This window comes from Pantoea sp. C8B4, from assembly GCF_051336905.1.
Classification (GTDB): domain Bacteria; phylum Pseudomonadota; class Gammaproteobacteria; order Enterobacterales; family Enterobacteriaceae; genus Pantoea; species Pantoea rwandensis_B.
In genome coordinates this window covers 1-87243 of the sequence record NZ_JBGMNK010000017.1, presented here as the reverse complement: position 1 = coordinate 87243, position 87243 = coordinate 1, and the positions used below count along the sequence as shown (strand labels likewise).

At 53.5% G+C, this 87243-nt stretch carries 84 protein-coding genes and 1 other RNA gene; 47 read left to right on the top strand and 38 right to left on the bottom strand.

What is annotated here, in order from left to right:
* Positions 1 to 174 precede the first annotated feature (174 nt).
* On the bottom strand, positions 175 to 1428 hold the full coding sequence (gene glyA / locus ACCW76_RS18070; RefSeq protein WP_045814929.1) for a serine hydroxymethyltransferase: 1254 nt from the start codon (positions 1426 to 1428) through the stop codon (positions 175 to 177).
* A 338-nt stretch (positions 1429 to 1766) separates the two neighbouring features.
* Between glyA and hmpA the strand changes: the two genes are divergently transcribed.
* Positions 1767 to 2951 (top strand): NO-inducible flavohemoprotein, encoded by a 1185-nt coding sequence (hmpA, locus tag ACCW76_RS18065; protein WP_436339551.1) that lies wholly within the window; start codon positions 1767 to 1769, stop codon positions 2949 to 2951.
* 50 nt (positions 2952 to 3001) lie between these two features.
* On the opposite strand, the gene glnB is transcribed toward hmpA, so the two are convergent.
* The 5 genes from glnB to purL form a co-directional block, all read right to left on the bottom strand.
* A complete protein-coding gene (gene glnB / locus ACCW76_RS18060; protein WP_034825643.1) occupies positions 3002 to 3340 on the bottom strand; it encodes a nitrogen regulatory protein P-II in 339 nt (112 codons plus the stop codon).
* A 205-nt stretch (positions 3341 to 3545) separates the two neighbouring features.
* On the bottom strand, positions 3546 to 4877 hold the full coding sequence (glrR, locus tag ACCW76_RS18055) for a two-component system response regulator GlrR (RefSeq protein WP_038645380.1): 1332 nt from the start codon (positions 4875 to 4877) through the stop codon (positions 3546 to 3548).
* 2 nt (positions 4878 to 4879) lie between these two features.
* On the bottom strand, positions 4880 to 5551 hold the full coding sequence (qseG, locus tag ACCW76_RS18050; RefSeq protein WP_045814931.1) for a two-component system QseEF-associated lipoprotein QseG: 672 nt from the start codon (positions 5549 to 5551) through the stop codon (positions 4880 to 4882).
* 3 nt (positions 5552 to 5554) lie between these two features.
* A complete protein-coding gene (locus ACCW76_RS18045) occupies positions 5555 to 6982 on the bottom strand; it encodes a sensor histidine kinase (RefSeq protein WP_436339550.1) in 1428 nt (475 codons plus the stop codon).
* A 615-nt stretch (positions 6983 to 7597) separates the two neighbouring features.
* The gene (gene purL / locus ACCW76_RS18040) at positions 7598 to 11488 is read right to left on the bottom strand and encodes a phosphoribosylformylglycinamidine synthase (RefSeq protein WP_436339549.1); all 3891 of its coding nucleotides are present in this window, start codon (positions 11486 to 11488) and stop codon (positions 7598 to 7600) included.
* Between the two features lie 271 nt (positions 11489 to 11759).
* Between purL and mltF the strand changes: the two genes are divergently transcribed.
* Positions 11760 to 13217, top strand: a complete 1458-nt coding sequence (gene mltF / locus ACCW76_RS18035) for a membrane-bound lytic murein transglycosylase MltF (RefSeq protein ID WP_038645371.1) — start codon at positions 11760 to 11762, stop codon at positions 13215 to 13217.
* Here mltF and tadA read toward each other — a convergent pair.
* Together tadA and yfhb are read right to left on the bottom strand one after the other, a co-directional pair.
* Positions 13214 to 13708 carry a tRNA adenosine(34) deaminase TadA gene (tadA, locus tag ACCW76_RS18030; RefSeq protein WP_072017009.1) on the bottom strand — a complete coding sequence of 165 codons (495 nt, stop codon included), beginning with the start codon at positions 13706 to 13708 and terminating at the stop codon, positions 13214 to 13216. The two genes, mltF and tadA, sit on opposite strands and share 4 nt — an antisense overlap.
* Before the next feature lie 56 nt (positions 13709 to 13764).
* Entirely contained in the window at positions 13765 to 14403 is a 639-nt protein-coding gene (gene yfhb / locus ACCW76_RS18025; protein WP_436339559.1) for a phosphatidylglycerophosphatase C, read from the bottom strand.
* Between the two features lie 204 nt (positions 14404 to 14607).
* Here yfhb and ACCW76_RS18020 point away from each other — a divergent pair, with 204 nt between their 5' ends.
* Together ACCW76_RS18020 and ACCW76_RS18015 are read left to right on the top strand one after the other, a co-directional pair.
* On the top strand, positions 14608 to 15447 hold the full coding sequence (locus ACCW76_RS18020) for a MurR/RpiR family transcriptional regulator (protein ID WP_034825629.1): 840 nt from the start codon (positions 14608 to 14610) through the stop codon (positions 15445 to 15447).
* Between the two features lie 214 nt (positions 15448 to 15661).
* On the top strand, positions 15662 to 15910 hold the full coding sequence (locus ACCW76_RS18015) for a YfhL family 4Fe-4S dicluster ferredoxin (protein ID WP_034825627.1): 249 nt from the start codon (positions 15662 to 15664) through the stop codon (positions 15908 to 15910).
* Here ACCW76_RS18015 and acpS read toward each other — a convergent pair.
* The 11 genes from acpS to rpoE form a co-directional block, all read right to left on the bottom strand.
* Complete coding sequence (gene acpS / locus ACCW76_RS18010) at positions 15907 to 16287, bottom strand: holo-ACP synthase (protein ID WP_034825626.1); 381 nt, start codon at positions 16285 to 16287, stop codon at positions 15907 to 15909. The genes ACCW76_RS18015 and acpS overlap by 4 nt on opposite strands.
* A complete protein-coding gene (gene pdxJ, locus ACCW76_RS18005; RefSeq protein WP_436339546.1) occupies positions 16287 to 17018 on the bottom strand; it encodes a pyridoxine 5'-phosphate synthase in 732 nt (243 codons plus the stop codon). The genes acpS and pdxJ overlap by 1 nt, the downstream gene beginning before the upstream one ends.
* Positions 17019 to 17088: 70 nt before the next feature.
* Entirely contained in the window at positions 17089 to 17817 is a 729-nt protein-coding gene (gene recO / locus ACCW76_RS18000) for a DNA repair protein RecO (protein ID WP_436339544.1), read from the bottom strand.
* 3 nt (positions 17818 to 17820) lie between these two features.
* Entirely contained in the window at positions 17821 to 18723 is a 903-nt protein-coding gene (era, locus tag ACCW76_RS17995; protein ID WP_034825620.1) for a GTPase Era, read from the bottom strand.
* A gap of 54 nt (positions 18724 to 18777) precedes the next feature.
* A complete protein-coding gene (gene rnc / locus ACCW76_RS17990) occupies positions 18778 to 19458 on the bottom strand; it encodes a ribonuclease III (protein WP_038645358.1) in 681 nt (226 codons plus the stop codon).
* A 132-nt stretch (positions 19459 to 19590) separates the two neighbouring features.
* Positions 19591 to 20562: a signal peptidase I gene (gene lepB, locus ACCW76_RS17985; RefSeq protein ID WP_034825616.1), complete on the bottom strand. Its 972-nt coding sequence runs from the start codon at positions 20560 to 20562 to the stop codon at positions 19591 to 19593.
* A gap of 9 nt (positions 20563 to 20571) precedes the next feature.
* Positions 20572 to 22371, bottom strand: coding sequence for a translation elongation factor 4 (gene lepA, locus ACCW76_RS17980; RefSeq protein ID WP_038645354.1), 1800 nt, complete (start codon positions 22369 to 22371; stop codon positions 20572 to 20574).
* A 218-nt stretch (positions 22372 to 22589) separates the two neighbouring features.
* The gene (rseC, locus tag ACCW76_RS17975) at positions 22590 to 23054 is read right to left on the bottom strand and encodes a SoxR-reducing system protein RseC (protein ID WP_436339541.1); all 465 of its coding nucleotides are present in this window, start codon (positions 23052 to 23054) and stop codon (positions 22590 to 22592) included.
* Positions 23051 to 24007, bottom strand: coding sequence for a sigma-E factor regulatory protein RseB (rseB, locus tag ACCW76_RS17970; RefSeq protein WP_034825608.1), 957 nt, complete (start codon positions 24005 to 24007; stop codon positions 23051 to 23053). Before rseB ends, rseC begins: the two co-directional genes overlap by 4 nt.
* Positions 24007 to 24666, bottom strand: coding sequence for an anti-sigma-E factor RseA (gene rseA / locus ACCW76_RS17965; protein ID WP_034825605.1), 660 nt, complete (start codon positions 24664 to 24666; stop codon positions 24007 to 24009). Before rseA ends, rseB begins: the two co-directional genes overlap by 1 nt.
* A 27-nt stretch (positions 24667 to 24693) precedes the next feature.
* Positions 24694 to 25272, bottom strand: a complete 579-nt coding sequence (gene rpoE, locus ACCW76_RS17960; protein WP_038645348.1) for an RNA polymerase sigma factor RpoE — start codon at positions 25270 to 25272, stop codon at positions 24694 to 24696.
* 442 nt (positions 25273 to 25714) lie between these two features.
* Between rpoE and nadB the strand changes: the two genes are divergently transcribed.
* Entirely contained in the window at positions 25715 to 27334 is a 1620-nt protein-coding gene (gene nadB, locus ACCW76_RS17955) for an L-aspartate oxidase (protein ID WP_436339558.1), read from the top strand.
* On the opposite strand, the gene trmN is transcribed toward nadB, so the two are convergent.
* Positions 27319 to 28068 carry a tRNA(1)(Val) (adenine(37)-N(6))-methyltransferase TrmN gene (trmN, locus tag ACCW76_RS17950; RefSeq protein WP_038645345.1) on the bottom strand — a complete coding sequence of 250 codons (750 nt, stop codon included), beginning with the start codon at positions 28066 to 28068 and terminating at the stop codon, positions 27319 to 27321. The genes nadB and trmN overlap by 16 nt on opposite strands.
* 137 nt (positions 28069 to 28205) lie before the next feature.
* Here trmN and srmB point away from each other — a divergent pair, with 137 nt between their 5' ends.
* Entirely contained in the window at positions 28206 to 29534 is a 1329-nt protein-coding gene (srmB, locus tag ACCW76_RS17945; protein ID WP_034825597.1) for an ATP-dependent RNA helicase SrmB, read from the top strand.
* 197 nt (positions 29535 to 29731) lie between these two features.
* Here srmB and grcA read toward each other — a convergent pair whose 3' ends face one another.
* Positions 29732 to 30115: an autonomous glycyl radical cofactor GrcA gene (grcA, locus tag ACCW76_RS17940; protein WP_436339540.1), complete on the bottom strand. Its 384-nt coding sequence runs from the start codon at positions 30113 to 30115 to the stop codon at positions 29732 to 29734.
* Between the two features lie 264 nt (positions 30116 to 30379).
* Between grcA and ung the strand changes: the two genes are divergently transcribed.
* Entirely contained in the window at positions 30380 to 31057 is a 678-nt protein-coding gene (gene ung / locus ACCW76_RS17935; protein WP_038645341.1) for a uracil-DNA glycosylase, read from the top strand.
* A 49-nt stretch (positions 31058 to 31106) separates the two neighbouring features.
* Here the strand turns inward: ung and grpE are convergent, their stop codons facing one another.
* Complete coding sequence (gene grpE, locus ACCW76_RS17930; protein ID WP_038645340.1) at positions 31107 to 31685, bottom strand: nucleotide exchange factor GrpE; 579 nt, start codon at positions 31683 to 31685, stop codon at positions 31107 to 31109.
* A 122-nt stretch (positions 31686 to 31807) separates the two neighbouring features.
* Here grpE and nadK point away from each other — a divergent pair, with 122 nt between their 5' ends.
* The 3 genes from nadK (at position 31808) to bamE (ending at position 34965) form a co-directional block, all read left to right on the top strand.
* Positions 31808 to 32686: an NAD(+) kinase gene (nadK, locus tag ACCW76_RS17925; protein ID WP_034825588.1), complete on the top strand. Its 879-nt coding sequence runs from the start codon at positions 31808 to 31810 to the stop codon at positions 32684 to 32686.
* Between the two features lie 85 nt (positions 32687 to 32771).
* A complete protein-coding gene (gene recN, locus ACCW76_RS17920; protein ID WP_436339539.1) occupies positions 32772 to 34433 on the top strand; it encodes a DNA repair protein RecN in 1662 nt (553 codons plus the stop codon).
* A gap of 184 nt (positions 34434 to 34617) precedes the next feature.
* A complete protein-coding gene (gene bamE, locus ACCW76_RS17915; RefSeq protein ID WP_436339537.1) occupies positions 34618 to 34965 on the top strand; it encodes an outer membrane protein assembly factor BamE in 348 nt (115 codons plus the stop codon).
* A 54-nt stretch (positions 34966 to 35019) separates the two neighbouring features.
* Here bamE and ACCW76_RS17910 read toward each other — a convergent pair whose 3' ends face one another.
* A complete protein-coding gene (locus tag ACCW76_RS17910; protein WP_038645335.1) occupies positions 35020 to 35310 on the bottom strand; it encodes an RnfH family protein in 291 nt (96 codons plus the stop codon).
* Entirely contained in the window at positions 35303 to 35737 is a 435-nt protein-coding gene (locus ACCW76_RS17905) for a type II toxin-antitoxin system RatA family toxin (RefSeq protein ID WP_034825580.1), read from the bottom strand. The genes ACCW76_RS17910 and ACCW76_RS17905 overlap by 8 nt, the downstream gene beginning before the upstream one ends.
* Positions 35738 to 35895: 158 nt before the next feature.
* Here ACCW76_RS17905 and smpB point away from each other — a divergent pair, with 158 nt between their 5' ends.
* The 4 genes from smpB (at position 35896) to ACCW76_RS17885 (ending at position 39322) form a co-directional block, all read left to right on the top strand.
* Entirely contained in the window at positions 35896 to 36378 is a 483-nt protein-coding gene (smpB, locus tag ACCW76_RS17900; RefSeq protein WP_034825578.1) for an SsrA-binding protein SmpB, read from the top strand.
* A 44-nt stretch (positions 36379 to 36422) separates the two neighbouring features.
* Positions 36423 to 36784: a transfer-messenger RNA gene (gene ssrA, locus ACCW76_RS17895) on the top strand.
* A gap of 201 nt (positions 36785 to 36985) precedes the next feature.
* On the top strand, positions 36986 to 37840 hold the full coding sequence (locus ACCW76_RS17890; RefSeq protein WP_436339535.1) for a PA4780 family RIO1-like protein kinase: 855 nt from the start codon (positions 36986 to 36988) through the stop codon (positions 37838 to 37840).
* A gap of 471 nt (positions 37841 to 38311) precedes the next feature.
* Positions 38312 to 39322 carry a hypothetical protein gene (locus tag ACCW76_RS17885; RefSeq protein ID WP_436339533.1) on the top strand — a complete coding sequence of 337 codons (1011 nt, stop codon included), beginning with the start codon at positions 38312 to 38314 and terminating at the stop codon, positions 39320 to 39322.
* Positions 39323 to 39691: 369 nt separating this feature from the next.
* Here the strand turns inward: ACCW76_RS17885 and ACCW76_RS17880 are convergent, their stop codons facing one another.
* From ACCW76_RS17880 to phnW, 3 genes are all read right to left on the bottom strand, one after another.
* Complete coding sequence (locus ACCW76_RS17880) at positions 39692 to 39928, bottom strand: hypothetical protein (protein ID WP_436339532.1); 237 nt, start codon at positions 39926 to 39928, stop codon at positions 39692 to 39694.
* A 131-nt stretch (positions 39929 to 40059) separates the two neighbouring features.
* A complete protein-coding gene (gene phnX / locus ACCW76_RS17875) occupies positions 40060 to 40869 on the bottom strand; it encodes a phosphonoacetaldehyde hydrolase (RefSeq protein WP_436339530.1) in 810 nt (269 codons plus the stop codon).
* A 9-nt stretch (positions 40870 to 40878) separates the two neighbouring features.
* Positions 40879 to 41982 carry a 2-aminoethylphosphonate--pyruvate transaminase gene (gene phnW / locus ACCW76_RS17870; protein WP_436339529.1) on the bottom strand — a complete coding sequence of 368 codons (1104 nt, stop codon included), beginning with the start codon at positions 41980 to 41982 and terminating at the stop codon, positions 40879 to 40881.
* A 138-nt stretch (positions 41983 to 42120) separates the two neighbouring features.
* Between phnW and phnR the strand changes: the two genes are divergently transcribed.
* The 7 genes from phnR to ACCW76_RS17835 all read left to right on the top strand — a co-directional run bounded on the left by phnR (position 42121) and on the right by ACCW76_RS17835 (position 48048).
* Positions 42121 to 42840 (top strand): phosphonate utilization transcriptional regulator PhnR, encoded by a 720-nt coding sequence (phnR, locus tag ACCW76_RS17865; protein WP_436339527.1) that lies wholly within the window; start codon positions 42121 to 42123, stop codon positions 42838 to 42840.
* Between the two features lie 144 nt (positions 42841 to 42984).
* On the top strand, positions 42985 to 43998 hold the full coding sequence (locus ACCW76_RS17860; RefSeq protein WP_436339525.1) for a 2-aminoethylphosphonate ABC transporter substrate-binding protein: 1014 nt from the start codon (positions 42985 to 42987) through the stop codon (positions 43996 to 43998).
* 6 nt (positions 43999 to 44004) lie between these two features.
* Positions 44005 to 45123, top strand: coding sequence for a 2-aminoethylphosphonate ABC transport system ATP-binding subunit PhnT (phnT, locus tag ACCW76_RS17855; protein WP_436339556.1), 1119 nt, complete (start codon positions 44005 to 44007; stop codon positions 45121 to 45123).
* Entirely contained in the window at positions 45116 to 45994 is an 879-nt protein-coding gene (phnU, locus tag ACCW76_RS17850) for a 2-aminoethylphosphonate ABC transporter permease subunit (protein ID WP_436339524.1), read from the top strand. The genes phnT and phnU overlap by 8 nt, the downstream gene beginning before the upstream one ends.
* Positions 45988 to 46785, top strand: coding sequence for a 2-aminoethylphosphonate ABC transport system, membrane component PhnV (gene phnV, locus ACCW76_RS17845; RefSeq protein ID WP_436339522.1), 798 nt, complete (start codon positions 45988 to 45990; stop codon positions 46783 to 46785). The genes phnU and phnV overlap by 7 nt, the downstream gene beginning before the upstream one ends.
* Before the next feature lie 134 nt (positions 46786 to 46919).
* A complete protein-coding gene (locus ACCW76_RS17840; RefSeq protein ID WP_038645311.1) occupies positions 46920 to 47276 on the top strand; it encodes a hypothetical protein in 357 nt (118 codons plus the stop codon).
* A 115-nt stretch (positions 47277 to 47391) separates the two neighbouring features.
* Positions 47392 to 48048, top strand: coding sequence for an epoxyqueuosine reductase QueH (locus tag ACCW76_RS17835; RefSeq protein WP_038645309.1), 657 nt, complete (start codon positions 47392 to 47394; stop codon positions 48046 to 48048).
* 39 nt (positions 48049 to 48087) lie between these two features.
* On the opposite strand, the gene ACCW76_RS17830 is transcribed toward ACCW76_RS17835, so the two are convergent.
* On the bottom strand, positions 48088 to 48765 hold the full coding sequence (locus ACCW76_RS17830; RefSeq protein WP_436339520.1) for an SDR family oxidoreductase: 678 nt from the start codon (positions 48763 to 48765) through the stop codon (positions 48088 to 48090).
* 233 nt (positions 48766 to 48998) lie between these two features.
* Between ACCW76_RS17830 and ACCW76_RS17825 the strand changes: the two genes are divergently transcribed.
* Together ACCW76_RS17825 and ACCW76_RS17820 are read left to right on the top strand one after the other, a co-directional pair.
* Positions 48999 to 49169: a hypothetical protein gene (locus ACCW76_RS17825; protein ID WP_436339519.1), complete on the top strand. Its 171-nt coding sequence runs from the start codon at positions 48999 to 49001 to the stop codon at positions 49167 to 49169.
* A gap of 19 nt (positions 49170 to 49188) precedes the next feature.
* Positions 49189 to 49647, top strand: coding sequence for a hypothetical protein (locus ACCW76_RS17820; RefSeq protein WP_436339517.1), 459 nt, complete (start codon positions 49189 to 49191; stop codon positions 49645 to 49647).
* Positions 49648 to 49775: 128 nt separating this feature from the next.
* Here the strand turns inward: ACCW76_RS17820 and mgtA are convergent, their stop codons facing one another.
* Entirely contained in the window at positions 49776 to 52499 is a 2724-nt protein-coding gene (gene mgtA / locus ACCW76_RS17815; protein ID WP_436339516.1) for a magnesium-translocating P-type ATPase, read from the bottom strand.
* Between the two features lie 801 nt (positions 52500 to 53300).
* Here mgtA and ACCW76_RS17810 point away from each other — a divergent pair.
* From ACCW76_RS17810 to ACCW76_RS17790, 5 genes are read left to right on the top strand one after another with little or no spacing between them, the layout of a single operon-like run.
* Positions 53301 to 54869, top strand: coding sequence for an ABC transporter substrate-binding protein (locus ACCW76_RS17810; protein ID WP_436339514.1), 1569 nt, complete (start codon positions 53301 to 53303; stop codon positions 54867 to 54869).
* The gene (locus tag ACCW76_RS17805) at positions 54869 to 55921 is read left to right on the top strand and encodes an ABC transporter permease (RefSeq protein WP_034825508.1); all 1053 of its coding nucleotides are present in this window, start codon (positions 54869 to 54871) and stop codon (positions 55919 to 55921) included. Before ACCW76_RS17810 ends, ACCW76_RS17805 begins: the two co-directional genes overlap by 1 nt.
* Entirely contained in the window at positions 55918 to 56775 is an 858-nt protein-coding gene (locus ACCW76_RS17800) for an ABC transporter permease (protein WP_034825506.1), read from the top strand. Before ACCW76_RS17805 ends, ACCW76_RS17800 begins: the two co-directional genes overlap by 4 nt.
* On the top strand, positions 56765 to 57598 hold the full coding sequence (locus ACCW76_RS17795; RefSeq protein ID WP_436339513.1) for an ABC transporter ATP-binding protein: 834 nt from the start codon (positions 56765 to 56767) through the stop codon (positions 57596 to 57598). The genes ACCW76_RS17800 and ACCW76_RS17795 overlap by 11 nt, the downstream gene beginning before the upstream one ends.
* On the top strand, positions 57591 to 58256 hold the full coding sequence (locus ACCW76_RS17790; RefSeq protein WP_045815849.1) for an ABC transporter ATP-binding protein: 666 nt from the start codon (positions 57591 to 57593) through the stop codon (positions 58254 to 58256). The genes ACCW76_RS17795 and ACCW76_RS17790 overlap by 8 nt, the downstream gene beginning before the upstream one ends.
* Before the next feature lie 57 nt (positions 58257 to 58313).
* Here ACCW76_RS17790 and ACCW76_RS17785 read toward each other — a convergent pair whose 3' ends face one another.
* From ACCW76_RS17785 to ACCW76_RS17775, 3 genes are read right to left on the bottom strand one after another with little or no spacing between them, the layout of a single operon-like run.
* The gene (locus ACCW76_RS17785) at positions 58314 to 59099 is read right to left on the bottom strand and encodes an ABC transporter ATP-binding protein (protein ID WP_045815848.1); all 786 of its coding nucleotides are present in this window, start codon (positions 59097 to 59099) and stop codon (positions 58314 to 58316) included.
* A complete protein-coding gene (locus ACCW76_RS17780; protein WP_052059489.1) occupies positions 59099 to 59944 on the bottom strand; it encodes an ABC transporter permease in 846 nt (281 codons plus the stop codon). The genes ACCW76_RS17785 and ACCW76_RS17780 overlap by 1 nt, the downstream gene beginning before the upstream one ends.
* Positions 59945 to 59965: 21 nt before the next feature.
* Complete coding sequence (locus ACCW76_RS17775) at positions 59966 to 60925, bottom strand: ABC transporter substrate-binding protein (protein WP_045834017.1); 960 nt, start codon at positions 60923 to 60925, stop codon at positions 59966 to 59968.
* Positions 60926 to 61154: 229 nt separating this feature from the next.
* Between ACCW76_RS17775 and speG the strand changes: the two genes are divergently transcribed.
* Entirely contained in the window at positions 61155 to 61700 is a 546-nt protein-coding gene (gene speG, locus ACCW76_RS17770; protein ID WP_034825496.1) for a spermidine N1-acetyltransferase, read from the top strand.
* Positions 61701 to 61795: 95 nt separating this feature from the next.
* Here speG and ACCW76_RS17765 read toward each other — a convergent pair whose 3' ends face one another.
* The 4 genes from ACCW76_RS17765 to ACCW76_RS17750 form a co-directional block, all read right to left on the bottom strand.
* Positions 61796 to 62218 carry a hypothetical protein gene (locus ACCW76_RS17765; protein WP_038645291.1) on the bottom strand — a complete coding sequence of 141 codons (423 nt, stop codon included), beginning with the start codon at positions 62216 to 62218 and terminating at the stop codon, positions 61796 to 61798.
* 96 nt (positions 62219 to 62314) lie between these two features.
* On the bottom strand, positions 62315 to 63250 hold the full coding sequence (mmuM, locus tag ACCW76_RS17760) for a homocysteine S-methyltransferase (RefSeq protein WP_436339554.1): 936 nt from the start codon (positions 63248 to 63250) through the stop codon (positions 62315 to 62317).
* Positions 63240 to 64649, bottom strand: coding sequence for an S-methylmethionine permease (gene mmuP, locus ACCW76_RS17755; RefSeq protein WP_436339510.1), 1410 nt, complete (start codon positions 64647 to 64649; stop codon positions 63240 to 63242). The genes mmuM and mmuP overlap by 11 nt, the downstream gene beginning before the upstream one ends.
* Before the next feature lie 134 nt (positions 64650 to 64783).
* Positions 64784 to 65122 (bottom strand): DUF2002 family protein, encoded by a 339-nt coding sequence (locus ACCW76_RS17750; protein ID WP_038645285.1) that lies wholly within the window; start codon positions 65120 to 65122, stop codon positions 64784 to 64786.
* Between the two features lie 149 nt (positions 65123 to 65271).
* On the opposite strand from ACCW76_RS17750, the gene ACCW76_RS17745 reads away from it, so the two are divergent.
* From ACCW76_RS17745 to emrB, 11 genes are all read left to right on the top strand, one after another.
* Positions 65272 to 65589, top strand: coding sequence for a DUF883 family protein (locus ACCW76_RS17745; protein WP_034825483.1), 318 nt, complete (start codon positions 65272 to 65274; stop codon positions 65587 to 65589).
* 332 nt (positions 65590 to 65921) lie between these two features.
* The gene (locus ACCW76_RS17740) at positions 65922 to 66164 is read left to right on the top strand and encodes a redoxin NrdH (RefSeq protein WP_038645282.1); all 243 of its coding nucleotides are present in this window, start codon (positions 65922 to 65924) and stop codon (positions 66162 to 66164) included.
* Positions 66165 to 66168: 4 nt separating this feature from the next.
* Positions 66169 to 66573, top strand: a complete 405-nt coding sequence (nrdI, locus tag ACCW76_RS17735) for a class Ib ribonucleoside-diphosphate reductase assembly flavoprotein NrdI (protein WP_045834020.1) — start codon at positions 66169 to 66171, stop codon at positions 66571 to 66573.
* Entirely contained in the window at positions 66552 to 68690 is a 2139-nt protein-coding gene (nrdE, locus tag ACCW76_RS17730; protein ID WP_436339509.1) for a class 1b ribonucleoside-diphosphate reductase subunit alpha, read from the top strand. Before nrdI ends, nrdE begins: the two co-directional genes overlap by 22 nt.
* An 8-nt stretch (positions 68691 to 68698) precedes the next feature.
* Complete coding sequence (gene nrdF, locus ACCW76_RS17725; RefSeq protein ID WP_436339507.1) at positions 68699 to 69658, top strand: class 1b ribonucleoside-diphosphate reductase subunit beta; 960 nt, start codon at positions 68699 to 68701, stop codon at positions 69656 to 69658.
* Between the two features lie 412 nt (positions 69659 to 70070).
* On the top strand, positions 70071 to 71267 hold the full coding sequence (gene proV / locus ACCW76_RS17720) for a glycine betaine/L-proline ABC transporter ATP-binding protein ProV (protein WP_436339506.1): 1197 nt from the start codon (positions 70071 to 70073) through the stop codon (positions 71265 to 71267).
* Complete coding sequence (gene proW / locus ACCW76_RS17715) at positions 71264 to 72484, top strand: glycine betaine/L-proline ABC transporter permease ProW (protein ID WP_436339505.1); 1221 nt, start codon at positions 71264 to 71266, stop codon at positions 72482 to 72484. Before proV ends, proW begins: the two co-directional genes overlap by 4 nt.
* 63 nt (positions 72485 to 72547) lie before the next feature.
* The gene (gene proX, locus ACCW76_RS17710; RefSeq protein WP_436339503.1) at positions 72548 to 73543 is read left to right on the top strand and encodes a glycine betaine/L-proline ABC transporter substrate-binding protein ProX; all 996 of its coding nucleotides are present in this window, start codon (positions 72548 to 72550) and stop codon (positions 73541 to 73543) included.
* A 655-nt stretch (positions 73544 to 74198) separates the two neighbouring features.
* Positions 74199 to 74729 carry a transcriptional repressor MprA gene (gene mprA, locus ACCW76_RS17705; protein ID WP_034825472.1) on the top strand — a complete coding sequence of 177 codons (531 nt, stop codon included), beginning with the start codon at positions 74199 to 74201 and terminating at the stop codon, positions 74727 to 74729.
* 149 nt (positions 74730 to 74878) lie between these two features.
* Positions 74879 to 76051 (top strand): multidrug efflux MFS transporter periplasmic adaptor subunit EmrA, encoded by a 1173-nt coding sequence (gene emrA / locus ACCW76_RS17700; RefSeq protein ID WP_038649923.1) that lies wholly within the window; start codon positions 74879 to 74881, stop codon positions 76049 to 76051.
* A 14-nt stretch (positions 76052 to 76065) separates the two neighbouring features.
* Positions 76066 to 77604, top strand: coding sequence for a multidrug efflux MFS transporter permease subunit EmrB (gene emrB / locus ACCW76_RS17695; RefSeq protein ID WP_156149368.1), 1539 nt, complete (start codon positions 76066 to 76068; stop codon positions 77602 to 77604).
* 39 nt (positions 77605 to 77643) lie between these two features.
* On the opposite strand, the gene ACCW76_RS17690 is transcribed toward emrB, so the two are convergent.
* On the bottom strand, positions 77644 to 78762 hold the full coding sequence (locus tag ACCW76_RS17690) for a tRNA/rRNA methyltransferase (protein ID WP_436339501.1): 1119 nt from the start codon (positions 78760 to 78762) through the stop codon (positions 77644 to 77646).
* Between the two features lie 156 nt (positions 78763 to 78918).
* Between ACCW76_RS17690 and trxC the strand changes: the two genes are divergently transcribed.
* The 6 genes from trxC (at position 78919) to ACCW76_RS17660 (ending at position 85461) form a co-directional block, all read left to right on the top strand.
* The gene (trxC, locus tag ACCW76_RS17685) at positions 78919 to 79338 is read left to right on the top strand and encodes a thioredoxin TrxC (RefSeq protein ID WP_038645267.1); all 420 of its coding nucleotides are present in this window, start codon (positions 78919 to 78921) and stop codon (positions 79336 to 79338) included.
* A 77-nt stretch (positions 79339 to 79415) separates the two neighbouring features.
* The gene (locus tag ACCW76_RS17680; RefSeq protein WP_436339500.1) at positions 79416 to 80108 is read left to right on the top strand and encodes a tRNA-uridine aminocarboxypropyltransferase; all 693 of its coding nucleotides are present in this window, start codon (positions 79416 to 79418) and stop codon (positions 80106 to 80108) included.
* An 85-nt stretch (positions 80109 to 80193) separates the two neighbouring features.
* Positions 80194 to 80964 carry a YaeF family permuted papain-like enzyme gene (locus ACCW76_RS17675; RefSeq protein WP_182058975.1) on the top strand — a complete coding sequence of 257 codons (771 nt, stop codon included), beginning with the start codon at positions 80194 to 80196 and terminating at the stop codon, positions 80962 to 80964.
* A gap of 43 nt (positions 80965 to 81007) precedes the next feature.
* Positions 81008 to 83659, top strand: a complete 2652-nt coding sequence (locus tag ACCW76_RS17670; protein WP_436339553.1) for a bifunctional acetate--CoA ligase family protein/GNAT family N-acetyltransferase — start codon at positions 81008 to 81010, stop codon at positions 83657 to 83659.
* Between the two features lie 122 nt (positions 83660 to 83781).
* Positions 83782 to 85137, top strand: coding sequence for a CDP-diacylglycerol--serine O-phosphatidyltransferase (pssA, locus tag ACCW76_RS17665; protein WP_038645259.1), 1356 nt, complete (start codon positions 83782 to 83784; stop codon positions 85135 to 85137).
* A 3-nt stretch (positions 85138 to 85140) separates the two neighbouring features.
* Positions 85141 to 85461: a YfiM family lipoprotein gene (locus tag ACCW76_RS17660; RefSeq protein ID WP_038645257.1), complete on the top strand. Its 321-nt coding sequence runs from the start codon at positions 85141 to 85143 to the stop codon at positions 85459 to 85461.
* Here ACCW76_RS17660 and ACCW76_RS17655 read toward each other — a convergent pair whose 3' ends face one another.
* On the bottom strand, positions 85462 to 86766 hold the full coding sequence (locus tag ACCW76_RS17655) for an MFS family transporter (RefSeq protein WP_045815836.1): 1305 nt from the start codon (positions 86764 to 86766) through the stop codon (positions 85462 to 85464). It abuts the gene before it with no gap.
* A gap of 99 nt (positions 86767 to 86865) precedes the next feature.
* Between ACCW76_RS17655 and ACCW76_RS17650 the strand changes: the two genes are divergently transcribed.
* Positions 86866 to 87120, top strand: coding sequence for a hypothetical protein (locus ACCW76_RS17650; protein ID WP_436339499.1), 255 nt, complete (start codon positions 86866 to 86868; stop codon positions 87118 to 87120).
* Positions 87121 to 87243: the final 123 nt, after the last annotated feature.

The window sequence follows — 87243 nt, the reverse complement described above, 5'->3', positions numbered from 1 at the left end:
GTGCGATGTGTGCGATGTGTGCGATGTGTGCGATGTGTGCGATGTGTGCGATGTGTGCGATGTGTGCGATGTGTGCGGTGTGTGCGGTGTGTCAACTCTATTCAGCACGGGTCGCGTGCATAAAAAAAGGATGGCCAGCGCCATCCTTTTTAATCACATCAACATGGTGCCAAATCAGGCATACACAGGCAGACGCGCACAGATATCCAGTACCTTCTGCTTGGTGCGCTCAATGGTCGCTTCGTCGTTGATGTTGTCCAGCACGTCAGCGATCCAGCCAGCCAGCTCGCGCACATCTGCTTCTTTGAAGCCACGACGTGTAACCGCTGGCGTACCGATACGCACACCGGAGGTCACAAATGGACTCTTCGGATCGTTAGGTACGCTGTTTTTGTTCACAGTGATGTTAGCACGGCCCAGCGCGGCATCAGCTTCTTTACCGGTCAGGTTTTTGCTCACCAGATCGATCAGGAACAGGTGGTTATAAGTACCGCCTGAAACGATGTTGTAGCCACGCTCCAACAGAACTTCAACCATTGCTTTGGCATTTTTAGCCACTTGCTGCTGGTAAGATTTGAACTCTGGCTCCATTGCTTCTTTGAACGCTACCGCTTTACCCGCGATCACGTGCATCAGCGGGCCGCCCTGACCACCCGGGAATACCGCAGAGTTCAGTTTTTTGTACAGGTCTTCATCACCGTTTTTCGCCAGAATCAGGCCACCACGTGGACCCGCCAGGGTCTTGTGGGTGGTTGAGGTGACGATGTGTGCATGTGGAACTGGGTTCGGGTACACATCAGCGGCGATCAGACCGGCAACGTGAGCCATGTCAACGAACAGGTAAGCACCCACGCTATCTGCGATTTCGCGCATTTTTGCCCAGTCGCACACGCCAGAGTATGCAGAGAAGCCACCGACGATCATTTTTGGCTTATGCGTTTTAGCCAGCTCAGCCAGTTCGTCGTAGTTGATTTTGCCGGTTTCGTCGATGCCGTAAGGGATGACGTTATACAGCTTGCCTGACAGGTTCACTGGTGAACCGTGCGTCAGGTGACCACCGTGCGCCAGGTTCATACCGAGGATGGTGTCGCCCGGCTGCAACAGCGCAGTGTAAACCGCGAAGTTAGCCTGTGAGCCTGAGTGCGGCTGCACGTTGGCAAAGTCTGCACCAAACAGCGCTTTCGCGCGATCGATCGCCAGCTGCTCAACGATATCAACGTATTCACATCCGCCGTAGTAGCGTTTGCCCGGATACCCTTCGGCATATTTGTTGGTGAGCTGTGAACCTTGCGCCTGCATAACGCGTGGGCTGGTGTAGTTTTCAGAAGCAATCAGTTCGATGTGCTCTTCCTGACGCACCTTCTCTTGCTCCATAGCCTGCCACAACTCGGCATCATAATCGGCAATGTTCATATCACGCTTTAACATCCGGCATCTCCTGACTAGCTAACTTTTTTAACGGCAGTTTAGGCCCCGGCAAGGGGCGAAGGCCAACAGTGTAAACGGTTTTGTCAGGTGACGGTAGCGCCAATCCCCTCTTTTTACGCAAACGATTGGCACGGCGCTGGAACGGGTTTTTTACGCATTTTTGCAAGCTTGTAAATCACGATATTTGCTCATGCTGAAGGGGAATATTTTTCAGGTTTGTGGGTCAGCTTCCAGCTTCGGCACTTAACCCGCAAACAAAACGGGGGATTTACAGGCAAGATGAACGATCATAAGATGCATTTAAAATACATGTTTAAAATCACTGTGAGGCCTTCACCATGCTAGATGCACAAACTATCGCTACCGTTAAGTCTTCCCTGCCCGCTATTGCTCAGCTTGGCCCGCAACTCACTGGCCACTTCTATCAGCGTTTGTTAACGCAACACCCGGAACTGAAGAACGTTTTCAACATGAATAATCAGCGCAGCGGCAATCAGCGTGAGGCGCTGTTTAATGCCATTGTCGCCTACGGCAGTAACCTGGAGAATCTGGCAGTGCTGCTGCCGGCGGTAGAGAAGATTGCGCAGAAGCACACCAGCCTGAATATTCAGCCCGCGCAATATGCGGTAGTCGGTGAAACGTTGCTGGCCACCATCGAAGAGTTGCTCAATCCCGGCGATGACGTCTTGCAGGCATGGGGCAAAGCTTACGGCGTGCTGGCGGATGTGTTTATCCAGCGTGAAGAAGCGATTTATTGCGCCTCAGAAGAGAAAGTCGGCGGCTGGCGTGGCGCGCGTGACTTCCGTATTCGCACCATCAACACTGAAAGCTCCGTGATTAAAAGTTTTGAGCTGGTACCTAACGATGGTCAGCCCGTCGCTGATTTTCTGCCCGGACAATATCTGGCCGTTAGTCTGCGACCTGAAGGAAGCGAAAATATCCAGCATCGCCAGTATTCACTCACCCATCTACCTAACGGTAATTCCTATCGTATCGCCGTGAAGCGCGAGGAACACGGCAGCGTTTCCGGTTGGCTGCACACCCATGCGAAGGTCGGTGATATTGTGCAATGTGCGGCTCCAGCAGGTGATTTCTATCTGCAAACGACAGGAACCGCGCCGGTCACACTGATTTCTGCCGGTGTCGGCCAAACCCCAATGCTGGCGATGTTAGCCAGCCTGGCCGAGCAACAGTATGCAGGCGCGGTTAACTGGTTGCATGCGGCCGAATGCGGTACACAGCATGCTTTTGCGGATGAAGTGCAAGCCACAGGTGCTCGCCTGCCACATTTCGCCAGCCATATCTGGTATCGCGAGCCGGAAAGCGTGGACAGTAGCCGTTTTGATGCGCAGGGATTAATGGATCTCGCAGGCATCTCCAGCCAATTGAATCAGGCCGACCGCCAGTTCTGGCTCTGCGGCCCCCTGCCATTTATGCAGTTTGTCGCGCGGCAGCTGGTCGATGCCGGTATCAGTGCCGATCGTATCCATTATGAAGTTTTTGGCCCGCACAAAGTGCTGTAAACAAAAAAAGCCTGCATCATGCAGGCTTTTTAACAGGCTAACGAAGGGGCTTAGATCGCCTCTTCGTCCTCTTCACCGGTACGGATACGCACCACGCGCGCCACGTCGAACACAAAGATTTTGCCGTCGCCGATTTTGCCGGTCTGCGCGGTATTCATAATGGCTTCAACGCAGGTGTCGACGATGTCATCACCGACCACCATTTCGATTTTCACTTTTGGCAGAAAATCGACCATGTACTCCGCGCCACGATAAAGCTCAGTGTGGCCTTTCTGGCGACCAAAACCCTTCACTTCACTGACCGTCATCCCGGTGATGCCCACTTCAGCCAACGCTTCGCGCACATCATCGAGTTTGAATGGTTTAATAATTGCATCGATCTTTTTCATGACAGATCCTTTTTTCACTCCCTCCATGATGGACGGATAACAAGTAGTATATACCCGTCCTGCTTCAAGTTGCAGAGGGGTTGGCGGCTCTCTTTTCCCCAAATCGCTTGAAGAAGTAAGCTCATCGGGATGCTTTCGTTTGCCGTCTGACTGCAACTCAAATTATTTGGGGTAGTCAATGGATGAATCAATATGCCGCAGCAAGCTACTCTTTAAATTCACTGGCGTCCAGCTCATGGCGTGACAGCAGCTTATAGAATTCTGTACGGTTACGTCCAGCCAGACGCGCAGCGTTGGTGACATTTCCTTTGGTCATTTGCAGCAATTTGCGCAGATAGTTGAGCTCAAATTGATTACGTGCTTCAACAAAAGTCGGCAGCGCCGTATTTTCACCCGCTAACGCCTGCTCAACCAGCGCATCACTGATCACGGGTGATGTGCTCAGCGCGACACACTGCTCAATCACGTTGACCAACTGCCGCACGTTGCCGGGCCAGCTGGCCCCCACTAAACGTTTCATCGCATCCACAGAGAAGCTGCGCACGAAGGGTTTATGGCGTTCGGCCGACTGGCGCAACAGATGGTTCGCCAGCAGCGGAATATCTTCTGCACGTTCATGCAGCGCCGGAATCTTCAGATTCACCACATTGAGGCGATAGTAGAGATCCTCGCGGAAACTCTTTTTCTCCATCGCTTTGGGCAGATCGCGATGCGTGGCCGAGATGATGCGCACGTTGATATCGACATCCCGATTACTGCCAAGCGGACGCACTTTTCGCTCCTGCAAGACGCGCAGTAGTTTGACCTGCAAAGCCTGTGGCATATCACCAATTTCATCAAGAAACAGCGTGCCACTCTCCGCCGCCTGAAACAGCCCTTCACGCGCACTCACGGCACCGGTGAAAGCCCCTTTGGCATGACCAAACAGCTCAGACTCCAGCAGTTGCTCCGGTAGCGCACCACAGTTAATGGCAATAAACGGCTTGTTTGCACGCGGGCTGGCGGCGTGAATCGCCTGAGCCAGCACCTCTTTGCCGGTACCGCTCTGGCCGTTAATCAACACGCTAACGTCGGATTGCGCCACCATGTGCGCCTGATCCAGCAAACGCAGCATCAATGGATTGCGCGTTACCACGGCCTCACGCCAGGTGTCATCGCTGACTGGCGCGCGCTGTGCCAGCGCTTCATCAATGGCTTTGTACAGCGCGTCACGATCCACTGGCTTCGTCAGGAAACTGAACACCCCCTGCTGCGTAGCGGAAACCGCTTCGGGAATCGAGCCGTGCGCCGTAAGAATGATCACCGGTAAACCCGCATGGCGCTTCTGGATTTCGCCAAATAACGCCAGCCCGTCCATTTCATCCATACGCAGGTCGCTGATCACCAGATCAACTTTCTCTTTCTGCAACTGGCGCAGCGCATCCGGGCCACTTGCGGCGGTGGTCACCTGATAGCCTTCACTGCTTAAGCGCATGCCAAGCAGTTTTAGCAGGCCGGGATCGTCATCCACCAGCAGTAAACGTGCAGACTGTTTCATGGTCACTGATCCTCACTTTGTGCATCACTGGCACCGTGCGATGTATCGCTGCTGTCCGCCGGTTTACGGGACGACAGCTGACGTTCGATGTCAGTTAAGCGCTCAAGCTTACGCTGAGTCTCCTCCAGTGATTGACGCAGTTTGGTTTGCTGCTGGCGCAGGCTGTCCAGCTCAGTGTCGTGGCTTTGCTGGAGTGCAGCATAGCGGCTGCGTTCACCGCTTAACGCCAACTGCGCCGCCTGATTGCTACGCCACAACATCAATAACGGGCGCACGGAGGCTGGATAGGAAGCGCTGTAACCGTCTAGCGTATCGACGAACTGGCGGCGCTCAAAGGGCGTCACATTGCCATTTGCCAGCAGAATGCCTTGTTTAAAAGCACGCGCCCAGCCTTGTACTGGCCAGCGTCGTGCCTCAGCCCGCGCTTCCGCTGGGGATAAACGCTCACCACAGTCGATAGCACGCTGCCAGTAAAGGGGGTTGCTCATTGCTGCTGGCGTTTCAATCTTCCACACGTTTTGACAATCGGTCGCCAGATAATCAGGCAACCGCACTTCTGGCTCAGGAAGATTGGTGCCATCGTGTAACGCGCTGCCCGTGGACGGTGTCTGGCAGGCACTCAAGCCAAATGCCACCAACGCGCAGCTAAAAAGTTTAATCAGGGTGTGTTTCATTAATCAGGCATTCCCGGCGCTGGTCGTCAAAATGATTCGAAAACAGACATCCGCATCCTTGCGCGTTACCAATTGCAAATCACCCTGCATCCTGCGCAGGCAATCTTTAGCGATGCTTAACCCCAGCCCGCTGCCTTTAACCGGCCCTTTGCGCTGCTGGCTGCCCTGAAAAAAGGGCTCAAAAATCATCGCCTGCTCTTCAGCCGGAATTGGTGTGCCGGTGTTCGCCACCTCAATCCACACCTGGTTGCCTTTCTGTTGGCTCTGCAGCCAGATGTTACCGGATTCGCTGCCGTAGTTCACGGCGTTCGAATAGAGGTTATCGATGACCCTTTGCAGCAATGTTGCCTCTGCCAGACAGTGCGCCACCTGAAGATCAACATGGGTGGTGATCTGACGCGCACCGGCGGGCAATGAATGGATTTTAACGACCGCATCAACGATGTCATTGATTGCTACCGGCTCCAGCACCATGGGGACATCCGCCAGTTTGCGGTTGTAATCCAAAAGTTGTTCGATGAGACGCTGCAAATGGCGGCTGCTGGTGTCAAGGATCGCCACCACTTCCTGCTGTTCCGCATTGAGCGGCCCAGCCACCTGATCGGCCAATAATTCCGTGCCCTCTCGCAAGCTGGCAAGCGGGGTTTTCAGTTCGTGTGAGAGATGACGCAGAAACTCATGTCGCTGCTCTTCCAGCCAGCTTAAGCGCTCGCTCAGCCACACGATGCGCTGACCGAGTGAACGGATTTCACGAGGGCCGCGAAAACTCACGCTGTCGCCGAGCGCTTTGCCTTGCCCAAGTCGGTTAATCATCCGTTCTACACGTTTTACCGGGCCGATAATCATGCCGGTAAACAGCAGCACCAGCGCCAGACTAATCAGAAACAGAATCAGCGCTTGCCAGCCGAAGAACTGACCGCGGTCGGCGATTTCGCGCTGGAGCTGCAAGCCACGCGAAAACACCACTTCACGCGTCTCCTGCACCATTTGCGCATTGGCATCAGAAAAATGTTCGAGGGCCGTGGCGGCTTTTGCCACTGGGTTACCGTTGTCACACTGCACACTGGCGAGCTGCGGCAAAGTTTCCTGCAGCGCTTTGAATGATGGAAGCTCTGGCAGGCTATCCGCATGGCTGGTGAGCATCTGGCCATAACGCGTCCACTGCGTTTGATAAAGCTTTTGCAAGGTGGCATCACCCAATACGCAATATTGACGATAACTGCGTTCCAGTTCGATCGCCGTGCGCGCCATCGCTTCGCTGCGGCGTACGTCGGTAAAAGTATTGCGATTGGTATCTGCAGCCTGATTACTGAGCGCAGACAAACTTTCCCAGGCTTGCCACGCCAGCACCAGCAATGGTAGCAGGACCAGCAAAAAAGCCATCAAGACTAACTGCCGCAGGGATCGGGGAAACAGACGCCATCTCTTCACTACCGCGCATCCTTCAATGTGAGCTGCTGGCATGCTAACGAAGTATCAATAGGGAAGAAAGTACAGAAAAGAAAACGGCAGCCCTTTTGGGCTGCCGTGAGAGCGACGCCGCAGCATCGCTTGCAAAATGGGTGGAGCCTAACTCAACGTTGCGTCCGATGCTTGATAACGTTGCAAAGCAAGCGATTATCGGTTGGGTGGACGGCAGGCTCCGTTTGGTGCGTCATTCGAATTTTATGAGCTCAACCGCAGTGCGGGGCAATCATAGACAGGAGAATGAGCAACGCTGTGAGTATAGCAACTATCGTGCCAGAAATGAAATAGCATTGATTATCAGAGTAATGCGAGGTGTGACGCACTATTTTATGAAAAAGCGGACCGGCTGGTCTGATGAAAGTGTCGCTGATCAGCAACGAGTTAAAGGATGAAAAGTTGAGTCAATATAAATCAATAAGTTAAGTGTCACCATTTGGCGACAGCTCACTATCGTGTTTGTCGCCAATTTCCGACAGTTTTGCAAGCCAGCCAAAGTCAGTCATGGCGTAATAGAGTGAGTGAGGCCTGACGGACAAAAGAAAGGCCGCCTTGCGGCGGCCTCAGATGCTGCTGGCTAAATTAGCCCAGCTGCTTGCGTGCGTTGCGGAAGATACGCATCCACGGGCTGTCTTCGCCCCACTCTGCTGGGTGCCAGGAGTTGCTCACGGTGCGGAACACGCGCTCTGGGTGCGGCATCATAATAGTGACGCGACCGCTTTCGTTGGTTACCGCAGTGATACCGTTCGGCGAGCCGTTCGGGTTGGCTGGGTAATTTTCGGTCACTTTACCGAAGTTGTCCACGAAGCGCAGCGCCACCAGACCTTTGCTTTCCAGCTGGGCCAGATGTGCACCGTCACGCACTTCCACGAAACCTTCACCGTGCGACACGGCAATTGGCATATGAGAACCGGCCATGCCGTCCAGCAGCAACGATGGACTCGCAGCCACTTCGACCAGGCTGAAACGTGCTTCAAACCGCTCTGACTGGTTACGTACAAAGCGTGGCCACAGTTCGCTGCCCGGAATCAGCTCACGCAGATTCGACATCATCTGGCAGCCGTTACATACGCCCAGCGCCAGCGTCTGTGGACGGTGGAAGAAGTTTTCGAACTCATCACGCACACGGCCGTTGAACAGAATCGATTTCGCCCAACCTTCACCTGCACCCAATACGTCACCGTAAGAGAAGCCACCGCACGCGACCAGCGCCTGGAACTCTTCCAGGCCACGGCGGCCCGCCAGCAGATCGCTCATGTGCACATCGACTGCGGTGAAACCAGCACGGTGGAAGGCAGCCGCCATCTCAACGTGGGAGTTCACGCCCTGCTCACGCAGCACGGCAACACGAGGACGCGCGCCTGTGGCGATCATCGGCGCCGCAACATCTTCTTCTGGCTTAAAGGTCAGATGGACGTTCAGGCCAGGATCGTTGTCGTCTTTCTTCGCTTCGTGCTCTTGATCGGCACAGGCAGGGTTGTCACGCAGACGCTGCATCTGCCAGGTGGTTTCTGCCCACCAGGTACGCAGCGTGGTACGGCTTTCGCTGTACACCGCGCTGTCGCCAGAACGGATGACAAAGCGATCGCCCGGCAGTGCCTGACCAATCACATGCACATTGCTGCTCAGACCATGGTCGGCAAACACTTTCTCAACGGCTGCACGATCAGCGGCATTAATCTGGATCACTGCACCCAACTCTTCGGTGAACAGTGCTGCCAGCGCATCGTTACCCAGCGCGGCGATATCGGCTTCGATACCGCAGTGACCGGTGAAGGCCATTTCAGCCAGTGTGACCAGAAGGCCGCCATCAGAACGGTCATGGTAAGCCAGCAGCTTCTGCTCGGCCACCAGCGCCTGAATGGCGTTGAAGAAGCCTGCCAGCTGCGATGCATCACGCACGTCGGCTGGCTTATCGCCTAACTGACGGTAAACCTGTGACAGTGCGGTAGCCCCCAGGGTGTTTGCGCCGTTGCCCAGATCAATCAGCATCAGCAGGTTATCCTGGTCAGCTTGCAGTTGAGGCGTTACGGTGCGGCGCACGTCTTCTACACGCGCAAAGGCGGTGATCACCAGCGACAGCGGCGAGGTCATATCACGCTCTTCGGTACCCTGCTGCCAGCGGGTTTTCATCGACATCGAGTCTTTGCCCACTGGAATCGTGATGCCCAGCGCCGGACACAGTTCTTCACCGACCGCTTTCACTGCCGCATATAAACCGGCATCTTCACCCGGGTGACCCGCTGCCGCCATCCAGTTCGCAGACAGCTTCACACGCTGCAGTGAACCAATCGCGGTGGCCGCCAGGTTGGTCAGCGCTTCACCGACCGCTAAACGGCCAGATGCAGCGAAGTCCAGCAAGGCTACTGGAGCGCGTTCGCCCAGTGAGAAGGCTTCGCCGTGATAGCTATCCAGGCTGGCGGTGGTCACTGCACAGTTCGCGACCGGGATCTGCCATGGGCCGACCATTTGGTCACGCGCCACCATGCCGGTTACCGAGCGGTCACCGATGGTAATCAGGAAGGTTTTCTCTGCCACAGTTGGCAGATGCAGTACGCGATTAACGGCGTCCGCCACGGTAATGCCGTCACGTACCAGCGCATCGCCTTTGGCCTGCTGAGTGGCAACATCACGCGTCATCTTCGGCGTTTTGCCCAGCAGCACGTCCAACGGCATGTCGATAGGGTTGTTATCGAAGTGGCTATCCGCCAGGTTCAGGTGCAGCTCTTCGGTGGCTTCACCGATCACCGCATATGGCGCACGCTCACGCTTACACAGCTCGTCAAACAACGCCAGCTGAGCCGGTGCCACCGCCAGCACATAACGTTCCTGGGATTCGTTACACCACACTTCCAGCGGGCTCATGCCTGGCTCATCGTTGAGAATGTCGCGCAGGTTGAAGTTACCACCACGGCCGCCATCGCTCACCAGCTCTGGCATGGCGTTCGACAGACCGCCTGCACCCACATCGTGGATGAACAGAATCGGGTTAGCTTCGCCCAGCTGCCAGCAACGGTCGATCACTTCCTGGCAGCGACGCTCCATTTCTGGGTTGTCGCGCTGGACCGATGCAAAATCCAGATCCGCATCAGACTGACCAGACGCCATTGAAGAGGCTGCTCCGCCGCCGAGGCCAATGTTCATCGCAGGCCCGCCGAGCACGATCAGTTTCGCACCAACGACGATCTCACCCTTCTGCACGTGGTCAGCTCGGATGTTACCAATACCGCCCGCCAGCATGATTGGCTTATGGTAGCCACGCAGTTCTGAGCCATTATGGCTGTTCACGCGCTCTTCATAAGTACGGAAGTAACCGTTCAGTGCAGGACGGCCAAATTCGTTGTTGAACGCTGCGCCGCCCAGTGGGCCTTCAGTCATGATATCCAGCGCGGTAACAATACGCTCCGGCTTACCAAAATCCTCTTCCCACGGCTGTTCAAAACCAGGAATACGCAGGTTAGAGACGGAGAAACCGACCAGGCCCGCTTTTGGCTTCGCGCCACGTCCCGTTGCGCCTTCATCACGGATTTCACCGCCGGAACCGGTCGCAGCACCTGGCCACGGCGAAATCGCGGTGGGGTGGTTATGGGTTTCCACCTTCATCAGGATATGCGCCTCTTCCTGATGGAAGGTGTATTCGCCCTTCTGCGCATCGGCGTAGAAGCGGCCCACTTTTGAACCTTCCATCACTGCGGCGTTGTCTTTATAAGCAGACAGCACGTGCTCAGGATTATGCTCAAAAGTGTTTTTGATCATTTTAAACAGCGACTTCGGCTGTTTTTCACCGTCGATAATCCAGTCGGCGTTGAAGATTTTATGACGGCAGTGCTCGGAGTTTGCCTGGGCAAACATATAGAGCTCGATGTCGTTCGGATTACGGCCCAGTTTGGTGAAGGCATTCAGCAAATAGTCGATTTCGTCATCGGCCAGCGCCAGGCCCAGCGTGGTGTTGGCCTGTTCCAGTGCAAAGCGACCGGCACCCAGCACATCAACGCTTTTCAGCGGCTGTGGTTCATGATGCGCGAACAGCTGCTGTGCTTCATTCAGGTCACCGAACACGGTCTCCATCATGCGGTCATGTAGCAGGCTAGCCAGCTGTTGCCATTGCGCTTCCGTCAGCTGCGGTGCCTGCACATAGAAGGCCATGCCGCGTTCGAGGCGGATAACCTGGGGCAGATCGCAGTTGTGCGCGATATCGGTGGCTTTTGATGACCACGGAGAAATGGTGCCGGGACGCGGCGTCACCAGTAACAGACGCCCTTGTGGCGCGTGCTCGGCGAGAGAGGGACCGTATTTCAGCAGACGTTGCAGGCGGGCATGTTCATCCGCACTGAGCGGTGCACTGACATCGGCAAAATGGACGTACTCGGCGTAAATATCACTCACTGGCAGGTGAGCGTCCTGAAAGCGGGTCAGCAGTTTGTTTACACGAAATGCCGACAGAGCGGGCGAACCACGCAGAATTTCCATCATCAAAGATCTCTCGTCTTCGAAGCGCCGGGCGACGCTTCATTGGGCGCAACAGGGGAAAACGGGCGGTATTATAGAGAAACAGCACGGGTTACGAAACCGTTTGCGCATAAAATCTGGCACTCAGCATTTGGCTGAATTTTGCACAATTCTTGCTATATAAGTTGCCCTGCTGCGCTTTGTTGCGCAAAATGCCCATCGCTCTGGGAGTGAAAACAACATAAATACTGCCTTTTAAAAGACAGAGGCCTGTGAGCCATTACGAGACAACTATTTGAAACGCCTGAAAATAAACTATCTGTTGATCGGTCTGATCACCGTGCTGCTTGCGCTGGCACTGTGGCCTTCCATCCCCTGGTACGGGGGCGGAAAAGACGCGTTATCGCAGATTAAATCACGTGGAGTGCTGCGCATCAGTACCGTCAACTCCCCGCTGACTTACTACACCATCAATAATGCACCAGCCGGTATGGATTACGAGCTGGCGAAACGCTTCGCCGATTATCTTGGCGTCAAACTCGAGGTTACGGTGCGTCCGAACCTCGGCGATCTGTTTGACGATCTGGATGATGGTAAGGCGGATTTGCTCGCAGCTGGGCTGATCTACAACGGTGAACGCCTTGCCCACTATCAAAGTGGACCGAGCTACTACTCTGTTTCGCAGCAGTTGGTGTACCGCATTGATAAGCCACGGCCGAAGACGCTCGGCGATTTGAAAGGCCGCCTGATTGTGCAGTCCGGTTCGGCATATCTGTCAACTTTACGTTCCGCCAAAGCTGACAGCTATCCCGATCTCGATTGGGCGATTTCTACCGATCAGGGACAGAAAGCGTTGCTGGAAGCCGTCGCCGACGGCAAGCTGGATTACACGGTGGGCGATTCGGTCACCATCGGCTTATTGCAGCGCATCCATCCGCAGCTGGCCGTAGCATTCGACATCACCGATGAAGAACCGGTCACCTGGTATCTGCCACGTAATGATGATGACAGCCTGAATGCGGCAATGCTCGACTTCTATAGCCAGATGGGCGAAGAAGGCACCATGGCGCGCCTCGAAGAGAAGTATCTCGGTCACGTTGGCACTTTTGATTACGTGGATACCCGCACCTTCCTGCGCGCGATTGATAACACGTTACCGGATATCAAACCGTTGTTTGAGAAATACGCGGCGAGCATGGACTGGCGTCTGCTGGCAGCCATCTCTTATCAGGAGTCGCACTGGAATCCGCAGGCGACCTCGCCGACCGGCGTGCGCGGCATGATGATGTTGACGCGTAACACCGCTGACAGCCTCGACGTCAACGATCGCCTTGATCCTGAGCAGAGCATCCGTGGCGGCAGCGAATACCTGCAACGTATGATGGAGAAGGTGCCGGACACCATTCCTGATGATGAGCGCATCTGGTTTGCATTGGCGGCGTATAACATGGGCTATGCGCACATGCTGGATGCCCGCAAGCTGACGGCCAAACAAGGTGGTAATCCTGATAGCTGGGCCGATGTCAAACAGCGTCTGCCGATGCTGAGCCAGAAGCGTTATTACGCGCAAACCTCCTACGGCTACGCGCGCGGCCATGAAGCTTACAACTATGTAGAGAACATCCGTAAGTATCAGATCAGTCTGGTGGGATATCTGCAGGAGCAGGAGAAGCGCATCGCTCAGCAATCGGCGCTGGAAGCCGAACTGGGCGCCGGTTACCCGGCGGTCGAACCTAAGATTGCGATGAACTAACCTTCGCGCTGCGCCTGCCGCAGCGCTTTCTTTTGCTCGCGGCGCATGCGGAAGAAGTCACTCAACATTCCGGCACATTCGTCCGCCAGTACACCGCAATCAATCTGAATCTGATGATTCATGCCTGGATGACCAATCACGTCCATGAGCGAGCCCGCTGCGCCCGTTTTTTCATCCTTTGCGCCATAGACGAGCCGCGTAATGCGGCTGTGCACCATCGCACCGGCGCACATCACGCAGGGTTCCAGTGTCACATACAACGTGGTGTCGAGCAGGCGATAGTTTTCGAGAATTTTACCGCCCTGGCGCAGCGCCATGATCTCGGCATGCGCGGTCGGATCGCACTGACCAATCGGCCGATTCCAGCCTTCACCGATCACTTTGTCGCCCTGCACTAATACCGCGCCCACCGGCACTTCGCCCTGTTCCCACGCGCGACGCGCCAGCTCCAGCGCATGGCGCATCCAATATTCATCAGTTTGTGGGTTCACCGGGCAGCTCCTGCGGGTTTAAAGGCGGCGCATTATAGACGGAATCGCCACATGATTCACTCCAGCTGTTGCAGCTCACCGCGTGATGTTACCCGCCAGCGATGCTGGCAGAAGAACAGCAGCGGGTTATCCTGTTTACTGTCGCTGTAACCGCTGTAGAGTTGCAATGGTGTACCAATCTTCTCTTCGAGTTGAGCAACCTTCTCATGCCCGAGGCAACGCATGGCCAATACGCGCCCCCCTAAACCGGGTTGCATCTGGCTGGCAATCAGTTGAACGCGCGGCAGAAAGGCCGAATCGAAATAGACCTGCTCCACCAGTGATTGTGGCGAACCGGTGATCAGCCACACATCTGCATCATCGCTGCTGAGATAATCCGTCAGACGTTGTTGCACCACCGGAAAAGCGGTGACGCGCTGGCGGAACCATGTCGCGAACGCGGCCTCACGCTGACGCAGGCGCGGCTCACTGTGGCCGAAGGTAATGGCCCACAGCAGCAAACTCATTGGCCAGCGTGCAGCGCGCCCTTTAAACAGCATTCCCAGACCAATCACCGGCAACAGCGGCACCACCAGCAACAGGTTGATCGGCTGACGTCGCAGCAGATAACGCATAAAGGTGCCAAACATGTCCTGCTGATGCAGCGTGCCATCGAGATCGAAAAACACCACGCGGCGTTGCGTACCCTTTGTCAAACTCCACTCCTTATCTTTCCTTTCTACGGCTTGCCCTACAGTGTAGCCAGCTTCAACGGCGGGGGCGAAAGCAGTCATTTTTAATTCCAATGACCACAATGCCAGCTGAATAGTTTATTCTTTGTGTCGGCGTGCTGTCATTAAAACCTGGCGGTGCGAAAAGAGACTAAGCTCAAGCGGGATTAGATGGATTAAGGATCGAACATGAGTTCATTGCTGCGAATTCGCCAGCTCTACCCTCGACTGGCGCTAAATGAGCGTCGGCTGGCGGATTTTTTGCTGTCGCAGCCGGATCGGGCACGGCATCTGAGTTCACAAAAACTGGCTGAGGAATCGGGCGTCAGCCAGTCGAGCGTGGTGAAATTTGCCCAAAAATTGGGCTATAAGGGATTTCCTGCGCTGAAACTGGCACTGAGTGAGTCGCTGGCGGATCGCGACGCCATCACCGTGCACAATCATATTCTCAGCGACGATCCCCTCAAAGTGGTCGGCGAAAAATTACTGACTGAGAAGATCTCCGCTATCCGCGCCACGCTGGATATCAACAGTGAAGAGAAGCTGCTGCAAACCCTGCAATTGCTGAAAAACGCCAACCGCATTTTGTTAGTGGGCATCGGTGCGTCGGGGTTAGTGGCGAAAGATTTCTCATGGAAGCTGATGAAGATTGGCATCAACGCGGTCGCTGAGCAGGATATGCATGCTTTACTGGCGAGCGTGCAGGCGATGGCACCGGGGGATGTGCTGCTGGCGATTTCCTATACTGGCGAGCGGCGTGAAATTAACCTTGCGGCGCAGGAAGCCGCGCAACTGGGGGTCGACGTGCTGGCGTTTACCGGCTTTACCCCCAACTCACTGCAACAGTGCGCTTCCATATGCTTGTACACCGTTGCCGAGGAGCAAAGTACGCGCAGTGCCGCAATCTCATCCACCAGTGCACAATTGGCGTTGACCGACCTGCTGTTTATGGCGTTGGTACAAAACGATCCAGAACGCGCTTCAAGCCACATACGGCACAGCGAAGAACTGGTAAAGAAATTGGTGTAATGCGAAAAAGGCCGTTATCCGGCCTTTTATTGGCTGATTCTTAACACACAGAATGTGTCACGCGGCGTTTTCCTGATGCCTGGCTGACTTACAGCGAATTCTGCTTCAGTGAGCTTAATTCCCGCTTTGTTTGATCCAGCACAATAAACCCTGCGCCTGCAGAAGCCGATTTTATGATAAGGTGCGCGCCTTCTTTCTCAGGCTAACGGCGATCATGGCTTTACTCATTACGGCGAAATGCATCAATTGCGATATGTGCGAACCTGAATGCCCGAACCAGGCTATCAGCTTAGGTGAGATGATCTATGAGATTGATGTCGACCGCTGCACCGAGTGCGTAGGCCATTATGATGTGCCGACCTGCCAAAGCGTCTGCCCGATTGATAACACCATCATTTCTGACCCACAGCACCCGGAAACCCGTGAGGCGCTGTGGGAGAAATTTGTCGTGTTGCACCCTTAGTCTTCGATGATCACCGTTGCGCAGGCGTAGTGGCGCTCATCGGCCAGGGTAACATGCACATGTTTCACGCCCAACTGGCTGGCAATCACTTTTGCCTGTTCGAAAAAGCGTAAGCCCGGTTTGCCAAGCGCGTCGTTGTACACTTCGAATTGATTAAAGGCCAGGCCACCGCGAATCCCGGTACCAAAGGCTTTGGCCGCCGCTTCTTTCACCGCAAAACGTTTGGCAAGAAAACGCACCGGTTGCTGGTGCGCCTGATACTGTTGCCACTCGGCTTCGCTTAAGACGCGACGCGCCAGACGATCGCCGGATCGCTCAATCACACCGGCAATACGTTCAATTTCAACGATGTCACTGCCGAGTCCAAGAATCGCCATTAGCGACGCGCTTCCCGCATCAGCTGCTTCATCTCTGACACCGCATCCGCCAGGCCACTGAACAGCGCACGGCCAATGATAGCGTGACCAATGTTAAGCTCGTGCATCTCCGGCAGTTCAGCGATCGGTTGCACATTGTGATACGTCAGACCGTGACCGGCATTGACCTTCAAGCCCAGGCTGGCTGCAAACGTGGCCGCTTTGCGAATACGAGACAGCTCGGCTTCACGCCCCAGCCCTTCCGGTGCTTCCGCGTAGGCACCGGTGTGGATCTCAATGTAAGGTGCGCCGCTGGCAACGGCCGCTTCAATCTGTCGATGATCGGCATCGATAAACAGCGACACCAGGATACCCGCTTCGCTCAGCAGGCGAACCGCTGCGTTGATTTTGTCCTGCTGACCCGCCACATCTAATCCGCCTTCAGTGGTCACTTCCTGGCGTTTTTCTGGCACCAGACACACGAAGTGCGGCTTGATGTCGCAGGCAATGTCGATCATCTCATCGGTCACCGCCATTTCCAGATTCATGCGCGTCTGGATGGTGTCGCGCAGAATACGCACATCGCGATCGGTGATATGACGACGATCTTCACGCAGGTGCACAGTGATGCCATCTGCGCCCGCCTGTTCAGAAACAAACGCAGCCTGGACTGGATCGGGATAATTCGTGCCACGTGCGTTACGTACGGTGGCGATGTGGTCAATGTTGACCCCTAACAGCAACTCAGCCATGACAATCCTTAAATAGGTTCAGTGTGTTTGCAGTGTACCGTGCTGAGCATATCAGGCGGTACGACCAGCGCTAGTCGTTTGCCACATCGGGCTTCTTTTTTGGCACAAACTGGCGAAACAGTTCCTGGCTCTTTAACGGTTTACCGCCCAGATAAGGCTTAAGCGCCATACGCGTAAAGCGCTTGGCAGCTCGCAGGCTGTCAGCATCGGGAAAATCGCGTTCCCACAGCGCACGCAACTGGCGGCCGGTAAAACTGCGCTGGTTGACGACCAGGCTGGCGATAAAGCCCTTCTCTTCTCGGTAGCTGTACGTCATGCCGTCATCGATCTCTTCACCACTGCCCGCACAGTGCAGGAAATCCACGCCGTAACCCAGATGCCCCAGCAGCGCCAGTTCAAAGCGACGCAGCGCCGGTTCAGGCGTGCCGCTGCCTGCGGCCAGCATCTGGATGCAATGGAGATAATCAAAGAAAAGATCGGAGAAAGGAATTTCCTGCTCAAGCACGCGGGACAGCAGTTCGTTAACGTACAGCCCGCAATAGAGCGTGATGCCACTGAGCGGTAATGCCAGCGACACCGCTTCGGCGCTGCGCAGCGTTTTAACTTCGCCACGCCCTCCCCAACGCACCAGCAGAGGCGTGAAGGGTTGGAGTGCACCTTTGAGTTGGGAACGGCGCGAGCGTGCGCCTTTGGCGAGGACGCGGACTCGCCCTTCGCTTTCGCTGAACAGATCGAGCAGGAGGCTGGTTTCGCTGTAAGGGCGACTATGCAGCACAAAGGCGCGTTGCCAGCCTTCCATCAATTATTCGTCTGTATAGCCCAGGCTGCGCAGTGCACGTTCGTCATCCGCCCAACCCGATTTCACTTTAACCCACAGTTCGAGATGTACTTTAGCTTCAAACATCTCTTCCATGTCTTTACGCGCTTCAATACCGATGGTTTTAATCTTGGCGCCTTTGTTGCCAATCACCATCTTCTTCTGCCCTTCGCGCTCGACGAGGATCAGACCGTTGATGTCATAACCACCACGATCGTTAGAGACGAATTGTTCGATTTCCACGGTCACTGAGTAAGGCAGTTCGGCGCCGAGGAAGCGCATCAGTTTTTCACGGATGATCTCAGACGCCATAAAGCGCTGTGAGCGATCGGTGATGTAATCTTCCGGGAAGTGATGGTCAGATTTCGGCAGGCATTTACGCGCGATAGCGGCAATCGCATCGACGTTTTTACCGCTTTCCGCCGAGATCGGCACGATCTCAAGGAAGTTCATCTGCTGGCTCAGGAACTGCAGGTGCGGCAGCAGAATGGTTTTATCCTGAATATTGTCGACCTTGTTAACGGCCAGCACCACCGGCACTTTGCCGTCGCGTAGCTTGTTCAAGACCATTTCATCGTCCGGCGTCCAGCGGGTGCCTTCAACAACAAAAATCACCAGCTCCACATCACCAATTGAGCTGCTGGCAGCACGGTTCATCAGGCGGTTAATCGCCCGCTTCTCTTCCATGTGCAGCCCTGGGGTATCCACGTAGATCGCCTGATAAGCGCCTTCGGTGTGAATGCCCATGATGCGGTGACGCGTGGTTTGCGGTTTACGCGAGGTGATCGACACTTTCTGCCCCAGTAACTGGTTCAGTAAGGTGGATTTGCCAACGTTAGGTCGGCCAACAATCGCGATAAAGCCGCTGTGTGTTTCGATTTCGCTCATTCGAGTCCTGACTTGGGCAGCGTCGCTGTCGACGCTGCGATATGACTATGTATTTTATTCGAGACCAAGCTTAATTAATGCCTGTTCAGCGGCAGCTTGCTCTGCTTTACGGCGGCTGGAACCTACACCCACCACCGGGTCTGCCATGCCACTCACCTGACAGTGAATGGTGAATTCCTGATCGTGGGCTTCGCCACGCACCTGCACCACCAGATAAGAAGGCAGCGGCAGGTGACGCCCTTGCAGAAACTCCTGCAGACGCGTTTTTGGATCTTTTTGCTTATCACCCGGGCTGATCTCATCAAGGCGATTTTGGTACCAATCGAGAATCAGTTTCTCAACGGTTTGAATGTTGCTGTCGAGGAAGATACCGCCAATCAGCGCTTCAACCGTATCAGCAAGAATCGATTCGCGACGGAAACCGCCACTCTTCAACTCGCCCGGACCAAGACGTAAACATTCGCCGAGTTCAAACTCACGCGCCATCTCTGCCAGGGTATTGCCCCGCACCAGCGTAGCGCGCATGCGGCTCATGTCACCTTCATCCACGCGTGGGAAGCGATGATAAAGCGCATTGGCAATCACATAGCTGAGAATGGAATCGCCAAGAAACTCAAGACGTTCATTGTGCTTACTGCTGGCACTGCGGTGAGTCAATGCTTGCTGCAGTAGTTCCGGATGAGTAAAAGTGTAGCCCAGTTTGCGCTGCAGCTTGTTAATAAGGATGGGGTTCATGCGATTCCAGTTATTCTGTGCGTCTGTAACTCTGCATACGAAACAGGGCTGAGCTTCCAACACGTTCTGTTTCGTGTGCAGTGGCCCCCCGAAAGAGGCCAACCGTGTTGCCCACCGCAGTGGGCATAATGCTTAGTGGATTCCGCCGATGCGACTTAAGCGCACGCCCGTTGGCCACTGTCCTTCTTGTTTCTCAAAGCTCATCCAGATAGCCACCGCTTTACCGACCAGATTCTTCTCAGGCACAAAGCCCCAGTAGCGGCTGTCGGCGCTGTTATCGCGGTTATCACCCATCATGAAATATTGCCCTTCCGGCACGATCCACGTGGATTGCGGCTGACCCGGCTGCTGATAATACATGCTTGCCTGGCTCTGCGCTTCGTTTACTAACAGGATATCGTGCGTCACCGTGCCCAGCGTCTCTTTACGTGTTCCCAGACGCAGGCCGCCCTTCATGGTTTCGCCCTGTGGTGCTTCAAAGAAGCCGTTGCCGGTTTCATTGCCATCAAAGCCGCTGAAGGTTTGAATGAAGCGGCTTGGCTCCACGTTGGTATAGGTGATCGGCAACGCGGTATCGCATTTGCCTGTGCCACAACCCGGGTTAACCGTCAGCGTTTTGCTGTAAGGATCAAACACCACTTTGTCGCCCGGCAGACCGATCACACGTTTAATGTAATCGACGCTCGGATCTTTCGGGTATTTAAACACCGCCACATCACCGCGCTGCGGATGACCCGTTGGGATCAGCGTGGTTTGAGTAATCGGATCTTTGATGCCGTAAGCAAACTTCTCCACCAGAATAAAATCACCAATCAGCAACGTCGGCATCATGGAACCTGATGGGATCTGGAACGGCTCAAAAATAAACGAGCGAACGATCAGTACCACCGCCAGCACCGGGAACACCGATGCCGCCGTTTCTACCCAGCCTGGCTGAGCCGCCACTTTGGCCAGCGTTTTGCCGTCCAATGTGTTGCCCGCCTGCGCTTGTGCAGCTGCCTGCTTAGCACGACGCGCCGGAGCCCATTTAAAGCGATCGATACACCAGATAACACCCGTTATTAGCGTGGCGATCACCAGAATCAGGGCGAACATATTAGCCATTAAAGTTCCTTATTTGCTGTCTTTACCGACATGCAGAATGGCAAGGAATGCTTCCTGCGGCAGCTCAACGTTGCCGACCTGCTTCATTCGCTTCTTACCGTCTTTCTGCTTCTGCAACAGTTTCTTCTTACGGCTCACGTCACCGCCATAGCATTTCGCCAGGACGTTTTTACGCAGCTGCTTGACCGTTGAGCGAGCGATAATGTGGTTGCCGATTGCCGCCTGAATCGCAATATCGAACTGCTGACGTGGGATCAGATCTTTCATCTTCTCCACGAGGTCGCGGCCACGATACTGAGAGTTATCACGGTGGGTAATCAGCGCCAGCGCATCTACACGTTCTGAGTTAATCATCACGTCGACACGCACCATGTCAGAGGCCTGGAAACGTTTAAAGTTATAGTCCAGCGATGCATAGCCGCGAGACGTTGATTTCAGACGGTCGAAGAAGTCGAGTACCACTTCTGCCATTGGGATTTCATAGGTCAGCGCAACCTGTTTACCGTGGTAAACCATGTTGGTCTGCACACCGCGTTTCTCAATACACAGGGTGATCACGTTGCCGAGGAACTCCTGCGGCAGCAGCATGTGACACTCGGCGATCGGTTCGCGCAGTTCTTCAATATTGTTCAGTGGCGGCAGCTTGGATGGGCTATCGACATAGACAGTTTGACCATCGGTCGTCAGCACTTCATAGACAACCGTCGGCGCAGTGGTGATCAGGTCGAGATCGTATTCACGCTCCAGACGTTCCTGAATGATCTCCATGTGCAGCAGGCCAAGGAAGCCGATGCGGAAGCCAAAGCCCAGCGCTGTTGAACTCTCGGGTTCGTAGAACAGTGAGGCATCGTTCAGGCTCAATTTGCCCAGCGCATCTCGGAATGCTTCATAGTCATCAGAGCTGATCGGGAACAGACCGGCATAAACCTGTGGCTTCACTTTTTTAAAGCCTGGCAACACTTTGTCAGCAGGATTTCGCTGCAGCGTTAAGGTATCGCCTACTGGCGCGCCGAGGATGTCTTTGATTGCACACACCAGCCAGCCCACTTCACCGCAATTGAGTTCATTACGGTCAACCTGTTTCGGTGTAAAGATACCTAAGCGATCAGCGTTATAGGTCTGACCGGTGCTCATCACCTTCACTTTGTCGCCTTTGCGCAGCGTACCGTTCTTGATACGAATCAGCGACACAACGCCCAGGTAGTTATCGAACCATGAGTCGATGATCAGCGCCTGCAGTGGGCCTTCCGGATCACCTTCCGGTGGTGGAATATCACGCACCAGACGCTCAAGCACATCCGGAACGCCAACGCCGGTTTTCGCCGAGCAGCGCACGGCATCAGCCGCATCAATACCAACGATATCTTCAATCTCTTCCGCCACGCGCTCAGGATCGGCCGCAGGCAAGTCGATTTTGTTCAGAACCGGTACCACTTCCAGATCCATTTCCATTGCGGTGTAGCAGTTCGCCAGCGTCTGTGCTTCAACGCCCTGACCTGCATCGACCACCAGCAATGCCCCTTCACAAGCCGCTAACGAGCGGGAAACTTCATAGGAGAAGTCAACGTGGCCGGGAGTATCGATAAAATTGAGCTGGTAAGTTTCACCGTTCAGCGCTTTGTAATCGAGCGTTACGCTTTGCGCTTTGATGGTAATGCCGCGCTCGCGCTCCAGATCCATAGAATCCAGAACCTGCGCCGCCATCTCACGATCGCTGAGGCCACCACAAATCTGAATCAAGCGGTCAGAGAGCGTTGATTTGCCGTGGTCGATGTGTGCGATGATGGAGAAATTTCGTATGTGCTTCATTTATATGAATATCTTCACGTAAAAAATCAGTGGAAAACTTGAGCACAGACACATTCAGGAAAGTGAGCTTTACCCGGAATCCTGTCAGCCTCATTAATGACGACGCATATTACACTGTTAACGCCGCGCGTTAAAGAATGGAACTGTGGGGAATCGCAACAGATTTCAGCGGGTAAGCCTAAATGAAAAAGCCGCGCATTGCGCGGCCCTGGCAGGGATCAACCTTCATTTTCTACGCGTATGGCATCGGGCGGTAACGCAACGCTGAGGATGATCGGCTGAAAGGCTTCCCGATGACCGAACACGCTGGAAACACCTTTAGCCACAATAAAGCCACCAATGCCGCCTAACAGCGCACCGCAGGCCGCCGCCAGATCGCTGTGGAACAGCATCTGAAACAGACCTGCGACTAAAAACAGGCCAAACAGCGGCGTCATGTAAACCAGCAGCGCTGAACCCAGCAGACTGCTTTCACGGATACCCAATTCAATGCGCTGTCCGGGCTGTAAAGGCTCCGGGCTGGCAATGGTCATGATATGAGCATTTTTCGGCCCAAGTTGATTGAGCGCGTGGCTGCCGCAGCCTTTGCGGGCTGAACAGCTGTTACAGGAGGTTTTCGCTTCCGAGTGCAGCGTGGCAATGCCTTTTTCCCACGCCACCACGGTGGCCCATTCTCTCATCATTTTTGTGCACCTGAATCTATGCTGTCCGCGATACGTTTGGCCGTTGCAGGCGGTAATTCGCCCACCACGGTGATTTCACGATTATCGCGCACTTCTGTCTGCACCGTACGACGCCCAGTGCGCAATGACTGCGGCACACTGCTTTTATCGGCAGGCGTAATGTTGATAGCAAAGCTGAATAAGCCATCGCTGTACAGACGAGATTCTACGGTTTTATTCATGGCTGGCATATCGCGGCGACTCTGCGAAATCAGTGTCATACCCGCAGGCAACCAGCCTGGCTGCCAGCTGAGCTGCACTTTATCGCCCGCCGGTAATGACAGCGTTGGCGGCAGATTGGCTTTTTCCAGCCCCTGCATCAGATTACGCACGCCTTCATCCACCGCAAAGCTGATGACACGGAACTGCTCCAGCGTTTCACCATCGCGATCCAGCAAATCAATACGTAGCGGCAATTTAGTATCAACATCCAGCCACACGACATAGCTGTAACGCGTGCCATCACGCGACACGATGCGCACCACTTCGCACATTTGATCGGCCATACGCGAACGTCCTACCGGAATAAAATCGTAGGCATCACCAAGGCGGGAGAAATCAGCAAACATCAATGCAGGCAGCGCATCAATAATGTGATTGCCCGGTAGCGAGAAGGGATCAAGCCCTGGCTCAAAGTAGCTGATGTCATTGCCACGCTGAATCACTTCACGACGCGGCCCATCCATCTGCAACAGTTGGGCAAAGATACGATTATCGATAACTGCATGACGATAGCGCAGAGATTCAATGCCAAGACGAGAGACATTGATGTAGGCGAATTCGTAGTTGAGGTTCTGGCTTGCCTGCTCCATCTGCTGTAACAACGCCCCGGAAGCAGATGTCTGCGCCGGGGCGGTGGAGGACCAAAGCAGGCTGCCTGCCAGCAGGCTAACGGCACACCAAAGTTGCTTCATTACTGCTGTTGAGTTCCTAACGACTGATTTCCGGGAACGTTAGCTTGCGCCTGCTGTGGATCATTCTTTTCATCGAACTGGACCTGATCAGCATGCAGACGGCGTTGCAGTTCATAGTCCTGCAGCATGGCATTCACACGACGACGCTGTTCCTGCACCTGCTGGTTAGAGCTATTGGTGTCAAACGCGTCAGAAGGGACGCCAAGACTGACAGGAGAAGCTTTACCCATCATCGGCAGCGTATTAAACGCTGGAGAATCTGAGGTTTCCGTTGCACTGCTGCCAGGCTGAGTATTGTAGTGCTGAACACCCACAATCACTGCCAGCGAGACACAGGCAGCCACACCAATCTGCGCCAGTTGTGCAGTCCAGGTGCCGCCACGGCGCCAAAACGGCATTTTCTCCCAGCGTGATGGCTCAGGCTGCGCTTCAGGAATCAGCGGAGTCACTTTGCGCAATGGCTCATTTTCAATGGCCGCTGCAACGCGTGCGGAGATATCAAAATGCAGCACTTCACCGACATCACCTCGTAAGGTGTCGCGGATTAGATGGTAGCTCTCCCAGCTTTTTTGAAGATCTGCATCCTTCGACAACGACGCCAACAGCTCGTTATCGAGAGTTTCACCATCCATTAAAGCGGAAAGTTTTTCTTTCTGCATGCTTTGGTACCCTTCCAGTAGCCGTTATCACTGACGTTGGATAAGCGGTTGAACTTTATTATCAATGGCCTCTCGGGCACGGAAGATACGCGAACGAACGGTACCCACCGGGCAATCCATGATGGCGGCAATCTCTTCGTAACTTAAACCATCCAACTCCCTGAGGGTGATGGCCATACGCAGATCTTCGGGAAGCGCCTCAATGGTCCGAAAAACAATTTGTTTCAGTTCCTCTGACAACATTAAGTTCTCAGGGTTCGAAATTTCTTTTAATGCACCCGCACTTTCGAAATTTTCTGCATCGATAGCATCCACATCGCTGGATGGCGGACGACGCCCCTGAGCCACTAAATAGTTCTTTGCTGTATTCACCGCAATGCGGTACAGCCATGTATAAAAGGCGCTATCGCCACGGAAAGATTCCAGTGCGCGATACGCTTTAATAAAGGATTCCTGAACCACATCAGGCACATCGCCTGATGGGACATAACGTGAAACCAGGCTCGCCACTTTATGCTGGTATCGAATAACCAGTAAATTAAATGACTTTTGATCTCCCTTCTGAACCCGCTCAACGAGAACCTGATCCGTTAACTGCTCGCTCATCCGAGGTAATGTCTCCCCAAATCTCTTTTTATGCGTAAGTGAACTGCCAGCACATCTCATTGTTCTGAGCAAGCATGCGCTTAGAGTCATATGTTGGCCTGAAGTTCACCACGACCAGATATTTTCCGTATCGGAACCACGACATCATTGTTGTTGATTGTCTTTCAGTGTAGCGACTTGCTACGCCGTTGGCGTCATTTACGGCACCGATAATCGCTGGGAGAGTACCCTATGACGCCCTAATTTTCACCTTTATTACCTGAATTTTCAGAGTGTTTGGTATAAAAAACACGATGTGCTTATTTTCGGACATAACTTACTGAAATCGCGTGATTATGTCGCCGCTCTGGATAATTTTGCCGCGTAATTTGTTCAAAATACTTCACAGGACCGGCTTCCAGGCTTATGCTCGGGAAACCTTTTGTTTAGTAAATTAAACACCATGACGTCGAATCCTGATTACCAATGTGATGTGTTAATTGTGGGTAGCGGTGCTGCAGGCCTGTCTCTGGCGCTGCGACTGGCACCCTATTACCAGGTGACCGTGTTAAGCAAAGCACAGGTGAACGAAGGTTCGACGCTGTATGCCCAGGGCGGTATCGCCGCGGTGTTTGATGAAACAGACAGCATTGAATCTCACGTCGAAGACACCTTGATTGCCGGTGCTGGCTTATGTGAACGTGAGACCGTTAGTTTTATTGCCAGCAATGCGCGCCATTGCGTGCAGTGGTTGATCGATAATGGCGTGGCCTTCGACAAGGAACCGCAAGGTGACGGCGAAGCGCGATACCATCTGACACGCGAAGGTGGGCACAGCCATCGTCGAATTCTGCACAGCGCCGATGCCACTGGTCGCGCGGTTGAAACCACGCTGGTGAGCCAGGCGCTGAGCCATCCCAACATCCGCATTATTGAACGCACTAACGCCGTTGATTTAATTCTTTCCGACAAATTAGGGCTGCCCGGTAAGCGCCGGGTGGTGGGCGCGTGGATCTGGAACCGCAATCGCGAACAGGTGGAAACCTGTCGTGCTCGTGCGGTGGTACTGGCCACTGGCGGTGCAGCAAAAGTGTATCAGTACACCACCAACCCGGATGTAGCCTCTGGTGATGGTATTGCGATGGCATGGCGTGCTGGCTGCCGTGTCGCCAATCTGGAATTCAATCAGTTCCACCCCACCTGTTTATTCCATCCTCAGGCACAGAACTTTTTGCTCACGGAAGCGTTGCGCGGCGAAGGCGCATGGTTGCTGCGCCCGGATGGCACCCGTTTTATGCCTGATTTTGACGAGCGTGCCGAACTGGCCCCGCGCGATATCGTGGCGCGCGCTATCGATCATGAAATGAAGCGTTTGGGTGTCGATTGCATGTATCTGGATATTAGCCACCAGCCAGAGAGTTTTGTCCGCGCGCACTTCCCGATGATCTACGAGAAATTGCTGACCTTCGGACTGGATCTGACCAAACAGCCCATTCCAATTGTTCCTGCCGCGCACTACACCTGCGGCGGCGTGATGGTGGATCAGCAGGGCCGTACCGATGTCGATGGGCTATATGCCATTGGCGAGGTGAGCTATACCGGCCTGCACGGTGCCAATCGTATGGCATCGAATTCTTTGCTGGAGTGTCTGGTGTATGGCTGGTCTGCGGCGGAGGACATGATTCGCCGCTTGCCGGATGTTGCCGCCGTCGAGCAACTGCCGGCCTGGGATGAAAGCCGGGTCGATGACGCGGACGAACGCGTCGTTATTCAGCACAACTGGCATGAACTGCGCCTGTTCATGTGGGATTACATGGGAATTGTGCGCACCACCAAAAGGCTTGAGCGCGCACTGCGCAGAATTAATTTACTGCAGCAGGAAATAGATGAGTACTACGCGCATTTCCGTCTATCCAACAACCTGCTGGAGTTACGCAACCTGGTGCAGGTGGCGGAGTTGATGGTGCGCTGTGCGCTGGAACGCAAAGAGAGCCGTGGCCTGCACTATACGCCTGATTATCCCGATCAACTCTCTGAGGCTTTACCGACTCAGCTCCAGCCAGAGCATTATCGGAACAGATAAAAATCACTCACCAGACTCAGCCAGTCAGCCGAGTAGCTTTTATCTTCATCACGAATGGCGAGACGCTCCAGCAACGTTTCGCCTGCTGTTGGCGAGAAACCTAACACCAGACGATTCGGCGGACGTTGTGCATAAGCCGCCACATCGTAGCGATACCGCAGATGCCAGCCTTCGGCCAGCGCCAGCTGAATGAGATTCTCTCCTGCATCCTCGGGCAGCACCACGCAAAAGAGACCTTCTTCTTCAATTAACTGAGCAGCACAGCGTAATAATGTGGGATGGTCCAGCGTGGTGGTACTGCGCGCGTTATCACGCTCTGCGCTGGCTGACGCGGTTCCCGGCGAAAAAAAAGGCGGATTGCTGACAATCAGGGAATAACGTTTTTCCGCTTGCTCGCTCCAGCTGACGATGTTTTGTTGATGCACGGTAATGCGATCGGCCCAGGGAGAAGCCTGCACATTTTCTTCAGCCTGGTTGGCCGCACTGGCATCCAACTCGACCGCATCCAGCATCACCTGCTGTGGCGTACGCTGTGCCAGCATCAGCGCAATCAATCCGCTGCCGCAGCCAATATCCAGAATTCGCCGCGCGCCGGCCACCGGCGCCCAGGCACCCAGTAACACGCCATCAGTGCCAACTTTCATCGCACAGCGGTCATGCGCCACGAAAAATTGCTTAAAGGTAAAACCATCTTTTCTTAACATTGCCCGCGTCTGCGGCTGGTCCTGAGACATACTTCACTACCGTTGAATTATCTACTGCGGGAAGTGTAACGTGGTCGTGAGGGGAATTCACCTTCACCTGCTGCACACAAACAGATGAAGATTATGTCTGTTCTGTCTATAATCAGCGCCCCAAACTGAGGTAGACCATGACCGTAACCACATTCTCCGAACTCGAACTTGACGAAAGCCTGCTGCAAGCGCTGCAGGAAAAAGGCTTCACGCGCCCCACTGCCATTCAGGCTGAGACCATTCCTGCCGCGCTGGAAGGCCGTGACGTTCTGGGTTCGGCGCCAACCGGAACGGGGAAAACCGCTGCTTTTCTGCTGCCCGCTTTACAGCATCTGCTCGACTTCCCACGCAAAAAATCGGGCCCGCCACGTATTCTGATCCTCACGCCAACCCGCGAACTGGCGATGCAGGTTGCCGATCACGCACGTGAGTTGGCTAAACACACGCACCTGGATATCGCCACCATCACCGGTGGTGTGGCTTATATGAACCACGCCGAAGTATTCAGCGAAAACCAGGACATCGTGGTGGCCACCACCGGTCGCTTGTTGCAGTACATCAAAGAAGAAAACTTTGACTGCCGCGCAGTTGAAACACTGATTCTGGATGAAGCCGACCGCATGGTCGACATGGGCTTCGCGCAGGATATTGAAACCATTGCAGCGGAAACCCGCTGGCGCAAACAGACGCTGCTGTTCTCCGCCACGCTGGAAGGCGAAAATATCAAAGACTTCGCCGAGCGCCTGCTGAACGATCCGGTATCAATCGAAGCAGATCCCAGCAAAAGCGAACGTAAAAAGATTCAACAATGGTTTTATCGTGCTGACAACCTTGAGCACAAAACCAAGCTGTTGGTGCATCTGTTAAAACAGCCTGAAGCCAAGCGCGTAGTTGTGTTTGTGCGTAAACGCGAACGTCTGCATGAACTGGTGACCTGGCTGCACGAAGCCGGTATTCGTACCAGCTATCTTGAAGGTGAGATGGTGCAGGTAAACCGCAATGAAGCGATTAAGCGTATCAACGAAAATCGCGTCAACGTGATGATTGCGACCGATGTTGCGGCACGCGGAATCGACATTGATGACGTCACTCACGTCATCAACTATGACCTGCCACTCACTGCCGATATCTACTTGCACCGCATTGGTCGTACGGCGCGTGCTGGACGTAAAGGCACGGCGATTTCGTTGGTTGAGGCACATGACCATGTGCTGCTGGGTAAAATTACCCGTTATATCAACGAGCCGATTAAAGCGCGCATCATCGAAGAGTTGCGTCCGGAATCGCGTGCACCGAGTGCTAAAGTCACGGGTAAACCGTCGAAAAAAGCCCTTGCGAAGCGTAAAGAGCGCAAAGAGAAAGAAGCTGAAAAACCGCGTGTTAAGCAACGTCATCGCGACACCAAAAATGTCGGTAAACGTCGTAAGGCGAGCGGCAGCAGCACACCAGAGAGCGGTGCAGAATAAATCAGCACGCACTCAATAAAGCGCCTCTGATGAGGCGTTTTTTTTATCTTTAGCCTGCCAAAATAGCGCTTCGGTTATATTTTTCCTGCCAATCGCCCATCCAGCAGTCCCTTTCAGGATCGATAAAAACAAAAAAGCCGCGCCGAAAGGTATCGGCGCGGCCTGGATTGCTGTGTGACTTTTCGTCAGCCGATCAATTACAGACTTTCAGTGAAAGTACGGGTAATCACATCGCGCTGCTGTTCAGGGGTAAGCGCATTAAAGCGCACCGCATAACCAGACACACGAATGGTCAGCTGCGGGTATTTTTCCGGATGCTTAACCGCATCTTCTAAAGTTTCGCGACGCAGCACGTTGACGTTCAGGTGCTGGCCACCCTCAATACGCACCTCGGGTTTCTGCTCCAGCGGGATTTCACGGTAAGCAATGTCGCCCAGATCGCTAATAGCAACGATCTGATCTTCCGTGAAATCGCCTTTTGCGCACAGGCAACGGGCTTCCGCTTTCTCATCATCCAGCAACCAGAATGAGTTCAGCAATTTTGGGTTATTGGCCTGAGTAATTTGAATACCGGTAATCATAGTGACCTCCAGGGCTTTAGTGCGCGATATTTGATATCACGCGGTGAATCCATTGATCTGACACATTGATATATCACCGGGGCTTTGGGGCCGTTTTGACCTGTATCAATTATGCTGCCAGGCAAAACTCACCTCATGGCTAACAAATTGATTTAAAACCATTCCGCTCAAAAACTTTCTCTGCAATTTTTCAAATTATTTTTACCCTTCTGCTGCCGCGTGCGACACGTTAAGCTAGGCGCAAATTCTTGCAGGGAGTTAAAGATGGCTGAGAAGCTGACCTGGCACGACGTGCTGGCTGAAGAGAAAGAAAAACCTTACTTCGTCGAAACCTTAAAAGCGGTAGCCAACGAACGCGCAGCAGGTGTAACCGTTTATCCACCGCAGAAAGACGTGTTTAATGCCTTCCGTCTGACTGAGCTGGGCGACATTAAAGTGGTGATTCTGGGTCAGGATCCTTATCACGGCCCTAATCAGGCGCATGGTCTGGCATTCTCTGTGCTTCCCGGCGTGCCCACTCCTCCTTCGCTGCTAAATATGTACAAAGAGTTGGAGAAGGATATTGCGGGCTTTACGCGCCCACAGCACGGCTTCCTCGAAAGCTGGGCCACACAAGGTGTGATGCTGCTGAACACGGTGCTAACGGTAGAAGCCAGTAAAGCGCATTCCCACGCGCGATTCGGCTGGGAAACCTTTACGGACAATGTGATTAGCGCGATCAATCAACATCGGGAAGGCGTGATTTTCTTGCTGTGGGGTTCGCATGCGCAGAAGAAAGGCAGCATTATCGATACGCAACGTCACCATGTTTTAAAAGCGCCGCACCCCTCACCGCTTTCCGCCCATCGCGGCTTTTTTGGCAGTAAGCACTTCTCGCAGGCGAACGCGCTGTTAAGCCAGTCCGGCCAGACGCCCATCGACTGGATGCCCGTTCTGCCTTAAAAATAAAAACGGCCGCAATCAGCGGCCGTTTTTGTATTCAGCAGGGTCATCAGCCTTTGGCTTTGGTTACTGCCACCATCGCTGGGCGCAACAGGCGACCATTGAGGGTATAACCACGCTGCATCACCATCAGTACATGGTTCGGTGCCATGTCTTCTGATTCAATCATCGACATCGCCTGATGCACATCCGGGTTGAATGGCACGTTGGTTTCACCGACCACTTCCACACCATACTTACGCACGGCACCCAGCAGGGATTTCAGCGTCAGTTCGATGCCTTCAATCATCGAAGCCAGTTCGGTGTTCTCTTTATCAGCCACTTCCAGCGCGCGCTCGAGGCTATCAATCACCGGCAGCAGTTCGTTGGCAAATTTTTCCAGCGCAAACTTGTGCGCTTTTTCCACATCCATTTCGGTACGGCGACGGATGTTTTCAATCTCCGCCTGAGCGCGCAGCTGTGCTTCACGCACGCCGCCTTGCGACTGGGCTAATTCCGCTTCCAGTTGCGCGATACGCTCATCACGCGGATCCACCTCAGTTGCCGTCTCTGCGTCCACGTGCTGCTGATCCTGTTGAATTTCGTCTGAGACTTGCTCGTTAGGGGTGTTCTGTTCTTTACTACTCATGAATTTCTCCGCGTTTTGCACATTCATCTCGCTGGTTGGCTTATTATGGGGATCAGTTTGACGGTTTCAAGTGAACCCATCACATTGCCTGGCCGTTTTGGCTTATGAGGAACACGCGCTAAATGAACAAACACTTTAACTGCATTGGGATTGTCGGCCATCCGCGCCATCCTACTGCGTTAACCACCCATGAAATGCTCTGGCGCTGGCTGACAGCAAAAGGCTATGAGGTGATCGTCGAGCAGCAGATTGCGCGCGAACTGAACTTGAAAGATGTGGAAACCGGCAGCCTGGCGGAAATCGGCCAACGTGCCGATTTAGCCGTGGTAGTGGGCGGTGACGGCAATATGCTGGGCGCCGCGCGCGTGCTGGCACGTTATGACATCAAAGTGATTGGGATTAACCGCGGTAATCTCGGTTTTCTCACCGATCTCGATCCCGATAATGCACAGCAACAGCTGGATGATGTGCTGCAGGGCGAATACTTTGTCGAAAGCCGTTTCCTGCTGGAGGCGCAGGTGTGCAAAGAAGCGTGCTCGCCAAGGATTGGAAGCGCCATCAATGAAGTGGTACTGCACCCGGGCAAAGTCGCCCACATGATTGAATTTGAAGTGTATATCGATGAGGTTTTTGCCTTTTCCCAGCGTTCGGATGGGTTAATCATCTCCACGCCTACCGGCTCAACCGCCTATTCCCTCTCTGCGGGTGGCCCGATTCTGACGCCATCGCTGGATGCCATCGCCATTGTGCCCATGTTCCCGCACACGCTTTCCGCACGTCCGCTGGTAATCAACAGCAGCAGCACCATTCGTCTGCGTTTTTCATCTCTGCGCAGCGATCTGGAAATCAGCTGCGATAGCCAGATTGCGCTGCCTATCCAGGAAGGAGAAGATGTGTTGATTCGCCGCAGCGCGCATCATCTCAACCTAATCCATCCTAAAAATTACAATTATTTTAATACCTTAAGCTCGAAACTCGGCTGGTCAAAAAAATTGTTCTGAAAATCACCGCCAGCCACTTTACTGTATAAAAAACCAGTTTATACTGTATGAAAAACCATATCTGTTTTTACATACAGGTGATTTCATGCTGGCACAACTGACCATCAGTAACTTTGCTATCGTTCGTGAACTGGAGATCGACTTTCATCGTGGGATGACAGCGATCACGGGGGAAACCGGCGCAGGTAAATCCATCGCAATTGATGCGCTGGGCCTGTGCCTGGGCGGCCGCTCTGAAGCAGATATGGTGCGTCAGGGGGCCAGTCGTGCCGATATCTGCGCGCGTTTCCAGCTCAAAGCTTCACCCTCCGCCCAGCGTTGGCTGGTGGAGAATCAGCTCGATGAGGGCAGCGAATGCCTGCTGCGCCGCGTCATCAGCGCCGATGGCCGTTCCCGTGGCTTCATCAATGGCACTTCGGTGCCGCTGTCACAACTGCGTGAACTGGGTCAGCTGCTCATTCAAATCCACGGCCAGCATGCCCACCAGCTGCTGCTTAAGCCGGATCACCAAAAACATCTGTTGGATGCTTACGCGGCCCATGATGACCTGCTTGATGAGATGCGTCAGCACTATCAGCGCTGGCATCAAAGCTGTCGTGCGCTGGCTCAGCATCAACAGCTGTCGCAGGAGCGTGAAGCACGCCGTGAACTGCTGCAATATCAGCTGAAAGAACTTAATGAATTTGTCCCGCAGCCGGGCGAATTTGAGCAGATTGATGAAGAGTACAAACGCCTCGCCAACAGCGGACAACTGCTCTCTACCAGTCAGCAGGCACTGCAAATTCTCGCCGATAGCGATGACACCAACCTGCAAAGCTTGCTGTATAGCGCGCGCAATATGCTGGGCGAACTCGTGTCGCTGGATGACAAAGTGAGCGGCGTGTTCAATTTGCTGGAAGAGGCAGCGATTCAACTGAGCGAAGCCAGCGATGAGCTGCGCCACTATTGCGAACGTCTGGATCTCGATCCCAATCGTCTGCATGAACTGGAACAACGTCTGTCACGCCAGATTGCCCTCTCTCGTAAACATCATGTGTCGCCAGAGACGTTGCCGGTGCTGTATCAGCAGTTGCTGGACGAAGCAGAACAGCTCTCACAACAAGAGAGCGATCAGGAAACGTTGCAAAACGAAGTCGGTTCACACCATCTGGCGGCCGTCGCCTGCGCGGAAAAACTGCATCAACTGCGTCAGCAGGCTGCGCATGAACTCAGCCAGCTGATCACCCAAAGCATGCGTACTCTGTCGATGCCGCACGGTCAGTTTACCATTGAGCTGGAGTTCAAAGCCGATCAACTCACGGCGGATGGCGCCACTCGAATTGATTTCCGTGTGACCACCAACCCTGGTCAGCCGTTACAACCGCTGGGCAAAGTGGCCTCGGGTGGTGAGCTTTCGCGTATTGCGCTGGCGATTCAGGTGATTACCGCACAGAAAATGGAAACGCCGGCCATGATCTTCGATGAAGTGGATGTCGGTATCAGTGGCCCAACTGCAGCGGTCGTCGGTCAGATGCTGCGTCAACTCGGTGAATCCACGCAGGTGATGTGTGTGACGCATTTGCCACAGGTTGCCGGTTGCGGACATCAGCACTTCTACGTCAGCAAAGAGACCGATGGCGAGATGACCGAAACCCATATGCAGCCGCTGGATAAACGAGCCCGCCTGCAGGAACTGGCTCGTTTGTTAGGCGGTAGCGAAGTCACGCGCAATACGCTGGCCAATGCAAAAGAACTTTTAGCAGCCTGATTTCGCACTTTTTTCTGGCCCGGTGGTCATATGCTTGCTCTGTAGAGGTTTCCAATAGGACAAAGGTTTATTATCATCGGCAGTTATATCGCCATAATAAAGCCTGCCGTAAGCAGAGTTCAGAATTTGATGGCAACAAAACAGCCTGACAAAAGGCGTTTGGCCCCAGAAAAGGAATGTATAGATGCGCTGTAAAACGCTGACTGCCGCGGCAGTGGTAATGTTGATGATGACCGCCGGATGTTCCACCCTTGAGCGCGTTGTATATCGTCCGGATATCAATCAGGGCAATTACCTGGTCGCCAACGATGTTTCGAAGATTCACACCGGCATGACGCAGCAGCAGGTTGCCTACACTCTCGGCACACCGATGATGCACGATCCGTTTGGCAGCAATGTCTGGTATTACGTGTTCCGTCAGGAACCTGGCCATGAGGGCGTGAAGCAGCAAACCCTGACGCTGACCTTTGACAGCAACGGTACGCTGACCAACATTGATAACAAACCGAAACTCACTGGTAACGAAGGCTAAGTGAGCGGCAACAAAAAAGGCGCTTAAGGCGCCTTTTTTGTGTCTGTCATTCCGCTACTTGTTGCTCGCCGAACGTTCTGCTCGCTGGCGACGCATCTCTTTGGGATCCGCAATCAGTGGGCGATAAATCTCCACGCGGTCACCATCCTGAACGCCATCACCTAGCTTCACCGGCCGGCTAAAAATGCCCACCTTATTGCTTGCCAGATCGATATCTTTGCGCAGTGATAACAAGCCCGAGGCTTTAATCGCCTGCTCGACGGTCGCGCCCTCTTCCAGCGTTACCGAACGCAGGTACTGCTTGTTGGGCAGCGCATAAACTACCTCAACGGTGATATCAGGCACGGTAAACCTCTTTCGCGCGCTGACTGAACGCTTGCACCATACTGTTGGCCAGTTCTTTGAAAATACGACCGAACGCCATCTCCACCAACATATTGGTGAACTCAAAGTCGAGGCTCAGCTCAACTTTGCAGGCATCATCACCTAAAGACGTGAAGTGCCATCCACCGGTCAGCTTACGAAAAGGGCCATCAACCAACTGCATTAAAATGCTCTGATTGCTGATCAACGTGTTGCGGGTAGTAAAGGTTTTACTGATGCCTGCTTTAGAGACATCTACCGCTGCCGTCATCTGATTTCCGCTATTATCCAATACACGGCTGCCGGTGCAGCCCGGAAGAAACTGAGGATAAGCGTCCACATCATTCACGAGCTGGTACATCTGCTCAGCGCTATAGGGGACCAACGCCGAACGGCTAATCTGGGCCATAATGGTTCCTGTTCATCACAAAACCGTTGAATAATACCATTTTCGGACACCAAACAAAATTCACGGGTTTGCCAGCTGTGCTAAAATAGAGTGTTTTTTACCGCCCCCAGGACAGGGGGATGCGCCCACAGACTGAGTGATGTAGACTACGCCGCACTATGACAAAGAAAAAAGCTCACAAACCCGGTTCAGCCACTATTGCCCTCAACAAACGCGCTCGCCACGAATACTTCATTGAAGAAGAGTTCGAGGCAGGGATGTCGCTACAGGGATGGGAAGTTAAATCACTCCGCGCCGGTAAAGCCAACATCAGCGACAGCTACATTTTGCTGCGCGATGGCGAAGCCTATCTGTTCGGTTCCACCTTCCAGCCGCTGGCCGTTGCCTCTACACACGTGGTGTGTGATCCCACGCGCAGCCGCAAGCTGTTACTGAAACAGCGCGAACTCGATTCGCTTTACGGTCGTGTTAACCGCGAAGGTTTCACCGTGGTTGCACTGTCGATGTACTGGAAAAACGCCTGGGCCAAGCTGAAGATCGGCGTGGCGCGCGGTAAGAAAGAACACGACAAGCGTAACGATGTGAAAGATCGCGAATGGCAGATGGATAAAGCACGTATTATGAAGAATTCAAAGCGTTAAGCACTAGATTCAACCGTCACTTTTCTGTAGTATATGAAGTTCTTGGGGCTGATTCTGGACTCGACGGGATTGTGAAGCCTTAGGTGCATGTCGAGGGGCGGTTTGCCTCGTTAAAAGCCGCAAAAAAATAGTCGCAAACGACGAAAACTACGCTTTAGCAGCTTAATAACCTGCCAAGAGCCCTCTCTCCCTAGCTTCCGCTCTTAAGACGGGGATCAAGAGAGGTCAAACCCAAAAGAGATCGTGTGGATGCCTTGCCTGGGGTTGAAGCACTAAATCTAATCAGGCTAGTTTGTCAGTGGCGTGTCTGTCCGCAGCTGGCTGGCGAATGTAAAGACTGACTAAGCATGTAGTACCGACGGTGTAGTAATTTCGGACGCGGGTTCAACTCCCGCCAGCTCCACCAAAATTCTTTCGCGGCGATACCAGAATCGTCCGCTGAAGTCCTGAAAGCCCGTAAGGTGAAAGCCTTGCGGGCTTTTTTGTGCCAGTGGTTTTATGGGATGATGTAACTGGCTTCTGCAACTATCGATGCTTGTTTGGTTTTTCCCATGCAACTCACCATGTTCTTGATGCGGAAAGCCTATTAAATAAGGTATAAAGCCGCATGAAAATTCCAAACCGAATCCAACCGTTGGTCGATGATGGCCTGATCGACAATGTGCTGCAGCGTCTGAAAAGCGGCAAAGAAGCTGACGTTTACACTGTGATGTGCGGTGACAAAGTCCAATGCGCCAAAGTGTACAAAGAGGCTTCGCAACGCAGCTTTAAACAAGCCGTGCAGTATCAGGAGGGGCGTAAAGTTCGCAACTCCCGCAGTGCGCGTGCGATGCAGAAGGGCTCCAAATTCGGCCGCAAGCAGCAAGAGGAAGTCTGGCATACCGCAGAAGTCGACGCGCTTTTCCGTCTTGCCAAAGCTGGCGTTCGCGTACCTGAGCCTTATATGTGTCTCGACGGCGTGCTGCTGATGGAACTGGTTACGGATGCTGAAGGCGCCGTGGCACCCCGTCTCAGTGACGTGATTTTATCGGAACAGGAAGCACTGACTGATTTTGCGACGATGATTCGCAATATCGTACGTATGTTATGTGCCGGGATTGTGCATGGCGATCTGTCTGAATTTAACGTACTCCAGGATGAGCACGGTCCTGTGATCATCGATCTGCCTCAGGCAGTGGATGCCGCTGCCAATAACCACGCCGAATCGATGTTTGAGCGCGATGTGAACAACATCACTGCCTACTACGGTCAGTTCGCGCCACAGATACTGGAAACGCGCTATGCCAAAGAGATCTGGCAGCTGTTCGAAGACGGCAAGTTAACACCTGAAAGCGCTTTGACTGGTCTGTTTGTAGAAGAAGTGCATGCTGTGGATATGGATTCACTGCTGGATGAAATTATCTCTGCTGAAGATGAGTATTACGACCGCCAGCGTGCAGCAAAAGAGCGGGATGAAGATTAGTTCTGATATTGAAGAATCAAAGGTGACAAGCTTATGATCCTTTTCTGAAAGAGCGACTCAAATTAAAATAATAAGTTAGGTGAGCCATAGAATATAACCACCTTTCACTAAGGCTCAGAACGGCACCAAATCCATAAGCATTCAATTAATTCAGATATTCACACTTCAAAAAGTAACAATCATAAACTATAACACCTGGTGAACATGAGGTTACCTCAAGTCTACCTCGTCATCAATAATTATCAGAACAATCCGAATACGTAGCAAGATCCCAATAATTACAGGGTTCACGAGCATCATTGGATTTTTATCCTTTATCAAATGATGCCCTTATGCACGCAACATTAATTGGCACTCAAAAATAATTACGCTACTTTGGAAAATCGTAGCGATAGTCGATTTCATACATTCGCTGGGAGTAGGTAGAATCGCTCCTTTTCTGGGAAGTATTATATACAGGAGAATAGCTACATGACTCGCCCTATAACACCTGGAATTTGTGTCGTTTCAAAGCCTGGAGATCTTGCTTATCAAGCAAAAGAGCTTTTCAACGATAGCCGAATACCGGCCGCGAAATTGTTTATGCAAGTGAATGCAGATACTCCATGGCTTAGGCCTGGACAGATATTGATTGTCGCCGATCCAGATACCGCCTCGGCTCACAACGATCAACTCATTCACAAAATTAAAACTGCCAAACAAAAAACCAACTCAGCACTTAATGGGATGAGTACTGATGATACAAGTTTTTTGCAAAAACACTATGGAATGATAGCTGGGCTTACCAGTGCGGGTGACAAAATATTTGGAACAGTTAGCGATGCAGGTGAAAAATACTTCTCATCTATCGAAAACACTTTAATAAAAATTGAAAAAAGCTATCAGAATCAATTCAGGTCACAGGGTTCTCTTATTAGTCAGCAATTTTTTATCGAACGCAGGCAGTTGTTCAATCAATTATCAGATTTAGTTAATAAACCATTATTAAAAAACCTTTCTCGTTTCGCAGTTAAATTTCGACCTTATGATGAACTACGCCATGCTTTGAATCTTTCCAGCCGCGCCATCGTTCATGAATGGTCAACTACGGGATTAGGTGGGATTCCGGGGTATACAAGTTATGTAGAAAATGCTGCAAAAGCAGCACGTTTTCTAAAGCGAGGCGGATATATTGGCATTGGTTTTTCGTTAGCTAATACTACGAATGAAGTTGTAAATGCTTGCAAAACTGGAAGAGAAAATGAGTGCGGGATAGTTGCAGTTAAAGAGTATTCAAAGTTCAGCGTAACTACTATTAGTGGAATCGGTGGTGGGGCAATAGGTGCAACGGCTGGCATGGGAATTTGTGTGGGCATAGGTATTGCTACTGCAGGGATTGGGGGAGTAGCATGTGCAGCAGTAGGTTCCATTGCTGGAGGTCTTGCAGGTAGTGAAGCGGCAGACTGGAGCATGGAAACGCTTTTCAATTATTTAGGTATTTAAATGACAATGAAATACGTTATTTTCTCACTTATTTTTGTTTCCGTGATTTCTTTTTTGATTTCACTGATTCTATATGGCGTCAATCGAAAAAAATATTACTCACTTATTACTCATTTCAAAAAAGACTATAACTTCCCGGCACCTTATTCATTTCATTGTTTGACAGGATATTTTGGAGCGGCACCTATAGCTTACTTCTTCATGCGTTTAAAGGATAACAAAAAAATCCTTTTCCTCGAGAGCGATAGCCATGTTTATCAATTTTTTGACAGTAGTAAACGAGAACTAACAAGCTGGCTTCCGTCTTTTTATTACGCATGCATTATGAGTTTCATGTGCTGTGTTTCGCTCATATTCCTGGCTATCTTATTAAAAATAATAAATTAATATATTACTCGCATAATAACCCTCAAGCACAGATTGCATCTGTTTTTCTTTTTCAAAGGCATCTAGCAGATATTCTCTATCAGTATCATGGCGAGAACAGCCGAAGGTGACGACATCAATACCCTGTTGTTTATGAAGGGGAACGCTAATTTCACACATGATCCGATGGAAAGATGCATCGGTTCCCGGCTTCAACCGATATTGTAGGATTTCAACCATTTAGTCATCGTCTCTTTTCCCTGAGGATATGTTTCAGATTGCCATTATCCAAAAAAATATCGGGTCATGATGAAGTAAAAACGATCGAATAAAAAAGGGGCGGCGCATCACACCTTCGCCGCCCTGATAAATTAAGGCCGTTCACCCCGTGCCAGTCGGGCATTGATATCTGCTATCACCGTCGGTAAATCCGCCAACGTATCGATAACATAGTGCGCCCCCGCAGCGCTCAGTTTCTGCTGCGCCACCTCACGACGACGCGCAATCTCAGCGGCATCCATCTGCTGATATTCTTCCCAGGTCGCGCCAAATTCATTCCCGGAAACCGACAGCCCAACACTCCACATCCCCGCGCGCAAACCTTCTTCGATACCGGGTACGGCGTCATCGACTTTTACACAGTGACCGACCGCATCAATCCCCAATGCAATCACATTCTGTAGCGCCATCCACGGTCCAGGACGCGCGCCAACCGCAAGATCGTCAGCAGCTACCCAGTAATCTGGCGCGTAACCTGCCTCGGCTGCGGCGGGCACCAGTCGCTCCATCACCGGGCGCGGATAGCCGGAACAGGAACCAATTTTGATGCCGTCGGCGCGCAGCTGGGCTATCACCTCGGTTACCCCTGCGATGGGCTGTGCGAAATCGACCACTTTGGCAATTTGCAGCGGCATAAAAGCCTGGTAGATAGCATCAATATCCTCTTTGCTCATCGCCCGGCCAAAACGCTGCTGCCAGCGCGCATCCACGGTTGGCAACTTGCCGAGCGCCTCAATGTGCTGCCATTTTCCCAGCCCCATCGGCACGCGTGCTTCTTCCAGCGTGATTTCAATGTCAAATGCCAGACGAAAGGCTTCGACAAAAATTTGCGTGGGTGCGAAGGAGCCGAAATCCACGGTGGTGCCCGCCCAATCCAGAATCACGGCGCTAATACGTTGCATGGTGTGTCCTCATTTTTTCCAATACATGGCATGTTCGATGGCGTTGAGCAGGCCGGTGATATCCGCTTCATATACCTCACCGATGTTGCCGATGCGGAAGCAGTCACTTTCTGAGACCTTGCCGGGATAGATCACAAAACCTTGTGCTTTTAGTTGCTGATAAAAATCGGCAAATCGATAGGTCTCGGCCTTGGGGGAATAAAACGCGGTGATGATGGGCGAGTGCATCGCATCTTCCAGTAAGGTTTCAAAGCCTAACTGACGCATGCCCGCCACCAGCTTCAGCTGGTTCTGGCGATAGCGTGAATGGCGAGCCGCTACACCGCCCTCTTCCGCCAGCTCTTTGAGCGCCTGCGCAAAAGCCAGCACCGTGTGCGTGGGAGAAGTAAAGCGCCATTTGCCGTGGTTATCCTCCATGCAGCGCCACTGTGCATAGAGATCCAATGAGAGGGAGCGGGAGCGCCCTTTGCACTTCTCCAGCTCACTTTGGCGCGCGATAACAAAACCAAAGCCAGGTACGCCCTGGATGCATTTATTGGCAGAGCTGATCAGAAAGTCGATATTGAGTGCAGCGACATCAAGCGGGATACCGCCAAAGCTGCTCATCGCATCGACGATATAGATCTTGCCGTACTCCCGGGCCAGGGCTGCCACCTCGGCAATCGGATTCAGCATGCCGGTGGTGGTTTCACAATGCACCATGGCGATATGCGTAATGCTGTGGTCTTCGCGCAGTAAGCGTTCAATCTCAGCCACATCCGGGCGTGCCACTTCGCCACAATCATAGGCGCGATACGCGATGCCCATCAGTGATGCCATCTCAATCATGCGCGCACCATACGCGCCATTACTGACAATCAGCACTTTGCCTGCATCGCCAATCGCACTACCTAGTACCGCTTCTACGGCATAGCTGCCGCTGCCTTGTAACAATACCGAAGTGTAACCCGCAGCAGACGTCGCTAATGAGACCAGCTGTTGTCTGATGGTCTGCACCACACCGAGATTGTAATCATCATCCCAGGTGCAACTGTCGGATAGCATGGCTTCTTTCACGGTTTTTGAGGTGGTCAGTGGACCGGGTGTGAGCAAAAGGTAGTTACGGGAAGTCATTTTTTCACCATTGGTATATACCAGATGGCATTTATTATTAGAGAATCGCTTTCATCACCACAAGGAGAAATCGCCACTGCAACAAAAAATTCATCTGGGCATGTATAATGACGTCTTAAAAAATGACAGCGAATCCGCATGAAATCGTTAACCAGTGATATTCCGCAATACCTGCTGATCAAGGCCGAGCTTCAGGCGCGCATTCAAAGTGGTGCGTTGAAAACCGGTGATAAATTGCCGTCAGAGCGCGAGCTGTGTGCGATCTTCTCCACGACCCGCACCACCATCCGCGAAAGCCTGGCGCAGCTGGAGGCGAGCGGCGTCATTTATCGCTCCGATCGCCGTGGCTGGTTTGTTACCCCGGAACGCCTTTGGCTCGATCCCACACAGAACACCAACTTCCACAAGCTCTGCCTCGAACAGGGTCGTGAGCCGAAAACGGTATTGCTTAGTGGCCGCCTGACCACCGTGCCACTTGAGGTCATGAAACCTTTGGAATTGCAGCCATTCGACCAGATTTATCTGCTCGCGCGTCTGCGTTACGCCGATGGTCGCGCTATCTGTTATTGCGAGAACCATTGCCTGCCCGCGCGGGTCCCTGAGCTATTACGTCACGACCTCAATGGCAGTTTGACCGAAGTCTATCAAAGCCATTACGACCTGGTTTACACCAGCATGCATCTGACCTTTTACCCTACCTCCATTCCGGCCCATGCCGCAGCCGCACTGGGCATTATGGAGGGTTTGCCAGCGTTGCAGCTGAGTCGACTCAATTACGATCAGCATGGTCGCGTACTCGATTACGATATTGAGTTCTGGCGCCATGACAGCCTGCGTATCGAGGTGGATACTCACTGACCCCATCGAATGAAAAAAGCCCTGCTCAGCCATGAGTGGGGCTTTTTTTTACCTGCTTCATTTTTCTGTCACATAAGCCGATTAGCGTTAATCGCAATTCTGGTACATACCAGATTAACTTCCACACGCTACGAGGCCCAACAGATGAAACTCTCTCACCTTGCTCTGCTGTCCGCTCTTACTGTTGCTTCAAGCCCGGTTTGGGCAGATTCGGTTGTCACGGTTTACTCGGCCGATGGCCTGCACGACGGAGATAACAGCTGGTATCAGGCAGAATTTGCCGCGTTCACTCAAGCCACGGGAATCAAGGTGCAGTACGTGGAGAGCGGATCGGGAGCGATTGTTGAACGCCTGGCGAAAGAGCGCAGTAATCCGCAGGCAGATGTCTTAGTGACCGTGCCACCATTCATTCAACGCGCCGCCAGCAACGACCTGTTAGCCGATTTCACTCCGGATGCCGCCACGCAAATCCCCGGGGCCAGCGCGCGTTATGTGCCTTTGGTGAACAACTATTTGAGCTTTATTTACAACCGCAAGTTACTGAAATCCGCCCCTGCCAGCTGGCATGATCTGCTCGATAGCCGCTTCAAGAACAAGCTGCAATACTCCACCCCTGGCCAGGCGGGCGATGGCACCGCAGTCATGTTGCAAGCCTTCCACAGCTTCGGTGGCAAACCCGCCGCCTTCGATTATCTGGGTAAGTTGCAGGCCAACAACGTAGGTCCATCTGCCTCCACCGGCAAGCTGACCGCCCTGGTGAATAAAGGCGAGCTGTATGTGGCGAACGGTGACCTGCAGATGAACCTGTCGCAAATGAAGCAAAATCCCAATATCCAGATTTTCTGGCCAGCGGATACTCAGGGCGAACGCAGCGCATTGGCCCTGCCCTATGTGATTGGTCTGGTGCAAAACGCGCCACAAAGCGAGAACGGTAAAAAGCTGATCAACTTCTTGTTGGATAACGCCGCACAAATGCAGGTCAGCTCTCTGGCATGGGGCATGCCCGTTCGCCGTGACATCACGCCTGATGACAGCAATTATCAGCAAGCGACAGCCGCATTACAGGGCGTGAAAGTGTGGCAGCCAGACTGGAATGAGGTGGCAAATTCACTCTCAGCTGATATCGCACAATGGCACAACGTGACTGACAGCGAGTAATCCGTGATGTTGATGAAAACCTCTGTCGCCGCACCGGAAATTACAGCCAACACCTCGGGCATCGTGCTGGATAACTTGCGTGTGGCTTATCACGACCAGGTCGTGCTCAAACCACTCACCCTTACCATTGAACCCGGTGAAGTGTTGGCGTTAATTGGGCCTTCCGGCTCGGGAAAAACCACGGTATTGCGTGCGATTGCAGGTTTTGTGCCTCCCGCAGGGGGGCGCATTTTGCTGGGCGATCGCGATATCAGTGCATTGCCACCTTATCAACGCGGACTCGGCATGGTGGTACAGAACTACGCGCTGTTCCCGCATATGAAAGTGGAGGACAACGTGGCGTTCGGTCTGCGTGCACAAAAGCAGCCCAGGGCGCTTATCGCTGAGCGCGTGCAGGATGCCCTGAAAATGGTGGGAATGCGCGATTTCGCCACTCGTTATCCGCACCAGCTTTCTGGCGGTCAGCAACAGCGCGTAGCGATTGCTCGCGCTATCGCCACACGTCCGCAAGTGTTGCTACTGGATGAGCCGCTATCGGCACTGGATGCACAGATTCGCCACAACATGGTGGAGGAAATCGCGCGGTTGCACCGGGAATTACCTGAACTGACTATCCTCTACGTCACGCACGATCAGACCGAAGCCCTGACGCTGGCGGATAAAATCGGCATCATGAAAGAGGGCTCGATGGTAGCGTATGGTGAAACACATGCGCTGTATCAGCGCCCGCCCAATCGCTTTGCCGCAGAATTTCTTGGACGCGCCAACATCCTTGCTGCCACTGCGCTGGAGGTGCAACAGCAGTCCGGTGAAGTGTGCGTCAGTTGTGGCGGTACGCTGGTCAACGCCTCTACGTCGGGCAACATGCGCGGCCGCAACAAACTACTCTGCGTACGCCCGCAACACATTACGTTGCAACCCCGTTCGCCGCGCAGCAATCGCCTGAATGCCACACTGCAATCGCTGCACTGGCAAGGCGATCTCACTCATCTTTTATGTGATGTGGCGGGGGAAACGGTGCGTGTCGTGCTAACGCATCTCAATCCGCTGCCACAAGTGGGGGATGCGTTGACGTTGTGGTTTGAACCGGAAGATGCGGTGTTGCTGGAGGTTGAGCATGTCTGAAACCCTCCCTGTACTGCGCCCATTACGGCGTAGCCTGGCGCTTCAACGTCATGGCAGCTTGCTGTTACCGCTGCTGGTGCTCACCACTTTATTCTTCTATCCGTTGTTACTGATTGTGCAACAAGCCCTGCAGGACAACAGCGGCCACAGCAGTTTCGCTGCATTTTTGCAGGTGCTGGAATCACGCCGTTTTATCAGTGCATTGCTAAACACCGTGCAAATCGCGCTGTTCACCACCTTCGGCTGCTTGCTGTTAGGCAGCGTAATGTCACTGATACTGGTCTTTATTCCCTTCAGCGGTAGCCGATTTATCAGCCTGGTGATTGATACCTTTATCGCGCTGCCAACCTTTCTCATCACTCTGGCGTTCACCTTTATCTATGGTTCCGCCGGTTTACTGAATGGTGGACTGATGGCGCTATTTCATTTCGAGTTGCCGCCGATTGATTTCCTCTACTCCATGCCTGGGGTGATTCTGGCGGAAATCACGGTCTTCACCCCTCTGGTGATGCGCCCGCTGATGGCTGCATTGCGCCAACTCGACCGTAGCCAGTTAGAAGCGGCGAGCGTGCTGGGTGCGCATCCTTTACGCGTTATCGCTCAGGTAATTTTCCCTGCGGCCCTGCCCGCACTGCTAGCGGGCGGCAGCTTGTGCTTACTGCTCGCGACCAATGAATTTGGCATCGTGCTGTTTATCGGCGCTAAAGGTGTGAATACCCTGCCAATGATGGTGTACAGCAAGGCGATTCTTGAATCCGATTACGCCAGCGCCTGCGCCATTGCCGTTATCAATATTCTGCTGTCGCTCGGCTTGTTTCTGTTGTATCGCCTCGCGGCCAGTCGCGCTGGCGCAAGGAGTTCATCATGCTAGTTTGGTCACGTAATGCCCGCAGGTTGACCAGCGCGGCTGCTGTCACCCTGTTTACCCTGTTCTTCCTTCTGCCACTACTGGTGATCCTGCTTTCCAGCTTCAGCCAGCAGTGGAATGGTTTTTTGCCTTCAGGTTTTACCGTTGATCACTTCATCAACGCTTTCAGAGGGGCCGCCTGGGATGCACTGTTCTCGAGCCTGGTGGTGGGATTTGCAGCCAGCCTGTTTGCCCTATTTTGTGGCTGCTGGGCGGCACTGGCACTGCGTCAATACAGTGTGCAATGGCAAAAGCGTCTCGGCGTCATCTTCTTTCTGCCAAGCGCGGTGCCTTCGGTGTCAGTGGGGTTGGGCATTCTGGTCGCCTTCAGTCAGGGTCCGCTGCAAATGAATGGCACCGTGTGGATCGTCATGGTCGCGCATTTTGTGCTGATATCCGCGTTTAGCTTCAGCAACCTCTCTACCGGACTGGCGCGCATATCCGCTGATATTGAGAACGTGGCGTCGAGCTTAGGCGCTTCGCCAGCCTATCGTCTGCGCCATATCACGTTGCCGCTGCTTATGCCGTGGATGTTGTCCGCGTTGGCACTGAGTTTGTCACTGTCGATGGGCGAACTGGGCGCCACAGTGATGATTTATCCACCGGGCTGGACCACATTGCCGGTCGCAATTTTCAGCCTGACCGATCGTGGCAGCATTGCCGATGGTTCCGCTCTGACCATTGTATTGGTGGCAGTGATCTTGTGGCTGACGGTAAAACTGGAGAGGCTGGCACAGCGGCTATCCAATCCCTAACAGCCCGTGGTGCACACTTTTTCGCCTGCCAAACCCGATGATTCAATTAAGGTTATTCCTGGAGCCAATTCTGGCAGAGCGTGCCATTGTTAACTACGCTCATAACTCACAGAGCGATTGATGAGGGAATATTCATGAAAAAGACAATTATTGCTGTATCTGCCCTGCTGCTGGCTTCTTCGGCGTTTGCCGCTACCACACATGCAACTGACGACACCGTAGCGAACGCGCAAGCGGGCGCAAACACCGCCAAAGAGAAGCTGCATCAGGCGCAGCATCAGGGCGAAGAGCAGAAGCTGAAAGCCAAGCATGCTGTTGAAGGTAAGAGCGACAGCACCAGCAGCAAAGTGAGCGAAGGCGCACAGAAAGGCTGGAACAAAACCAAAGAAGGCACTGAAAAAGGGTGGGATGCTACTAAAGAAGGTGCGACTAAAGGCTGGAATAAAACCAAAGAAGGTGCCAGCGATCTGAAGAAGAAAGTGACCGAATAACGTCTTCTGACAAAGTCCCGAAAGGCCGCGATTGCGGCCTTTTTGTTTTTGCCGCTTTGCGTCCGGCTCGATATCGACTTACACTTCGCCCAACACTCATTAACCATTTTTTCTTATGTCTGACACCTTCAAACGCCAGCCCTTGCCTTTACCCAACGGTCACAACAAAGTGCTGTTGCACTCCTGCTGCGCCCCTTGCTCGGGTGAGGTGATGGAAGCGATGCTGGCTTCCGGTATCGATTACACCATCTTCTTTTACAACCCAAACATTCATCCGCTGAAAGAGTACGAACTGCGTAAAGAGGAGAATATCCGCTTTGCTGAGCAGTTCGGTGTGCCTTTCGTGGATGCCGATTACGATAAAGATAACTGGTTTGATCGGGCTCGCGGCATGGAGTGGGAACCGGAGCGAGGCATCCGTTGCACCATGTGTTTCGACATGCGCTTTGAACGCACTGCGCTGTATGCCCATGAACATGGCTTCCCGGTGATCACCAGTTCCCTGGGCATTTCGCGCTGGAAGGATATGAAGCAGATTAATGACTGCGGCGTGCGTGCGGCAGCGCACTATCCCGACATGCTGTATTGGGAGTTTAACTGGCGTAAAGGCGGTGGATCATCACGCATGATCGAGATCAGCAAGCGCGAGCGTTTCTATCAGCAGGAGTATTGCGGCTGCATCTACTCGCTGCGCGACAGCAACCGCCATCGCGTGGCCAGTGGGCGTGAACGTATCGAGATTGGTGTGCAGTACTACCAGCCCGACGAATAAAGAAGTCGCCTGCTGGCAGCGGTCAGCAGGCGCTTACTATCACCAGGCTAACTGCTTGCCGCTGTAATCGACATAGTGGTGCCCGCCCTGCCCGACAAAGCGATCCAGTTGCGCCACTAACCCTTGAGCACTTTCGACCGCCGTAATATCCGCATCATCCCCGCCCATATCGGTTTTGACCCAGCCCGGATGCAATGAGAGCAAAGTTGTGCCCCGCGTAGACATCTGCTGAACCAGAGCTCGGCTGAGCATATTCAACGCAACTTTACTGGCAGAGTAATAGGGTCGAATCGCCTCGGCATTTTCCGTCAGGCTGCCGAGACGCGATGTCGTGATGCCAAGCACGCCCTGTTTTTCCGACAGCAAGGGCAACAGGCCTTCAGCCATACGCACCGGTGCAACACTGTTGGTCATAAACAGTTGCATTAACTCTTCATCACTGGTGGCAATCAGCTCCATCGAATCTGGGCCGAGAATACCCGCATTGATCAGCGCCCGATCAAACTGCTCACCCTTGAGTTGCGAGAGTAGCTGTTCACGCTGAGTGGCAACGGTAATATCCAATGGCAGCCAACGCAGCTTTTCATGCTGATACGAAACGGCAGTGCTGCGATAGGTGGCGGTGACGTCCCAACCGTCAGCAAGCAGTTGCTGCACGACGGCTAATCCAATCCCCTTTGAAGCACCGATAATTAACGCACGTTTTGACTGGCTCATTTTCACCTCAGAACTGTCTGATATCTAAAAAGTAGAGTGATAGCAACCACACACCTTAAGTCAAATCCACTCAACTACTGACTTTGATTTTAAACATAAAATCAAACACTTAACATACAATCTAATTTATGAATCTATTCTTATTTTCCGTATTCCACATAAGATTGTTCATTGTTGCGTCGCTGAACACGGCTTTGTTAAAGTCCAATTAATGTTCACTGAGAGGAATCAGCATGGATGTCGCCCTATTACAATCGCTCGATATTAACGGGCGTGAAAAATTTGATGAGGCAATCAGTGCTTTGCAGGACGATATTTCAACTATCACCGCCCGCCTGTCTATCGATCCCCGCCTGCGACTTGAGTCTTCGAAACGGATTAAGCAAATGACGGATGGCTTATGATCACCAGGCAGGAAGCAATATGGCGATGATTCATCAGGTTTTTAATCTTTCTCTAACAGAACAGCATGCTGCCACGGAAACCGCTCAGGCGCGCAGCGAAGTTCTTATTGATCAGCAGTCTAGCGGTATCTTCATCCCGGGTTCGATATTAGAAGCAGCCGTCGAAATCAGCCCTGAAAGATATGTGCTATTTGTCACGGATGGCATCACTTACGAAGAGTCTCTCACCATTGTGCTTTGCCAACGCGGTGAAGGAGTCCAGGAAATCATTCACATCGAGAATGCGTACACTTCCGGTTTTTTTGAAGCACTCAACATCGACGACAATCGCATCCAGTTTAAATTTTTTGAAAACACACTCTGGTCGCTCAGAGTCGCCGACTCCCCCAAATTCACCCTACCTTTCATTGGCGACCCAAAGGGCGTCAAGCGTAGCGCTGGATTGACCAAGCGGCTTATCATGACTTTAAATGATTAGGGGCAGGATAACCTGCCCCTGGTTGACTAACGAAACAGCAACGTTAGCACGACGATGACCACCATCATGATCAGCAGATGGCACACCACTTTATTAAGATTCCGATTCCGCATAGCGCCTCCATGGGGTCAGAACCACTGGCCGAAGCGTTTGATGTAGAGCATTTTCATGCCCTGCGCGACCACGCAGTAACCTAACAACGTCGCAACCAGCCATGGGAAATAAGCCCACGGCAACGGCGTTAATCCCACCATGTGCCCCAATGGGGAGAATGGCAGCAGGATGCCTGCAATCATCACACATGCCGTGGTCAGCAGTACCGGTAACGCGGCGCGGCTCTGGATGAAAGGAATTTTCTGGGTGCGCAGCATATGCACCACCAGCGTCTGTGACAGCAATCCTTCTACAAACCAACCGGACTGGAACAGTGACTGCATTTCCGGCGTATTCGCGGCAAACACGTACCACATCACAGCAAACGTCGTGATATCAAAGATTGATGATGTTGGCCCAATCCACAGCATAAAGCGTTTGATATTGCGCGCGTCCCATTTGCGCGGTTTGCGCAGGAACTCACGATCCATTTTGTCCCATGGCAATGCCAGCTGAGACAGGTCATACATCAGGTTCTGAATCAGCAGATGAATCGCCAGCATCGGCAGGAACGGAATAAAGGCGCTCGCTACCAGCACAGAGAACACATTGCCGAAGTTGGAACTGGCCGTCATGTTCAAATACTTGATGATGTTGCCGAAGGTCTCACGCCCTTTCATCACCCCCTCTTCCAGCACCATCAGATCCTTTTCCAGCAGGATGATGTCAGAAGACTCTTTGGCGATGTCCGCTGCGCTATCCACTGAAATTCCGACATCGGCATCACGCAGAGCTGGCGCATCATTAATCCCATCGCCGAGGAAACCGACGGTGTGCCCTTGCTGCTGCAATGCACGCAAGATGCGAGATTTCTGCAGCGGTGTCAGTTTGGCGAACACCGCGCTGTGTGCTGCCGCCTCCGCCAATTGTTCGTCACTCATCATCGCAATCTGATCGCCTGTCACGATCTCGCCGCTATCAATGCCCACCTGCTGGCAAATCCGTGCAGTGACCACCGGGTTATCGCCGGTCAGCACTTTGACGCTCACGCCATTGTCACGCAGCGCGGTAATGGCTTTGGCGGCACTCTCTTTAGGCGGATCGAGGAAAGTCAGCAGCCCTTCCACGGTTAACCCTTGCTCATCTGCGACGCTCAGCGCCTGCTGCAAGCCCGGCTCCTCCAGCACACGGCTCGCCACCAGCAGGACGCGGAAGCCCTGCTCATTATATTGATGTGCCAGCGCCAGCAACTCTGCGCGGCGTTTTTCGTCGAGCGGCTGAAGTAGTTTTCCTTCACGCTCAGCCGTAGCGATGCTCAGCATCTCTTCTACTGCACCTTTGCAGATCAGCATCTGTTGATTGAGCCGGCGATCGCGCACCACCACCGATACACGGCGACGCACAAAATCAAACGGTAGTTCATCCACTTTGGCGTAATAGTCACCCATGTCCGCCGTCACACGATCTTTGCCGTAGCGTAGAATGGCGCGATCCATCAGATTCGGCGTGCTGCTCTGATAGTGGCTGTTGAGCCAGCTCAGCATCAGTACGCGCGAATTTTCCACTCCAGCGCAATCCAGATGATGCTCAAGAATGATGTTGTCCTGGGTCAGCGTGCCGGTTTTATCGGTACACAGGATGTCCATCGCGCCGAGGTTTTGAATCGCGTTCAGTCGTTTAACAATCACTTTGCGGCGCGACATGGCAATCGCACCTTTTGCCAGGTTGGAACTGACAATCATCGGCAGCATTTCCGGGGTCAGACCCACCGCCACTGCCAGCGCAAACAGCGAGGCATCCAGCCAGTCACCTTTGGTTAACCCGTTAATCAACAGCACGACCGGTACCATCACCAGCATAAAGCGGATCAGCAGCCAGCTGACGCTGTTCACGCCACGATCAAAAGCAGTTTGCGAGCGATTACCGACAATCGATTTCGCCAGGCTGCCAAAGTAGGTTTCGCCGCCGGTTGCTACTACCACGGCTTTGGCGCTGCCGCTGGAAACGTTGGTGCCCATCAGACACACGCTGCCGAGTTCCAGCAGTGAAGCCCCGTGATCGCTCGCTCCCGCGCCTTTGCTGGTGACGTGGCCCGTGACGTCATATTTCTCAACGGGCAGTGATTCACCGGTCAGGATCGCCTGGCTGATAAACAGGTCACGCGAATCCAGCAAACGGACGTCGGCAGGCACCAGATCGCCAGCAGACAGATAGATAATGTCTCCGGGGACTAAAGTGGCAATATCCACTTCCTGTTTAGCCGGGGGCTGTTGGGCCGATTCCCGACGCAGCACGGTGGCAGTGGTGCGCACCATAGATTTCAACGCCTGCGCGGCTTTATTGGTGCGGAACTCCTGCCAGAAGCGCAGCAAACCGCTGAGCGTTACCATCGTCACAATGATGATGACACCGGTCAGGTCGGTCTCCTCGCCTTTACGTAATGGCAGCAGGTAGTCAGTGAAAAAACTCACCGCTGCCAACGCCATTAATACGTAGATGAACGGGTTATTAAATGCCTGGATCAGCTGAATCAGCGCGTGCGGCGCTTTATCATGCGCCACCTGATTACGGCCATAGACTTCCAGACGCGCTTCGGCTTCGCGTTCGCTCAGGCCCAGCGCATCACTGCGCAGGCGAACCAGGGTTTCATCGGCGGTGAAACCGGCTTCATCTTCAATCAGATAGCGCGGCGTTTTCTGACGCTGCGGGCGTGCGTTGCTCCAGGATTTTTTTTCCTGGTTGAGTTTCATGTCAGTCATGATGACATTCCTCTATTATTACGGCAATAACAGTCCCTGTGCGGGGAGCACATTAACGGGGATACATTAAATTAACGACGATGCGTTAGATGATTAAAAATAACCTATCGGGAATTTCCATATTACCTCCCGTAAATAAAAGACGAAGAAATTCGCTCGTTAAAATAACGAGAAATAGCGATGACGATGTCAATGATGCCGCAGAGAGCGATCTTCAGTCAGTCCAGATTTGCCAGTTAGCCTGACTATGGACGTGCTGAAACGCGCCATAACAGCGGTTAATTCTGCACGCTGAAGATCAGCGCGCGCATCGAGGCGGAGGAAAAAGTGCGTTTAAAATCATGTGCATGATGAAATTCCCACGGATATCTATCCGCTACTATCGTTGAAAAGGGAACAATCATCAGAAAGGAGAGAGGATTGCTGCCCGCCGTGTTGGCAAGCAGCGACAAAAGAATTCGCGCGTCAGCTTGCCTTGTGTTGCCATCTAAAAGGGTGACTGTCCAACTGAATTCTCCTGTTTGAAGTTGGCGCCATTATATTCCTGAAGACTTCGAAGTAAAGTTAATTATTTCCGTTCAGCAACGAGTTTAAATTCCGTTGTGATTTGGTTGATGAAAGGACAAAAATTAGCGAGTCTGTAGCACTGCGCGGCACGATAACAATAACAGTATATTTAACAGGCTTATAACCAATCCGCCGCGCTTAGAACCGTAAAGCATATGCATAGCCATAAATTGACTATTCTTCATTACGGCGCTCTCGTAAACTCGCGTTACTTTTTTAAGGCAAGGAAACAACATGAAAAAAATCATTCCCTCACTGCTGGCGTTATCGCTGGTAGCCGCCTTCTCCTCTCAGGCCGCAACACCAAAAGATACGCTGGTGATTGCGCAGTCGACTGATGATGCTGATAGCTTTGATCCGGCGCAGGGCTTTGAACTCACCACGGTGCAAGCGTTTACTAACATCTATCAACGTCTGGTCCAGTCAGACCCGACCAATCCCACCGATTTGAAGCCAACGCTGGCAACCTCGTGGACGCCAGGCAGTGACAATCGCAGCCTGACTTTTGAACTGCGTAAAGGCGCGCAATTCGCTAGCGGCAATCCGCTGCGTCCGGAAGATGTGATCTTCTCTCTGGGCCGTGTGGTGAAACTGAATCTCGATCCTTCTTTTATTCTGACCCAGCTCGGCTGGAATAAAGACAACGTCGATACCTTCCTGAAGAAAGTCGATGACAACCACGTACAGATCAGCTGGAGCGCCAACGTCAGCCCGGCCTATGTGCTGAGCCTGCTGTCTGCGCCGGTCTCTTCGATTGTGGATGAGAAAACCGCGCAGGCGAATGCCAAAAATGGTGACTTCGGCCATGCATGGTTAGGCACTAACTCAGCCGGTAGCGGCCCGTATCAGATCCGTAAAGTGGTGCTGCATGAGGTGGTGCTGCTGACCGCCAACCCGACGTCACCGGCTGGCGCTCCGAAGCTAAAAAACATTCTGATCAAGAACGTGCCGGAGCCAGCTGCCCGTCGTCTGCTGCTGGAGCAGGGCGATGTGGATATCGCACGTAACCTCGGTGCTGACCAAATCGCAGCGCTGAAAGGCAAAGCAGGCGTGAAGACCGAAGCGATTCCGATGGCCTCGCTCTATTACATCCAGTTCAACGTGGGTGAAAATCCGGTGCTGAAGAATCCAGCCCTGTGGGAAGCCGCTCGTTACCTGTTCGACTATAAAGGTATTGCCAACGACCTGCTGAAAGGCCAGTTCGAAGTGCACCAGACCTTCCTGCCAAAAGGTTTCCTCGGCGCGTTGAATGACACGCCGTACAGCTACGATCCGGAAAAAGCCAAAGCGATTCTGAAGAAAGCCGGCCTGACCAACGTCAGCTTTAAACTCTCCACCAGCAACCAACCGCCGTATCTCGACATCGCGCAGGCGCTGCAGGGCAGCTTTGCTAAAGGTGGCGTGAAGGTGGAGGTGCAGCCGGGTCTGAGTTCTGAAGTCTCTACCCGCGTGAAAGCGCATCAGTACGAAGCCACGCTGAACGCCTGGGGCGCGGACTACTTCGATCCGAATACCAACGCCGCCTCCTTTGCTTATAACCCTGAAGATGGCAGTAAAACCATTGCTTACCGTTCAGACTGGCATATTCCTGAGCTGAGCAAACAGACGCTGGCCGCCACCGCCGAAGCGGACAGCAACAAGCGTGTTGAACTGTACCAGTCGATGCAGCGTGAAGTACTGAAGAACTCGCCATACGTGATCGGCTTGCAGGCTCGCAACCTGATTGCGCTGCGCGATAACCTGAAAGGCTATGTGCAGGGGATTAACCCAGACATGGTGTATTACTCGCAGGTCTCTAAGTAATGGCAGTGTCTGCTTCACAGGCCGGGTTCGCCCGGCCACTCTGGCAACGTTTTAGCCGTCTGGTCACCAGCCTGTTATCGCTGCTGGTGACGCTGATCGGTTTGTTAGCGTTTACTTTCATGTTGTCGCACCTGTCACCGGTTGATCCGGTGCAGCAAATCGCCGGTGACCATGCCAGCGAGGCAACTTACGCTCAGGTGCGCCACGACCTCGGACTCGACCAGCCCGTCTTAGTACAGTTCTGGCGTTATATCAGCCATCTGGCGCAGGGTAATTTAGGTCTCTCGCATCTGACCAATCAGCCCGTCAGTGCGGATTTGATGCGCACCTTCCCCGCCACCATTGAACTCGCCACCTGCGCAATGATCTTTGCCGCCGTGTTTGGCATCACATTAGCCTTGCTGGCCGCGTGGAAGCCGGGCAGCGTGATTGATAACGTGGCGCGCTTTATCTCGCTGCTCGGCTATTCCGTTCCGGTATTCTGGCTGGGTCTGCTCGGTCTGCTGCTGTTTTACGCCGTGCTGCACTGGTCTGCCGGGCCGGGACAGTTGGATGATATCTGGATCTACACGCTGGAGCCGAAAACCGGCTTTGTGCTGATTGATAGCTGGCTATCTGGCGATCCTGAGATGTTCCGCAATGCGATTGCGCACCTGTGGCTACCGGTGGTGATTCTTGGCCTGTTAGCGATGGCCGGTATTACACGCTTATTGCGTGCCGCGCTGTTAGAAGAGAGCAGCAAAGAGTATGTGATTCTGGCGCGCGCCAAAGGCGCAGGGCGGACTCGTATCCTGCTGCGTCATATCTTCCCCAACGTGCTGGGGACGCTGATCACGGTCATCGCCCTCTCCTACGCCACCCTGCTGGAAGGCTCGGTGTTAACGGAAACAGTCTTCGCCTGGCCAGGTGTCGGACGTTATATGACTAACGCACTATTTTCCTCTGATACACCAGCGATTCTCGGCTCGACCCTGCTGATAGGCAGCTGCTTTATTCTGCTCAACGCCGTGGCCGATGCCCTCACCTGGTTAACCGATCCGAGAACCCGATGACTCAACAACTCTCTGAACTGGAGACAGTTCGTCCGCGCCGCCGCCGTGCGCGCGTGACTTCACTGACCATCGGCCTGACGCTGGTGGTGATCGTGGTGGCAATGGCACTGTTCGCCCCACTGCTGGCACCGTTTGATCCTAACGCCCAGGTGATCGCCCAACGCTTACAAGCCCCTTCTGCACTGCACTGGTTCGGTACCGATGGCTTTGGCCGCGATTTATTATCACGCGTGATCTACGGTGCGCGTCCTACGCTGCTGCTGGTGTCACTGATTCTGGTGCTGACCATACCGGTTGGTCTGTTGGTCGGCATTACCGCTGGCTACGTTGGCGGCTGGACCGAGCGCGTGCTGATGCGCATCACGGATATCTTCCTGTCGCTGCCGAATCTGGTGATTGCTTTGGCGCTGGTGGCGATGCTCGGTCCGGGATTGATGAACGGTGCGCTGGCGTTGGCATTAACCAGCTGGCCGCCGTTTGCCCGTCAGGCTCGTGCGGAAACCCTGGCACTGCGCCGCAGTGATTATCTGGCTGCCGCACGCATGCAGGGAATTACCGGTTTGCGTTTGATGTTCGGGCACATTTTACCGCTGTGTTTGCCAACCGCCGTGGTGCGCGCGGCGCTGAGCCTCGGCGGCATCATTCTCTCCGCTGCGGGCCTCGGCTTCCTTGGCATGGGCGTGCAGCCGCCAACAGCCGAATGGGGTTCGATGGTAGCGGAAGGCAGTAAAGTGATCTTCGACCAATGGTGGGTGGCCGCCGCACCGGGTGGCGCGATTCTGTTCGCCAGCCTGGCGTTTAACCTGACAGGCGATGGCCTGCGCGACCGACTGGATACCCGTCATGCCAAATGATCTGTTAATTGATGCCCAGGGGCTGTCCATCCGCAATGAAGGTACGCTGTTAGTCGATAATATCGCCTTCCAGATTGGCCGTGAACGCGTGGCGCTGGTGGGTGAGTCGGGTTCGGGCAAATCACTGACCGCCCGCTCGCTGATGGGGCTGCTCTCTCCTTCATTGCAGTTGCAGGCCGAACGCTTACAGGTGGTGGGTGCCGATGCGCTCAGCGTGCGCGAACGTGACTGGATCGCCCTGCGCGGCGGTAAAGTCGCGATGGTGATGCAGGACCCCAAATACGCCCTTAATCCAACACGTACCATTGGCTGGCAGGTCGAAGAGCCACTGGTGCTGCACCGCAAACTGAGCCGTGCTGAGCGCAATGAGAAAGTGTGCGAGATGCTGGATGCGGTGGGTTTGCCCGATCCGCGCCAGCTAATGAAACGCTATCCCCATCAGCTTTCAGGCGGTATGGGACAGCGCGTGATGCTAGCGATTGCATTGATCACCGATCCTGAACTGCTGATTGCCGATGAACCGACCTCGGCGCTCGATCATGCGATGCGCGATCAGGTGCTGGCACTGATTCGTCGTTTGGTGGAGCAGCGTAATATGGGCTTGCTGCTGATCAGCCACGATCTGCAACAGGTTTCCGAACACTGCGATCGCGTGATGGTGATGTACAAAGGTCGCCTGCTGGATACGCTGCCTGCGGCCCAACTCGCCAATGCGACTCACCCTTACACGCGCACGCTGTGGGCGTGTCGTCCCAGCAAAGCGACGCACGGTGAACGCTTGCCAGTGCTGGATCGCGCTGCGCTGGAGGCAGACCATGATTGAGTTAAACAATCTAAGCGTGTCGCACAAGCAGGGCTATGAGCTGCGCACCGTGGTGCATGACGTCTCTTTGCAGGTGGCCGCGGGCGAGTGTTTTGGCCTGGTCGGGCCATCGGGCTGCGGCAAGTCATCGCTGCTGTGGGTGATGGCCGGTTTGAACCCGTTCTGGAGCGGCAGCATGCAACTGGCCGGCACCGATGTGCAGCCAGGTAAAGCCTTTACCGGCCCGCTGCGTCGTGATGTGCAGATGGTGTTTCAGGATCCGTATGCCTCACTGCATCCACGCCATCGTCTGCGCCGTACGCTGGCCGAGCCTTTGAAGATGCTGAAGCGCGATAATATCGACGATCGTATCAACGACGGTTTTCGCCATGTCGGTTTGGATCCAGCGCTGGCGGATCGTTATCCGCATCAGCTCTCTGGCGGCCAGCGTCAGCGCGTAGCCATTGTGCGCGCCCTGCTGCTGGAGCCGAAGATCCTGTTGCTGGATGAGCCAACCTCGGCGTTAGATATGTCGGTGCAGGCGGAAATCCTCAACCTGCTTAATGACTTAAAGCAGAATGACGGATTGACCATGGTGCTGGTGAGTCACGATCCTGATGTGATCGATCATATGTGCGATCGTGCAGCGCATATGGCACTGGGACGGATTGTCGGGTAAGACGTTAAGCTAAATCGTAGCGGTGCGATAAATTGCGCCGCTACACATTTGAGTCCTTCAATGCGCCATCGCCTGCATCGTTTCACTGCGAATCGATTCGGTCACTTCGGCCTTCAACGCCATAAACTCCGGTGAGGTTTTAATGGTGTAATCACGTCCTTGATTGAAATTCACCGCCACCTCCTGCTTGATGCGACCCGGCCGGGCGCTGAAAATCGCCACCTTGTTGGCCATAAAAATCGCTTCATCAATGTCGTGCGTCACGAACAATACGGTTTTGCGCGACTGCTCCCATACCGATAGCAACAGCTCCTGCATCATCACGCGCGTCTGATTATCCAGTGCGCCAAAAGGCTCATCCATCAGCAGCACCTTGGGATCGTTGGCCAGCGCACGGGCAATCGCGGTGCGTTGCTGCATGCCGCCCGAGAGCTGGCGCGGATAGTGCTGCGCGAAACCACGTAATCCCACCTGCTGAATGTAGTAATCGCTGCGCTCTTTCTGCTGGGCTGCACTGATACCGCGCTCCTGCAAGCCAAAGCGAATGTTCTCTTCCACCGTCAGCCACGGGAACAGTGTGTAGCTCTGGAACACCATGCCACGATCGGCACCCGGTCCTTCCACGCTTTTACCGTCCAGCCAGATTTCTCCACGCGTGGGTGTGTCCAGTCCGGCGATGATGCGCAGCAATGTGGATTTCCCACAGCCCGAGGGGCCGAGAATGGTGATGAAATCATTCTCTTCCACCTGATAATGAATCGGCTGTAGCGCCTGAGTCTGCTCGCCTTTGGGACCGGTAAAAATGCGCTCGACACCGCGCACGTTGAGTTTGCTGTGTTTCATTACAGAGTGCTCCATGCAAACAAGCGCCGGTTAAGCACTTTGAACAGATAATCAGAGATCAAGCCAATACAGCCGATAACGATGATGCCGAAAATGATCTGCCCGGTATTCAGTAACGCCTGGCTATCGACGATCATATGGCCGATGCCGCTTTCCGATCCGATCAGTTCGGCAACAATGACGTATGTCCACGCCCAGCCAAGTACCAGACGTAACAATTCGGCAATGCCCGGTGCCGCGCCGGGGATCAGCACACGACGCACGATCGAGCGGTTGCTGCATCCTAACGTGTAAGCCGCCTCCACCAAATCGCGACGGGCACCGCTCACCGTTACCGCCACCATCAATACGATCTGGAAGAAGGAGCCGATAAAGATCACCAGGATCTTCTGGGTTTCACCGATACCGGCCCACAGAATCAGCAACGGTACGAAAGCCGAAGCCGGTAAATACCGGCAAAAGGAGACGAAGGGTTCGAGAAAGGCTTCCCAGGTTTTGTAGGCGCCCATCATGATGCCCAGCGGCACACCTATCACGGCCGCCAGCAGGAAGCCCGACAGTACCCGCATCACTGTCATGCCAATATCCAGCGAGAAGTTGTACTCGGTGAACAACAGCACGCCTTGTTGCAGCATGGTCAACGGGTCCGCGAGGAAAGTAGGCGACACCATGCCGCCCAGCGTCACCAGCGTCCACACCGCGATAAACAGCACAAAGAACGCCACGCCGAGCGCAATACGTAACCGCAGCGAAATCGCTTTCAACGGCACCATTAACGGATTGTGCCAGCGCTGTGGCGCATCCGGCAGCGCGGCTGGCGGAGTGACGGGTTGGCTTTTACTCATCTCCATCTCCTTTCTCCTGCTTTACTGTACGAAGCTGGCGTCGTACAAACTCTTCACATCCGGCATTTTCTTGATCACGCCCGCGCGCAGCAGCAGTTTGCCTGCTTCATCACTGAAGGTTTCAATTTCGCCATTGAAGAATTTCTTGTTCTCTTCCGGTCCCTGCCAACGTAAATAACTGGCTGATTCCGCAAACTCTTTGCCCGTGGATTTCACTGCTGCACCCATGATCTCGTTAGACTTGTCCGGCTGCTGTTTGATCATCTCCAGCGCATCGTAATAGCTGGCCACCAGCGCTTTTGCGGCATCAGGGTGTGCTTTCAGGAAGGTAGGCGTGCAACCCAGCGTATCCATCACCATCGGGTAATCCAGCGTGGTGGCGAGGATCTTGCCGGCTTTAGGCTGATTGCGGATCACCGAGAGATAAGGTTCATAGGTCACAGCCGCATCGTTTTGACCCGCCGCAAAAGATTGGGCCGCCGCCTGAGGTGCCATGGTTGCCAGACGCACGTCTTTCATCGTCATGCCGTTTTTATCCAGCATCCACGCGAGCAGGAAATACGGTGAAGTGCCGGGCGCATCCACCGCGATGGTTTTGCCTTTGAGATCTTTGATGCTGGTGATGTCACTGCGGGCGGCGAGGCCATCAGCACCATAAGATTTGTCCAGCTGAACGATCTGCTTGATCGGCACACCTGCAGCGTTCCAGGAGATGTAGGTTTCCACCGTGGTGGCTGCACACTGTATGGTGCCGGAAGCCACCGCCAGATGGCGGCTGCTCTGCGGAATCATCTTCACATCGACATCAAGGCCGTGCTTTTTAAAGATCCCGGCTTTATCGGCTAGCGTCAGTGGGGCAAATCCGGTCCAGCCGGAAATACCGATAGCGACTTTGGTGTCGGCTGCCTGTGCGGCTAAAGCACTGGCGCACAGGACTACGGCGGTTAATGCACGAACAACGTGTTTCACTGGCTTGCCCATCTTCCACTCCTGATAAAGGTGATGAAAAACAACGGTTGTATAGTCTTATCTATACAAGCCAAGCAATGGCTGTGCCAGATTGTGAAAACCCATTGTGATGGGGAAATGAGGTGGAGACCGCGCACTGAATCGGTGCAGAAATCCTCTGCTGGAGATCACACTGGTGCGAAAGCAACCTTTGGCGGATGGCGCTATACTCACGCCAGTTTTTCAACAGAAGGAACACCGTATGACGGTGAAATTGCGTCCGCTTGAGCGAGAAGATCTGCACTTTGTGCATCAGTTAGATAACAACGCCAGCGTGATGCGTTATTGGTTTGAGGAGCCGTACGAAGCCTTTGTGGAGCTGTCGGATCTTTATGACAAACACATTCACGATCAAACCGAGCGCCGCTTTGTTGTCGAACATGACGGGCAAAAAGCGGGGTTGGTTGAATTGGTCGAGATCAACCATGTGCATCGTCGGGCTGAATTTCAGATCATTATCGATCCGGGACATCAGGGCAAAGGTTTAGCCAGCCAGGCAGCAAAGTTAGCGATGGATTACGGTTTTTCGGTGCTGAATCTCTACAAACTCTACCTGATCGTTGATCAGGAGAATGAGAAAGCGATTCACATCTACACCAAGCTGGGATTTGAAGTGGAAGGCGTGCTGAAGCACGAATTTTTCATCAATGGTGAATATCGCAATACCATTCGGATGTGCATTTTCCAGCAGCAGTATCTGGCACAGCATAAATCCGGTCATGCGATGGTGAAGCCGACAGCGCAATAAGACTTGTGTGGTCTTTAACCCCATGCGCATGGGGTTAAATATCCACTCACCGGCTTATGTGAGCGGCATGACGCCATTTCTGCCGCCCTCCGACCTTAACCGCCGCGCGCCCCCACCACGTTGAGACGTGGCTGAGGATGTTCGGGTTTCAGGTCGTACATGCCGCCATAGAACGGATCCACCAGCAGCCAGCCGGGGAAGCCCAGTAACGGGATGTTGCCTAACAGATACCACAAGTTGGCACTGGCCTCGATCGGCAGCGTCACCGGTACATAGCCCGGACTCTCCAGCATCACCTGATAATGCTTCTTACCAAAGTAATTGCCGGTGGATTTTGCCAGCTCGACGGTTTGTGGCGTGTAGCCCTGCGCCACCGCGCGGCCCGTCTCATCCTGTACGGTGAAACGTGCACCTTGCGGGACAGAATCGATTTTTACTGGCTGCGTTTCCGTGCCGACAATGGTGGCACAGCCGCTCAGCAGCAATGCAGTGGCAGGAAGAAGATGTCGCAGGTTCATGGCAGGTCCGCAATAGAATCAGATAGGACAGTCTAAACTGCCCTATCCCGCTTTTCACTCGCCTCAATCGCGCTATCAGTGCTGCTTTTCTGGTCTTTATTGCGGTTGACAACAGGCGGCAATCGCCGCGATATCCTGTGGCGTGGTGCGGCAACAGCCACCAATCAGCCGCGCGCCCGCTTGCTGCCACTCAGGGAATTTATCGTGCAGCGTGCAGCCCGACGGTGCCGAGTGCCAGGTTTTGCTGCTGGCATCGTACTGTTCGCCTGAGTTGGGATAGACCAGCAGCGGCCAGGCACACAGTGCCTGCAGGGCTTGCAGCGCTGGTGTCACGCTCTCCAGCGCCACACAGTTGATGCCCATCGCCACCACCTGCGGTGCGGTATTCACCAGATCGGCGACCTGGCTGAGCGGCGTTCCGTCGCTGATGTGTTGCGCATCATGCAGCGTGAAGGAGAACCATGCGCTGCTGTCCGGAAACTCTGCCAGCAAACTCACCAGCGCCTGCGCTTCAGCAAACGACGGCAAGGTTTCACACGCCAGCAAATCCACGCCCGCGTCCAATAGCGCCTTGACGCGTGGGCGATGGAAATCTTTCATCTCCGCTTCTGGCAGGGCGTAATCACCGCGATACTCAGCACCATTCGCAAGGTAAGCGCCATAAGGCCCAACGGAGCCGGCCACCAGCAAAGCGGCTTCACTGCCTGATGCCGCACGATAATCATCACGCGCACGCTGTGCCAGCTTCACACTTTGCGTAATCAATTCCAGTGCCTGCGCCTCATCCAGTCCACGCGCCGCAAAGCCTTGCGGTGTGGCCTGATAGCTGGCGGTGATCGCCACATTGGCTCCAGCAGCAAAATAGTCGTAATGCACCTGATAAATCAGCTCAGGATTTTCCATCAGCACTTTGGCAGACCACAACGCATCGGCAAGATTACAGCCGCGCGCCTCCAGTTCGGTGGCCAGCGCACCATCCAGAATCAGTGTGTCGTGTTGAGTTAACGCTTCTGCGACAGGATTACGCGACATCATTGGCCTCCCCGGCCTTCAGGTTACGTCGATGCGTGACATGGTATGCGGCATAGCAGAACAGCACAAATGGAATGCCACACCACAGCGCAATACGCTGTGAAGGATCGAAGGCCAGCCCCACACACGCCAGCAGGCACAGCAGGAAACCGAGAATCGGCGTTAAAGGATAGAGTGGCGCGCGATAGGCGAGTTGTTGCAGCGAACCACCTGCGGCCAGATGGCGACGACGGAACACATAGTGCGAGGCACAGATACTCAGCCACACCGCCACCACCGCAAAACCTGAAATGGCTGACAGCGCCACAAACACGGTATCCGGCGCGATCACGCTGGAAAACAGCGCCAGCAAGCCACCGATCATACTGACGGTGATAGCCAGCACCGGTATCCCACGGCGGTTCACCTGGGCGAAACAGCGCGGCAACGTGTTCTCATTCGCCAGTGACCACAGCATCCTGCCCGATGCATACAGCCCCGAGTTGGCGGCGGAAAGGATCGCCGTCAGGATCACGAAATTGAAGATATCAGCCGCGTAGGGAATGCCGATCTTCTCGAACACCAACACAAACGGGCTTTTGACGATGCCAGCTTGATCCATCGGGATCAACGCCGCCAGCACAAATACTGTACCAATAAAGAAGATAATCAATCGTGCTACGGTGGTGCGAATTGCCAGCGGCAGGGCTTTCTGCGGCTGCTCGGTTTCACCGGCGGCGATACCGATCAACTCTGTGCCGGAAAAGGCAAAGTTCACTGCCACCATGGTCATCAAAATGGGCAAGGTGCCGTGCGGTAACCAGCCTGAAGCCGTCAGGTTACTTAATCCCGGTGCGGCACTGCCATCCTTCATCGGGATAAAGCCAAACATCGCGCCCGCGCCAAGAATGATAAAGGCAATGATGGTGACCACTTTGATGATAGAGAACCAGAACTCCCCTTCTGCGAAGAAACGCGTGGAGACGATATTCAGCAGATAGATGGCGATGCAGAACACCAGGCACCATAGCCACACGGGCGTAGCGGGGAACCAATACTGCATGCAGAAACCGGCGGCGGTCAGGCTGGAGCCAAGCGCCACCGTCCACGTTAGCCAATAGAGCCATGCCACAGTGTAGCCGGTTGCCGGGCTGATATAGCGCGCGGCATAGACATGAAACGCGCCGGTTTCCGGCATCGCCACGGCCAATTCCCCCAGGCACACCATCACCAGCCACACCACCAGCGCCCCGATCAGATACGCCAGCAGCGTGCCCGCTGCGCCGGTGGTCGAGATGATATAGCCGGTGTTAAAGAAGAGTCCGGTGCCAATCACGCCGCCGAGCGACAGCATCACCAGATGCCGCACTTTCATGGTGCGCTTAAAGTTTTCCTGCGAAGAAGTATCCTGCGTTTGCATTATTTTTATCCGTATGGACGTCTGAACATCTATATGGACACAGGGTTATACGCGCCAGCGTAGCAATTTGCAACGTGGCAAAGGGTAAGGGTTTTAAATATCGAGGGGTGGCCCCGCGTCAACGGGGCACAACATCAGGCGCCAAATACGCCTTGCAGATAGCGCTCAAGCGCAATACGCGAGCTAAAACCGTGCGGAATACCGTAGTGTTCCTGGGATTCACCCATCAGATAAAGCGGGAACTGCGTGTAGTGATCGCAGGTTTTCATTTCTGAGGCGGGCTCGGCAAAGTGCTGACTTTTCTCTTTCAGCGTGGGGTGAATGATCAATGCGGTGCGGCCCATGCGCGCTTCGCGATTGACGTAGACATAGCTTTCACCACGACGATAACCGTAGATTTTCGGCGTCAGGGCGTCCATTTCGAACCCTGCCTTTTCCAGTACGCGCGCTACCTCATCCGGACGTAAATACATGCTTGCTCCTCTCTTCTCACAGCCCCGCAACCTTACAACAGCCCGACATACAGGACATTCGGAATTTCCCTAAAGCCTGGCATACGCCTGCGTTTAGTCACGTTTCGTCTACACTAAGTATTACTTGTTAAATCAAAGGGAGCGAAAAAATGTTTAATCGCGTAAGCAAAAACGATGACATTGATATTAATCAGGATGTGAATGAGCTGGCAGATTCGCTCGAAGCATTACTTAAATCTTACGGCAGCGAAGCCAAAGACGAAGTGGACAGCGCGCGCAGCAAAGCGCAGTCGCTGTTAAAACAGACTCGCGCAAAACTGAATAACGGCAACAGCCGTGTTTCTCAGGCAGCGCGTGACGCCAGTTATCAGGTTGATGCCTATGTGCACGATAAACCCTGGCATGGCGTAGGTGTCGGTGCAGCTGTGGGTCTGGTGCTTGGGGCACTGTTGATGTCACGCCGTTAACCGCCACTGGCGTTTAAAGAGAGCCTCGCGATTGCGGGGCTTTTTTATGCCTGTGGTGAATGAATACGCACAAAATTTGACCTAAATTTCACGCCCTGCGCCTTTACAAAAAAAATTTCGGGCCTGGAAGGCGCATGATCTCTGGTGTTAGCGATTATCCGAAGATCAAAATAACAAAACCCTATATCTGGTGGGCTTGACCACCACGAGCACTACATCTAGTATTCAACCCATCAACTCGCTACCAGATGTCGTCAAGGACGAAGTTCGCTGCAAATAGGATTTTGCTTCGTATCTCGCATCCAGACCGCAATCAAAGGGAAATACGAATCATGCGCATTATTATTTACACTAAAAACAACTGTGTCCAGTGCAACGCGACAAAAAATGCCATGGACCGCAAAGGTATCGACTATCAGCTGATCAACCTCGATACCCAGCCTGAAGCCATTGATAACCTCAAATCCCTCGGCTATCGCCAGGTGCCCGTTGTCATGACCCATGATGACCACTGGAGCGGCTTCCGCCCTGACAAAATCGCCAGCCTGCGCCAGCTCGCTGCAGTAGGGGGATAAGGCGATGTTCCCACTGGTCTACTTCTCTAGCCAGTCGGAAAACACGCACCGATTTATCACTCGTCTGGGACTGCCTGCTCGCCGCATTCCGCTGGATGGCAAGCAGTGCCTCAATATCGACCAGCCCTATATCTTAGTGGTGCCGAGCTACGGAGGCGGCAGCGCGCGAGGTGCGGTGCCCAGACAAGTGATTCAATTCCTTAATGATGACGCCAACCGACGCGGTATTCGCGGGGTGATTGCTGCCGGTAACCGCAACTTCGGTGAAGGCTACTGCCTGGCGGGCGACATTATTGCGCAGAAATGTCAGGTTCCTTATCTCTACCGCTTTGAGCTGATGGGAACCCCCGACGATATCGCTAATGTAAAAGCGGGAGTAACCCAATTTTGGCAACGACAGACACCCTGAACAGCACGCAGCTGGACTATCACGCGCTCAACGCGATGCTGAACCTGTATGACGCCGATGGCCGCATTCAGTTTGAAAAAGATCATGAGGCCACGCGCCAGTTCTTCCTGCAGCACGTAGAGCCGAATACCGTACAGTTCGCCTCGGCGGGCGATCGCCTGCGCTATCTGGTGGCGGAAGGCTACTATGAAGCCACAGTACTGAATCAGTACGACTTTAATTTCCTGTGCCAGTTGCATGATGAAGCCGATGCCTGGGGTTTCCGTTTTCACACCTTCCTGGGGGCGTGGAAGTTTTACACCAGCTACACGCTGAAAACCTTCGACGGTAAACGTTATCTCGAAACTTTCGAGCAGCGCGCCTGCATGGTGGCGCTGACGCTGGCACGCGGCAACGAATCGCTCTCACGCGAATTGCTGGCAGAAATGCTCAGTGGCCGCTTCCAGCCAGCCACCCCAACCTTCCTCAACTGCGGTAAACAGCAGCGTGGTGAATTGGTGTCCTGCTTCCTGCTGCGCATCGAAGACAACATGGAATCGATTGGCCGTGCGGTGAATTCGGCGCTGCAACTCTCCAAACGTGGCGGCGGCGTGGCATTCCTGCTCTCCAACCTACGTGAATCCGGTGCGCCAATTAAGCGTATCGAAAACCAGTCGTCTGGTGTGATTCCGGTGATGAAGATGCTGGAAGATGCGTTCTCTTATGCGAATCAGCTCGGCGCACGTCAGGGCGCGGGCGCGGTGTGGCTGAACGCACACCATCCTGATATTTTCCGCTTCCTCGATACTAAGCGCGAAAACGCTGACGAGAAGATCCGTATCAAAACGCTGTCACTGGGCGTGGTGATCCCCGATATCACCTTCCAGCTGGCGAAAGAGAATCGCGATATGGCGCTGTTCTCGCCGTACGACGTTGAGCGTATTTACGGTAAAGCGTTTGGTGATATCAGCATTAGCGAGTTGTATGAAGAGATGCTGGCGGACGATCGCATCCGTAAGACTTATATTAAGCCGCGTGATTTCTTCCAGACGCTGGCCGAAATTCAGTTTGAGTCTGGCTATCCGTACATCATGTACGAAGACAGCGTGAACCGTCATAACCCGATTGCTGGTCGCATCAACATGAGCAACCTGTGCTCGGAGATTTTGCAGGTTAACAGCGCCAGCGAATTCCATGACGATCTCAACTATCGTCGCGTGGGCAAAGATATCTCCTGTAATCTCGGTTCGCTGAACATTGCCCATGCCATGGATTCCCGCAATCTGGCACAAACCGTGGAAACGGCGGTACGCGCCTTAACAGCGGTTTCTGAGATGAGCGAAATCAACTCGGTGCCGTCAGTGGCGGAAGGCAATCGCCGTTCACACGCAGTGGGCCTGGGTCAGATGAACTTGCATGGTTACCTGGCGCGTGAAGGCATGGCTTATGGCTCGGAAGAGGCGCTGGATTTCACCAATCTTTACTTCTACTGCGTGACCTATCACGCGGTGCGCACCTCTAACCTGCTGGCACAAGAGCGTAAACAAAGCTTTGACGGCTTTGACCAGTCGCAATACGCCAACGGTCACTACTTCGATAAATATGTGGATCGCCCCTGGCTGCCGCGCACCGCTCGCGTGGCACAGCTCTTCGCCGATGCAGGCATTGCGCTGCCGACGCAGGCCGACTGGCAGGCATTGCGCGAATCGGTGATGCAGCATGGCCTGTACAACCAGAACTTACAGGCGGTTCCGCCTACCGGTTCAATTTCGTACATCAATCACGCCACCTCGAGTATTCACCCGATTGTGTCGCGTATTGAGATCCGCAAAGAGGGCAAAACCGGCCGCGTATACTATCCGGCGCCGTTTATGACTAATGACAACTTGGATCTCTATCAGGATGCGTATTCCATCGGCCCAGAAGCGATTATTGATACCTACGCCGAAGCGACGCAGCATGTCGATCAAGGCTTGTCTTTGACACTGTTCTTCCGCGATGACGTCACCACGCGTGATATCAACAAAGCGCAAATTTATGCGTGGAAGAAAGGCATCAAAACGCTCTATTACATTCGTCTGCGCCAGATGGCGCTACAAGGCACTGAGGTGCAGGGCTGCGTCTCCTGCTCATTGTGATGAAAACTATGCAACTTAAACAAATTCAAGCGATTAACTGGAACCGTATCCAGGACGAAAAAGATCTCGAAGTGTGGAACCGTCTGACCAGCAACTTCTGGCTGCCGGAAAAAGTGCCGTTGTCCAACGATCTGCCGGCATGGCAGTCACTGGACCACCAGCAACAGCAGCTGACCATCCGTGTGTTTACCGGGTTAACGTTGCTCGACACCATCCAAAACGTGATCGGCGCGCCGGGCCTGATGGAAGACGCCATCACGCCGCATGAGGAAGCGGTGCTATCGAATATCAGCTTTATGGAAGCAGTGCATGCGCGTTCCTATAGCTCGATTTTCTCCACCCTGTGCAACACCGCCGATGTCGATGCCGCGTATCGCTGGAGTGAAGAGAACGAAGCGTTGCAGAACAAGGCGAAGATTGTGCTGGAGCACTATCGTGCCGAGGACCCGCTGAAGAAGAAAATCGCCAGCGTGTTCCTGGAATCGTTCCTGTTCTACTCCGGTTTCTGGCTGCCGATGTACTGGTCAAGCCGTGGCAAATTGACCAACACCGCTGACCTGATTCGTTTGATTATTCGCGATGAAGCGGTGCACGGATATTACATCGGCTATAAGTTCCAGAAGGCACTGGAAAAAGTCGACGATGCACGCCGTGAAGAGCTGCAGCAATTTGCCATCGATTTGCTGCTGGCGCTGTATGAAAACGAAGTGGAGTATACCGAAGCGCTGTATGCGGATGTCGGTTGGGCGGAAGAGGTAAAAACCTTCCTGCACTACAACGCCAACAAGGCATTGATGAATCTGGGATATGAGGCGTTGTTCCCATCAGAGCTAACCACGGTGAATCCGGCGATTCTTTCTGCTTTGTCACCGAATGCCGATGAAAATCACGATTTCTTCTCCGGTTCAGGATCTTCCTACGTGATGGGAAAAGCCGTGGAAACCGAAGACGAGGACTGGAATTTCTAGCCTCAGGCCTGCAACACAGGGCGCGCCACAGCGCGCCCTTTCATCGCCTTCATATTTCCTCTTCAGACTGACAAATATTCCCTCGTTATTTCCCTTTTTCATCTTCATTATTTTGTCATTTTAGCGCCATTAATTCGTCCATTATATCGTCTACATAAGCGCAATTTATTCGTGTTTCACTGAGCATTTGCCATGAAAGCGGGTTAAATTCACAAAAAATTCAGAAAAAAATGATTCGCCCTCATCCCTTGTGAACACTGGAATTATCGACAATCTGCGCACGCTCGCTCAACCAAATATCCGCATCAAGGGTTGTCAGATATTCTCACTATGCTAGGTTATAGGGCGCTTAAATTTAATCGAGATCATTACAAGAAATAGCTAAACATTTAACCGGGAAATTAATTACTGCATGGCAATTAAACTCGAAGTAAAGAATTTATATAAGGTATTTGGGGATCACCCCGAAAAGGCATTTAAGCTGATTGAGAAAGGCGAAAGCAAAGAGACGATTCTGGCGAAAACCGGTCTCTCAGTCGGCGTAAAAAATGCCAGTCTGGCCATTGAAGAAGGCGAGATATTCGTCATCATGGGGCTCTCCGGTTCAGGGAAATCCACCATGGTTCGCCTTCTCAATCGTCTGATCGAGCCCACTCGCGGCCAGGTGATCATTGACGGTGTCGATATTGCGAAAATATCGGATGCTGAACTGCGTGAAGTGCGCAGAAATAAGATCAGCATGGTATTCCAATCCTTCGCATTAATGCCCCATATGACGGTTCTCAATAATACCGCCTTCGGCATGGAATTAGCGGGCGTTGCGTTACAGGAACGTCAGGAAAAAGCGCTGGAAGCATTGCGTCAGGTGGGACTGGATAATTATGCCCACGCCTACCCGGATGAACTCTCTGGCGGTATGCGTCAACGCGTCGGATTAGCCCGCGCGCTGGCAATCAATCCCGATATATTATTGATGGATGAAGCCTTCTCCGCCCTCGATCCGCTTATCCGCACTGAAATGCAGGATGAGTTGGTGAAACTGCAGGCGAAACATCAGCGTACCATCGTGTTTATCTCTCACGATCTCGACGAAGCGATGCGTATTGGCGATCGCATCGCCATCATGCAGGGCGGCGAAGTCGTTCAGGTCGGCACGCCGGATGAGATTCTGAATAATCCCGCGAACGATTATGTGCGCACCTTCTTCCGGGGTGTCGATATCAGCCATGTGTTTAGCGCTAAGGATATCGCCCGTCGTAGCGCTGGCGCCCTGATTCGTAAAGCGGCCGGTTTTGGACCGCGATCCGCTATCAAACTGCTGCAGGATGAGGACCGCGAATTTGGCTATGTGCTGGAGAAACAGAAATTTGTCGGCGTGGTTTCAACCGATTCACTTAAAGCAGCACTGGCCGCGGGTGAAGGTCTGGATAGCGCCCTGCTTGAGACGCCGTTAGCGGTTCCTGCGGATACCTCACTGAACGATTTGCTCTCCCACGTAGCCCAAGCGCCCTGCGCGGTGCCGGTGGTGGGCGAGGAGAATCAGTACGTCGGTATTATTTCCAAAAGCATGCTATTGCGCGCTTTAGATCGTGAAGGAGCCCAGTCATGAGTGAACAAACCAGCAATCCGTGGGACAGCGCCAGCCAGACCACGCCGCAACCTGCCACAACAGATTCGAGTGCGGCGGCCAGCAGTAGCGATCCCTGGGGCGGGAGTGCTGCCCCGGCGGATAACAGTGCCAGTTCAGGTTCTACTGATGCCTGGGGCAATGCCTCCAGCACCGGTTCGGATGCTGCCTCCAGCGCAGGCCATGATGCCGCCTCCAGTGCAGGCCATGATGCGGCCTCCTCGGCGGCCAGTAGCAGCGACTGGCTAAGCAGCGCACCGGCGCCGAAACCTGAACATTTCAATATTATGGACCCCTTCCACAACACCATGATCCCGCTGGATCGTTGGGTGACGGAAGGCATCGATTGGGTGGTGAACCATTTCCGCCCGGTGTTCCAGGGCATTCGCGTGCCAGTGGATTATATCCTCAGTGCCTTCCAGAATCTGTTGATGGGGTTGCCTGCACCCGTTGCGATTGCGTTGTTTGCGCTGATCGCCTGGCAGATTGCCAGCCCGGCGATGGGTATTGCCACGCTGATTTCACTGGTGCTGATCGGCATGATCGGCGCCTGGTCGCAAGCGATGGTGACGCTGGCGCTGGTGCTGACCGCCCTGCTGTTCTGCATCATCATTGGATTACCGCTCGGTATCTGGCTGGCGCGCAGTGAGCGTGCGGCGAGAATTGTGCGTCCATTACTGGATGCGATGCAGACCACACCCGCCTTTGTGTACCTGGTGCCAATCGTGATGCTGTTCGGTATCGGTAACGTGCCTGGTGTGGTGGTGACCATTATTTTTGCGTTGCCGCCGATTGTACGTCTGACCATTCTTGGCATTAAACAGGTGCCCGCTGATCTGATTGAAGCCAGCGAGTCCTTTGGTGCCAGCCCCCGCCAGATGCTGTTTAAAGTGCAGTTGCCGCTGGCGATGCCAACCATCATGGCGGGTGTCAACCAGACACTGATGCTAGCACTGTCGATGGTGGTGATCGCCTCGATGATCGCTGTTGGCGGTCTTGGTCAGATGGTCCTGCGCGGTATTGGTCGCCTGGATATGGGCCTCGCCAGTGTTGGCGGTGTCGGTATCGTTATCCTCGCGATTATTCTTGACCGCCTGACACAATCTGTTGGCCGTGACAGCCGCAGCCGTGGTAGTCGCCACTGGTATAACACCGGCCCCGTTGGCTTGTTATTACGCCCCTTCAGTAAAAAAGTCTGATTTCTTTGGACGGCCCGCCGTGGCCGTCCGTCTCCGACGCTACACGTAAAATAAGGAATGACTATGCGCAAGACAGCTCTATTCGCCGCCGTCCTGACGACGTTTGCCGCAACCCACGTGTCCGCCGCCGACCTGCCCGGTAAAGGCATTACGGTTAAACCCGCTCAGAGCACCATTTCCGAAGAGACCTTCCAGACGCTGCTGGTGAGCCGTGCGCTGGAAAAGCTGGGCTACACCGTCGATAAGCCAAGCGAAGTGGATTACAACGTGGCTTACACCACCATTGCAGCGGGTGATGCCACCTTTATGGCGACTAACTGGAAACCACTGCACGATGATATGTACGCCGCTGCCGGTGGCGATCAGAAATTCTACCGTGAGGGCACTTACGTGACCGGCGCGGCACAAGGCTACTTGATCGATAAGAAAACAGCGGATCAGTATCACATTACCAATATTGAACAGCTAAAAGATCCTAAGATCGCCAAGCTGTTTGATACCAACGGAGATGGCAAAGCCGACCTCACCGGCTGTACACCAGGCTGGGGCTGTGAAGCGGTGATTAACCACCAGATTGATGCCTTCAAGCTGAGCAACACCGTTGAGCACAACCAGGGCAACTACTCGGCGATGATTGCCGACACCATTACCCGCTTCAAACAGGGTAAACCGATTCTTTATTATACCTGGACGCCTTACTGGGTAAGTGATGTGCTAAAACCGGGCAAAGATGTGGTGTGGCTGCAGGTGCCGTTCTCATCCATGCCGGGCGCGCAGAGCAAAGTGGATACCAAACTGCCTAACGGCATGAACTATGGCTTCCCGGTCAACACCATGCATATCGTGGCTAACAAAGCCTGGGCTGAGAAAAACCCGGCGGCGGCAAAACTGTTTGCGGAAATGAAGCTGCCACTGGCTGATATCAATGCGGAGAATGCGGCGATGCATGCGGGCCACGCGTCTGAAGCCGACATTAACAGCCACGTAGACGGCTGGATTAAAGGCCATCAGGCCGAGTTTGATAAGTGGGTTTCTGACGCACAGGCTGCGGCGAAGTAATCCTCTTTCCCTCATAGAGCGGCCTTTTGGTCGCTCTTCTCCATCATCCCCGCACATTTCGTGCGTTATAGCGCACTGGTACGTCCTGTCAATTAACACACCATTGAAATAATTTTTTGGGTTACTATTAACCACAAATGATTATCTTCGTTTTTCTTCCGCTGTGAATACGGCTAAGCCGAGACGCATCTCTGCACTATCTGAGGTTAAATCCTCTCAACGAATGCAATTCATCATTTTAACTGGTACGGTATTGATACCGTAAATGTTACAGTTTAGTTAATTAACCCATTGATTTGGTGATGTAATCTCCGCAGCGAAAGTGTTTAGAAAGCGTAAAGACCAACCTAATCACGTGAGTGAGACTATTCATTGATGATTGAGTTTGTTATGGTTAGCAGCACAGTTATTCACCAGAGTTATTTTTTCTCTCGAAATTATTTTTTCTTAAAAATATTTCATGATGCGAATTGATGACAATGTAACCATCCTGCGTGGCAAATTGTCAGGGCGAACTGCCCAAGGTTATGGAACGACCTGGAACGCCAGATGTTGACAATGTGATCGTGCGAACAATCACTGGCGGAAAATATGACTACGCTTAATCTGTCACCATCCTTACTATACCAGTTGCAACTAAGAGGTTTTTTTTAAAATGGAAAGTTCGTTTACTCCCATTGAACAGATGCTGAACATCCGTGCTAACCGCCATAAAGATTTTCCGTTGCAGGAAATCATCCTGACTCGTCTGTGCATGCATATGCAGGGAAAACTGCTGGATAACCGCAACAAGATGTTGAAGGCGCAGGGAATTAACGAGACCTTATTCATGGCGCTGATCACACTTGATGCGCAAGAAAACCAGAGCATCCAGCCTTCTGAACTGAGTTCTGCGCTGGGTTCCTCACGTACTAATGCAACACGTATTGCTGATGAGCTGGAAAAACGTGGCTGGATCGAGCGCCGCGAGAGCGATAATGACCGTCGCTGCCTGCATCTGCACCTGACAGAAAAAGGTAACGAATTCTTACGTCAGCTGCTGCCGCCGCAGCATCAGAGCCTACAGTACCTGTGGTCTTCGCTCTCAACATCCGAGCAGGATCAGCTGGAAGCAATTACGCGCAAGCTGCTTAACCGTCTTGATAAAATGGATGAAGATCAGGTTATCGCTTCCCTGTCGCGCTAATAGCAAGAAGTGCGACACAATCACCTTCCGAAATCGCTATTTTAATCCCCTTTTATCCGGCCAGCGTCTCATACGCTGGCTTTTTCGACTCGGGAAACCGTGTTGAAGGATCAACACAGCCCGGCTAAATGGAAAACGTGGAGAACAACATGAGTGCGACCGCGGAAGCGCAAAGCCCGCAACAGCCAGCGAATAAAAAGAAGAAGCGCAAAGGTGTGCTGATCCTGCTGGCTATCGTGTTTGTATTGATTGGGGTGGCGTATCTGGCTTACTGGTATTTGGTGCTGCGCCATTTCCAGGAAACCGATGACGCCTATGTGGCAGGTAACCAGGTGCAGGTGATGGCACAGGTTTCCGGCAGCGTGAATAAAGTCTGGTTCGATGACACTGACTTCGTGAAAAAAGGCGACATTCTGGTGTCGCTGGATAAAACCGATGCGGAGCAGGCGTTTGAAAAAGCGCAGACTGCACTGGCCACCAGCGTGCGCCAGACGCATCAATTGATGATCAACGGCAAGCAGTATCAGGCCACCATCAAGCTGCAACAGACCGCTCTGGATCAGGCTGAAGCCGATCTGAAACGTCGTGAGCCGCTGGGTGCGTCAAACCTGATTGGTCGTGAAGAACTGCAACACTCACGTGATGCCGTGGCCACGGCGAAAGCACAACTCGATGTCGCCGTGCAGCAGTACAACGCGAACCAGGCGATGATCCTGAATACCGATCTGGAACAGCAACCCGCCGTCAAACAAAGCGCGGCTGAATTGCGTGATGCCTGGCTGGCGCTGCAGCGTACCGATATCCGTAGTCCAATGGATGGCTATATTTCACGTCGTAGTGTTCAGGTCGGTTCGCAGATCTCCACCAGCACGCCGCTGCTGGCGGTAGTGCCTGCCACTAATTTGTGGATCGATGCCAACTTCAAAGAAACGCAGCTTTCCGGCGTGCGCATCGGTCAGCCTGCGACCGTGGTCAGTGATATTTACGGTGATGACGTGGAGTATCACGGTAAAGTTGTCGGCCTGGATATGGGCACGGGTAGCGCCTTCTCTCTGCTGCCGGCACAGAATGCGACAGGTAACTGGATCAAAGTGGTTCAGCGTTTACCGGTGCGTATTGAGCTGGACCCGCAACAGGTGGCTGAACATCCGCTACGTATTGGTCTCTCCACCTTAGTCAAAGTGGATACCCAAAACAAAGACGGTGCCACACTGGCCAGTAGCGTGCGTCCACAAGCGGCGTATGAAAGTAACGCATTGGCAATCGACCTCGCGCCGGTTAACAAGCTGATTACTGATATCGTTCGTGCCAACGCCGATTAATTCCGCGGGAGGCTGTGATGGCACAAAAACCGCTTGAAGGTGCGCCGTTAGTCCTGATGACCATCGCCTTATCCTTGGCGACGTTTATGCAGGTTCTCGACTCCACCATTGCTAACGTGGCGATCCCGACGATCGCCGGTAACCTTGGTGCCTCGAACTCACAGGGCACCTGGGTGATTACCTCATTCGGGGTGGCAAACGCCATCTCGATACCGATTACCGGTTGGTTAGCCAAACGTATCGGTGAAGTGAAGCTGTTTACCTGGTCGACCATTCTGTTTGTGCTGGCCTCATGGGCCTGCGGCATGTCAGAGAGCCTGGAGATGCTGATCTTCTTCCGTATCATCCAGGGTGTGGTCGCCGGTCCGTTGATTCCACTGTCACAGAGTTTGCTGCTGAATAACTACCCGCCAGCCAAGCGCAGCGTGGCACTCTCGCTGTGGGCGATGACGGTGATCGTGGCCCCGATCTGCGGCCCGATCTTAGGCGGCTGGATCAGTGATAACTACCACTGGGGTTGGATCTTCTTTATCAACGTCCCGATTGGTGTGGTCGTCGTCGCGCTGACTCTGCAAACCCTGCGAGGACGCGAAACCAAAACTGAAATCCGACCGATTGATATCGTCGGTCTGGTGCTGTTGGTGGTGGGGATTGGTTCGCTGCAGGTGATGCTCGACCGGGGTAAAGAACTCGACTGGTTTGGCTCCACGGAAATCATTGTACTCACGGTAGTCGCCGTGGTGGCGCTGGCAGTGCTGTTGGTGTGGGAGCTAACGGACGACCATCCGATTGTCGATTTGTCGCTGTTTAAAAAGCGCAACTTCACTATCGGCTGTTTGTCGATCAGTCTGGCTTACATGCTTTACTTCGGCTCGATCGTGTTGCTGCCCCAGTTGCTGCAGGAGGTATACGGCTACACCGCCACCTGGGCAGGTTTGGCGTCAGCGCCGGTCGGCATCATTCCGGTCATCCTGTCGCCGATCATTGGTCGCTTTGCCCACAAGCTGGACATGCGGCGGCTCGTGACCTTCAGCTTTATCATGTACGCCGTCTGTTTCTACTGGCGCGCGTATACGTTTGAGCCGGGGATGGATTTTGGTGCGTCGGCATGGCCGCAGTTTATTCAGGGCTTTGCCGTGGCCTGCTTCTTTATGCCACTGACCACCATTACGCTGTCAGGCTTGCCGCCAGAGCGTATGGCAGCAGCATCGAGCCTGTCGAACTTTGTGCGTACGCTGGCCGGTTCAATCGGTACGTCGATCACCACCACCATGTGGACGGATCGTGAATCGATGCACCACAGCTACCTGTCGGAATCGGTGAATCCCTTCAATCCGAATTCGCAGCAGATGTATGACCAACTGCAAAGCCTGGGCATGACGCAGCAGCAAGCTTCAGCCTACATTGCACAGCAAATTACCAATCAGGGCCTGATTATCTCAGCGAATGAGATCTTCTGGGCATCAGCGGGAGTGTTTTTGATCTTGCTGGTTCTGGTGTGGTTTGCACGTCCGCCATTTGGTGCGGGCGGTGGCGGCGGTGGAGCGCACTAAAGAGTAGAAACAAAAACGGGCCTTTCGGCCCGTTTTCATTTATGCGTTCTGGCGCCACCATTCGGCAAGCAGAATGCCTGTCGCAACGGAGACGTTAAGACTCTCGACGTTGCCGGTACCGCCAATCGACAGGCTGATATCACCCTGCTGGAAGGCGCTGTCGGACAGACCTTCACGCTCCTGGCCCAGTACCAGAACCATTTTGGCTGGCAGCTCAGCTTTCGCCAGCGGCGTGCCTTCATGGCTTGAAGTCGTCACGATGGTATAACCCGCTTTGCGGAAGGCTTCCAGACCGCTGGCAAAACTTTCACCGCTGATCGCCTGCACGTGCTCTGCACCACCTTCGGCAGTACGCACTGCCGCGCCCGACTCCAGCAGTGAAGCATCATTCACCAACAAGCCTTTGACACCGAAGTGTGCGCAGCTACGCATGATGCCACCGAGGTTGTGCGGGTTGCTGACATCTTCCAGCGCCAGCACGCAATCCTTGGTATCAGCTTTTTTCAGCCACTCAGAGACTTCCATGCCCATACGCTTCTTGATAATGAAGCACACGCCGCCGTGGTGTTCGGTGCCTGAAGCCTTAGTCAGCTCGGCATCATCCACCACGTGGTAGGCTTTACGGTTGGCCGCTAACCAGCGCAGCGTTTCGCGGAAGCGTGGCGTTACGCTCTGGATAAACCAGGCACGCACGATGCTCTCTGGACGGCTGGCAAACAGCGCCTGGCAGGCATTTTCACCGTAAACGCGCGTCTCTTCCTGACGCTGACGGCGAATCTGCTCGGGGTCGATGACCGGCTTGTTGCTGCCTGCCTCATCAATCTGGCTGTCGTCCGCTACCGGTGGGCGTGAAACGGTGCGCCACGGTGAATCACCGAAGCTGCGGTTGTCATCGCCACGATCGTCACGACGGCCAAAGCTGCGACCGCGCTCGCTGTTGCGTGCATCACGCGATGGCGTTCCGCGACCACCTGCACTGCTGCGACCACCTTCTTCATTATTACGTGCAGTACGAGGACCAGAACGACGATTATCTTCCTGGCGCGCAGCAGGACGGCCGCCTTTGCCGGTACGGGGATTTGGCTTTTGGCCTGCATCCTCATCACGTACATACATCACTTTTACCTTGCCGCTTTTGCCTTTAAATTCGTCGTTCATTTGTTCCTCCTGCATTGAGAGCGCGAAGATTACCTGATGTGCTGGAGCTTAGCTATCAACTATTGAACCTATTGGGCAATCCAGATTGAGCATAGCACTCAACCTTTTCATAATGTTCGGCAATCATAACATTTACAGGTCCGGTTTGAGGTGACGATGAATACTGTATGTGCCTCCTGTCAGGCAACTAACCGCGTTCCCGAGGAACGTATTGCCGATGGCGCCAAGTGTGGTCGCTGTGGCGACGAGCTTTTCAATGGTGAAGTCGTGAATGCTACCGCAGCCACGCTGGATAAATATTTGCAGGACGATCTGCCCGTGGTGATCGACTTCTGGGCGCCGTGGTGCGGCCCGTGCGTGAACTTCGCGCCTGTTTTTAAGGATGTCGCTGACGAACGCCGCGGTAAAGTGCGCTTTGTGAAAGTGAACACGGAAGCCGAACCGGCACTTAGCTCACGCTTCCGCATTCGCAGTATCCCGACCATTATGGTGTTCAAAAAGGGTGAGATGGTCGACATGTTAAACGGAGCAATGCCCAAAGCGCCGTTTAATGAGTGGCTCGACGAATCACTTTAAGCACCTCAGGCCAGCCCCTGTGCTGGCCTTGCTGTTAGCCTTCCATTAAACTGACGTTTTTTCCTGCCTGCGATTCTATGTCTGAAAATGCCGTTCTGCGCTTACGTGCGCAACGTTTAGCACGCGCTACGCGCCCGTTTCTTGCCCGTGGCAATCGCGTGTTGCGCTGCCAGCGTTGTCTGCTGCCGCAAAAAAACTGCCTGTGCGCCACGCTGCAGCCGCAGCAAGCACGCAGCCGTTTTTGTCTGGTGATGTTCGATACCGAGCCAATGAAACCCAGTAATACGGGGCGCCTGATTGCCGATATCCTGCCTGATACGCTGGCGTTTGGCTGGTCACGCACCGAACCTGATGACGCGATGCTCGCCGCAGTGAAAACTGACGAGTATCAGCCACTGGTGGTGTTTCCGGGCTCGTATGCCGATACAGGCAGGGAAGTGCTCACCACACCTCCGCTCACCGGCAAACCACCGCTATTTATTATGCTGGATGGCACCTGGACCGAAGCCCGCAAGATGTTCCGCAAAAGCCCCTGGCTGGATGCGTTCCCGGTGATGTCACTCAACGTTTCCACACCGTCGCGCTACACGCTGCGGGAAGCGCACGGCGAGGGCCAGCACTGTACCGCTGAAGTGGCCGCCGCGCTGCTGGAACAGACAGGAGATGTTGAAGCAGCAAGCGCGTTACAGCAGCATTTTGAGCATTTCCGTCACGCTTATCTGGCAGGCAAGCCGCATCATCCGGTGCACTATCAGGAAAGCGTGCTGTAGGGATCGCCTGATTTTTTAACTTGTCCGTTTGATTTATAGTCGCACATCGCCATGGAGTTGGCTCCCAACATAAGGATGATGCGCTATGAAAGTCTGGTGGCTTGTTGTGCTGCTGATAGCGGGCTGCAGCACGGCCCCGCAAACTGACCGCCCTTACCCACTGCAGTTACAATCCGTTAGCACACGCCCAGGTGGCATCATTAGCGTTGCTGAATTGCAGCCCGGTGATTTGCTGCTCTCCTCCGCCACCTCGCCTCAATCCTGGGGCATTCGCCTGATCAGCTTCAGCGGTGTCAGCCATGCCGCAATCTATCTGGGTGATCGGCAAGTGGCGGAAGCCGTGGGCAGTGGTGTCAAAATCATTCCGCTGCAACAGGCTATTGAGGAGAGTAATAATTTGTTGGTGCTACGCGTGCCCAGCCTCACTCAAGACCAAAGCTCGCTGTTGCGCGAATTTGCCCACCAGCAACAAGGCAAAAAATACAATTTCAAAGGTATCGTGATGTTCATGCCGTTTATGGTTTCGCGCCGCGTCTGCGAGCTGCCGCTGATGCATGAAAATCTACGCAGTGCCTGTCTCACTGCATTAGCGCGCGTGCAACTCGCCGACGTTGACGATCCTCAAGCCAATCGCTTCTTCTGCTCAGAATTCGTCATCGCAGGATATCGCCATGCAGGCGTCGAGCTACTTCAGGGACAAGCGAGCTGGGTCAGTCCGGCTGATCTCATGCATCTGCGTGATGGAGATGTCTCAGCATGGCATAGCGAGCAGAATATGCAGTACATCGGCCATTTAAAGCGCTGGAACCTTAAAGAGATCCTCAGCCTGCGATCGGCGAGTCGGCAAGCAGAGTAAAAAGCGTTTACAATCATGCCAATCTTGATGTCGGGAGCGGATGATGAGCCAACGCGGACTGGAAGCACTGTTACGACCTAAATCAATCGCGGTGATTGGTGCGTCAGTTACACCGGGGCGCGCCGGCTACTTTATGATGCGTAATTTGCTGGCAGGCGGATTTAGCGGTCCGGTGCTGCCGGTCACGCCGAAGTATAAAGCCGTGAGCGGTGTGCTGGCCTGGCCGGATATTGCCAGCCTGCCGTTCGCGCCCGATCTCGCCATTATCTGTACTCATGCCAAACGTAATCTGGAACTGCTGCAGCAGTTGGGTGAAAAAGGCTGCAAAGCCTGCATCATTCTCTCCGCGCCCGCCAGTCAGTTGGAAGAATTGAAAGCCTGTGCCAGCCAGTGGCAAATTCGCCTGCTCGGCCCGAACAGTCTGGGATTGCTGGCCCCCTGGCAAGGATTAAACGCCAGCTTCTCGCCGGTGCCGATCGCAAAAGGACGCATTGCCTTTATTTCTCAATCCGCTGCGGTCTCCAACACCATTCTTGATTGGGCTCAGCAGCGCAATCTCGGCTTCTCCTGGTTTATCGCTTTGGGCGACAGTCTGGATATTGATGTTGATGATTTGCTGGATTTCCTGGCGCGTGACGGCAAAACCAGCGCCATTTTGCTCTATCTTGAACATCTCAGTGATGCGCGCCGTTTTGTTTCGGCCTCTCGTAGCGCCTCACGCAATAAACCGATTCTGGTGATCAAAAGCGGTCGTAGCCACCAGGCACAGGCGATGATTGGCACACTCAGCGGGCTGGATGCCGCATGGGATGCCGCGATTCAGCGTGCCGGTTTGCTGCGTGTACAGGACACGCATGAACTGTTTTCAGCGGTGGAATCGCTGAGCCATATGCGCCCCTTGCGCGGTGATCGTTTAATGATCATCAGCAACGGCGCAGCCCCCGCAGCCTTAGCACTGGATGAGCTGTACGCGCGTAATGGCAAACTGGCTACGCTGAGTGATGAGACCTTACAAGCCTTAGCCACGTTGTTACCGGAAGGCGTTGGGCGCGGTAATCCGCTGGATCTCAAGGACGATGCCACACCAGCGCGCTATGTTGCCTGCATAGAACAACTACTGGATAGCCATGAACTCGATGCATTAATGATTATCCATGCCCCGAGCGCCGTGTCTCCCGCCAGTGAAACGGCCGAACAAATTATCGCGGCCGTGGCTAAACATCCGCGCGGCAAGCAGGTAACACTGCTCACTAACTGGTGTGGCGAATACTCGTCACAAGCCGCTCGTCGTGCTTTCACTCAGGCCGGAATCCCCACCTGGCGCACGCCAGAAGGCACTGTTACCGCGTTCATGCATCAGGTCGAATATCGCCGTAATCAGAAGCAACTGCGTGAAACACCCGCCTTGCCCATTGGCCTGACGCAAAACAGCGCACAGGCGCACCAGTTGATTCAACAAGCGCTGGATCAGGGCATTAACACCCTGGATACCCACGAAGTCCAGCCGGTGTTACAAGCCTATGGATTAGCAACGCTGCCGACCTGGATTGCGAGTGACAGTCGCGAAGCGGCCAGCATTGCCGACCAGATTGGTTACCCCGTGGCGCTCAAACTGCGTTCACCGGATATCCCACACAAGTCTGAAGTTCAGGGGGTAATGCTTTATCTGCGCAGCGCTGCGGAAGTTGAGCAAGCCGCTGAGGCGATTTTTGATCGTGTGCGCAATACACATCCACAAGCGCGTATCGATGGCTTACTGGTGCAAAGCATGGCAAACCGGGCCGGCGCACAAGAATTACGCGTGGTGGTGGAACAAGATCCGTTGTTTGGTCCGATTATCATGCTGGGTGAAGGTGGAGTGGAGTGGCAGCCGGATAGGCAGGCTGCAGTGGCATTACCCCCGTTGAATATGACGCTAGCGCGTTACCTGGTGATTCAGGCGATGAAGAGCGGCAAGGTGCGCAGTCGCAGTGCGTTGCGTCCACTGGATATTGCCGGGCTGAGCCAATTGCTGGTGCAGGTTTCTAACCTGGTGGTAGATTGCCCGGAGATCCAGCGGCTGGATATCCATCCGTTGCTGGCCTCCGCGAATGAATTCACCTTGCTGGATGTCACACTGCAGCTCGCGCCATTTACCGGTGATAACGAAGCACGCCTGGCGATTCGCCCTTATCCACACCACCTTGAAGAGCAGGTGCAGTTGAAAGATGGACAGCATTGCCTGTTCCGCCCGATCCTGCCGGAAGATGAACCGCAACTGCGCGCGTTTATCGCTCAGGTAACGAAAGAAGATCTCTATTATCGTTATTTCAGTGAGATCAATGAGTTCACGCATGAGGATCTCGCCAACATGACCCAAATCGACTATGACCGAGAGATGGCCATTGTTGCAGTACGACAGCACGACGGGAATGACGAGATTATTGGTGTGACGCGTGCGATCTCGGATGCCGATAACATTGATGCGGAGTTTTCGGTGCTGGTGCGCTCCGATCTGAAAGGACTCGGGATGGGCAGACGATTGCTGGAAAAGATGATCCGCTACACGCGCGATCATGGTCTGCAACAATTGAACGGTATCACCATGCCACACAACACCGGCATGATTACGCTGGCACGAAAACTTAATTTTCGTGTGAATATTCAATTGGATGATGGCATTGTCAGCCTGAATTTACCGCTCGGTGAGGCGTGATGATATCCTGTACAGAAAGGTAAAAATCCTCCTTATCAGGCCGGTTGGTGTTATTATTTACCGTTAGGATCATGATTTGATGGCAAAAGGCCATGCAATGAACAGAGAAGAAGTGCACTGTGATGTTGTCTAAATTTAAACGCAATAAACACCAACAACACCTCGCACAGCTGCCTAAACTGTCACAATCCGTGTCGGATGTGACCACGCTTTACTCGCCTGCCGAGTTCCGTGAGACCCTGCTGACGAAAATCGCTGCGGCTGAAAAACGCATCTGCATCGCCGCGCTCTATCTCGAGAACGACGACGGCGGGCGTGGCATCATGCAGGCGCTCTATGCTGCGCGTCAGGCACGTCCGGAGCTGGATATCAGCATTCTGGTGGATTGGCATCGCGCGCAGCGTGGCCGAATTGGCGCCGCTCGTGGACTGACCAACGCAGACTGGTATTGCGAGATGGCAGCACAGCATCCCGATATCGCTATTCCAGTGTATGGCATTCCCGTTAACACGCGTGAAGCACTTGGCGTACTGCATCTGAAAGGCTTCATCATTGATGACACCTTGCTGTACAGCGGTGCCAGCCTGAATGATGTTTATCTGCATCAGCATGATAAATATCGCTATGATCGCTATCAGTTAATCCGTAATCCACAATTGGCGGACACCATGTACGCGTGGATTTGCGAAAATCTCAAGCAGTCCGATGCGGTTAATCGCCTTGACCAGACTGAGCGTCCATCCAGCCCTGAAATTAAAAACGAAACACGCCAGTTCCGTCAGGATTTGCGCAGTTTTAATTACCAGTTCGCGGGGAATGCTGACAATGAGTCACTGGCGGTCACGCCGCTGGTGGGCCTTGGCAAACGCAGTCTGCTCAATAAAACCATCTTCCATTTGATGCCGTGCGCCGAGCGTAAACTTACGCTGTGCACGCCTTACTTCAACCTGCCTGCGATCCTGGTGCGTAATCTGATTCATCTGCTGCGTCAGGGTAAAGAGGTGGAGATCATCGTGGGCGATAAAACCGCCAACGATTTCTACATCCCGCCTGAGCAGCCGTTTAAAATCATCGGCGCACTGCCCTATCTGTATGAGATCAACCTGCGACGCTTTCTGAGCCGTTTGCAGTATTACGTCAATAACGGCCAGTTGACCGTGCGTCTGTGGAAAGACGGCGAAAACAGTTATCACCTGAAAGGTATTTGGGTGGATGACGAGTGGATGATGATTACCGGCAATAACCTTAATCCGCGCGCCTGGCGACTGGATTTGGAAAATGCGGTGCTGATCCACGATCCTAAGAATGAGCTGGCAGAACAGCGCGAGAAAGAGTTGGCGTTGATTCGTGAACATACCACGACGGTTCAGCACTTCCGCGAATTAGAGAGTATTTCTGACTATCCGGCGAAAGTACGTAAGTTAATCCGTCGTCTACGCCGTATCCGTATTGACCGTCTTATCAGTCGTTTACTCTAGCCGATGCGTGCGCTCATCCTCTGCGTAGTTTTACTTTGTAGTGGATGTGCGCATGTGGCACAAGATAACTGGACCGGTAAGGACAAAGCCGAACACTTCTTCTCTTCTGCCGTGCTAGCCGCTGCCGGCAGCGAAATCTCCCAACACCAGCATCAAAGCCGTGGACAAAATTTACGTTTTGGCTTTTTGTTCTCGCTGAGTTTTGGCGTAGGAAAAGAGTTATATGACAGCCGCTCTTCGGGGAGCGGCTGGAGTTGGAAAGATCTCAGCTATGACGTGGCGGGAGCGGCCACTGGCGTTGCCCTGTGGAATTTAAGCCAATAATCACAGTGTAATGCCCTTCCCTTTGCGATGGAGCATCAGGGAAATAACGAAGGCCAATGCCCCCATCGCCGACACATACCAGAAGAAACTGGTTTCAATCCCCTCTTTCTTCAGCAGTAAAGCGACATACTCGGCCGAACCACCAAAGATCGCATTAGCCACCGCATAAGATAAGCCGACGCCTAGCGCGCGCACTTCTGGTGGGAACATTTCTGCTTTCAGAATGCCGCTGATAGCGGTATAGAAACTGGTGATAATCAGCGCCAGCATAATCAACGCAAATGCAGCCCAACTGCTCTGCACATTTTGCAGCATCATCAGGATCGGTACGGTACAGATCGCTGCCCCCGCACCAAAGATCATCATCGAAGATCGACGACCGATCTTATCTGACAGCGCCCCGACGATCGGCTGAATCAGCATGAAGACGAATAATGCGGCTGTCATCAATCCACTGGCGCTGCGTGCATCCATCCCCGCCGTATTGACCAGATACTTTTGCATATAGGTGGTGAAGGTATAGAAGCTCAGTGAACCGCCGGCAGTAAAGCCCAATACCATCAGAAACGCGCGTGAGTGATTGCGCAGCAAACCCATAACGCTGCCCGCATCTTTATGTTCACGATTCTTTTTCTCGGAGGTTTCATTCAGTGAGCGACGCAGCCACAGTGCGACAACGGCCAGCACGGCACCAAGGAAGAAAGGGATGCGCCAGCCCCAGTTGCGCAACTCTTCGTCGCTGAGGATCTGTTGCAGCACCACTACGGTGAGCACGGCTAACAGCTGGCCGCCAATCAGTGTCACGTACTGGAATGAAGCATAAAAACCTTTACGCCCTTCTAAAGCGACTTCACTCATATAAGTGGCGCTGGTGCCATACTCTCCGCCCACTGACAACCCTTGAAACATACGCGCCAGCAGCAGGATCACTGGTGCCGCCACGCCAATTTCGCCGTATCCTGGCAGGCAAGCGATAACCAGGGATCCTAAACACATCATGCAGACAGAAATCAGCATTGAGTTTTTACGTCCATGGCGATCGGCTATATAGCCAAATAACCAGCCACCAATCGGACGCATCAAAAATCCAGCGGCGAATACGCCTGCGGTTTGCAGTAACTGCGTGGTGGTATCACCTGCGGGGAAGAATACATGCGCGAAATAGAGTGAGAAAAAGGAGTAAACGTAAAAGTCGAACCATTCGACCAGATTGCCTGATGATGCGCCCACAATCGCCCAGATGCGCTGTTTGCTGTTTATCGTTGATTCAGATGGTGCCACTTTTTGTTGTAGTGAGTCGGTCATGTCTTACCTCATTTCCTTGCGATAAATTAATGCCAAAGGATTCAGTAAAGCACGTGTTGGGCGGTTTCGGGAATTGGATGACGTTGAAGGTGCTAATTTGTGATTAGTAAGGGATTTTGGGGTGAAATTAGGACGATTTTTCAGTACTGGTTGAAGGATTCAAAGATGAATCCTGTACCTAAAATCGCGCTGTGGCGGCGTGGTGTCAAAGGTGAAGAGGCTGATTTACTGGATGGATATGTGATTGCGCTGGCCAGCGATGAGAAATTAACGATCGGCTGCCTTATTCCTGATATTAATCAGCCGGTTATCGTGTCTTATTTTATCGAAAACTGGCTGAAAAAGGGCCGGTAAGCGGGGCAATTTTTGCGGGACTGGCTGAATTTCAGACTTAAAATCTCCTGGCTACAGACGTAAAAAAACCCTGAACTTTCGTTCAGGGTTTCTTCACTTGTTTGATGCCTGGCAGTTCCCTAC

Excerpts from the sequence above, each read along its gene's own strand:
- qseG (WP_045814931.1), bottom strand. The coding sequence starts at position 5,551 with ATGAAACACACCCTGATTAAACTTTTTAGCTGCGCGTTGGTGGCATTT.
- ACCW76_RS17740 (WP_038645282.1), top strand. The coding sequence starts at position 65,922 with ATGCGCATTATTATTTACACTAAAAACAACTGTGTCCAGTGCAACGCG.
- ACCW76_RS17660 (WP_038645257.1), top strand. The coding sequence starts at position 85,141 with ATGCGTGCGCTCATCCTCTGCGTAGTTTTACTTTGTAGTGGATGTGCG.
- ACCW76_RS17860 (WP_436339525.1), top strand. The coding sequence starts at position 42,985 with ATGAAACTCTCTCACCTTGCTCTGCTGTCCGCTCTTACTGTTGCTTCA.
- ACCW76_RS17780 (WP_052059489.1), bottom strand. The coding sequence starts at position 59,944 with ATGAGTAAAAGCCAACCCGTCACTCCGCCAGCCGCGCTGCCGGATGCG.
- mmuP (WP_436339510.1), bottom strand. The coding sequence starts at position 64,649 with ATGCAAACGCAGGATACTTCTTCGCAGGAAAACTTTAAGCGCACCATG.
- ACCW76_RS17745 (WP_034825483.1), top strand. The coding sequence starts at position 65,272 with ATGTTTAATCGCGTAAGCAAAAACGATGACATTGATATTAATCAGGAT.
- rseC (WP_436339541.1), bottom strand. The coding sequence starts at position 23,054 with ATGATGAGAGAATGGGCCACCGTGGTGGCGTGGGAAAAAGGCATTGCC.
- lepB (WP_034825616.1), bottom strand. The coding sequence starts at position 20,562 with ATGGCTAATATGTTCGCCCTGATTCTGGTGATCGCCACGCTAATAACG.
- ACCW76_RS17670 (WP_436339553.1), top strand. The coding sequence starts at position 81,008 with ATGAGCCAACGCGGACTGGAAGCACTGTTACGACCTAAATCAATCGCG.
- ACCW76_RS17820 (WP_436339517.1), top strand. The coding sequence starts at position 49,189 with ATGGCGATGATTCATCAGGTTTTTAATCTTTCTCTAACAGAACAGCAT.
- phnR (WP_436339527.1), top strand. The coding sequence starts at position 42,121 with ATGAAATCGTTAACCAGTGATATTCCGCAATACCTGCTGATCAAGGCC.
- ACCW76_RS17800 (WP_034825506.1), top strand. The coding sequence starts at position 55,918 with ATGACTCAACAACTCTCTGAACTGGAGACAGTTCGTCCGCGCCGCCGC.
- ACCW76_RS18015 (WP_034825627.1), top strand. The coding sequence starts at position 15,662 with ATGGCTTTACTCATTACGGCGAAATGCATCAATTGCGATATGTGCGAA.
- ACCW76_RS17880 (WP_436339532.1), bottom strand. The coding sequence starts at position 39,928 with ATGGTTGAAATCCTACAATATCGGTTGAAGCCGGGAACCGATGCATCT.
- mmuM (WP_436339554.1), bottom strand. The coding sequence starts at position 63,250 with ATGTCGCGTAATCCTGTCGCAGAAGCGTTAACTCAACACGACACACTG.
- ACCW76_RS17890 (WP_436339535.1), top strand. The coding sequence starts at position 36,986 with ATGAAAATTCCAAACCGAATCCAACCGTTGGTCGATGATGGCCTGATC.
- hmpA (WP_436339551.1), top strand. The coding sequence starts at position 1,767 with ATGCTAGATGCACAAACTATCGCTACCGTTAAGTCTTCCCTGCCCGCT.
- speG (WP_034825496.1), top strand. The coding sequence starts at position 61,155 with ATGACGGTGAAATTGCGTCCGCTTGAGCGAGAAGATCTGCACTTTGTG.
- phnX (WP_436339530.1), bottom strand. The coding sequence starts at position 40,869 with ATGCAACGTATTAGCGCCGTGATTCTGGATTGGGCGGGCACCACCGTG.
- recO (WP_436339544.1), bottom strand. The coding sequence starts at position 17,817 with ATGGAAGGCTGGCAACGCGCCTTTGTGCTGCATAGTCGCCCTTACAGC.
- ACCW76_RS17690 (WP_436339501.1), bottom strand. The coding sequence starts at position 78,762 with ATGAACGACGAATTTAAAGGCAAAAGCGGCAAGGTAAAAGTGATGTAT.
- ACCW76_RS17790 (WP_045815849.1), top strand. The coding sequence starts at position 57,591 with ATGATTGAGTTAAACAATCTAAGCGTGTCGCACAAGCAGGGCTATGAG.
- pdxJ (WP_436339546.1), bottom strand. The coding sequence starts at position 17,018 with ATGGCTGAGTTGCTGTTAGGGGTCAACATTGACCACATCGCCACCGTA.
- rnc (WP_038645358.1), bottom strand. The coding sequence starts at position 19,458 with ATGAACCCCATCCTTATTAACAAGCTGCAGCGCAAACTGGGCTACACT.
- ACCW76_RS17840 (WP_038645311.1), top strand. The coding sequence starts at position 46,920 with ATGAAAAAGACAATTATTGCTGTATCTGCCCTGCTGCTGGCTTCTTCG.
- ACCW76_RS17830 (WP_436339520.1), bottom strand. The coding sequence starts at position 48,765 with ATGAGCCAGTCAAAACGTGCGTTAATTATCGGTGCTTCAAAGGGGATT.
- rpoE (WP_038645348.1), bottom strand. The coding sequence starts at position 25,272 with ATGAGCGAGCAGTTAACGGATCAGGTTCTCGTTGAGCGGGTTCAGAAG.
- ACCW76_RS17885 (WP_436339533.1), top strand. The coding sequence starts at position 38,312 with ATGACTCGCCCTATAACACCTGGAATTTGTGTCGTTTCAAAGCCTGGA.
- pssA (WP_038645259.1), top strand. The coding sequence starts at position 83,782 with ATGTTGTCTAAATTTAAACGCAATAAACACCAACAACACCTCGCACAG.
- phnV (WP_436339522.1), top strand. The coding sequence starts at position 45,988 with ATGCTAGTTTGGTCACGTAATGCCCGCAGGTTGACCAGCGCGGCTGCT.
- lepA (WP_038645354.1), bottom strand. The coding sequence starts at position 22,371 with ATGAAGCACATACGAAATTTCTCCATCATCGCACACATCGACCACGGC.
- ACCW76_RS17765 (WP_038645291.1), bottom strand. The coding sequence starts at position 62,218 with ATGAACCTGCGACATCTTCTTCCTGCCACTGCATTGCTGCTGAGCGGC.
- proX (WP_436339503.1), top strand. The coding sequence starts at position 72,548 with ATGCGCAAGACAGCTCTATTCGCCGCCGTCCTGACGACGTTTGCCGCA.
- ACCW76_RS17795 (WP_436339513.1), top strand. The coding sequence starts at position 56,765 with ATGCCAAATGATCTGTTAATTGATGCCCAGGGGCTGTCCATCCGCAAT.
- acpS (WP_034825626.1), bottom strand. The coding sequence starts at position 16,287 with ATGGCGATTCTTGGACTCGGCAGTGACATCGTTGAAATTGAACGTATT.
- proW (WP_436339505.1), top strand. The coding sequence starts at position 71,264 with ATGAGTGAACAAACCAGCAATCCGTGGGACAGCGCCAGCCAGACCACG.
- smpB (WP_034825578.1), top strand. The coding sequence starts at position 35,896 with ATGACAAAGAAAAAAGCTCACAAACCCGGTTCAGCCACTATTGCCCTC.
- ACCW76_RS17775 (WP_045834017.1), bottom strand. The coding sequence starts at position 60,925 with ATGGGCAAGCCAGTGAAACACGTTGTTCGTGCATTAACCGCCGTAGTC.
- ACCW76_RS17750 (WP_038645285.1), bottom strand. The coding sequence starts at position 65,122 with ATGTATTTACGTCCGGATGAGGTAGCGCGCGTACTGGAAAAGGCAGGG.
- ACCW76_RS17905 (WP_034825580.1), bottom strand. The coding sequence starts at position 35,737 with ATGGCCCAGATTAGCCGTTCGGCGTTGGTCCCCTATAGCGCTGAGCAG.
- ACCW76_RS18020 (WP_034825629.1), top strand. The coding sequence starts at position 14,608 with ATGAGTTCATTGCTGCGAATTCGCCAGCTCTACCCTCGACTGGCGCTA.
- trmN (WP_038645345.1), bottom strand. The coding sequence starts at position 28,068 with ATGTCTCAGGACCAGCCGCAGACGCGGGCAATGTTAAGAAAAGATGGT.
- ACCW76_RS17810 (WP_436339514.1), top strand. The coding sequence starts at position 53,301 with ATGAAAAAAATCATTCCCTCACTGCTGGCGTTATCGCTGGTAGCCGCC.
- rseB (WP_034825608.1), bottom strand. The coding sequence starts at position 24,007 with ATGAAGCAACTTTGGTGTGCCGTTAGCCTGCTGGCAGGCAGCCTGCTT.
- era (WP_034825620.1), bottom strand. The coding sequence starts at position 18,723 with ATGAGCGAAATCGAAACACACAGCGGCTTTATCGCGATTGTTGGCCGA.
- ACCW76_RS17785 (WP_045815848.1), bottom strand. The coding sequence starts at position 59,099 with ATGAAACACAGCAAACTCAACGTGCGCGGTGTCGAGCGCATTTTTACC.
- rseA (WP_034825605.1), bottom strand. The coding sequence starts at position 24,666 with ATGCAGAAAGAAAAACTTTCCGCTTTAATGGATGGTGAAACTCTCGAT.
- bamE (WP_436339537.1), top strand. The coding sequence starts at position 34,618 with ATGCGCTGTAAAACGCTGACTGCCGCGGCAGTGGTAATGTTGATGATG.
- ACCW76_RS17655 (WP_045815836.1), bottom strand. The coding sequence starts at position 86,766 with ATGACCGACTCACTACAACAAAAAGTGGCACCATCTGAATCAACGATA.
- nrdF (WP_436339507.1), top strand. The coding sequence starts at position 68,699 with ATGCAACTTAAACAAATTCAAGCGATTAACTGGAACCGTATCCAGGAC.
- grpE (WP_038645340.1), bottom strand. The coding sequence starts at position 31,685 with ATGAGTAGTAAAGAACAGAACACCCCTAACGAGCAAGTCTCAGACGAA.
- phnT (WP_436339556.1), top strand. The coding sequence starts at position 44,005 with ATGTTGATGAAAACCTCTGTCGCCGCACCGGAAATTACAGCCAACACC.
- phnW (WP_436339529.1), bottom strand. The coding sequence starts at position 41,982 with ATGACTTCCCGTAACTACCTTTTGCTCACACCCGGTCCACTGACCACC.
- grcA (WP_436339540.1), bottom strand. The coding sequence starts at position 30,115 with ATGATTACCGGTATTCAAATTACTCAGGCCAATAACCCAAAATTGCTG.
- purL (WP_436339549.1), bottom strand. The coding sequence starts at position 11,488 with ATGATGGAAATTCTGCGTGGTTCGCCCGCTCTGTCGGCATTTCGTGTA.
- ACCW76_RS17825 (WP_436339519.1), top strand. The coding sequence starts at position 48,999 with ATGGATGTCGCCCTATTACAATCGCTCGATATTAACGGGCGTGAAAAA.
- nadK (WP_034825588.1), top strand. The coding sequence starts at position 31,808 with ATGAACAAACACTTTAACTGCATTGGGATTGTCGGCCATCCGCGCCAT.
- ACCW76_RS17680 (WP_436339500.1), top strand. The coding sequence starts at position 79,416 with ATGTCTGAAAATGCCGTTCTGCGCTTACGTGCGCAACGTTTAGCACGC.
- glnB (WP_034825643.1), bottom strand. The coding sequence starts at position 3,340 with ATGAAAAAGATCGATGCAATTATTAAACCATTCAAACTCGATGATGTG.
- trxC (WP_038645267.1), top strand. The coding sequence starts at position 78,919 with ATGAATACTGTATGTGCCTCCTGTCAGGCAACTAACCGCGTTCCCGAG.
- ACCW76_RS17835 (WP_038645309.1), top strand. The coding sequence starts at position 47,392 with ATGTCTGACACCTTCAAACGCCAGCCCTTGCCTTTACCCAACGGTCAC.
- phnU (WP_436339524.1), top strand. The coding sequence starts at position 45,116 with ATGTCTGAAACCCTCCCTGTACTGCGCCCATTACGGCGTAGCCTGGCG.
- glrR (WP_038645380.1), bottom strand. The coding sequence starts at position 4,877 with ATGAAACAGTCTGCACGTTTACTGCTGGTGGATGACGATCCCGGCCTG.
- nadB (WP_436339558.1), top strand. The coding sequence starts at position 25,715 with ATGACGTCGAATCCTGATTACCAATGTGATGTGTTAATTGTGGGTAGC.
- proV (WP_436339506.1), top strand. The coding sequence starts at position 70,071 with ATGGCAATTAAACTCGAAGTAAAGAATTTATATAAGGTATTTGGGGAT.
- srmB (WP_034825597.1), top strand. The coding sequence starts at position 28,206 with ATGACCGTAACCACATTCTCCGAACTCGAACTTGACGAAAGCCTGCTG.
- ung (WP_038645341.1), top strand. The coding sequence starts at position 30,380 with ATGGCTGAGAAGCTGACCTGGCACGACGTGCTGGCTGAAGAGAAAGAA.
- recN (WP_436339539.1), top strand. The coding sequence starts at position 32,772 with ATGCTGGCACAACTGACCATCAGTAACTTTGCTATCGTTCGTGAACTG.
- glyA (WP_045814929.1), bottom strand. The coding sequence starts at position 1,428 with ATGTTAAAGCGTGATATGAACATTGCCGATTATGATGCCGAGTTGTGG.
- ACCW76_RS17805 (WP_034825508.1), top strand. The coding sequence starts at position 54,869 with ATGGCAGTGTCTGCTTCACAGGCCGGGTTCGCCCGGCCACTCTGGCAA.
- emrA (WP_038649923.1), top strand. The coding sequence starts at position 74,879 with ATGAGTGCGACCGCGGAAGCGCAAAGCCCGCAACAGCCAGCGAATAAA.
- mprA (WP_034825472.1), top strand. The coding sequence starts at position 74,199 with ATGGAAAGTTCGTTTACTCCCATTGAACAGATGCTGAACATCCGTGCT.
- ACCW76_RS17675 (WP_182058975.1), top strand. The coding sequence starts at position 80,194 with ATGAAAGTCTGGTGGCTTGTTGTGCTGCTGATAGCGGGCTGCAGCACG.
- mgtA (WP_436339516.1), bottom strand. The coding sequence starts at position 52,499 with ATGACTGACATGAAACTCAACCAGGAAAAAAAATCCTGGAGCAACGCA.
- nrdI (WP_045834020.1), top strand. The coding sequence starts at position 66,169 with ATGTTCCCACTGGTCTACTTCTCTAGCCAGTCGGAAAACACGCACCGA.